110 protein-coding genes (1 of these 110 running past the window's edge) are annotated in these 115,343 nt (G+C 45.9%); 56 read left to right on the forward strand and 54 right to left on the reverse strand.

Features of this window, described 5'->3' with window-relative positions; all coding sequences use genetic code 11:
- Window positions 1–77: 77 nt before the first annotated feature.
- Window positions 78–944, reverse strand: a complete 867-nt coding sequence (locus AC1XUF_RS00005) for a HEPN domain-containing protein (protein ID WP_483339486.1) — start codon at window positions 942–944, stop codon at window positions 78–80.
- A 70-nt stretch (window positions 945–1,014) separates the two neighbouring features.
- On the opposite strand from AC1XUF_RS00005, the gene AC1XUF_RS00010 reads away from it, so the two are divergent.
- The 4 genes from AC1XUF_RS00010 (at window position 1,015) to AC1XUF_RS00025 (ending at window position 5,414) form a co-directional block, all read left to right on the forward strand.
- A complete protein-coding gene (locus AC1XUF_RS00010) occupies window positions 1,015–1,224 on the forward strand; it encodes an alanine:cation symporter family protein (protein WP_483339487.1) in 210 nt (69 codons plus the stop codon).
- Window positions 1,225–1,338: 114 nt separating this feature from the next.
- The gene (locus tag AC1XUF_RS00015) at window positions 1,339–2,880 is read left to right on the forward strand and encodes a SulP family inorganic anion transporter (RefSeq protein WP_483339488.1); all 1,542 of its coding nucleotides are present in this window, start codon (window positions 1,339–1,341) and stop codon (window positions 2,878–2,880) included.
- Between the two features lie 72 nt (window positions 2,881–2,952).
- Window positions 2,953–4,800, forward strand: a complete 1,848-nt coding sequence (locus AC1XUF_RS00020; protein WP_483339489.1) for a chloride channel protein — start codon at window positions 2,953–2,955, stop codon at window positions 4,798–4,800.
- Between the two features lie 377 nt (window positions 4,801–5,177).
- The gene (locus AC1XUF_RS00025; protein ID WP_483339490.1) at window positions 5,178–5,414 is read left to right on the forward strand and encodes a PLD nuclease N-terminal domain-containing protein; all 237 of its coding nucleotides are present in this window, start codon (window positions 5,178–5,180) and stop codon (window positions 5,412–5,414) included.
- A 771-nt stretch (window positions 5,415–6,185) separates the two neighbouring features.
- Here AC1XUF_RS00025 and AC1XUF_RS00030 read toward each other — a convergent pair.
- The 5 genes from AC1XUF_RS00030 to AC1XUF_RS00050 all read right to left on the reverse strand — a co-directional run bounded on the left by AC1XUF_RS00030 (window position 6,186) and on the right by AC1XUF_RS00050 (window position 13,455).
- The gene (locus AC1XUF_RS00030; RefSeq protein WP_483339491.1) at window positions 6,186–7,022 is read right to left on the reverse strand and encodes an IS3 family transposase; all 837 of its coding nucleotides are present in this window, start codon (window positions 7,020–7,022) and stop codon (window positions 6,186–6,188) included.
- Window positions 7,023–7,066: 44 nt separating this feature from the next.
- Window positions 7,067–7,396: a transposase gene (locus AC1XUF_RS00035; protein WP_483339492.1), complete on the reverse strand. Its 330-nt coding sequence runs from the start codon at window positions 7,394–7,396 to the stop codon at window positions 7,067–7,069.
- Between the two features lie 311 nt (window positions 7,397–7,707).
- Window positions 7,708–9,822, reverse strand: coding sequence for a hypothetical protein (locus AC1XUF_RS00040; protein ID WP_483339494.1), 2,115 nt, complete (start codon window positions 9,820–9,822; stop codon window positions 7,708–7,710).
- Window positions 9,823–9,873: 51 nt separating this feature from the next.
- Window positions 9,874–11,637, reverse strand: a complete 1,764-nt coding sequence (locus AC1XUF_RS00045) for an O-antigen ligase family protein (protein WP_483339495.1) — start codon at window positions 11,635–11,637, stop codon at window positions 9,874–9,876.
- Window positions 11,638–12,189: 552 nt separating this feature from the next.
- On the reverse strand, window positions 12,190–13,455 hold the full coding sequence (locus AC1XUF_RS00050) for a hypothetical protein (RefSeq protein WP_483339496.1): 1,266 nt from the start codon (window positions 13,453–13,455) through the stop codon (window positions 12,190–12,192).
- 1,128 nt (window positions 13,456–14,583) lie between these two features.
- Here AC1XUF_RS00050 and AC1XUF_RS00055 point away from each other — a divergent pair.
- Window positions 14,584–14,922 (forward strand): PadR family transcriptional regulator, encoded by a 339-nt coding sequence (locus AC1XUF_RS00055; RefSeq protein WP_483339497.1) that lies wholly within the window; start codon window positions 14,584–14,586, stop codon window positions 14,920–14,922.
- Complete coding sequence (locus tag AC1XUF_RS00060) at window positions 14,919–17,609, forward strand: ABC transporter permease (RefSeq protein WP_483339498.1); 2,691 nt, start codon at window positions 14,919–14,921, stop codon at window positions 17,607–17,609. Before AC1XUF_RS00055 ends, AC1XUF_RS00060 begins: the two co-directional genes overlap by 4 nt.
- A gap of 259 nt (window positions 17,610–17,868) precedes the next feature.
- Here AC1XUF_RS00060 and AC1XUF_RS00065 read toward each other — a convergent pair whose 3' ends face one another.
- The 4 genes from AC1XUF_RS00065 to AC1XUF_RS00080 form a co-directional block, all read right to left on the reverse strand.
- Window positions 17,869–18,621 carry a LytR/AlgR family response regulator transcription factor gene (locus AC1XUF_RS00065; protein WP_483339499.1) on the reverse strand — a complete coding sequence of 251 codons (753 nt, stop codon included), beginning with the start codon at window positions 18,619–18,621 and terminating at the stop codon, window positions 17,869–17,871.
- On the reverse strand, window positions 18,618–20,195 hold the full coding sequence (locus AC1XUF_RS00070; protein ID WP_483339500.1) for a sensor histidine kinase: 1,578 nt from the start codon (window positions 20,193–20,195) through the stop codon (window positions 18,618–18,620). The genes AC1XUF_RS00065 and AC1XUF_RS00070 overlap by 4 nt, the downstream gene beginning before the upstream one ends.
- Window positions 20,196–20,211: 16 nt before the next feature.
- Window positions 20,212–21,564, reverse strand: coding sequence for a TlpA family protein disulfide reductase (locus tag AC1XUF_RS00075; RefSeq protein ID WP_483339501.1), 1,353 nt, complete (start codon window positions 21,562–21,564; stop codon window positions 20,212–20,214).
- Between the two features lie 294 nt (window positions 21,565–21,858).
- On the reverse strand, window positions 21,859–22,110 hold the full coding sequence (locus AC1XUF_RS00080; RefSeq protein ID WP_483339502.1) for a hypothetical protein: 252 nt from the start codon (window positions 22,108–22,110) through the stop codon (window positions 21,859–21,861).
- A gap of 389 nt (window positions 22,111–22,499) precedes the next feature.
- On the opposite strand from AC1XUF_RS00080, the gene AC1XUF_RS00085 reads away from it, so the two are divergent.
- From AC1XUF_RS00085 to AC1XUF_RS00095, 3 genes are all read left to right on the forward strand, one after another.
- Window positions 22,500–22,754 carry a twin-arginine translocation signal domain-containing protein gene (locus AC1XUF_RS00085; RefSeq protein WP_483339503.1) on the forward strand — a complete coding sequence of 85 codons (255 nt, stop codon included), beginning with the start codon at window positions 22,500–22,502 and terminating at the stop codon, window positions 22,752–22,754.
- Complete coding sequence (locus AC1XUF_RS00090) at window positions 22,745–22,927, forward strand: hypothetical protein (protein WP_483339504.1); 183 nt, start codon at window positions 22,745–22,747, stop codon at window positions 22,925–22,927. Before AC1XUF_RS00085 ends, AC1XUF_RS00090 begins: the two co-directional genes overlap by 10 nt.
- A 128-nt stretch (window positions 22,928–23,055) precedes the next feature.
- Window positions 23,056–24,126 carry an alpha/beta hydrolase-fold protein gene (locus AC1XUF_RS00095; protein ID WP_483340628.1) on the forward strand — a complete coding sequence of 357 codons (1,071 nt, stop codon included), beginning with the start codon at window positions 23,056–23,058 and terminating at the stop codon, window positions 24,124–24,126.
- Window positions 24,127–24,877: 751 nt separating this feature from the next.
- On the opposite strand, the gene AC1XUF_RS00100 is transcribed toward AC1XUF_RS00095, so the two are convergent.
- Entirely contained in the window at window positions 24,878–25,783 is a 906-nt protein-coding gene (locus AC1XUF_RS00100; RefSeq protein WP_483339505.1) for an alpha/beta hydrolase, read from the reverse strand.
- 362 nt (window positions 25,784–26,145) lie between these two features.
- Here AC1XUF_RS00100 and AC1XUF_RS00105 point away from each other — a divergent pair, with 362 nt between their 5' ends.
- The 4 genes from AC1XUF_RS00105 to AC1XUF_RS00120 all read left to right on the forward strand — a co-directional run bounded on the left by AC1XUF_RS00105 (window position 26,146) and on the right by AC1XUF_RS00120 (window position 29,476).
- Window positions 26,146–27,060 (forward strand): oxidoreductase, encoded by a 915-nt coding sequence (locus AC1XUF_RS00105; RefSeq protein WP_483339506.1) that lies wholly within the window; start codon window positions 26,146–26,148, stop codon window positions 27,058–27,060.
- 25 nt (window positions 27,061–27,085) lie between these two features.
- Window positions 27,086–27,268, forward strand: coding sequence for a winged helix-turn-helix transcriptional regulator (locus AC1XUF_RS00110; protein ID WP_483339507.1), 183 nt, complete (start codon window positions 27,086–27,088; stop codon window positions 27,266–27,268).
- 68 nt (window positions 27,269–27,336) lie between these two features.
- On the forward strand, window positions 27,337–28,320 hold the full coding sequence (locus AC1XUF_RS00115; RefSeq protein ID WP_483339508.1) for a helix-turn-helix transcriptional regulator: 984 nt from the start codon (window positions 27,337–27,339) through the stop codon (window positions 28,318–28,320).
- Between the two features lie 85 nt (window positions 28,321–28,405).
- Window positions 28,406–29,476, forward strand: coding sequence for an alkene reductase (locus AC1XUF_RS00120; protein WP_483339509.1), 1,071 nt, complete (start codon window positions 28,406–28,408; stop codon window positions 29,474–29,476).
- Between the two features lie 422 nt (window positions 29,477–29,898).
- Here the strand turns inward: AC1XUF_RS00120 and AC1XUF_RS00125 are convergent, their stop codons facing one another.
- Window positions 29,899–30,294 carry a winged helix-turn-helix transcriptional regulator gene (locus tag AC1XUF_RS00125; protein ID WP_483339510.1) on the reverse strand — a complete coding sequence of 132 codons (396 nt, stop codon included), beginning with the start codon at window positions 30,292–30,294 and terminating at the stop codon, window positions 29,899–29,901.
- Window positions 30,295–30,396: 102 nt separating this feature from the next.
- On the opposite strand from AC1XUF_RS00125, the gene AC1XUF_RS00130 reads away from it, so the two are divergent.
- Window positions 30,397–31,149: an SDR family NAD(P)-dependent oxidoreductase gene (locus AC1XUF_RS00130; RefSeq protein ID WP_483339511.1), complete on the forward strand. Its 753-nt coding sequence runs from the start codon at window positions 30,397–30,399 to the stop codon at window positions 31,147–31,149.
- Between the two features lie 306 nt (window positions 31,150–31,455).
- Here the strand turns inward: AC1XUF_RS00130 and AC1XUF_RS00135 are convergent, their stop codons facing one another.
- Window positions 31,456–32,991, reverse strand: coding sequence for a M57 family metalloprotease (locus tag AC1XUF_RS00135; protein ID WP_483339512.1), 1,536 nt, complete (start codon window positions 32,989–32,991; stop codon window positions 31,456–31,458).
- A gap of 35 nt (window positions 32,992–33,026) precedes the next feature.
- A complete protein-coding gene (locus AC1XUF_RS00140) occupies window positions 33,027–33,389 on the reverse strand; it encodes a hypothetical protein (RefSeq protein WP_483339513.1) in 363 nt (120 codons plus the stop codon).
- A 368-nt stretch (window positions 33,390–33,757) separates the two neighbouring features.
- Here AC1XUF_RS00140 and AC1XUF_RS00145 point away from each other — a divergent pair, with 368 nt between their 5' ends.
- Complete coding sequence (locus AC1XUF_RS00145) at window positions 33,758–33,955, forward strand: hypothetical protein (protein WP_483339514.1); 198 nt, start codon at window positions 33,758–33,760, stop codon at window positions 33,953–33,955.
- Window positions 33,956–34,032: 77 nt separating this feature from the next.
- On the forward strand, window positions 34,033–35,139 hold the full coding sequence (locus AC1XUF_RS00150; protein WP_483339515.1) for a DKNYY domain-containing protein: 1,107 nt from the start codon (window positions 34,033–34,035) through the stop codon (window positions 35,137–35,139).
- 3 nt (window positions 35,140–35,142) lie between these two features.
- Here the strand turns inward: AC1XUF_RS00150 and AC1XUF_RS00155 are convergent, their stop codons facing one another.
- A complete protein-coding gene (locus AC1XUF_RS00155) occupies window positions 35,143–36,438 on the reverse strand; it encodes a hypothetical protein (RefSeq protein ID WP_483339516.1) in 1,296 nt (431 codons plus the stop codon).
- A gap of 92 nt (window positions 36,439–36,530) precedes the next feature.
- Window positions 36,531–38,066 carry a hypothetical protein gene (locus AC1XUF_RS00160; RefSeq protein WP_483339517.1) on the reverse strand — a complete coding sequence of 512 codons (1,536 nt, stop codon included), beginning with the start codon at window positions 38,064–38,066 and terminating at the stop codon, window positions 36,531–36,533.
- Between the two features lie 730 nt (window positions 38,067–38,796).
- Between AC1XUF_RS00160 and AC1XUF_RS00165 the strand changes: the two genes are divergently transcribed.
- Entirely contained in the window at window positions 38,797–41,334 is a 2,538-nt protein-coding gene (locus tag AC1XUF_RS00165) for an ABC transporter permease (protein WP_483339518.1), read from the forward strand.
- A gap of 110 nt (window positions 41,335–41,444) precedes the next feature.
- Here AC1XUF_RS00165 and AC1XUF_RS00170 read toward each other — a convergent pair whose 3' ends face one another.
- A complete protein-coding gene (locus AC1XUF_RS00170; protein WP_483339519.1) occupies window positions 41,445–42,359 on the reverse strand; it encodes a hypothetical protein in 915 nt (304 codons plus the stop codon).
- Between the two features lie 348 nt (window positions 42,360–42,707).
- Between AC1XUF_RS00170 and AC1XUF_RS00175 the strand changes: the two genes are divergently transcribed.
- From AC1XUF_RS00175 to AC1XUF_RS00185, 3 genes are all read left to right on the forward strand, one after another.
- A complete protein-coding gene (locus AC1XUF_RS00175) occupies window positions 42,708–42,995 on the forward strand; it encodes a JAB domain-containing protein (protein WP_483339521.1) in 288 nt (95 codons plus the stop codon).
- A 458-nt stretch (window positions 42,996–43,453) separates the two neighbouring features.
- Complete coding sequence (locus AC1XUF_RS00180; RefSeq protein WP_483339522.1) at window positions 43,454–43,858, forward strand: hypothetical protein; 405 nt, start codon at window positions 43,454–43,456, stop codon at window positions 43,856–43,858.
- A 137-nt stretch (window positions 43,859–43,995) separates the two neighbouring features.
- On the forward strand, window positions 43,996–44,997 hold the full coding sequence (locus tag AC1XUF_RS00185) for a DUF6414 family protein (RefSeq protein WP_483339523.1): 1,002 nt from the start codon (window positions 43,996–43,998) through the stop codon (window positions 44,995–44,997).
- Between the two features lie 223 nt (window positions 44,998–45,220).
- Here AC1XUF_RS00185 and AC1XUF_RS00190 read toward each other — a convergent pair whose 3' ends face one another.
- From AC1XUF_RS00190 to AC1XUF_RS00235, 10 genes are all read right to left on the reverse strand, one after another.
- Entirely contained in the window at window positions 45,221–46,027 is an 807-nt protein-coding gene (locus tag AC1XUF_RS00190) for a hypothetical protein (protein ID WP_483339524.1), read from the reverse strand.
- A 228-nt stretch (window positions 46,028–46,255) separates the two neighbouring features.
- Window positions 46,256–46,681: a helix-turn-helix domain-containing protein gene (locus AC1XUF_RS00195; protein ID WP_483339525.1), complete on the reverse strand. Its 426-nt coding sequence runs from the start codon at window positions 46,679–46,681 to the stop codon at window positions 46,256–46,258.
- Window positions 46,682–46,931: 250 nt separating this feature from the next.
- A complete protein-coding gene (locus AC1XUF_RS00200) occupies window positions 46,932–47,321 on the reverse strand; it encodes a DUF1801 domain-containing protein (RefSeq protein ID WP_483339527.1) in 390 nt (129 codons plus the stop codon).
- Window positions 47,322–47,341: 20 nt separating this feature from the next.
- Window positions 47,342–47,866 carry a VOC family protein gene (locus AC1XUF_RS00205; protein WP_483339528.1) on the reverse strand — a complete coding sequence of 175 codons (525 nt, stop codon included), beginning with the start codon at window positions 47,864–47,866 and terminating at the stop codon, window positions 47,342–47,344.
- 222 nt (window positions 47,867–48,088) lie between these two features.
- The gene (locus AC1XUF_RS00210) at window positions 48,089–48,451 is read right to left on the reverse strand and encodes a VOC family protein (protein ID WP_483339529.1); all 363 of its coding nucleotides are present in this window, start codon (window positions 48,449–48,451) and stop codon (window positions 48,089–48,091) included.
- A gap of 62 nt (window positions 48,452–48,513) precedes the next feature.
- Window positions 48,514–49,080: a Crp/Fnr family transcriptional regulator gene (locus AC1XUF_RS00215; protein ID WP_483339531.1), complete on the reverse strand. Its 567-nt coding sequence runs from the start codon at window positions 49,078–49,080 to the stop codon at window positions 48,514–48,516.
- 262 nt (window positions 49,081–49,342) lie between these two features.
- Window positions 49,343–49,831: a VOC family protein gene (locus tag AC1XUF_RS00220; RefSeq protein ID WP_483339532.1), complete on the reverse strand. Its 489-nt coding sequence runs from the start codon at window positions 49,829–49,831 to the stop codon at window positions 49,343–49,345.
- 49 nt (window positions 49,832–49,880) lie between these two features.
- Entirely contained in the window at window positions 49,881–50,663 is a 783-nt protein-coding gene (locus tag AC1XUF_RS00225; RefSeq protein WP_483339533.1) for a helix-turn-helix domain-containing protein, read from the reverse strand.
- A gap of 15 nt (window positions 50,664–50,678) precedes the next feature.
- Window positions 50,679–51,038, reverse strand: a complete 360-nt coding sequence (locus AC1XUF_RS00230; RefSeq protein ID WP_483339534.1) for a hypothetical protein — start codon at window positions 51,036–51,038, stop codon at window positions 50,679–50,681.
- 7 nt (window positions 51,039–51,045) lie between these two features.
- On the reverse strand, window positions 51,046–52,089 hold the full coding sequence (locus AC1XUF_RS00235) for an SDR family oxidoreductase (protein ID WP_483339535.1): 1,044 nt from the start codon (window positions 52,087–52,089) through the stop codon (window positions 51,046–51,048).
- A 205-nt stretch (window positions 52,090–52,294) separates the two neighbouring features.
- On the opposite strand from AC1XUF_RS00235, the gene AC1XUF_RS00240 reads away from it, so the two are divergent.
- Window positions 52,295–53,095: an SDR family NAD(P)-dependent oxidoreductase gene (locus AC1XUF_RS00240; RefSeq protein ID WP_483339536.1), complete on the forward strand. Its 801-nt coding sequence runs from the start codon at window positions 52,295–52,297 to the stop codon at window positions 53,093–53,095.
- Between the two features lie 4 nt (window positions 53,096–53,099).
- Entirely contained in the window at window positions 53,100–54,017 is a 918-nt protein-coding gene (locus tag AC1XUF_RS00245) for a helix-turn-helix domain-containing protein (RefSeq protein WP_483339537.1), read from the forward strand.
- Window positions 54,018–54,083: 66 nt separating this feature from the next.
- Here AC1XUF_RS00245 and AC1XUF_RS00250 read toward each other — a convergent pair whose 3' ends face one another.
- From AC1XUF_RS00250 to AC1XUF_RS00270, 5 genes are all read right to left on the reverse strand, one after another.
- Entirely contained in the window at window positions 54,084–54,944 is an 861-nt protein-coding gene (locus tag AC1XUF_RS00250) for an SDR family oxidoreductase (protein ID WP_483339538.1), read from the reverse strand.
- 77 nt (window positions 54,945–55,021) lie between these two features.
- Entirely contained in the window at window positions 55,022–55,591 is a 570-nt protein-coding gene (locus tag AC1XUF_RS00255) for a Crp/Fnr family transcriptional regulator (RefSeq protein ID WP_483339539.1), read from the reverse strand.
- 147 nt (window positions 55,592–55,738) lie between these two features.
- A complete protein-coding gene (locus AC1XUF_RS00260) occupies window positions 55,739–56,647 on the reverse strand; it encodes a helix-turn-helix domain-containing protein (protein ID WP_483339540.1) in 909 nt (302 codons plus the stop codon).
- 8 nt (window positions 56,648–56,655) lie between these two features.
- Window positions 56,656–57,009, reverse strand: a complete 354-nt coding sequence (locus AC1XUF_RS00265) for a hypothetical protein (protein ID WP_483339541.1) — start codon at window positions 57,007–57,009, stop codon at window positions 56,656–56,658.
- 46 nt (window positions 57,010–57,055) lie between these two features.
- The gene (locus tag AC1XUF_RS00270) at window positions 57,056–57,835 is read right to left on the reverse strand and encodes an SDR family oxidoreductase (protein ID WP_483339543.1); all 780 of its coding nucleotides are present in this window, start codon (window positions 57,833–57,835) and stop codon (window positions 57,056–57,058) included.
- A gap of 272 nt (window positions 57,836–58,107) precedes the next feature.
- On the opposite strand from AC1XUF_RS00270, the gene AC1XUF_RS00275 reads away from it, so the two are divergent.
- The 7 genes from AC1XUF_RS00275 to AC1XUF_RS00305 all read left to right on the forward strand — a co-directional run bounded on the left by AC1XUF_RS00275 (window position 58,108) and on the right by AC1XUF_RS00305 (window position 66,975).
- The gene (locus AC1XUF_RS00275; RefSeq protein WP_483339544.1) at window positions 58,108–60,510 is read left to right on the forward strand and encodes a TonB-dependent receptor; all 2,403 of its coding nucleotides are present in this window, start codon (window positions 58,108–58,110) and stop codon (window positions 60,508–60,510) included.
- A gap of 11 nt (window positions 60,511–60,521) precedes the next feature.
- Window positions 60,522–61,787 carry an MFS transporter gene (locus tag AC1XUF_RS00280; RefSeq protein WP_483339545.1) on the forward strand — a complete coding sequence of 422 codons (1,266 nt, stop codon included), beginning with the start codon at window positions 60,522–60,524 and terminating at the stop codon, window positions 61,785–61,787.
- A gap of 50 nt (window positions 61,788–61,837) precedes the next feature.
- Window positions 61,838–62,737, forward strand: a complete 900-nt coding sequence (locus AC1XUF_RS00285; protein WP_483339546.1) for a helix-turn-helix domain-containing protein — start codon at window positions 61,838–61,840, stop codon at window positions 62,735–62,737.
- Window positions 62,738–62,745: 8 nt separating this feature from the next.
- Window positions 62,746–63,564: a metallophosphoesterase family protein gene (locus AC1XUF_RS00290; RefSeq protein ID WP_483339547.1), complete on the forward strand. Its 819-nt coding sequence runs from the start codon at window positions 62,746–62,748 to the stop codon at window positions 63,562–63,564.
- Between the two features lies 1 nt (window position 63,565).
- On the forward strand, window positions 63,566–64,150 hold the full coding sequence (locus AC1XUF_RS00295; RefSeq protein ID WP_483339548.1) for a hypothetical protein: 585 nt from the start codon (window positions 63,566–63,568) through the stop codon (window positions 64,148–64,150).
- Window positions 64,151–64,328: 178 nt separating this feature from the next.
- A complete protein-coding gene (locus tag AC1XUF_RS00300) occupies window positions 64,329–64,805 on the forward strand; it encodes a (2Fe-2S)-binding protein (protein WP_483339549.1) in 477 nt (158 codons plus the stop codon).
- Entirely contained in the window at window positions 64,789–66,975 is a 2,187-nt protein-coding gene (locus AC1XUF_RS00305) for a xanthine dehydrogenase family protein molybdopterin-binding subunit (RefSeq protein ID WP_483339550.1), read from the forward strand. Before AC1XUF_RS00300 ends, AC1XUF_RS00305 begins: the two co-directional genes overlap by 17 nt.
- On the opposite strand, the gene AC1XUF_RS00310 is transcribed toward AC1XUF_RS00305, so the two are convergent.
- Entirely contained in the window at window positions 66,964–67,398 is a 435-nt protein-coding gene (locus tag AC1XUF_RS00310; RefSeq protein ID WP_483339551.1) for a hypothetical protein, read from the reverse strand. The two genes, AC1XUF_RS00305 and AC1XUF_RS00310, sit on opposite strands and share 12 nt — an antisense overlap.
- A 485-nt stretch (window positions 67,399–67,883) precedes the next feature.
- Between AC1XUF_RS00310 and AC1XUF_RS00315 the strand changes: the two genes are divergently transcribed.
- From AC1XUF_RS00315 to AC1XUF_RS00325, 3 genes are all read left to right on the forward strand, one after another.
- Window positions 67,884–68,876 (forward strand): SDR family NAD(P)-dependent oxidoreductase, encoded by a 993-nt coding sequence (locus tag AC1XUF_RS00315; RefSeq protein WP_483339553.1) that lies wholly within the window; start codon window positions 67,884–67,886, stop codon window positions 68,874–68,876.
- A 22-nt stretch (window positions 68,877–68,898) separates the two neighbouring features.
- Entirely contained in the window at window positions 68,899–69,627 is a 729-nt protein-coding gene (locus AC1XUF_RS00320; RefSeq protein WP_483339554.1) for an SDR family NAD(P)-dependent oxidoreductase, read from the forward strand.
- A gap of 118 nt (window positions 69,628–69,745) precedes the next feature.
- Complete coding sequence (locus AC1XUF_RS00325) at window positions 69,746–70,558, forward strand: helix-turn-helix domain-containing protein (protein WP_483339555.1); 813 nt, start codon at window positions 69,746–69,748, stop codon at window positions 70,556–70,558.
- 117 nt (window positions 70,559–70,675) lie between these two features.
- Here AC1XUF_RS00325 and AC1XUF_RS00330 read toward each other — a convergent pair whose 3' ends face one another.
- On the reverse strand, window positions 70,676–71,536 hold the full coding sequence (locus tag AC1XUF_RS00330) for an SDR family oxidoreductase (RefSeq protein WP_483339557.1): 861 nt from the start codon (window positions 71,534–71,536) through the stop codon (window positions 70,676–70,678).
- Between the two features lie 189 nt (window positions 71,537–71,725).
- Here AC1XUF_RS00330 and AC1XUF_RS00335 point away from each other — a divergent pair, with 189 nt between their 5' ends.
- The gene (locus AC1XUF_RS00335; protein ID WP_483339558.1) at window positions 71,726–72,088 is read left to right on the forward strand and encodes a winged helix-turn-helix transcriptional regulator; all 363 of its coding nucleotides are present in this window, start codon (window positions 71,726–71,728) and stop codon (window positions 72,086–72,088) included.
- Between the two features lie 256 nt (window positions 72,089–72,344).
- On the opposite strand, the gene AC1XUF_RS00340 is transcribed toward AC1XUF_RS00335, so the two are convergent.
- Together AC1XUF_RS00340 and AC1XUF_RS00345 are read right to left on the reverse strand one after the other, a co-directional pair.
- A complete protein-coding gene (locus AC1XUF_RS00340; RefSeq protein ID WP_483339559.1) occupies window positions 72,345–73,085 on the reverse strand; it encodes an SDR family oxidoreductase in 741 nt (246 codons plus the stop codon).
- Window positions 73,086–73,160: 75 nt separating this feature from the next.
- Complete coding sequence (locus tag AC1XUF_RS00345) at window positions 73,161–73,727, reverse strand: Crp/Fnr family transcriptional regulator (RefSeq protein ID WP_483339560.1); 567 nt, start codon at window positions 73,725–73,727, stop codon at window positions 73,161–73,163.
- A gap of 428 nt (window positions 73,728–74,155) precedes the next feature.
- On the opposite strand from AC1XUF_RS00345, the gene AC1XUF_RS00350 reads away from it, so the two are divergent.
- The 5 genes from AC1XUF_RS00350 to arsB are packed head-to-tail and all read left to right on the forward strand — an operon-like array spanning window position 74,156 to window position 77,123.
- Window positions 74,156–74,488, forward strand: coding sequence for an ArsR/SmtB family transcription factor (locus AC1XUF_RS00350; protein WP_483339561.1), 333 nt, complete (start codon window positions 74,156–74,158; stop codon window positions 74,486–74,488).
- Window positions 74,489–74,537: 49 nt separating this feature from the next.
- Window positions 74,538–75,098 carry a DUF6428 family protein gene (locus tag AC1XUF_RS00355; RefSeq protein ID WP_483339562.1) on the forward strand — a complete coding sequence of 187 codons (561 nt, stop codon included), beginning with the start codon at window positions 74,538–74,540 and terminating at the stop codon, window positions 75,096–75,098.
- A gap of 25 nt (window positions 75,099–75,123) precedes the next feature.
- A complete protein-coding gene (locus tag AC1XUF_RS00360; protein WP_483339563.1) occupies window positions 75,124–75,618 on the forward strand; it encodes a GNAT family N-acetyltransferase in 495 nt (164 codons plus the stop codon).
- Window positions 75,619–75,629: 11 nt separating this feature from the next.
- Window positions 75,630–76,043, forward strand: coding sequence for an arsenate reductase ArsC (locus AC1XUF_RS00365; protein WP_483339564.1), 414 nt, complete (start codon window positions 75,630–75,632; stop codon window positions 76,041–76,043).
- Window positions 76,044–76,046: 3 nt separating this feature from the next.
- Window positions 76,047–77,123 (forward strand): ACR3 family arsenite efflux transporter, encoded by a 1,077-nt coding sequence (arsB, locus tag AC1XUF_RS00370; RefSeq protein WP_483339565.1) that lies wholly within the window; start codon window positions 76,047–76,049, stop codon window positions 77,121–77,123.
- A 22-nt stretch (window positions 77,124–77,145) separates the two neighbouring features.
- Here the strand turns inward: arsB and AC1XUF_RS00375 are convergent, their stop codons facing one another.
- Window positions 77,146–79,569 (reverse strand): ABC transporter permease, encoded by a 2,424-nt coding sequence (locus AC1XUF_RS00375; RefSeq protein WP_483339566.1) that lies wholly within the window; start codon window positions 79,567–79,569, stop codon window positions 77,146–77,148.
- Between the two features lie 517 nt (window positions 79,570–80,086).
- On the opposite strand from AC1XUF_RS00375, the gene AC1XUF_RS00380 reads away from it, so the two are divergent.
- The 7 genes from AC1XUF_RS00380 (at window position 80,087) to AC1XUF_RS00410 (ending at window position 85,228) form a co-directional block, all read left to right on the forward strand.
- A complete protein-coding gene (locus AC1XUF_RS00380; RefSeq protein ID WP_483339567.1) occupies window positions 80,087–81,085 on the forward strand; it encodes a sensor histidine kinase in 999 nt (332 codons plus the stop codon).
- Window positions 81,082–81,846 carry a LytR/AlgR family response regulator transcription factor gene (locus AC1XUF_RS00385; protein WP_483339568.1) on the forward strand — a complete coding sequence of 255 codons (765 nt, stop codon included), beginning with the start codon at window positions 81,082–81,084 and terminating at the stop codon, window positions 81,844–81,846. The genes AC1XUF_RS00380 and AC1XUF_RS00385 overlap by 4 nt, the downstream gene beginning before the upstream one ends.
- 24 nt (window positions 81,847–81,870) lie before the next feature.
- Window positions 81,871–82,695: a CPBP family glutamic-type intramembrane protease gene (locus tag AC1XUF_RS00390; protein ID WP_483339569.1), complete on the forward strand. Its 825-nt coding sequence runs from the start codon at window positions 81,871–81,873 to the stop codon at window positions 82,693–82,695.
- An 8-nt stretch (window positions 82,696–82,703) separates the two neighbouring features.
- The gene (locus AC1XUF_RS00395; protein ID WP_483339570.1) at window positions 82,704–83,126 is read left to right on the forward strand and encodes a nuclear transport factor 2 family protein; all 423 of its coding nucleotides are present in this window, start codon (window positions 82,704–82,706) and stop codon (window positions 83,124–83,126) included.
- 65 nt (window positions 83,127–83,191) lie between these two features.
- Window positions 83,192–83,548, forward strand: coding sequence for a YciI family protein (locus tag AC1XUF_RS00400; protein WP_483339571.1), 357 nt, complete (start codon window positions 83,192–83,194; stop codon window positions 83,546–83,548).
- 82 nt (window positions 83,549–83,630) lie between these two features.
- Entirely contained in the window at window positions 83,631–83,981 is a 351-nt protein-coding gene (locus tag AC1XUF_RS00405) for a TfoX/Sxy family protein (RefSeq protein ID WP_483339572.1), read from the forward strand.
- A complete protein-coding gene (locus tag AC1XUF_RS00410) occupies window positions 83,981–85,228 on the forward strand; it encodes an RNA polymerase sigma factor (protein WP_483339573.1) in 1,248 nt (415 codons plus the stop codon). Before AC1XUF_RS00405 ends, AC1XUF_RS00410 begins: the two co-directional genes overlap by 1 nt.
- A gap of 9 nt (window positions 85,229–85,237) precedes the next feature.
- On the opposite strand, the gene AC1XUF_RS00415 is transcribed toward AC1XUF_RS00410, so the two are convergent.
- Window positions 85,238–85,504 (reverse strand): hypothetical protein, encoded by a 267-nt coding sequence (locus tag AC1XUF_RS00415; RefSeq protein WP_483339574.1) that lies wholly within the window; start codon window positions 85,502–85,504, stop codon window positions 85,238–85,240.
- 141 nt (window positions 85,505–85,645) lie between these two features.
- On the opposite strand from AC1XUF_RS00415, the gene AC1XUF_RS00420 reads away from it, so the two are divergent.
- The 7 genes from AC1XUF_RS00420 to AC1XUF_RS00450 all read left to right on the forward strand — a co-directional run bounded on the left by AC1XUF_RS00420 (window position 85,646) and on the right by AC1XUF_RS00450 (window position 92,141).
- The gene (locus AC1XUF_RS00420; RefSeq protein WP_483339575.1) at window positions 85,646–85,912 is read left to right on the forward strand and encodes a hypothetical protein; all 267 of its coding nucleotides are present in this window, start codon (window positions 85,646–85,648) and stop codon (window positions 85,910–85,912) included.
- Window positions 85,913–86,020: 108 nt separating this feature from the next.
- Window positions 86,021–86,386 (forward strand): DUF2147 domain-containing protein, encoded by a 366-nt coding sequence (locus tag AC1XUF_RS00425; protein ID WP_483339576.1) that lies wholly within the window; start codon window positions 86,021–86,023, stop codon window positions 86,384–86,386.
- Window positions 86,387–86,668: 282 nt separating this feature from the next.
- Entirely contained in the window at window positions 86,669–87,988 is a 1,320-nt protein-coding gene (locus AC1XUF_RS00430) for a TolC family protein (RefSeq protein ID WP_483339577.1), read from the forward strand.
- A 9-nt stretch (window positions 87,989–87,997) separates the two neighbouring features.
- On the forward strand, window positions 87,998–89,125 hold the full coding sequence (locus AC1XUF_RS00435; RefSeq protein WP_483339578.1) for an efflux RND transporter periplasmic adaptor subunit: 1,128 nt from the start codon (window positions 87,998–88,000) through the stop codon (window positions 89,123–89,125).
- Between the two features lie 154 nt (window positions 89,126–89,279).
- Window positions 89,280–90,521 (forward strand): ABC transporter permease, encoded by a 1,242-nt coding sequence (locus AC1XUF_RS00440; protein WP_483339579.1) that lies wholly within the window; start codon window positions 89,280–89,282, stop codon window positions 90,519–90,521.
- 20 nt (window positions 90,522–90,541) lie between these two features.
- The gene (locus AC1XUF_RS00445; RefSeq protein WP_483339580.1) at window positions 90,542–91,216 is read left to right on the forward strand and encodes an ABC transporter ATP-binding protein; all 675 of its coding nucleotides are present in this window, start codon (window positions 90,542–90,544) and stop codon (window positions 91,214–91,216) included.
- 37 nt (window positions 91,217–91,253) lie between these two features.
- A complete protein-coding gene (locus AC1XUF_RS00450) occupies window positions 91,254–92,141 on the forward strand; it encodes a DUF6268 family outer membrane beta-barrel protein (RefSeq protein ID WP_483339581.1) in 888 nt (295 codons plus the stop codon).
- Between the two features lie 143 nt (window positions 92,142–92,284).
- Here AC1XUF_RS00450 and AC1XUF_RS00455 read toward each other — a convergent pair whose 3' ends face one another.
- Window positions 92,285–92,917: a hypothetical protein gene (locus AC1XUF_RS00455; RefSeq protein ID WP_483339582.1), complete on the reverse strand. Its 633-nt coding sequence runs from the start codon at window positions 92,915–92,917 to the stop codon at window positions 92,285–92,287.
- A gap of 386 nt (window positions 92,918–93,303) precedes the next feature.
- Window positions 93,304–94,980 (reverse strand): hypothetical protein, encoded by a 1,677-nt coding sequence (locus AC1XUF_RS00460; protein WP_483339583.1) that lies wholly within the window; start codon window positions 94,978–94,980, stop codon window positions 93,304–93,306.
- Window positions 94,981–95,046: 66 nt separating this feature from the next.
- On the opposite strand from AC1XUF_RS00460, the gene AC1XUF_RS00465 reads away from it, so the two are divergent.
- Together AC1XUF_RS00465 and AC1XUF_RS00470 are read left to right on the forward strand one after the other, a co-directional pair.
- Entirely contained in the window at window positions 95,047–96,231 is a 1,185-nt protein-coding gene (locus AC1XUF_RS00465; protein ID WP_483339584.1) for a sensor histidine kinase, read from the forward strand.
- The gene (locus AC1XUF_RS00470; protein ID WP_483339585.1) at window positions 96,228–96,959 is read left to right on the forward strand and encodes a LytR/AlgR family response regulator transcription factor; all 732 of its coding nucleotides are present in this window, start codon (window positions 96,228–96,230) and stop codon (window positions 96,957–96,959) included. Before AC1XUF_RS00465 ends, AC1XUF_RS00470 begins: the two co-directional genes overlap by 4 nt.
- Before the next feature lie 274 nt (window positions 96,960–97,233).
- On the opposite strand, the gene AC1XUF_RS00475 is transcribed toward AC1XUF_RS00470, so the two are convergent.
- The 6 genes from AC1XUF_RS00475 to AC1XUF_RS00500 are packed head-to-tail and all read right to left on the reverse strand — an operon-like array spanning window position 97,234 to window position 102,233.
- Window positions 97,234–99,021, reverse strand: a complete 1,788-nt coding sequence (locus AC1XUF_RS00475) for an NRDE family protein (RefSeq protein ID WP_483339587.1) — start codon at window positions 99,019–99,021, stop codon at window positions 97,234–97,236.
- On the reverse strand, window positions 99,009–99,515 hold the full coding sequence (locus AC1XUF_RS00480; RefSeq protein ID WP_483339588.1) for a DinB family protein: 507 nt from the start codon (window positions 99,513–99,515) through the stop codon (window positions 99,009–99,011). Before AC1XUF_RS00480 ends, AC1XUF_RS00475 begins: the two co-directional genes overlap by 13 nt.
- A 60-nt stretch (window positions 99,516–99,575) precedes the next feature.
- Window positions 99,576–99,971 carry a DoxX family protein gene (locus tag AC1XUF_RS00485; RefSeq protein ID WP_483339589.1) on the reverse strand — a complete coding sequence of 132 codons (396 nt, stop codon included), beginning with the start codon at window positions 99,969–99,971 and terminating at the stop codon, window positions 99,576–99,578.
- A complete protein-coding gene (locus tag AC1XUF_RS00490; RefSeq protein WP_483339590.1) occupies window positions 99,968–100,411 on the reverse strand; it encodes a YHS domain-containing (seleno)protein in 444 nt (147 codons plus the stop codon). The genes AC1XUF_RS00485 and AC1XUF_RS00490 overlap by 4 nt, the downstream gene beginning before the upstream one ends.
- A complete protein-coding gene (locus tag AC1XUF_RS00495; RefSeq protein ID WP_483339591.1) occupies window positions 100,411–100,893 on the reverse strand; it encodes a YHS domain-containing (seleno)protein in 483 nt (160 codons plus the stop codon). Before AC1XUF_RS00495 ends, AC1XUF_RS00490 begins: the two co-directional genes overlap by 1 nt.
- 53 nt (window positions 100,894–100,946) lie before the next feature.
- Window positions 100,947–102,233: a spondin domain-containing protein gene (locus tag AC1XUF_RS00500; RefSeq protein ID WP_483339592.1), complete on the reverse strand. Its 1,287-nt coding sequence runs from the start codon at window positions 102,231–102,233 to the stop codon at window positions 100,947–100,949.
- Between the two features lie 139 nt (window positions 102,234–102,372).
- On the opposite strand from AC1XUF_RS00500, the gene AC1XUF_RS00505 reads away from it, so the two are divergent.
- Both AC1XUF_RS00505 and AC1XUF_RS00510 read left to right on the forward strand, forming a co-directional pair.
- Window positions 102,373–103,077, forward strand: coding sequence for a response regulator transcription factor (locus AC1XUF_RS00505; RefSeq protein ID WP_483339593.1), 705 nt, complete (start codon window positions 102,373–102,375; stop codon window positions 103,075–103,077).
- Window position 103,078: 1 nt separating this feature from the next.
- Window positions 103,079–104,563 (forward strand): HAMP domain-containing sensor histidine kinase, encoded by a 1,485-nt coding sequence (locus AC1XUF_RS00510; RefSeq protein WP_483339594.1) that lies wholly within the window; start codon window positions 103,079–103,081, stop codon window positions 104,561–104,563.
- A 426-nt stretch (window positions 104,564–104,989) separates the two neighbouring features.
- Here AC1XUF_RS00510 and AC1XUF_RS00515 read toward each other — a convergent pair whose 3' ends face one another.
- From AC1XUF_RS00515 to AC1XUF_RS00550, 8 genes are all read right to left on the reverse strand, one after another.
- Window positions 104,990–107,374, reverse strand: coding sequence for an ABC transporter permease (locus AC1XUF_RS00515; protein WP_483339595.1), 2,385 nt, complete (start codon window positions 107,372–107,374; stop codon window positions 104,990–104,992).
- A 26-nt stretch (window positions 107,375–107,400) separates the two neighbouring features.
- Window positions 107,401–109,848: an ABC transporter permease gene (locus AC1XUF_RS00520; RefSeq protein ID WP_483339596.1), complete on the reverse strand. Its 2,448-nt coding sequence runs from the start codon at window positions 109,846–109,848 to the stop codon at window positions 107,401–107,403.
- A gap of 304 nt (window positions 109,849–110,152) precedes the next feature.
- Window positions 110,153–110,866 carry a hypothetical protein gene (locus AC1XUF_RS00525; RefSeq protein WP_483339597.1) on the reverse strand — a complete coding sequence of 238 codons (714 nt, stop codon included), beginning with the start codon at window positions 110,864–110,866 and terminating at the stop codon, window positions 110,153–110,155.
- A gap of 34 nt (window positions 110,867–110,900) precedes the next feature.
- Complete coding sequence (locus tag AC1XUF_RS00530) at window positions 110,901–111,665, reverse strand: LytR/AlgR family response regulator transcription factor (protein WP_483339598.1); 765 nt, start codon at window positions 111,663–111,665, stop codon at window positions 110,901–110,903.
- 28 nt (window positions 111,666–111,693) lie between these two features.
- On the reverse strand, window positions 111,694–112,758 hold the full coding sequence (locus AC1XUF_RS00535; RefSeq protein WP_483339599.1) for a sensor histidine kinase: 1,065 nt from the start codon (window positions 112,756–112,758) through the stop codon (window positions 111,694–111,696).
- An 82-nt stretch (window positions 112,759–112,840) separates the two neighbouring features.
- Window positions 112,841–113,791, reverse strand: a complete 951-nt coding sequence (locus tag AC1XUF_RS00540) for a fasciclin domain-containing protein (protein WP_483339600.1) — start codon at window positions 113,789–113,791, stop codon at window positions 112,841–112,843.
- Between the two features lie 156 nt (window positions 113,792–113,947).
- Window positions 113,948–114,655 (reverse strand): MarR family winged helix-turn-helix transcriptional regulator, encoded by a 708-nt coding sequence (locus AC1XUF_RS00545; RefSeq protein ID WP_483339601.1) that lies wholly within the window; start codon window positions 114,653–114,655, stop codon window positions 113,948–113,950.
- A gap of 9 nt (window positions 114,656–114,664) precedes the next feature.
- On the reverse strand, window positions 114,665–115,343 hold the 3' portion of the coding sequence (locus tag AC1XUF_RS00550) for an NAD(P)/FAD-dependent oxidoreductase (RefSeq protein WP_483339602.1). The gene runs 569 nt beyond the window's last position; only the last 679 of its 1,248 coding nucleotides appear in the window; its start codon lies beyond the right edge, outside the window; its stop codon occupies window positions 114,665–114,667.

Below are 115,343 nucleotides of genomic sequence, written 5' to 3' on the forward strand. Positions count from 1 at the left end.
GTTTCTATTTAAACGACTTTCATGGACGTGGGTGAATTCCCCCAATTCATTTAAGTTTTGTATGTTCAAATTGCTATTCATTCTGCAAACCCCGCAATTCGCTCCCGACAAATCCGCTCCGTCAAATCCCTCAACAACGCCACCCGACTCCCCAGATACTCCAACTCCGCCTTCTCAATCGTGTAATTAATATTATACCTCGCATCGATATACGCCTTTTTGAGAAGCATAAATAAACGCTTTTCTTCCTCGTTCGACATTGGGAAAATAGTCCCAAACTCTACATGTTGCTTCGCTACCTGGCTTCCCAATATCTCGATGTCATGAATTTTTGGCTTGTAGTCAGTAAAAACTAATAGAATAGCGGCATAGTATCTTTCTGTGGCTTGATGAAGCTGAAAGGCTGCATTACTAAAATAAGCTTTGTTATTCTCTCCTTTGTGAAAGAAAATTTCAAAAGCTTCAAAAAAAACGTTTGCATTTTCAAACCAATGCTCAAATTGTTCTTTCGCTTTTTTGACTCTTTGCGCCGGATTAAGGTTTTTTGGTTCGGACAAGGCGAATTTCCCGGAATCAAAAAGCATAATTCCTTCTTTCAAAATATCCACAAAGAAGTAGTAATTGCGCTCGATCTTATCGTTCACAAAACCAATACTGTGGTAGATGATGCTTGTTCTAGTGATTTCATCATCGGACATGAGCTCCTCCTCGAGCTCACGCGATTTGCTGACTTGCTTTGCCGAATTTTTGTCTTTGGTGACGATCAGAATGTCAAAATCGCTGACATACTCGTATTTCTCCTGGTAGTCTTCGACCCAGTCACCGCGCGCGTAGCTCCCGAATAGAATGATCATTTCCGCGGGAACCTTCTCGGTGATAATTTGTGTGAGCTCTTTTAACTCGTCTTGCTTGTTTTGTGGGAGGTGAGCGAGGGATGTTTTCATTCGTGTGTGGGGGGGGGGGGAAATTTTCGTAAGATACAAAATTTCAAAAACCCATTCGTGACGAGCTCCAATGTTCCATCGTAATCGTTCGGGCTTTTCCTTTTTCAAAAGTTGGGTTCTATTATGGGCTTTGCTAGGACTGATCATTCCGGCTTCGTTTTACGGTTCTATCAAAACCGCGGAATTGGCCTGGACGGTAGGGGATATTGGCGTTGGATTGATGGCCTGTCTCAATATAATAGCAAACATCCTCCTCCAAAACCTGCTTTCGACGCTCTGAAAGATCATCAGCAACAGAAAAAGATGGTAGAGATGCTATGAACAGTGTTACTAAATTTGGTGAGAAATATGCGGAAGAATGGGGTTAAGAAAAGGCGATCGGGTAAATTTGAAGATGCAACTGAATACTTCTTACCTTCATTTTTTTAACTTCTCACAGAAAGTAGATTACAAAGCCGAAATTCTGGCCGGGCTGACCGTCGCGATGACGATGATGCCAGAATCGCTTTCATTTGCTATTCTCGCAGGATTTCCTCCCCTTGTTGGCCTTTATGCGGCATTTATCATGGGACTGGTTACGTCCGTTTTCGGGGGAAGGCCCGGGCTTATCTCCGGTGGGGCAGGTGCTACGGTGGTTGTGCTGATCGCCCTGATGAAATCTCACGGTATTGATTATGTTTTCGCTGCTGTCGCCGGGGCGGGTATCGTGCAGATCCTTGTTGGCGTATTTAAACTGGGAAAGTTTATCCGCCTGGTACCGCAGCCCGTCATGTACGGTTTTGTCAATGGTCTGGCTGTAATTATTTTCATGGCCCAACTCTCGCAATTTCAAACGGTCGTGGATGGTCAGTCGACCTGGCTTTCGGGGGTTCCGTTATGGATCATGGGCGGACTGGTGGCCCTTACGATCGCCATTATCTTGCTGTTGCCCCGGATTACAAAGTCCGTGCCTCCTTCCCTTGTTGCGATTATCATTGTTTTTCTCATTGTGTTGTTTTTTCAAATCGACACCAAAACGGTGAAGGATATTGCCTCTGTCAGCGGCGGATTTCCCCCTTTTCATATCCCGGCAGTGCCTTTTAACCTGGATACGTTGATCATTATTTTCCCTTATTCGATCATCATGGCGGGAGTTGGTCTCACAGAAGGATTGCTGACGCTCAATCTGGTCGACGAGATCACGGGTACGCGGGGGAACGGAAACAGGGAATGCATGGCCCAGGGAAGTGCAAATATCATCAATGGGTTCTTTTTTGGTATGGGTGGCTGTCCCATGATCGCCCAGACATTAGTGAACCTCTCGGCAGGCGCAAGAGCCAGACTTTCCGGGATTATTGCCTCTTTGACAATCCTACTTATAATCCTGTTTGGTGCGCCTGTCATCGAAAGAGTGCCCATGGCCGCGTTGACCGGCGTGATGATCATGGTTGCCATCGGTACGTTCGAATGGGCTAGTTTTAGGATCATTAACAAGATGCCTAAACAAGATATTTTTGTAGGTATGCTGGTTGCCGCGATCACGATCCTGCTTCATAATCTTGCTTTGGCAGTGCTGATCGGTGTGGTCATTTCTGCGCTGGTTTTCGCATGGGAAAGTGCGAAGCGAATCAGGGCAAGAAAATATGTGGACGCCTCCGGAACAAAGCATTACGAGATGTACGGCCCCTTGTTTTTCGGTTCTGTGACGGCCTTTGGAGAAAAATTTGATCCCGCCTCTGATCCCGAGCAGGTGGTCATCGATTTCAAGGACAGCCGGATAGCCGATATGTCAGGCATTGAGGCACTGAACAAGCTTACCGAACGCTATGCGAAGGAAGGCAAGAAATTGCATCTGCGGCATTTAAGTGACGATTGCAGGCTATTGCTCAAAAATGCGTCGTCTGTTATTGAAGTAAATATTATGGAAGATCCCCACTATCAAATCGCAGTGGAATAAAACCCAAATTAACACATTTTCCAAGGCTGTGCCTTCGAAAATGTGTTAATTTGGGTGTCAAAGAAATAGGGTGTGAGAAATAGCAGCATAAAAAAATACCATAGCTTCCTTAGGTTCAGGCGCAATTTTACGCGTTACAGCATTGGTAAATTCAAAAGCTACGAGATTGTTATATTCTGGCTTAAAAGCATTCTGACGAGAAGCCAGTTTCTAATCCTTTCGGGGATATTGGTAGGAGGCACGGCTGGCTTTGCCGGTGTAATATTAAAATCCCTGGTTCACTATATCCACTTCGTGATCACTGCGAAAGTCCACTTCGAGCAACAGATATTCTTCTATCTTATCTTCCCATTTTCGGGAATTGTGATCACAACAATTATTGTGAAATACATATTTAATGGCCAGGACAAAAAGGGGATTCCGATGATCTTGCATGAGATTGCCCAGAATGCCAGCAAGGTTTCGCCCGTGAAAATGTATTCACAGATCGTCCAGAGCGCGACTACCGTCGGCCTGGGAGGTTCTGCCGGGCTGGAAAGCCCCATCGCCGTCACGGGTGCCGCCATTGGGTCCAATTTTGCCCGGACCTACAAGCTCGACTATAAAGAGCGGACGTTGCTACTTGCTGCGGGAGCGACAGCAGGGATCGCAGCAGCCTTCAACGCGCCGATTGCGGGTGTCATGTTCGCTATAGAAATTCTGCTTACCGGAGTTGTCTTTTCCGATTTTATTCCCCTTGTTGTCGCTGCGGTATGCGGGAGTTTGATATCCCGTATATTGCTGAAAGAGGAGGTGCTGTTCCTTTTTCGTTCACGGGGAGCATTTGACTATCATAATCTTCCTTACTACTTGTTTCTTGGGATCATTTGCGGCCTTTATGCGAGGTATTTTCTGCTGATTACACGATATATAGAAGGGTTTTTTCACTCGCTAAAAATGTCGAGGGTTCAGAAAGCGATGCTGGGCGGGGCGATATTATCCTTGCTTTGTGTGTTGTATCCTCCATTATTCGGGGAAGGTTACGATACGATCAAATCCTTTACAAATGGGGAAATTCAGAAAGTAATCGGCAATAGTTTTTTCCGCTACATCGGTTATAAGGAGTGGGTTGTGATACTATTTGTCGGGGTTATTTGCCTGCTTAAAGCATTCGCGACATCAATTACCATCCAGAGTGGTGGGAATGGAGGAAACTTTGCTCCGTCACTTTTTGCCGGAGGGTCGCTGGGTTATGTATTTGCGCTGCTTTGTATGAGCGCCGGGATAACGGATGTGCCCATGACCAACCTGATCCTTGTGGGTATGGCGGGCGTTATGAGTGGCGTGCTCTATGCTCCTCTCACGGCTATTTTCCTGATCGCAGAATCCAGTTCGGGATATGACCTGTTTATCCCTTTGATGATTGTTGCTGTCATTTCTTTTTTGATGGCCAAATGGTTTTCGCCAACTTCTCCCGAGATGGAGAAACTGGTTAAAGAGGGCCAGATCTTTACCCGTGAGCACGACAAAAATTTGTTATCGCTGCTCCACACCTCCGACCTGGTGGATGAAAGAAGTCAGGTCATCAATGAAAATGCGTCGATTGATGATCTGAGGGAAGTCTTGAAAAATGGGAGGAGAAATTTGATCGCAGTTCTGAATGACAAATTGACAATGACAGGTACCATCAATCTTGATGACATCAGGCCCATCTTGTTTGGTGACGATCTGGATAAATGCTCAGATATAAAAAGGCTCATGAAACCTGTCGGAAAATTTATTAAGGAGTCGGATTCGGTCGTTGATGTCGCGAAAAAATTTGATGAAGCGGGTCTATGGAATTTGCCAGTAATTAAAACCAGCGGAGAGTTCGTAGGCTTTATTTCCAAATCAAGGGTGCTGGACCGCTATAGAAAGCTTTTGCAGGAGCATTCAGGTTAATTTTGCACGAATGGCTGGTTTTGTTAGTCATCTTGATGACTATTTATCTATGCCCGTCATTTTACCTATCGAGCTATTGTCTGTATTCTTTTCTGCCGGAAAATGCCCTAAGTATCCTGGCTCCAATCATATGGATAGGTACCATTTTATCTATCAACCGCTTTACACGGATCCTGCTTAACCCACTTATTCTGCGCGTTTTCAGTCGTGTTGGTTTTCGTCTGCCTGTGATCGTTGCGGCAACCACGGCAGTATTGGCCACAGCTGGCTACGGTGCAGGTTTTGGTATTACAATTTTGTTGCTACTGAGGATCTTATGGGGTATATCTTATTCTATCTTTATATTTATACTGTTATCCAACTAATTATTGATTCGTATGGCCATATTGACCTCATTGTTTGGACTAGGAAATCAGGAGCTTTTTCTGATTTCGATTGCAATACTATTTTACTCAGTTGTGATATGGGCGGTCGTCGATCTATTTTCTAATAAAGATCTACCCGCAATCCCAAAATTACTTTGGTTGATTGTAATTCTTTTCCTCCCATTTCTGGGAACGCTGATTTACTTATATTACGGGAGGTCAGCGAAACATTTGTCCAACCAACGGTAATAGCGATATCTGCGCCAGTATCGTCAGTTCCTGGGCGAAGAAATCTCATAGTGCCCGTCGCACAAAACGTCCCCAACCCAATTCATTGCTAACAAAGGCAAACTATACAGCATCAGGATTGGAGGGTTTTCTGAGAATCCAATATTTAGTGAAGCGTTCTTTCTCGAATGGAGTGGGGGTTGTCACCGACGAACCAGTGAAAACAAAAACCAAAAAAGGCACTAAGTAGACAGTACCAAAAAACAACAGGATTGAATTCTCCGATATTCCATATAACAACAATTGGTATGAATACGCTGACGCCTATAGACCTGAATACAGATCGAGAAAATGTCAACGAGACAGCTACATTGACAAATATCCATACTAGGTATGCAAACACCCAATACCAAAAAGCAAAGAGTAAACGGAAAATGATACCTTCGATTATTGAATTGAACGTTAGCAACACCGATTCGCGAGCCGGATTCATAAAATATATCGGTATCCACCCCATGACGATATCGGTAAGGATAAACAGTATCGACAAGAATATAACTTTTCGCATATCGTTGAGTATCATTTTGAAATAATGAATAAGTCAGTTACCCACAAAATATTTCTCTGACAAGGTCGTCTCCGGCACCATTTGACCGCTCTTAGATTTTGGCTCTAAAAAACCACCTGATCGGCGCGACTGGTTTACGGTGTGTGGCCACTGTGAAGTTTGACGTGGTTCCATTTTGGTTTACACTCTTTGCGGGTTGATAAATTGGTTTTGGTTCAAGATTTTCACGCAAGTTTTTGATAATAACTATTTTCAAAAGCTATTGGATTTAGATAATTCAGTCCTGAATGTAGACGTCGACAATTATAATACCCTTCAATATATTCAAATAGTATGCTTTTTAGCATTTCGAGACTTTCGTAACCGCCTTTTGGTATTTCCAGCTCTGCTTTTATCCGACTCCACAAAGATTCTGCACAGGCATTGTCGTACGGGTCACCACTCCGTGACATACTTTGTTCTATCGTGAAGGTGGTAACCAGGTCCTTCATATTATTTGACAGATATTGGCCACCTCGATCAGAGTGAATGATCAATCCCGACTTTATTCTTCTTTTTAAAAGTGCCTTTTCTAATGGTTTTCTGACCAACGGTTCATGCATATTATCGGATAACTCCCAGCCAACAATTCTTCGTGAGTACAAATCCATCCAAGTGCACAAATAGGCCCATTTCCCTTCTTTTAGTGGCATATATGTAATATCTGACACCCAAACCTGGTTGGGAGCTCCTGGTTTTGGTTGGTTAAGTAAGAGATTGTCACAAACACGCTGCCCATGCTTGCTATCAGTCGTTCTAGGAATAAATTTTCTGGGCTGAATGGCTCTCAACCCTTCTTTTCGCATAATCTCAGCGACTTTCCGACGACCAATTCGTGTTCCATTTTGCTCCAGGGATTTCTTGATCCGACGGCTACCGTATCGCTTCATATTGCGTATAAATTCAATCCGAATCTCATGCTTCGGGCGACTATACTTTTTGTCCGCATTATAACTTTTACCCCGCTTAAATCGATAATATGCTGTTCTGCTAATATCGAAAAGGGTGCATAAGTAACTCACTTTGTGATTCTTAGACAGTGAGAATACTAAGTTATAGACATCTCTTAGTTGGACGTACTCAAGAGACCCAATCGGGGCCGCCCGGCGGCTTTTTTTAAGATTTCCCGATCAGTCTTTAAGCGCTCGATTTCCGCTTTTAATTTGGCATTCTCAGCAACCAACTTTGAGCTACTTTCGGAGTCTTTGGTTTTATTCGAAGTCGTCTTTGTCTTCATCATCGCTACGGTTTTCCAACGATACAGCAGATTCTCAGCAATTCCAAACGTCTGAGAAACTTCCCTGACTTTTCGGCCCGAAACTAGCATTTTGAGAATCTCGCCTTTGAACTCAGGCTCGTAACTTCGACGTTGTTTTGAGTTTTTTTGCTCCTTCATTTTTTGCAAAGATTATGCAAAAAAGTGTACCGCTTTTGGGAGCCATCTCAGTTAACGTAAGTGGTTTGCTCATCCAACTAAACACTTATGATAAACTAATGCATAAGAATATTGATGTCATAGTTGAATGGGTCGACATATGAGTGAAATGAAACGAGAGATGTTTGCTGAGAATATTTCATTACACAGAGAGGGAAGTAGTGTGTTTATCAGGAAAGCATGAGAGAAACCTTTGCGCAGCTAAATCAAATACAGGAAAATTATAGGCATTTTAAAGAGATCTGTTCGCATCAAGTTATCAAATACCTCTTTCAATAGTTCCTAATGATTGCCGAATTAAATAAAGCTCCAAAGGAATACCATTTATCCTTTAGGTAATTATCCTCATTGATAAAAACTTGGTGACCATCCTTATACATAAACGCCTGCTCCTCCTTTCCCTGACTTAAGTTTCTAAGCCAATATATAGTATTGGAAGGAATTTTCTCGAAGACCAAACTAGGGCCAGTCGCAATTCGATTGCCAGCCGACTTCCAGCCATCATCGAAATAGAATAGTTCATACTTGTCGCCCACAGTAATCGCGTTGTTAGAATTGCGTGCAGCAATGTGAAATTCATTGACTACAATCTGGCATGAAAGATCCAGGCTTATAGCGTCTTGTGTAATAAAGGTCTCCATGTTTTGATCAAACAACTTTTCGTAATTAACGGAATCTATCAATGGACTAACATAAAAATTATCGTCTAGTGCATTACTTTCAGGTGTTTTAGAACTGTTTCGGTTTGTGAGAATTGCTCGCATTGTTTTGTCATTTCCTCTCTTTCTTCCTAAAATTGCTAAATGGGCAATATTTAAAGTCTTTCCACTTACTGGTAAAAATCTTACATAACGAAAAGGCCTTTTATTTGGTAGTTTTATTTCGTTAACGCGCATGTTAGAAAGAGTAGCTGCATTTACCGTGTACAGCGTGACAGCCTCCGAAAATGATTCGTTATTACTACCTTGAATAACCGTTCCTTCCAATTCCAGCATCTTTTCAATCAAGGGTGTTTTTTCATGAAATTTTCGACGTAACACAAGTCTTATTTTTCTTCCATGGTCAGCGTATATCGGCGCCACTGTTCCATCTTCCGCTACAAAAAACGGGCTTCCAGTTGGCAATAGTTTCCCTTTTTTATAAATTCCAGAAATATAGATAATATTAGTTGGAACGTTCTTAAAATCAATTTTTTGCGACTTCTTGTTGACGCTCCCCCAACCAACCGGTTTCCATCCATTTGGTGAGAAAATTGCAAGATAGCCGAGCCTGCGTTTTCGATATTGTATGGTGTCGATCGGAATCTCGATATCCTTCACCCTGTGATACTGATCAGACACATCTTTGATAAATTCATCATTAAATACTTCTGGAATATCTTCTTCCCAGAGACGGATTGTCTTAGGAGTATTTTGGGGGGCAAAAGTTCTTCGATATACTTTTGATGCTTCGTTGAAATACATTGTGTCGTTAAGAGACTGCCAACCCGGTGTGAAGGGATAATATTTCCCATTCTTATCTTTGACCGCTACCCAAAAGTGGTGCCTATCCCTGTTTAGCCATGATGGCGTAAAATCATAGGCGGCAGGTATTCCACTAGAATTTAGGGCCTTAACAGCCCATTCGGAGTGCCTACTACACTCAAATTTTTCAAACTGAAGAACATTGTAAAATCCAAGCTCGCCAAGATTTTCTTCGTCCTTTTTTATTATTCCCAGTAAAGTTATATACTTATTGAACTGATCAACTATGCTTGCTAAATCTTCCTTTGCGCCACACATGACAATAGGTGAGAGGCGTCTTTGAAAAGATTTGCTTTCGACGTGAAGTTCCTCGGTCCGGTATCTATATGGAAGAATAACCTCTTCAAACTCATCATAAGACAAATTCTTCGCGAAGCTGTTGGTTCTCCAAACATAAAATGCATTTTCAATATGGCTTATTAACCATGCGGAATTAACATGGGTTAAATCGTAGAACTTACCAACAATAGCCTTGGAGTTATTGTTACTTTTATCAATATTTTTCTTTATTATTTCTCGTCTCCGAAATAATAATTTGGTAATTTTACTTGAATCAATGGTACCTGTTTTAATATTGATTTTTGCAATTGAATCCAGAACTGTAAACGTGGAATGAATTTTAGGTGCTATGGCGACAATGTTTACTGAGGAATAATGCCTCTTCATATTATGGATTAAATAGCAAGCTGCGCGAAACTTCAAACTATCTTCCTTGTGATAGCTATATTTTTTCAGGACTTTCCTTAATTCATTTTCATTTGTACCAGCCATTTCAAGAGATATGATGACTCCAGTCGGTAGATCCTTAGGATGATCACAATTCGTGAGTAATAATAAGGTCAACAGAATAACTAGAAAATGCATACGGTGTTTGTTAAAGATTTCATGCATTCATGAATATTGTAACTTTTATTATCAGGGTAGATTTTGTACTTCCTCGCACACTAGTTTCTTAATATGTGCAGCATCCCGGGATGGGATTTTTACGGGGAACGAACATATCTTACGCCCCAAATCTATTGCATCTTGGACCTTTCCCTGTGTTTTGTAAGATTTGAATAATAGAAATTTTGGCAGTAGTTTGGACGGTACCATATTCGCGGAATGTTTATAACAACTATCTGCTTTTACAAAGTCATTTAAGCTCAAATAGTTATTTCCCAGATATATATATAAGCTAGTGTGAGATATCATTTTTGTTGCCCTTAGTAAAATAGGTAGGCTTTTTTTGCAATCTCCATCTATTAGTAGCTCTGAACCGTAGTTGAAGAGAAAATTCCCGTTATTGCGAAGTGATGGATATATTTTTTCATATATGGGGACGGCGCTTTTGAAATCCCCGTTAATTGCGAGTAGGGCTGCCTTTTTCCATTTGTGCAGACTTCTCATTTTATTGTACTCGTTCAGGCTAAGGCCTACTGTTAATGTGGTGAATGATAACAATATAACACTATATTGTTTGGCTGTGAGGTTTAAGTTTATCCGATATTTTATTTGATCATGCTTCGTTACAATGGCAATGTAGAACAGGCAATTAATGATCACGGAAGTAATATGCAGGGGGAATGACGCCAAAGAGCATATTGAGATACTAACTAATGATCCGTATGCGCCAGCGGAGATCATAGAGGAATTAATCTTTTTACTAACTTTTCGTTTAAAAATGAAAAAGACTAAAGCTAAGACGATGCTAAGGCCAACACTTCCTAACTCTACCCACGATTGCAAGATTTCGTTGAAGCAATAATAAGTGTCATCTGCTAATAGTTTTACCCTTAGTGAGATATTCTCGGAAGCTATATAATCTGCCTGATAGTTGTTATATACATCTTTTAACTTTTGAAAGCCTATTCCCCAAAATGGTTCAGCTCTCAACATCGTTACGCTTATTCGGTATATGAGCAATCGCCCTTGTATTGAATTGGGGTTTATCATGTAGATGTAGTGAGCGCTTAACGTGGCTGCTGAGACAAAAAGTAATATCTTGATCGCAAGCATTTTGCGGTTAAAAAATTCTCCGATAAAATGATAACGAAAATTTAATACAAAGAGGATCCCTGTTAGTGAAGCGGTGATAGCTGTTCTGGAATGTGAAAGCGCTAAAAGATAGCAACAGAGAATAAGTGTGAAAATAGAAAGCAGGGACAACAATTTCTTGCCCCGACCAAAATCATGATGAAAGCACAGTGCAAACATAAAGGGGCAAACTGATGAGAGATAATTAGAACCCGCACCTGACTGAATAAAAATATATGTGTTTTTGTTTTCAGCTCCGAAAAGCCCGGCCAATAGGTATAGGCACACACAGCATACTGCAACAAGAAAAATTTTGCTGAGGCTTCTTTCACTTCGGATTATTATACCTAGTATAGTGAAGAGCCCAAAATACAGCCAGGCAATAATTAGATTGTCAGCGTTTAATTTTTTTGTGAGAGACTGCAGTGATAGGTAGAACAGCAGTGCTAGCAGTATAGCTGAAATTCTAATAATTCCAATTGAGAAAGAGACTTTATTTATTGATCCCACTTCGATAAGTAGAATGATCAAGATTAAAGCAAGGCACAAATGGCTGTCATATTCTAGAAAGCCGTTTCTTTGGCGTTCGCTGACAAAAACCTCAGTAATAAATAGAATGAATACTAATGCATTCTTTAGAGTAGTTAGCGAGAATATTTGCATTCACATTTTCTTATGTTTTTGACATCGGCTGCCTACTTTATTGATAGCGGAACGTATCTATTTGGGTTTAATATAAATCTGTTCTTACTATCAAATTTCATTCCCGTATAGACCATATGCTTATGTACTAGTACGGACTGATGAAAATTGTTTAGTTGTTCACTGCCACATCCGTCCATGCGGCCAAACAGAAAGAATGGATATACAAACCAGCAGTTATCACTTTCCCTGGTTGCTGGGGGCAAATGCCACTGTTTATTTGTTGCTATTATATTTTTCTTGACGATATCTATGGTCTGAATGTCGAGGTTACCTTCGGTGTACAAACTATCGATTATGCCTTTGCTGTTTACCCGAAAGTAAAATATATTCAACTTTACTTGGCAGTTGCTACCAATTGTTGGCGTCTTAAATTCTAAGAATTGATTGAGCGTCGCGGATTTCGTTATAACACTTGAGTAATTATCAAGTGTTATTCGGAATTCAGGTAGCCATTCTTGACAGTATACTTGTTTAGGAAAAGAAGCTATCAGCAATAAGATCGTGATAGTTTTACGGGCAAGGACTACCATATGCATGATGAAACTGATTGCCTAAATTCTTGTATTGCGAATTTATATCTATAATCTCCTGGCGATAGTCTTCCGATAATGCGCCCCAAACTCCTCCGTGTTTTTGAAGACCGCCCCATGCAAGGGCATACGCGTTGTCGTCGCTTAGCCCAGGGAATGCTTGGACTAATGCCTGTTTCATGGGTTGAACATAAGACGATGCCATGGTTGCATGATCATTCATCGAGGGCCCAGTAAGAAAAGCATGAAGAACTTCATGGTATATGGTCGCGGCTACAAATTCTTTTGATGCATTTTCTAATGCAAAACTGTTTAGTGTGATATTTAAGCCAGTTGTTGTTCCGTCAGTGTCCCCTTCATGTACTAATCGTTCTTCTCCTATCGTGAAATTGAGAGTCGCTGATTGATTAAAATTGTAAAGGATTTCTTGAACATCATTATGAAATTCTTGATTTACAATATGCTGAAAAGCTGCTTGTAAGCAAGGTGTAGTTAAATGATTATCAATATAACCATCAGCGTCAAATCCCCCGCCACCTCCGTCTGGTTTGCAGTACGAGTAAAGAGGATAGGTGTCTATTGAACCGTCATCATAGAAAACATTCAATACGACAGTATGCCATGTGCATGTTCCTTCGTCTTGCACCCGAAGAGTAGAAGTGACTCTACCGTTTGGCTTGTCTGTTTCTGGGATGAATTTGCGAAATCCTTTGAATACCCCCGCATTCAGTTTTTTACCATTTTTAAAATATCGCCCGTCTAAATACTTATAATTAACGTCATAGCCTAATATCGCACCAGAGAAACCTGGTATATCTTTCATCCTGTATTGGCCAGGCAATTTGTCACTTTTTGATTTGATGTAGTCGGCCCGACCTATAAATTCAGCAATTCGTCCATCGACAATTTCACCGTTATGTTCTTTAAATATGAAAACACGACGCGCCGATAGATCTTTGTTTGAAAGTATGAGTGAGTCTGTCTCAACAATTAACAGGTTGTCATTCCCAGATTTCTCCCTTTTACTTTTATTCCACAATGGTTTAATGGTTGTTGGATTATTGGCCGTTGTGTCAACCCGGAGGTTTTTCCCTCCGGTAATTCTTGACTCGTACCATGCTTTGGAGTTCTCAATTAAGAAGTCTGTGGAACTTTCAGATGGTGTAAAGTAGTCACTTTCACGACAAGCGAAGATACACAGGCAAAAAGCAATGACAATTGATATTCCGAAATAGAGTTTTTTCATTTTACCTATGAGTTTAGAGTGATATGCGAATAGTTGATTGATCTGATGATCTTGATTCGAATATTGCGTCAATTGATCTTATTATTTACGAGCTTGGCCAGGACATTTTAACCTCTCGATGAGTCTTATTCAATTTGCTTTATCGAATAGTATTACTTCCTTATCGCGGGGTTGACTTTTACTTATGTTTGCATCTATGAGAACGAAAATGTCGATTTCGCTCACAGGCAATAATACTGGTATCTATCGAGCCCATTGAATCTACTTCCGTCTGTTAGTCGAAATTCTTAGGATTGCAAATTATTCTCCATTTCGTAAAGGCACCTAAATTTATTGGTTTGTGTATGCCCTACGTATAGTTTGATATTGTAGTTCAAATATAGAAATACTTTCTATGTAACTAAAGGATTCTTTCTAAAATTTACTATTTATTAATATAGTTTTATTAGGCAAATGACGGGGTTTGGATGCCGTTAAGGATCTACATGTGCAATTCCTACTGGTTAGTAACTATCATGTCCGTATTTTTCTTTGGTAATTGACCTCGACAATTGAATTGTAGTACGACGCGAAGCGGTATATTACCCATGAGTATTCCCAGGAATTTATGCAATACCAAGTTGGAGTTGATTTCCCCTTAGGGAGCATTCCATTTCCAAGTTTTTTGGCGCAATTGAGTCAGTGATGAATGGAATTACAACCTGTATTTCTGGCTAATACTTCTAGAGTTTTTTCTTCTGCCATGCCGATAAGTATTTGAGCGTTTGTTTGAATTTAGACCATTTGAAAGGGAAGTGCATTGCATAGGGAGGTCCAATGATGCTGATATCTTGATTTTAGGAAGCTGTTGCAAGCATTTTAATCAAAATATTTACGCGTTGATGACTGTGCCGAGAATTTTTTTTTGAAATACCTCCAAAGTCACTATTGTATCACAAAACGTCCGAGCGGTGCGACTGTTTTGAGCACGACAGTCAAGTGGCCGAGTGTCTCGCGTTCGAGCGTTTTGTGAGACAATATTTGTAACTCGGACATAGATGATTGAAACCATTTTTTCGTTTAAAGTATTTCCTATACAAATGAGTATGATATAACCGATTCACCTTTATATTCCTAAACGTCAAAATAGTGAAAGGCACTCAATTAGGTGAATTTGAAGAACTTGTTCTCCTGGCAATCGCAATCTTAGCCGATGATGCTTACAATATTCCGGTCATGGAAGAGTTAACCTTGCGTCTTGATCGCCCAATGAGTCTAGGTGCAGTTCATCGCATTATGCAGAGACTTGAAGAAAAGGGACTCGTAAAGTCTTTATTTGGGCCTGCGACTGCCGAACGGGGAGGCAGACGTAAACGCCTTTTCAGGGTATCGAAAATTGGTGAGTTTGCATTGCTGGAAGCCCGTCGGATTCGGGAAGAAATGTGGGCAGGGATATCGAAAGGCTCTTTTGAACCAAATGCGATATGAGTAGCCAGCGGCCGATTTCACCAAAATCGCCCCGGTGGGCGTCGGGACTGCTAAAATTAATTGTAGCAGATCACTTCCAAGAAGAATTGCAAGGTGACCTGGAAGAATTGTTCCATCGGCGCGCGCAACGCTTAGGGCATACAAGGGCGCGAATACTTTATGTTTTGGATATCATTCTTTTGATACATCCTAGACTCTGGCGCAGGCAATATTCAAAGAAGGCATCTTATCAATCTGCTAATTTCAGACCAATGATTCGAAACTATCTAAAAATCGGGTTCAGGAATATTCTGAAACACAAAGTGAGTACAGGAATTAACCTGCTCGGGCTGACGATAGGCATCGCGACTTGCCTGATCGTATACCTTATCGCCAACTACGAAATGAGCTACGATGCTTTTCACCCGGACAAAGAACGAATCTACCGCGTTGTCGGGCAGTCGAGTATTGGCACGTTTGAGGAAGAACACCCCGTAGCGTTTGTTCCAGGTCCAGTTCCGCAGGCAATGCGAACAGAAATTCCTGGTATTGAAACGATCGCCGCATTTCAAGTGATTGAAACCAAAGTATTGGTTCCACAGAAAACAGGGGATCCCAAACGTTTTGAGCGTCGCAAGAGAGGTATTGGGGATGCGAAGACTATTCTTGTAGAGCCGCAATACTTTTCCATATTCAAATACGATTGGCTGGCGGGAGACCCGCAAACCGCATTGTTATCTCCTCACAAAGTAGTGCTATCCAGGGCAAGGGCGCAGGAATATTTTGGTGAAATCCCTCTCAATCAAGTTCTTGGCAGGCAAGTTATTTACCAAGATTCAATTCTGGTAACTGTCTCTGGAATTGTGCGTGACTGGAACAGGCCAACCGATTTTACTTTCACCGATTTTATTTCGTTTGCTACTATTAAATCCAGCGCATTCAAACAATTGATCGACCTGGACACATGGGACGGTTTATCAATGAGTTCGCAAGCCTATGTGAAGTTGGTAAAAGGAATGAAGCCTGATCAATTGGCAACGTCATTTTTAAATTTTTCCAAACAACACTTTAAAAATCAATTTGTTTTCAAACCAAAGCTGCAACCATTATTTGATTTGCATTTTAATGCAGATTACTTTGACACCTACTCAAAGCAAGCGCATTTACCTACGCTTTATGGGTTGATTGGAGTTGCTATATTTATTTTGCTTCTGGCTGCCGTGAACTTCATTAATCTGGCAACGGCACAGGCAGGAAACCGGGCAAGGGAAGTTGGTATTCGAAAAGTGTTAGGAAGCACCAAAGGATCGCTCGTCTTTCAATTTCTGACTGAGACAACAATTCTAGCCGGATTTGCCCTTTTTGTGGCCATCATTATTACTTGGCCTGTTTTATCGACATTCCAGTCATTAGTCCCCGCCAATTTCACTAAAAACCCGGTTGATATCAAGGCACCAGCTTTTCTGGTGTTGATCATTGTGGCAACCGTATTACTGTCTGGTGTATATCCTTCAATGATTTTGTCCTCCTACCTTCCCGCCATCACATTGAAAGCGAAACGATCCTTACCCAACGGTAAAAATGGATACATTAGAAAAGGGCTGGTTGTATTTCAATTTACAATTGCAGTAACCTTTATCATTTGCTCATTTCTGATTGGCAAACAATTGATGTTTATGCGGACGAAGGCCTTAGGGTTCTCCTCGGACGCTGTCGTTGAAATATATGTACGTGATAACCAGAAATCGAAGGTTTTTGTGCAAAAGGTGAAGGAATTGGCAGGAGTAGATATGGCTACTGTTCAATTTGCAGCTCCCATGAGTGAAAGTATGTTTACCGGTAAAATTACATGGCGGGGACAGACGGAAAAGACCATTGATGTTATGGCGAAATCAGGCGATGGCAATTTTTTAAATTTGTATGGTTTGAAGCTGATTGCCGGCAGAAACTACAATGTGGCAGACACGTTGCGGGAAGTGGTCATCAATGCAGCTTTGGCGAAAGAATTAGGTTTTAATAATCCGCGCGATGCAGTGAACCAACCTATTCAATGGCAGAACAAGCCGGTTTCAATAGTGGGAGTGGTTACCGATTTTCATGAACAATCATTCCATGAGCCTATCAAGCCGACAATTATCGGGTATATGCTATCGCAAGCGGAAAACGTGGCCATTAAGCTATTTACGAAAGGAAGGCAATTCTCAAACTTGGATCAGGTAATGAACACTTTGAAAAATGAATGGATCAGTAGCTATCCTGACCAGGGTTTCGACTATTCATTCGTGGACGACGCCATTTCAAAAATGTATGAGAAAGAAAGGAAAACAGCTCAAATTGTCAACATTGCCACCAGCATTGCAATCCTTATTTCGTGTCTCGGACTATTTGGGCTAATGGTCTACACAACGGAGCAACGCAACAAAGAAATCAGTATCCGGAAAGCGTTAGGAGCGTCAGTATCTAGTATCGTAGCTCTGCTCACCACGGACGTATTGAAGCTGATGTTTGTTGCTTTTCTAATCTCTTCACCAATTGCGTGGTGGCTACTGAGCCAATGGTTAAAAGATTTTGCTTATCGGATAGATCTGTCCCCTTGGGTGTTCATTTTCGCTTATTTGTCCGTGCTAGCAGTGGTATCTATCACAATTGCATGGCAAGGCATCAAGGCCGCCCTCGTTAATCCAATCAATGTACTGAGAAATGAATAGGCGTTTGCCGGTTCCTCATTTTTGCAAAGACTGAAGGATCTCACCTTAGTCTCAAAAAACGTCCGAGCGGTGCGACTGATTTGAGTACAACAGTCAAGTGGCCGAGTGTCTCGCGTTAGAGCGTTTTTTGCGACTCTTGTGTCCATTAATGTTTCTCAAAAGCGCGATCACGTTCTAAAAGCAGCTTTCCTGGCACCACAGTCACTGCTTAAAAAGCAAACCTTGAATATAAAATCAGTTGACCAGAGGGTTTCTTCAATTAGGGTTTGCGTGTCAACGCTGATACAATTTGTTTTTTCTTTTGTCTGGAGATAGGGATTTTGGCATTCTGGATAATGACATAGCCGGTCCCTTCATTGAGAATACCGTCGATATAGATTTTGTTCACCAGATGAGATCGGTGGCAGCGGAGAAAGCCGAATGGGCCAAGAAGCTCTTCGTATTCGTAAATCGGCCTGGAAATGACATGGCGAGAACCACGGGCCATGAAAAAGGTTGTATAGTTATTTGACGATTCGCACCGGACTATGTCCTTTACAGGTACCAGATACGTTTCCTTCAGGGTTGTTAAGGCGAGTTTTTGGTTAAGATCGAGGTTGTTTTTATCCAGTGACTGGAGCAGATTTTCAAGCCGTAAGTTTTGCATTTTCCTATTCACCATCGTTTTGGCCTTCTCTACGGCCGCCTTTAACTCCGGGATGCTAATGGGTTTAAGCAGGTAATCCAAGGCAGAAAATTTGATCGCCATGATGCCGTAAGAATCGTATGCGGTTACAAAAATAACCTCGAAATCATGTTCGCCGACGGATTTCAGCAATTCAAAACCATTTTGTCCGGGCATGTGGATGTCCAGAAAGACGACGTCCGGACGCAACCCAAGAATGCAATCTCTGGCCTGATCTGCATTAACAGCCGTGCCTACTATAAACACGTTGTGACAGTAGGTTGTGATCAGTGTTTGCAAATTGCTGATGTTATGCTGCTCGTCGTCAACAATTATCGCCCTTATCATACCCCGACCCATTTGTGAAATACCAAAGTTACCTCCATACCGGAGTTATTATTGAACAGCATTTCAATGCTTTTCTCTTTATAAAGTCTGTTCACCGCGGTGATACGTTCACGGGTTAGATTCAGACCATAGCCGAAACTGGTTTGATCAAACCCTTTTCCGTTATCATTTATGCTGATCATCATGCTTTCCGGTTCTTTCCCTAGACTGCAAGCTATATGAAGCCTTCCCGCAGCACCCAAACCAGAAAGCCCATGTTTGATCGCATTTTCAACGAGTGGTTGCATCAAGAGTGTAGGTATTTCGATTTCTGACGGGTTTAAACCAGGAGCTACGGTAATCTCCCAGCTGAAATCAAACCGAAGTTCTTCCAGCCCAATATAGGTTTTCAGTATGTCAATGTCCCGGTCTAATGTATTAAAAACGTGCTGACTTCTTTCGAGCGTTTTTCTCAAAAGCAGGCTGAACTCCCGCAAATAATGATTTGCCTCAGTGATGTGATTTGTATTGATTAGCCCTTGAATCGATCCAAGCGCATTAAAAGCAAAATGTGGGTTTAGCTGGGATTGCACAGCACGCAGATTTTGCTCCGATTCGATACGTTTTCTTTCCGATGATTGCAATTTCTTATAGATGTATGTAGCTGTTAAAATAAATAGTAACAATAAAATGAGCGTTCCAAACAGAAGATAAAATATTGGTGAACGGTACCAATAAGGTATGGTCTGCAGAAAATAGGTAGCCACAGTCTCAGGTTGCATAGTATAGTGAAGCTGCAGTGAGTAGTGCGTATCTGCTTCTGGTTTATAGATTACAATTCCATTGCTACCTGCATAGCGGAGCGTATCTCCGGTTTTTAGATTAATCAGATCGTAACGTAAAAGGGAGTCGGGCAAAATAGCCTTTGCAAGCATAAACCGTGCTTTTATGTCAGGTTTTAAAAATATTTCACTTTGGTTATCTGCCAATTTTACCGGTTTTCCAACGGCACTTTCCGCGCCTGCAACTTGTCGAAACCCAGCTATGGCTGGCGCGACCTTTACCCTTTTTATGTAATATCTTCTGACCAGTGAATCCGTTTTATAATCCAGGAAATCGACAAAGAAATAATCGTTCACCTTTAAAAGCGAAAAGGCGATTTCGTCACTATCTGTCAATTGCCTTTTCAGTCCCATCTTTATTAGCGTGTCGGCATGGAAAATCTGTGTTTGCCCTGATATAGGCGTTTTTGTAAAAAATTTTCTGGCATAAAGCCGATGTGATTTATAATGTTCAAGATAAAGGGTATCACCCCTTTTATTATGTTCCGAAATGCTTAATGAACTTCCGAAAGGAGAATCCGTAGTGCGGATGCTGATCCAGCTTCCGGCAAGATAAACGGGCACTATCTTCTCTGCGGGGCAATCTCCGATGTCATCCTGAAATTTTCTCCCCTTCATTTCTGGGACAGTAAATCCTTCCCCTTCTACACGCACCGGCGCCTTTCCAAAAATTGCAATGCGCTGGGCAATGCTTTTGTTTGCGCAAAAAATGAGAAAAATGACTAGTAGAACTGCATTTCTTATTCTGATCATGGACCAAATAATTGGTTTACCTGCGTTTGTCGAGTAGTCTTTCAATAAGAATTTCAAGTTGGTTGCCATCACTGGGAGCAGGAGCCTGAAAATCTACAATAGCCCCTTTTTCATCAATTATCACAAACTTGGGAATGGCATTAGTGAAATAGTTGGCAGCGGCCTGACCGGTTGCGTCAAACAATTGGAGCCAGCCCGGCTTGTCCTGCACCACCGCCCTGAGCCAATTGGACTTTTTATCGCGGACAGCAATGCTTATAAATACGACGCGTGGCTCTCTTTTATATCTCCGGTACAATTCCTGAATATAACGGTTTTCTTGACGGCACGGTCCGCACCAGCTTGCCCAGAAATCAAGCAACACGATTTTACCTTTAAAATTAGCCAACTCATACTGTACTCCTTTTAAGTCTGGCAATGTGAAAGCCGGGGCGGGATCGCCGCTTTTTAGGCCTGAAAGCATGTTTTCTTTTTCCGTGATCGACCGGAGCAGTTTGTTGTAATCGTCTTTATTAGAGATGAATTTAAGGTAAGGCATGGTAAAGGTCGCCCGCTCCTGAAATTTCTCGTATGAATTCTCTGCTGCTACGAGGTTCAGGTTTACAAACCTGTAAAGGATATAATCTCTGACTTCACCTGTGAAGACTTCAATTATTTTGTCAAGATAAACCTGGTATTTGGGCCGTAATGTGTTTGGCTGGATCTTGGCATCATACTTCACAAGGTAGAACAGATACCAGAAGGAGAGCCCCATCATGGCCCGGTAAGATGGGGATGACAAATATTTGCTATCCGAAATATTCTTTAAAATGGCATGGTCAAAATGCGCATTGATATAATCGTTTACTTCTTTTGGACTTTGCGCATCCAGCATCGTCACGGCGTTTTGCATCAGTTTGTCGAGCCGGTCGAACAACGTGTTATATTCAATGATGATTTTGAAATAATCATAATAAGGATCGTCCGGGTCGCCATTATTTTGATTTTTGAAGTAAAAGACATTGGCTGCCGATCCGCGTCCCAGCCAAACCGATGTCTGGTAAAACGTCAGCATATCTTGGACATCAGCTCTCAAAGAAATCTGGTAGCCGGGAGCAAGCAAAACAGGGATCAACAGACCATCATTTGCCGTCGTAAAAGAAAGCGTTGCCACTTGCGGAGCGGAAATAAGTGAATCTGGAATTGCAAATCGGCCATTTTCTACCACTATATTAAATATAGATTCTTTCTGCGCAGCATTGATATAATGGAGATCGACCTTTTTGCCACTAAAATTGTCAAATTCAACAGTCAATATGATGTTTTGCGCGCTTGTATAACTTCCTATCAAGCAATACCATAAAAGATATAACCAGGCAATTTTTTTCATAACCTTTTGATTAAAGATCCTGTCTGATGAACCTGGGGATAAAAATAGCGACCTGCGTTAACTATGTCTGTTGCGATTGTGAATACGGCTGGTTTGAGTGTGAATTGGTTTGGGAACGGATGCAAAGACGCCTTCGCGCTTCACCATACAATATCTTCAAATGATTTGTGAAATCTCTGGCCTGCCAAGCGACCTGGCACTCTGCGCTGTTCTAACTAAACATCTGAATGCTGGTATTGGGATCGCTAACACGGATATATACGCCGAATATCGAAAATAGAGGGTTTTGTGAAATTAAGCGAGCAAGAACTTTGACGGCTTAGACATATCGAATACCGGTATCCATGCATCTATATTTTGTTGTTCCAGAAACTGATAATTGTAGCCATTTGAGTAACCTGCATCTGCGAGTAAGTCGGTCATTCTGAGCTCGTTTTTAGATAGCCTGTCTTGTACTGAGTTTGCTAAGCCAGGCAAGTACTGACTGTCAAGAGCAAAATCTGCTTGAATATGACTGATTACACCTGCTGCTGTGTCTACTGCCATGCTGCAATGATAGTTAAGTTTTCTGGCCTTGCCCGGCTTCACGGAAATACGCGCGTATTATTTGATCATCGGGAATCCGGTATTACCGGCAGTACATCAGGATAGATTGCAGGAGATGTAAGACCCATCGAGTGCTTGAAGGAGACCGGCAGAGGAACTGTCACCCGGTCAAGCGAGCCCAGAAAAGTCTATTGATAGCCTTTAAAATCGATCAGGGTTTCTTTGTATACGACATACGAGCTAGCTGTACGTGCTTTTTAAAACGCTTTCTCAAAACCGGAGCAAATAAATGCAAACCCCGCATTTACCTTGTTAAGTAGATTTGCCCGTCGAATAGCTTGATTAAAGTGGTACGACCTACTCAAATAGCCCGAAACCAGTTGATCCGAATGAATAGCCGCAGAACATTCTTGAAAAGCAGCATGGCGCTGGCCGCAGTAACCGCTCTTGAACTGCCCATTAAAAAAGACAAACAAAAACTGTCCTTTTCCACGTTAGGCTGTCCCAAATGGACGCTGACCGAAATTGTGAAAATACATCCGGCACACCCATATCAAGGACGGCAGGCTGGTCGACGGCAAACTGGCCTACACATTTATCGGCAAAGGCGAGGCGCCACTCACCGAGGCGATCAATGCCCTTGAAGGAGGCGGATATAAAGGGTATTACGGCTTTGAATGGGAGAAAATGTGGCATCCTGAAATCCCGGAACCTGAACTTGCGTTCGCTGATTATCCCAGCGCAATCAGACCTTACTTTAAAACTGGCAGCCAATAGACGTAATGGAATGGCTGGTACTCCGGCGGCCTGGTTCTGACTCACGCGATTTCCTGACTTGCCTGGCAGAAGTCTTTTCTTTGGTAATCATATATTCTCAACATGTATTTGACTAAAAAACACATGAACAAACAATGTTTAACCTTACTTGTGACAGCTTCGCTAACGATGGGTGCCGCCTGGGCACAGGTGGACAAGCCCGCTGTCAACGACGATTTCAGACCTTCGGAGCTCAATCAACCCGGCCAGGAATATCCTCAGGTGAATTCTCAGGGATATGCCCGTTTCCGCATTAAGGCGCCGCAGGCTGATAGTGTGAGGGTCAGTCTTGGATTGGGCGGAAAGGGAGGAACCAAACTCATCAGGGACGCGGAAGGTTTTTTTACCGGAACCACCGAAGGGCCGCTGGATGAAGGCTTTCATTATTATCACCTGAATGTCGACGGCGGAACGTTTAATGATCCGGGTACACTGAACTATTACGGCTCGGTTCGCTGGGAAAGCGGTATCGAAATTCCGGCTCACGATCAGGACTTTTATCAGCTTAAAAATGTACCCCACGGCCATGTGCAACAGGTATTGTTCCCATCCAAAAGCACAGGTACTTCCCGCCGCGCATTTGTGTATACACCGCCCGGCTATGACAAGGGAAGCAAACGTTACCCGGTGCTGTATTTGCAGCATGGATGGGGAGAGGACGAAACGGCATGGAGCAACCAGGGGCGCGCGAATCTCATTATGGACAACCTGATTGCCGATGGCAAAGTTGAGCCGTTCATCATCGTGATGACGTATGGAATGACCAACGAGGTGAAATTCGGAAAGATCAGGGAATTTAAGATCGAACCTTTCCAGGCCGTACTGGTCGACGAGCTCATTCCATATGTGGACGCTACTTTCAAAACATTAGCCAGCCGGGACAAACGCGCCATGGCAGGTCTTTCCATGGGAGGTATGGAAACCCGGATGATTACGGTCAATAAACCGGACGTTTTTGGCTATTATGCACTGCTCAGCGGAGGCGTGTATGCCCCCGAGGATCTCAAAGACAAAACCAAACCTAAGCTTGTCTTCCTCAGTGCTGGCAGCAAAGAGAAACCCGACGGTGTGAGGAATGCGGCTACTGCGCTTAAATCGGCGGGATACAATGCGGTTTCATACGTTTCCGAGGGCACGGCGCATGAGTTTCTCACCTGGCGCCGCAGCCTGTATCAGATGGCACCGCTGCTATTTAAATAAATTATCGCCGTAAAAAATAGATGCACGGCCGGTAACTGCGATCCTGCGACCATGGAACCTTTTTGCACCAATCTCAAAATGTTATCTCAAAAATCATTGTATCGGTTTATCATATCGAATTGACTTTTTGAGATTTTATAATTACTATCTCTGTGCGTTAAGGGGTTCGATGTATTGGTCGAGTCCGCCCGACCAGAATGATCACCAAAGTGACTATCTGAGGGAGGCAGCGAACTCGGCTTGAACTTTCTTTGACCAAAAACTAAATATCTACGAAGTTCGCAGGTGTGGGGAGCATGCTGCTAGACAACGTAAAAAGTGGCTTAAATACAGTAATAATTTAGCCAGATACTTGTGAAACTGCACCCAAAAAGCTAATTTCAAGTAAGGATTTGCAGTTCTAATGAGTAAATCGAGAGTAGCCTTAACTATCAGTTGAAACTTACTTATTATCAGTTAGTTATTCACAAGGTTCCGCACTCGTTAGGTGCACCAGATAGCTTATCAAAAACAATCAAAGCCCTGCAGATCAACGATTTACAGGGCTTTTGTTTTTTGAAAAAGTGTCAAAATATGCAATTATTTATAAAACTTTGGTGAGCAAATCGAGACTCATGGTTCGGTCGGTTCGGTCAGAAAAGTGCTCACCAAAACGCGTGTAAGTATTTGTATTAAAACCTGTTCACGGTTTAAACATCTTGATTTTCGAAAGCTGCAAACCTACTTTTATTCACTTAAAACAGGTACATGATTAACGGTTTAATTTTTCCTTTAAAAAATTACTGGCTTCCTGCATGGCCTGTTGTCCGATCGAACCTAGCCCAAAAAATCCATGGACGTTCTCGTAATTTTGATAAATCGTAGGGACGCCTGCTTTTTGCAATTTATCGGCATAGGCTTTCCCTTCGTCTCTCAGGGGATCATAGTTGGCCGTCATGATCAGGGCCGGTGGCAGACCCGAAAGATCTGCTGCCCTTAATGGCGATGCTTCATCGAATTTAGCCGGATCGGTCAGATAATTGTCCCAAAACCATTTCATCATTTCGGCAGTCAGGACATACCCTTCCTTATTTTCTTCCCACGAAGCATGATGTGATGAATAGTGATCTGTGACGGGGTATGTTGCAAACTGGGCCTTGAGCACAACCCCGGCGGCTGCCAGTTTTTGTGCGACCCAGATTGCCATATACCCCCCGGCACTGTCGCCGGCAGCAGCCATTTGTTCGCCGATGCCATTGTATTTTTCTGCGTTTTCAATCATCCAGAGCGTAGCAGCAACAGCACTTTCCGGCCCCTCGGGATAAGGATGCTCCGGCGCTAATTTATAGTCTACCGACATGATAACAGCGCCTGTATCAGCGCACAGCTGGCGGCAAATTTCATCATGTGTATCTAAACTTAGCAGCACGAAACCGCCCCCATGAAAATAAGATATCACCGGAAACGGGCCGCTTCCCTTAGGGATATAAATTCTTACCGGGATCTGGTCTTTTTCAATGATCGTATTGATCACCTGTCCAACTGCTGTCGGGTTAGGGTTTGCAGGCGCCTGTTTCATTAAATCCCTGGTTTGTTGTGGTGGCAAAAGGTTTAACTTATCAAAGCCATGCGCTTCTGCATCGGCAATTGTTTTTTTAACTTCTTCGGATAGTGCCATTGGATTATTTTTTTAATGTTTGAATATCTTTTTATTTCTAAATGATATGTCAAAGGTCGGCACGAGGGCAAATTTAAAATAGCGTGCTTCGCCCGAAAAATAGCCCGATCCGCCAGACGCGTTTTGGATTTTACCGGTTGCTGTCAACTATGGGTATACAGTTGTCCACAATGGACTGTATTTGGCAGATGAGTTATTTCTTATCAGGAAAATCCGGAGGATAAACAACCGCCCTCAGATGTGATCACAAAGGAACTCTTTGTAGTGGTGTAAGGCAGCCAAAGATTGGTTTTCATAGATAATGGTTTCCTTTTAATATCCTTCATGGTTTTATTCTGCCGACCTTTGCTTTAAAAAAAGGTATGTGGACGAAATCAAATATCCCGGATCAGACGGGTAAAACTATTATTGTTACTGGCGCTAATACCGGTATTGGGTACGAAACTGCGCTTGCCTTATACGAAGCGGGGGCTCACGTGGTGCTGGCCTGCCGGAGCATGGACAAAGCCAGAGATGCGCAAAAGAAACTGGAAGCGCTTAGCGGAAAGGGCAAGCTGGAAATCTCAAAACTTAATTTGAGCGACCTTAACGATGTGAAGGAGTTCGCAGCTACATTTTTGCAAAACCATCAACAATTAAATGTACTGATCAACAATGCCGGCGTAGCGAACACCGGCGAAAATGCGCCGGACAGGCCTAAGACTGTCGATGGCTACGAGGAGCAATTTGGAATTAACTTTTTGGGCCATTTTGCGCTTACAGGTTGTCTATATCCACTTTTAAAAGCCACATCGGGTGCGCGTATAGTTACCGTTAGCAGTAATGGTTACCAGGGTGCCCATATCGATTTTGACAATCTGCGATCTGAAAACAGTTATGACGCCATGCGGGAATACCGGCAAAGTAAATTGGCTAACTTGCTGTTTGCCATAGAACTCGACCGAAAGATTAAACAACGCGGGGACAATGTTTTGTCCATAGCTGCTCAGCCTGGTGCCAATAAAACTGAACTGGTGAGACATATGACCGACAAGGAAATTGCAATCGGAAAGGAGCGTATCGGGGAATTCATGGAACCGTGGCAGGGCGCCTTGTCTTTACTTTATGCAGCAGTTTCACCTGATGCGCTTGGTGGTAACTTATATGAGCCAGATCAAGGCGGGTTTCGCGGATACCCGGCTTTGTCTACGATCAAAGAAAACGCGCTTGATGAAATAACCGCAGCTAAGCTTTGGGTTTTGGCAGAAGAACTTACTGGCGTTGTCTACCTCCAATAACTCAAAACAGCGTTGAGCGATTTCAATGGTCATATTTTTGCAATACCACTTTGTGAAAACTGACGTACGATGCCTGGAAACTAAACCTGTTACGGTTGAGTATAAATTAACCGAATACGGACACTCGCTCAAACCTATTATTAATGAAATTTCGTCCTGGGGGATTCAGCACCGGCAGAGGGTGATGAAGGAAATGAGTGATCAGTAAACCATATTCGGGGTAGCAAACGATTTATTAATAAGTACATACCTTTAAATAAACCATTATCACTAAACATGTTAATAGAGTTTGTTACCCAGCCGCAGTTTAATTTTTTGACAGCCTTTGCTGAAGCCTTAAAAGTACCTGTGGTCAACAACGAGCTGCAAATTCCATCATCCCTCGGCGAGGGGTTTGTACGCCGGGTTGATCTGAATGATGACTTTCGCTTGCTGATACACCGTTACCGGCTGAACCAGGAGCTGATCTTGAAACGGATAGGCACAACAGAACAGGCAAGCTTCATCAGCGTGATTTTCTATAATAATGAGGAGCCTGTAAGTCTGATTGCAAGTGACGGGCAACAGCAGAATTTTAGTCGTTATAATGATATGGCGATACAAATTGCCTCTAATAACTTGGACTCTCTGATTACTTTTCCGGCCCACACGGAGATCTATTTTACGGTGATCGGGTTGAGCGCCACGCGTCTTAAGGCGTTGTTGAAACTTGATCGTCCCCATGATGTGATTGATAGCATTGTTAACCCCAAAGAGTCCTTTCTTTTTTATGAAAGTATGGGGACAGAAACACAAATGACACTCAAACAGCTATCGGAGCCACAGGCAGAGAACGGGCTTGCAGGCTTATATTATCGGCTTAAAGCGGAAACGCTGCTATATCATGTGTTCAATCAGCTGCATAACCGCCAATCAACCGGACATAGCCCGGTTAACAAAGCTGATGCGGAAAAGCTTTCTATCATCCGGAAGGCTATACTCAGCGATCTTAGTCAACCTCCCAGTTTGCCTGACCTGGCTAAATCAGGCGGTCTAAGCGAAACCAAAATGAAGGATCTGTTCAGGCAGGTATTTGGCGATAGCATTTACAATTACTACCAAACGGCCCGGATGGAAGAAGCTGCCTATCTGCTCCGGCATAAGAACTATTCGGTGAGCGAGACGGGCTATCAGTTAGGTTTCAGTAATTTAAGCCATTTCGCCCGCTTGTTCGAGCGGCACCATCAGCAAAAGCCTAAAAAGTACGCATCAGGCGGATAGGACTATTTTTCAGGCGCGGCGCGCTATTTCAAATGCGGCATCCTGCTGACCTTTGACATATCATGTAAAACATAAAACAAACGATATGAAAAAGTTACTGATGCCTTACAATAGCCAGTCCCTGAATTTGAAGAATCATTTAGTGATGGCCCCTATGACCCGCAGCCGTGCTATCGGCAATGTGCCAAACGCACTGATGGCGGAATATTATGGCCAGCGCCGGGGAGCAGGTTTGATCATCACGGAAGGTACCGCGCCAGCCCCCGAAGCATTGGGTTATGCCCGTATCCCGGGCATTTTTTCACCTGAACAAATAGAAGGCTGGAAATTAACGACAACTGCCGTACATCAAAATGATACCAAAATATTTTTGCAATTAATGCACACCGGACGTATCGGGCACCAGGCAAACCTGCCAGGGGGCGTTCAGGTGATAGGTGCATCAGCTATAGCGGCAGCCGGGCAAATGCACACCGATACCATGGGTATGCAGGATTATCCGGTTCCGGTAGCCTTATCTACCGAGGGTGTACAAGATGTGATCAGCGGATACGTAACAGCAGCGAAGAATGCGATGGCCGCCGGCTTTGATGGGGTAGAATTACACGCCGCAAATGGCTACCTCATCGAGCAGTTCCTTAATCCAAATGTGAATGACCGTACAGATATTTATGGCGGGACGATCGAGAACAGGGCCAGGTTTGCCCTGGAAGTCGCGCAACGTGTAGCGGACGCTATCGGCAAAGAAAAAGTGGGTGTCAGGATCTCACCCAATTCCGTTCTGGGCGACCTGCAACCATATGATGCCGATGCAACGGAGGAAACGTACATTCATTTAAGCCGGGAGTTTAACCGCATCGGGCTTGCGTATATACACATCAGTATTAACCCGCAGGTTCCCACACAAACGTTAGCGGCCATTCGTACTGAATTTGAGGGAACAATTATTTATTGTAACACCTTTACTGCCGAAAAAGCGGAAGCTGAATTAAATAATGGAGATGCAGACCTTATCGCATTTGGCAGGGCCTTCTTAGCAAATCCGGACCTGGAGCAACGCATTATCAACGGAGCGGAGTTGAACGCACCTGATTTCACCACCCTATATACACCCGGCGCAAAAGGTTATACCGATTACCCGGTTTTATTCAAATGATATCCTAAATAGTTTTGTATAAAAATGGCCATAACTACCAATGTGGCTAGTCTTGTAAGCTTCCCCAAAACAGAGTGGTGATTAATTAGACAAATTTTCTAATTTTAATCCGCTATGAAGGGACCGCTGGTACTGTCGTGACAGTATTGTATTCGCCTACACCAGATCTTACAATTTGCCTCGAACAATTTTTCTCGCAATCCCCGCTTAGTCAATTGCGGAGGGGTTGTGAGAGAAAATGTGGATTTGTCAGACACCTATTGAGCTGTTTTAGCAAAAATGTCTTGGCCCCTTACAAGTTGGACACTTCTTCTAAAATGGTTGTGTCAGATACGATGGCTTCATCCCATTTTTGGTGGGGCGTCACGAAATAGTCTGTATAACAAGTTGATTTATTGAGGCAACGTAAAAACTAAATAGGTTCAAGCTGTGCTCTGGCCACTGCCAACTTCTCCGCTGAATGCTGCTTTTACTTTTATCCTGTGATGTTGCCCCCAATCAGCCATTTCCCACAGGATAGGCCTGAGGGTCTCACCATAAGCGGTAAGCGCGTATTCCACCGTGACCGGTTTGGTTGGCTGCACCGTGCGACTGATCAAACCGTTGATCTCCAGCTCGTGTAACTCCTTGGACAGCATTTTGGAGCCAATCCCTTTTACTTCCCGCATTAAGTCCATGAACCGTTTGTCGCCGAAGCTCAGGCACCCAATGATAGTGATTTTCCATTTGCCGCTTAAAATATCCATCGTATCATGGATAGCCCTGAGCTGACCTGGACAGTGCAGGGGCTTTTGATCAATAAATACTTTCTTTTTCATCTGTCTTGGCGCAACTTAGTTTCTCTAAGGAAACTACTTTCTAAAGGGAAACTCATTCCCAGGGTAAAGTTCGCTCATTTAGCTTTGTCAAAAAAAGATATCATGAAAATAGATTTGACGCAGAAGATTGCCATCGTTACCGGCAGCTCAAAGGGTATTGGCGCTGCCATCGCCAAGGAACTTGCCGCCTGTGGCGCGATTGTCATTATTACCTATCATTCGGCGGCAAGTGATGCGGAAGGCGTGGTTACCGCCATCCGGGAGACAGGCGGACAGGCCATTGCCCTTCAGGCGGATATGGCCCGGCATACCGATATTATTGATTTATTAAAACAGGTAAAGGAGCGGTTTGGCAAGCTGGATGTGCTGGTGAATAACGCTGGCATCGCCCGATTCGGCCCTATCGAAGCTGTTACGGAGGAGGGTTTTCTGGAACAGTACCGGGTCAATGTATTAGGTCCCATACTGACGATCCAGGAGTCTTTGAAGTATTTTCCCCCAACAGGAGGTAGCATTATCAATATCAGTTCAGTAGGCGGACAAAATCCGGGGCCATACACCAGCATTTATACGTCATCGAAGGCGGCCCTGAACGCCTTAACCGTTTCTTTATCAAGAGAACTGGTGAACCGGCACATCCGGGTCAATACAGTGGCACCGGGTCCAACTGATACCGAAGGGTCAAAGGCGCTGGGCCTGGCAGGTAGCGCCATTGAAAAGGGCATGATTGCCGCTATACCGATGGGTAGATTTGGCAAACCAAATGAAATAGCCCCGGCAGTCGCTTTCCTGGCTTCGGATTATGCGGGCTGGATCACTGGAGAAAAATTGGCTGTTTCGGGAGGAATGCGCTAGGACGCATGCTAATCTGGCGAGCAGCTAGGGGTGTTAAAAACAAGCCACTAGCGGTCGGGTAAGGATGTTTTCTTAGGGTTATCTATTGATCCAGATCGGTACTTTGTTAATTGTTAGCTATACTTTTTGGTCTCTAATTGACGCTGTTTTTCCCTACTCCTAGGTAAGAAACAGATACATGGGCCTCTTTGCCTCAAGCAGGAGGGTTTCGTGAGACCAGCATGTTGCACTTTAATTAACTTACTTTTATTGTAGTTGAGAACCCCGGCCACTGTATGTTGGCCAGGGTTCAAAAAAGTCTGAGTTTTAATATTCCGCTATCAGCCCCAGGTTGTTAATAATTACCGGTTCTCCAGCAGAACCATGTGCTGTGATAGCCACACCGCCGCCACTTAGTTGGAACCAGCAGCCATTTTCATATTTTTTTACCGAGTAGCCCCCGCCAACCTGGGTTTGTCCAATAACATACATATAGCCCCTATCCCCGGCTGCAATATCCCTTCCGAAGCCGCCGGTATCCACCATGGTCTGCCCGCTAAGTGTTAATACTTTGTTGGCATTGTCAACCGCCCAGGGAATGCCGATTGAACTGACAGCGATCCGTAAACCTCCCTTTCCCGGAAGCACTTTCCACTGGTTGTTTTTCCACTGTTTAATGGCATACCCACCAGCGGCTGGCAGCGTGCTGACAATAAAAACCTCACCATTTGCCCCAATAGCAATGTCATTCGCACTGCCAGGCACCAGTTGCCACTGGGAGTTGTTAACACGTTTATATATTTGCCCAACACTGTTTACAATCCACGGGTTATTATCAGGGCCGACCGCTATCCGGACAGCTCCCCCGGAGACCTGCTTAAACGTTTTGGTTGTGTAATCATAGTTCATGATCGAGTATCCACCATTGACTGGTGTTTTGCTAACGATCCACAATGATTTGCTAGCGTGGAATCCGGCAGCCACATCAGTGGCCAGACCGGTAAGATAGTTCCAGGTATGCGCGGGATAAAGTATGCGTGCCGCAACTTTGTCGTATAGGGAAAACCCGTCCCAAAGCGTTGCGTACGCGTTCATAACAGAATATTCATCCATTTTAGGCGTACCGCAAACCTGATAATCAACCATTCCTACTGCCGGTTCGTCTGTGTGAGTGAGCCCGATAGCGTGCCCAAGCTCATGTGCAATGGTACGCCGTTTCATGGATATCGACATATCCAAATCGTTATTATAAAGAGTATTAACTATCATTCCGCCACCGGTTGTCCCATCCATATCCGGCGGATACTGTCTAGCTACCCAATTTATCGTGCCTTTCTCGTCTGCGTGAAAACCTGCAGAAACAACTACGTCGGTATTATAATCAAGGTATACTTCCCGGAAATTTACTTTGGTGTCAGTAACATCATTCCAATCCGCAATGGCCAAACGAATTGCCGTTTTCCAGCTGGGCGTGATGTCCGGCTTAATATAAACCTTGATATCCTGGACAACATTGTCACTTAGCAGCCAAGGATGGCGCCGCTGCTCAACCCTTCCTGTCTTCGCTTCATTCAGATATGCTTCGGCACTTTTTCTCGAAATCGTCAGATCACCATCGATCACAAATATTTTGTCTTCCTTGTCATAGATGACCTTGTCAACAGGTGCCCCGGTCATTTCTGCCAGATAACTGGTAAGCATTTGCATCTGGACATTATTTTCGCCCACCTGGGACGATGCCGGAATGGTGGTAATGTCCTGGTCTTTACAGCCCTGAAAAAAAATGAGCAGAGCAAGCAGCAAAATGCCCCGAAACAGGTTTAAAGATGGTTGGTACCTGATGTTTGAAAAAGGATTTTTCATGGAAATAGCTAAGTTGTTGTTAAAATTGAAGGAATTTAGATTGAGAAAGGCAATTCATACTCTTTTGTGATCACCTTGGAGCTTCTGCTTTTGACTTCAATTTTTGCTTTCAGGATATCACCTACGATCAGATAATTTTTGATAAACTGATCTTCATGCACCATCCAGGAATAATCCGATAACAGGTATTCAGTTACGCCCGCTTTTGAAGCCTGATACGCCCAGCGCTCGGTGATATTCGGTTCGAAATTGATGGTGTTTCCCATATACAACACCTGAATTCCGGGGAGCGAGTTATTTCCCAGTTCCGTGCAGCTGGTTACGGTGATGTTGAGCGAAGAGCCACCTTCAAGATCTTTTACAGCCCATTGATCGATTACTGTTTTTACGTTTGACATTTTGCTTTAATGGTTTGTATAAATGATTTGAGAAATTCAATCTCCCGACTTCGTTGTTTTCGAAAGGCGATACAAACGTAGAAAGGATCAAAACCGGCAACAATTTTCAAGCGTATACAAAAGGTAAGTGGCCGCTGAAATCAGGTGTACAAAAGGTAAACGGGTACGCTTTAACTCAATGTATTCATCATTGAAGTCGATTCGAAGGTGCTAAAATGCATCATTAAAGGTCTGTGTTTACCTTTTGTATACCCGCCGCCAGACCCGGTGTACTTCTTGTATACCGGGCAGATAGTGATGCTAGCTATCACCATCGCTAAGTTTGCATAAGTCAAAATGCACTAAACGCCGAAGGGTATACGCCGGTTATGTTTGCCGCTAATAATGCCAGAGCCAGCGAGCGATGGACAGATACCTGGCGCGTGATCCGTTACCTGATAGAAGAAGCAGATGCGGATTACACGTATAAAACGCCGGACAATGTGAGCTTTATCAGCACTGCCGAAGGAATCCGTGAAATGGCCAAAGAAGAAAAATTCACCATGCCGGCACATTTTGATGCGTGATGAAGAGGGTGGAAAGCGACCTGGAACAAAAGAATCGAAATACAACATTATAATCTTACTTAGACTCAAACAACCTCATGCTTGATGTATTCAAATTCATAAAATGGCTTTTTAAAATCCTGTTCTGGATTATCGGGGGGCTGATAAAAGCAATATTAGGCCTCGACGATGAAGCTGAAAAAATCAAATTTAACGGCGAGGTTATCACCGACAAAAATTTTCTTGTACTGAACAAATCGTTTGCAAAGGACTCAACTACTGCGTATTACAAAGACTATTCTTTTAGCTACGCCGACGTGCCCTCGTTTGAAGCATTGGACGAGGAATATGCCAAAGACAAAGACAGGGCCTATTATTGTGATGAATACCGGGAAGGGCAAAATTATTATCTGACCAAAAAACAAAGGATCCTGACCATCCAAAAGGCCCATACCCCGACTTTCATCAGCCTGGGAAATGGATATGCAAAAGACAAGTCAAATGCCTTTTTCCACGGAGTTGCTTTTGATGTGAAACAGGTTTCATCGCTGGTTAGCATCGACTCACATTTCGCTAAAGACAATGTATCGGCCTATTTGGACCAGCTACCCATTACCGGTAGTCAGGGAAAAACGTTTGAGCTTTTGGACGAGCATTTTGCCAAAGATGCTTTGAACATTTATTATTATGGCTACACCGGGGAGGGGCAACATAATATCGCCATTTTACCTTGTGAAAGAACCTCATTCAAGATCCTGGATTACCGCTATTCAAAAGACGATCATCAAGTTTTCTTTCTTGGATTTACACTGAAAGGGGCTGACGGCGGATCATTTGAATTGCTGACAGAGGGTTATGCAAAAGATAAAAACATTGTCTTTTTCAAGGAAAATAAGGTTGTCGGTGCTGATACTCAGACATTTGAAGTATATGCAGAAAATGGCCATTACGGGCACGATTTCAATTATGCCCATGATCAAACTTCCGTTTTTATGGATGATAAAAAGTTGAAAGATGCTGATGTAGCCACTTTTAAAGTATTGGGAGAGAACTACGGCAGCGACAGCAAACATGTTTATTACAAAACAAGAATTGTTAAAAACGCGGATCCCGCCACTTTCACAGTCTATCCGCACGATTTCGGAAATGCGGATTCAGAGGATGCAAATCACAAATTCCACGAGGGTGTGAAAGTGAAAAACTAGTAATCACTCGTATGCAGTCAACTCGGTAATTGGCAGTTGAATCATTTTGGCAAGGTCCTGGACGTGTGCATCAAAAGAATAACAGTCGCCGATCAGAATGCAGTGCTGCTTTCCATATTGAAGGATTGCTGACAAATATGCCCCACCACTGCTCCGGTCGGGCACCACATTCCGGCACTGAAAACCGGCGATATCTTTTAATGGAAAGATCATTGCATTTTCAGGGTTGGCAAAGCCTATTTTTCCATTGAGCTCATCCAGCCAGATCATGAATTTCGCTGACAGAATGATGAGCTGGCTGGCTATTTTCGTGGGCGTTTGCTGAAAATAGCGCGATTGCCTAAAATGAGAACCAATTGAAAACGGTCGGGAAAGGAATAAAAATTGGCTCAATTGCAGGTTCAGCTCGTAGTCAGGATCCGTGAGATAATCAGGGTAGATCCGCTGATTTTTTACGTTCAGGTATGCATATCCCGATTGATAAGTAAAGCGGCTGTCGTACCAGTAAATCAACGCGAACTTTATTCCGTTAACAATCCATTGGCAGGAATTCTGATCATCTCTTTCATACACTGTGGCAGCCTCTCCCCAGAACTCATCGAATGTCTTTTTTATCAAAAAATAATTTTGATCTCCATTTCTATTAATGCGCACGTTGGAATAGAAATCGTCCAGCGGAACATCCAGACGAAGATGGCCGGGCAGTGAGTAGCGCCAGTCGTCCAGCACTAAATTGCCGATTTGGACCGGAAAGTGGAACCGGATTTCTGTTAACCCATATTCATTGGTTGTTTGGTAGGTGAGCGGCAAATCTGCTAATTCTTGTGAGGTCATATCCCAACTAATCCATTGACGTGGCGATGAACATATCCAGAAACCTTCGCATTGTCCATTTTTCAATAAATCTGAGTGGTCTGTTAAATCCAGGATCTCGCAGTTATCAGGCGGGATAGCACGCCAAAGTTCTACTTTCTGAGGGTTCTTATTTGCTAAAATTTCCAATAGTTGCGTTTCATTCCGTGAAAGCCGACTGCATAAATCTTGAAAAAAGGTTTCAAATCCATTGACCGAGCAAGGGATAAAATGTTGGTGGTAGTCATTCAGCACCAGGTTCTGACTGTTTTCGGCGGTGTAAACATAAACGTACTGCAGCTGGGTCAGATCAATCACCGTTTGCCGGAACCCATCTCTGGCTGAATAATGTACTTTGTCACCTTCGAGGCAGACATTTCCTTCTTTGGCCATAGGAGAAGCCGTCGGCTTATCTGGTTTAAACAACCAATTGATCCATGAAGTCATTTTCCTGATTATTAAAAGTAAATCGCAGGCTCTTTGTTAGAGCCTGCGATTGATGATGATGAAATGTAGTAGTTAGAGGCACGCACGCAATTCTAATATTCCATGACCATTCCCAAATTATTAATGACCGCAGGTCCCATGCCGTTGCCGTGGGCTGTGATGGCTACGCCGCCTCCATCTAATTGCACCCAGCAGCCATTTTCATTTTTTTTGACCGAATAGCCTCCAAAAACCGCTGTTTGACCAATTGCATACACCGAGCCATTGCCTCCGGCTGCTATGTCCCTGCCAAATACGCCAGTATCTTCCATAGATGTTCCGTTCGATTTCAGGATTTTATTGGCATTGTCAATGGCCCAGGCAACACCGGTCGAAGATACAGCAATGCGTACCGCGCCCTTCCCGGGCATTTGGTTCCACTGGTTGTTTTTCCAGTATTTGATCGCAAAACCGCCAGGGGCGGGTACTGTGCTGATTGTATATACTGCGCCGGTAGCCCCGACGGCAATGTCGAGTGCGCTGCCTGTCAGCTTTTGCCACTTGGCATCAATGCTCCTTTTATAAATTTCCCCTTTATTATTTACAATCCATGGCAGGCCGTCTGGGCCTATGGCTATCCGTAGAGCTCCTCCCGGAACCGGCAGGAATTGATGTGTTACATAGTTATACCTGTTGATTGCATATCCTCCGCTGGCTGGCGTTTTACTGATCGTCCACAACCATTGAGTCTCGCCCGACGATGCTGCGATATCTGTGGCCTGAGTGGGGTAATATTTCCAGGTATGTTGCGGATACATGATTGCCACTGCTTTCATGTCGTATTTACTGAACCCGTTCCAATTGCTTACCAACGAGTTCATCACCGAATAACTATCCATAATGGGTGTGTCGCAAACCTGAAACTCAAAGAGACCTGACGGTTTGTCTGTGTGGGTGAGGCCGATTGAGTGACCCAACTCGTGGGCAATAGCCAGCCGCTTTTTAGATAAGGGCATTAAGCTCTCGGCATTGTAGTAAATATTGACTTCCATGCCGCCACCTATTGTTCCGTCCGCGTTCGGCAGAGATTGGCGTGCTACCCAGTTTTGCGATTCAGTGGGATTGGGAAAACCATACTGGGCAGTTATCCGGATGTCAGCCTCATCAAGCTTGGTTGTTTGCTGAAAATGCACCTTCGTGTCAGGCATGTCATTCCAATCTTTCATTGCCAGGACGATGGGTTCATACCAGGCCGTGTAAATGCCCGAAGCGACGTGAACCTTGATGTCTTTCACAACTTCGTCTTTCAGCAGCCACATGACTTGCCGCTGGTTTACCCTTGATGCCTTATCGGCATTGAGATAACCTTCGGCACTGCTTCTTGTTACTTTAATGTCACCGTCGATGATGAATGTCTTTTCATTCAGATCGTAAACGACCTTATCAACAGGTGCGCCGGTAAGGCCAGCCAAAAAAATGCTGAGCACTTCCAGCTGCGGATCATTGCCGGTCTGTTGGGAAATGGATGGGTCAGAGGTGATGTCCGCGTCTTTACAGCTTTGAAAGAATAAAAGCAAAGCGAAGAGCAGCATTGCCCGGGAAATGATTAATGATGATTTGGGGATTCGAATTAACAATAGATTTTTCATGGCGTTGATTAGCAAATGGATAAAATACTGATTGATTAAACTGCCTCGGAACCAGGGAAATCCTTTTCTGGGAAGGCAATGCAAACCTAGGGTTGATCAAAACCAACAGCAATTATTTTAGGTGTACAAAAGGTATATCAGCCGGGCTGCTTCCGTATACAAAAGGTAACCAATCTGCGTCCACCCTTTATATACCTACCAAATTGGAGCCGGAAACGCTGGTCATGTTGTTTGCAGCCGCATTGGCAACCAAGCCACCGGCAATTCAACATTCTTCAAAAAATGAATTGGTATTCAAAAGATATCGCCTGGTTTCAGGACCAGTTAATCAGATCCATCTTCTTTGAAATCGGTTGGCGAATGTTTTCGAGGATACTGTTTTTCTGGATCAGGTTTAACGCAGCCTATTCAGGCCATCAGATTAGTGGCACATTTGAGCGCAAAATTTCTCGCTAGCTGTACTAGCCTACATTTTAACTGATAACATGTACCATAAAACGTCCAAGCGGTGCGCCTGCTTTTAAGCGTGACAGCCAGGGGCTGAGTGTCTCACGTTCGAGCCTTTTTTGAAATTATTCATATCTGACCATTGATAGGTCATCGTTCAATGGTATGAAATTAACTACCTTCTACAATTCTGTCCGTTTGGGTACGTCATGTGTCCGGATCCGGACAATTATCCATGCTGGCAATCTATCAAAAACCCCGTCGGACGCAAATCAGAGCTGATTTGGACAAGTGGTCTTTTATTTGTGGGGAGAAACTGATGCGGCCGCTGGCCAAGCCACGCTACCAAATACCATATACATCTCTTTTTTCGCTGGGTCCTGCTATGCTACTAAATTATTTTAGAATAACTTACCGTAACCTGCTCACCAATAAGGGCTTTTCGGCCATCAACATCATCGGACTTTCGTTGGGGATTGCCTGTTCCATCGTGTTGTTCCTATTCATTCTCGATGAGCTAAACTTCGACACATTCAATAAAAAAGCCAGCCAGACATATCGGCTTTACGTTCACAGTTCGATTAACAACGAAGAATCAAACAATTCCAAGACGGCACCTCCGGCCGGCCCTACACTGGTGCAGATGCTCCCTGAAGTGCTCACCCAAACACGCATCGGCTACTTTGGCGGACACGATTTGCGGTATAAAGACAAAATTTTCAAGGAAAACAGAATCTATACTGTCGACTCCACCTATTTCGATGTATTTACGCTTCCCTTCATTCATGGCAATCCGTCGATTGCTCTCAAAAACCCGAAAAGCATTGTCCTGACCGAAACCATGGCCAGCAAATACTTCGGGCTGGAAAACCCGACGGGAAAATCGTTTCTGGTCGATGGGACAAACTCCTATCAGATTACGGGCGTCATGAAAGACTTTCCCGAAAAGTCGCATTTCCGTTGCGATTTCCTTTTATCGATGTCGACCTATCCCGAGGTTGATCAACAAGACTGGCTGCAAGGGGATTACTCCACTTACATTGTTCTCAAAGAAGGGGCAGATCCTACACGGGTCGAGCGCAAAATGCAGCAAGTCATTCTCGAACGTTTAGGACCTGAGATTGAAAAAGCATTGGGCTTTTCTATGAAGCAATTTCTGGCCAACGGCAATGTATTCGAGTATCGCATGCAACCGTTATTATCCATTTATCTCCACGCAAAACGCCAATACAATATCGACCCCAATACCGAGTGGGGTGATATCCGAATTGGCGACAGTGTGTATGTGTATATTTTCTCGGCAGTGGCGTTGTTTATTCTGCTGATTGCCGTCATCAATTTTGTCAACCTATCGACAGCCCGTTCCGAGAAACGCGCCAAAGAAGTAGGCATTCGAAAAGCCATTGGTTCGAGTCGCATAAAACTAATGGGGCAGTTTACGACCGAATCCATATTGCTGACCGGCCTTTCGGTTATCATCGCGTTGGTTTTGGTACAACTCATGCTTCCCGGCTTCAACCAGATAGCAGGTCGGCAGTTGACACTGCCACTTTTTACCCATGCGTATGCCATTCCGGCGCTACTTGCTTTCACGCTCATTGTAGGTCTGCTGGCGGGAAGTTATCCAGCCTTCTTTTTATCTTCTTTTCGGCCGGTCGAGGTCTTAAAATCGGGCGTACAAAAAAGAAAATCCTCGTTACGCAGCCTGCTGGTGATTACTCAGTTCTCGATATCCATTACGCTAATTCTGGGGATGATCATCATCCGAAACCAATTAGGGTATCTTCAGCATAAAGACCTGGGATTCAACAAAGAGCACTTGCTTTCTATCAATAATGCGAAGGTGCTGGGCGACAAACTCAAGCCGTTTAAAGCCGAATTATTGAAAAATCCAGCCATACTATCGGTCAGCAACTCATCCCTATTATTTGCAAACGGTATTCCGGGAAGTGCTTATTTGTTCGGAAAACGGTCGGGTACTGATCCTGTTTTATGCCAGTTTCTAGATGTCGATGCGGATTTCGCAAAAACGTTTGCGGTGCCGTTAAAAGCCGGACGATTCTTTTCCAACGATCGGCTGGCCGACAGCACCGCCGTGGTCATCAACGAAGCGGCATTGAGAGCGTTTAATACGAACAATCCGTTAGATCAGGTAGTCACCGAAATCGAGGTAAATGGCCCTAAAACGTATAAAATCATTGGTGTTATAAAGGACTTCAATTATGAATCGCTTCACCGCCAGGTTCGTCCGCTGGTGTTTCACCTTAGTCCAGTGCGGCAAGCCGCCAGTATTTTAAACATCCGAATTCAGCCGAATGCCGCAAAAAATGTGACGGATTACATCGAAGAAACCTGGCAGCGTTTCGAAAAAATGGAACAATGTCGCTATTCTTTTTCAGATGAGCGGCTGGCCCGACTTTACAAAGCGGAACAAAATACGAGTATCATCGCAACAGTCTTTTCGGCCCTGGCCATCTTTATTGCCTGCCTTGGCTTGTTTGGTCTGGCCGTTTTCATAACCGAGCAGCGCACCAAGGAAATTGGCATTCGTAAAGTGTTAGGGGCCAGTATTTCCGAAATCCTGTTTCTGTTGTCGCGCCAATTTATTGCCTGGGTCGCCATTGCCATTCTGATTGCCTCGCCCATTGCTTGGTACGCCATGAGTCGATGGCTCGACAACTTCGCCTATCGCGTCGATATTTCGTGGTGGGTATTTGTTCTGGCCGCTTTTCTGGCCATTGGCATTGCCATATTGACGGTAAGTTTTCAGAGCCTCAAAGCTGCGCTGATGAGTCCTGTACAGAGTTTACGGGCCGAATAAAGGAAAATGTACTAACGTTCAAACCCAAAAGGCATTCACATAGCGATCATGCCTTTTGGGTCTTACTGGTTTGTATCTGCTTCATAAAACCTCGGATTTCAGAGGTGATTTCATGAGATCAACTCGGGTGCACAATGAAGCTTATCACCTAGTAGATCGCCAATGCGGCACCTATCGCCAGAAAATAGCCTGTCCAGGATAAATGCGCTGCCATAATTCGTGTGGTTCTTCAACAAATTCACCGCGATCAGATAAGGCGCCAGCAAGGTGATCGCCGGGATGTAAGCCACATAGTTTGCCGTTGCGAGTGGTTCAGGGAGGCCGGAAGGGAGCAGGTTGAGTATGGCACCCAAAAAACAGAAGAAAATATAAAGCGCACAGGCGAGGCGATCCAGCCGCCCGGATTTGCTGATCGCATAGGCGAAAGCAGCCGTACCGAGATAGATCAGTGTTACTTCCGTCATCCTTACCACTGTGAAAACAGCTGATACCGTTTCAAGCCAGACGGGCCTGGCAGGAGCGCCGGGCTTGGCGTATTTCACAAATACATTGGTCAGAAAAAATCCCCAGTAGGCCATGTTGGCAATGAAAAGCGGTAGCGCTATCAAAAACATGACCTTGCCCATGTGCGCATACCGCGACCCGGGGAAGTCTTTGAGCGTATCATAAAGCCTTATCATTCCAACCGAGGTCATACTGCCACTCACGATCAGAATGCAATATCTCAAATGCTGTTCCGATGCCAGCGCCGCCCATCCTTCCGCAGTCTCAGGCGGCGGGCCCATTCCAGCAAAAACAGAAATAGGTGCCCAGGACATGATCAACGGCCATGCAACGCGGCGAACCGTTTCGTTTTTTGCGCGTCCGAGCGTCCGGACAGCCAAAAACATGAGCAAAATATTCAGGAACCAGCCCGGAAGGTAAATCCAATAACTAAGGTGCCCAAAAATGAAGGCCATCGCCGTAACCAGGAAAGGCACGGCGAGAAGGAATACATAACTCAGCTTTTGGGGGAAAGTTTTCATGAACAGGCATAACGTCAAGTAAGATCAATTTAAGAATGAGAGAGGAAAATGCAAAGCCCATCTTTATTCCGTTGCTTCCACTACCTGCTTGCCCAGTGCCAGAATGAAGCGCCATAATTCATTCAATCACGATTTCAACCAAGGTAATTATGGAAAGCTTCGCGAATGTCTCAAACTTGTATCAGTTAGCAGAAATTGAGCTGATCTACAAAACGAAAGTACAAGCAAGCCAGCGTCCTAAAATAGCATCGTCCAGAGATGCATACAAGGTGTTAATGCAAAGCTGGAACCCTGACAGCGGGAAGCCCCGTCGCACTCGAATTTACTGAAGAGTTCAAGATACTGCTATTGAACAATGCCAGCCGCGTGCTAGGTATTTTTGAAGTTTCCAAAGGCGGGATTTCAGGAGCAAGTGCTGATGTTAGGATCGTTTTTGCAGCTGCTTTGAAAGCCAATGCGACAGGGATTATCCTGGCACACAATCACCCTTCCGGGCAGCTCGTGCCTAGTGATGCTGATAAGTATATTACTGATAATGTGAGAAAGGCTGGTGAGTTGCTGAACATTCGGTTATTGGATCATTTGATTGTGACGGCGGAAGGGTTTTGCTCGTTTTCGGATGAATTCCTTATGTAATATTGCTTTGTCGATTAACTGAGAACATACTCAAAACTAAATTGTTTCCAGTGCAAGGACTACTTATACCTTGCACTGGCTAATATAAGTCTATGACTGTCAGTTTGTTAGAAAGTAGGTCTTTGACGTAAAGGATTGCCAAAATACAGAAAGTAGCCAAGCAACGCATACAATGTAAGTCTCGTGGGAGGGCAACAAGCGCTTTCTGATTGATCATTTTCACGCAATAGCTTTCGCTACGCCAATAAGAACTCCTCTCTTCATGCACGATCGGGAGTTCCTAGCGAGATGCGATGGAAAATGAGAAGAGTATATTATTTTGCAGAAACAAGAAAGTAGGATTACGACCTTGATACTAGAAGTTAAGAATAGGTAGAATATGGTTTGACCTGTGTTTAATAAATAAAGTAATCTTTGAGGCAAGTGAGAAGAAAAAATTACGTCTCAAATAATAAAATATGAAACGAACAAAGTGGTGGCTTTATACAGTTTTGATAGGATTAATTCCTTTCATTATAAGATTGTGCCTGTCCTTTGTTGTGAGTAATACACCAGAAATGTATTTTTTTAACGAGGTTGATGTAGCGACTTTTGGCTTGGTACTAATCATTTCCACAATGTCTGAGATTGACGAGCAGCAACTTATCGAGAAACACATTATAATGATTATTAAAGTTTTTTTGGTTATCATTTTGATTTTACTATCAATTCTGCTCGGTATAAGTTATCTTATGGAAGTTACAATTCAAGCTTCATTTGACAAGGGTAATTTACGGTTATTTTCATGCGGATTGGCCTTCTGTGCGTTTGTATTAAGTATAGCAGTATTTTACAATAAAAATTTTGATAATGGAAATGCTTGACAGTATAACGGAAAGTCAATATGACAGATTAATTGGAATATTAAATATCATTACAACTGTCATGATTATACTATCTTTGGTGATTAGCATATATACATTGGATAGAAAACGCAAGATTGATTATAAAAAATTTATAAATGACAGAGAACAACAACAGCGAAATTTTGGCAAACACAATTAAATCTTTTGTGTATCTTGATACTGACAAAATGTATTCGATATCATCTCAGCTTTTTAGCGGATTAACAGAATATATATTGACTAGTAGTGGATCTTCACTATCCAGTTCGGACGAGCAGAAAGGTGGCATACTAGAAGGTAAACTTCTGAGTAAAATTTTTGATCAAGTAACTGAGAACTCAGAGAAGAAATTTTTGCACGACTACGCATATAATCTTTTCGAAGATAAATTGATTGAGCATCGGAAAGTCCACGTCATTGACGCCGACACGTTTGACGATGATGACGAGATTGAGACTATGAGTTTCGTAAAAGTCAAGGGGCGTTTGACATTTCATGACGCAGTGATGGTTGAAGAAACTATTAGAAACTTTAACGATATAGGGTATGCACTCCAATATGTTACTACTCATTCCGATACGCGCGATAATTTAGCCAAAACGAAATCACGGATTAATCAAATTTCAGACAAAAATGCGAAAGCGAAGGCCCAAGCAGCTTTCGCTAAGCAACCAAGTATCCAACAAGCAGCAATTGAAAGGGGCTTAATGATGAATCCAGATTATCTAACTAATCTTGCCTGGCTACTTAACTTTGGATATCGAGACTCCTTTGAAATACGGTTGCCAATTGAAACCTTAACTGGTATTCAGTTTTTTTCAGGCGCGTTAAATAGGAAAATGTTGCGGGATACAGAAAGAGCTATATTACATAAGTATGCTCGGGACACTGAGAAAGATTTCACCATTTTTGGGATTCTTACACAGTCTAAACGGCATCTTTCACCGTTACCGCTATTTTCTGAAGAGGACCTGCCGCAAAGCGATTTGCCACAAGAGGCTATAAAACGCGCTTTGCACAGTTTAGTATCAGCTATCACTGGCATACATAGCTCATTTACCGGAAAGCTTGAAAATGAATTCATTATTGATCCGATAGCTGTTTACCTAGAACTTTAAAAGCGCGATCTACATCAAAGCTTGCGAATTGTGAATGCCAGGAATAAGTTTCATCCTTTTGGAACAGAGAAAGTACAATCTGTCATCCTGTGATCTTGGGACTACTGTGATTGGCGGGACTTTCCTTCCTGATGCACAAATCATTTCATAAACCTGATTTTGACTTTCTTTATTCAGATCATAGCTCAACTTTCTAATTGTTCTTGCCTATTTTCAAGTCAGGTTACTTTTCAGAGATTTCAGGCGCCTCAGGCTCTTCTACGAAATATCCAGGAACCATTGTATTGACGAAAACAAATATGCTGTTTGAGCAGGAATAGTGATTAAAGTCTACAACTCTTTTATATAGGCTTTGATATACCGTCTTATTCTCGTGCGCAGCGGTCTTTAAGTGTACCAAGTCGTCGCGCAACGATATCATATTTGTAATATCGGAATATTCTTTGGTATGAGATTTGTAAAAATCGCTGTGACCCAGCGCTACCATTAATTCTCTTAGTTTACTTCCAATTGGCAGCCATTCAAGATTATCTTTACCTTTTCTGCCTTGAATTTCAATGTTAGTTTTTTCGGGTATTAATTGATTTATAAAACCTTCAATGGTTTTGCTGAGCAATGTTATTCCCTCTGATGCTTCTTGAAAATAATTAACAAACATTTCATATTGATAGTCGTATGAGTATAGTTGGTCCTTACTCAAAAGATTCTTTCGAAAAACCAAGGACTTTTCCAAATGGTTATTTGCTGACTTATAATAAATGCAGATTGGATTTGGTTCAGGAAAGGAGACATATTTGTTTTTATCCTCTGCCGCTCGAAAACTAGTGTTAACAAACTGCTCGCCCCCCCTCGATGAAGCCATAATTACCCCCGGCGTTTTTGCAGCTATTGATATAGCTAGATCCAGAATTTTCTTTACATCCTCTGGTGGCCTATTTGTTAGATCCCAGCCTTGTTTATTTGCAACTTTGAGTTCTAGTGTATTAAAATCAGTCATTGGACGAATAACAATCCTTCTAAGTTTTCTCATAAGTTTTTTTTGCGCTATGAAATCTTATGAATTATAGTGTAAATGACTTAAATGCCATTCTTATTTTTATAAATATTATCGACCCAAGTTTAATAGCATTTCCACTAAACAGTCAGGGTTTTCTTCTTTATTTAAGATTTAGGATACAACTTGAATTCTTTTTGTAGACACCATTATTCACCAGAGCAAAAGACATGTTTCCGGGAATGTTTATGCCATAATAGTATTTCATCTCCCCCCAATCAACCGCTCCAACCGCCCCATCATCTCATCCTTCTCCCTCAACATACGCTCATACAATGCAATCTTCTCTTCATGGAGCTGCATTAACTTGTCAATTGGATCTTTCTGAATAGTCCCGTAGTTCACGGAACTGCCGACAGCCTGATCATTGAAAGTGGTAGTAATGATATTGATTGCCTGATCCTCATCAAAATTCCGAATCGCCTCAGCCGGGATTTTCAAAATCGCCGCAACTTGCTCCAAAATATCTGAATCAATCTTTTCTTTTTGTTCGAGTAAAGAAATTTTTTGCTGGTTCCAGTCTTCGCCGAGCTCAAACGCCAAATAATCTTGCTTGATTTGAAGCATCTCCCTGAATCTCTTTAAGTTACGGCCTTCGTGGATCTTTGTATTGGAGGTAGTATGTGCCATGTGGAAAGGGTGTTTGGTTAAAAAAAGCAATTTATATAAATCTGCCGGGAAGTGCCCGGATAAATTACGGGCGGCCCGCTTAGGGCTTTGTCTGTATGATACCGGGCGATTGTGTTGTGAACAAGCCAAGGCGGTTTGTGTTTTGCAAAAAAAGTAAATGCAAGCTATCATTAATGTGACCATCAGCCTGACTTTGCAAAATCAGTGTTTCGCAAAGTCAGGCTGAGCGGTGAGCAGTATCAGCACGATGCTAAGAAACACTTTTTAAAATCCAGTCCTGAATAATCTGAGTTAAGGAGTTTTTGCTCGTTTCGATAGCTTCAAGGCTGGTAAAGCTTGCGATCGCCCTATCATTTTCCTTCCAAAGCAAAAGGCGATTTTCATCTTCAATTAACCTGGCGTTAGGCTGTTCTTTGACTTTTGCTCCCCGATGAAAGATCAGCTGGATTTTGGTTGGAGGCAGAATCTTCATCGTGATCCTGTCTTCGGCCCCAATAGAATAGTTCGGGCCATTCCATTTAATGTTCTCGTTCAGCCTGCTATCCGCTGATAATAGGATCGAGCGCAGGGCCTCAATTTCCTTCCTGAGCGGATGAGCAAGATTATCCAGAAACCGGGTTACTTCTGTACTTTGTGTCATAAAGCTGGATGATTGACTGGTTAGTTTGTGTCGCGTGCTTTTTCCATCTGTTTAACCGCATCCCATCCTTCCGGCGTGATCCCCATGATTTCCGTAGCTGCCCCGATTGTTTCGTAAGTATCAAAAAACGCCATTCGCGCGATTGGATGATCCACTTCACTGATGACCGCATACCCTGCTTCGCGAAGCGCACCGACGATCTCTTCGAAATGGTCGACGGACAGCCGGTATGCAAAATGCTGCGCTCCGCCAGACGGATATTTGGCGAGGTAATCATGGAACATGCTCTGGCCCGAAAGTGGCTGGACCAGTTCCAGGAAGGTTTTGCCATTATGGGTCTGGGTGGTAAGCCATTCAGCGGGCACCACCTCTCCGTGATAGCTCATTTGCAAGTCCTGCGCGCGGACAAGTTCTGGCTCAGGGAATTTCGGAATACCGAGACTTTTTGAGAAAAAATCCGCAGCCGCATGAATATCTTTCACCACCCAGCAAATTTGCGCGAGTTCGAGTTTTGAGATGATGTTGTCGATGCTTTTCGTAGTCATGGATTTTAGCATTTGTGATTCACAAAGCTAATGTTTGCTCCACGGACAATTGCAGGGGATAACGGACAAACGTACGGGCGTATCGGGACAGTTGATGATCTAAAGGCAGGGTTCTGTGGGTTGTTTTGCCACATTTGCGGCTGCCCAATCCTATTGTAACAACCTCAAACCTCCCATTTTAATGAACGAGCTCACTATGAACATTCGTTGACTGATGCTGCCTCACCATTGTTGAATCACCACACCGAGCTGTGTGTCTGTAACAGCGAATTCTTGGGCTCCCCACGGACGTAAAGTGACCTTGTTAAGGTTAGGGTGCAGGAATTCAAAGTGACTGGCAGCGATCTTGTTATAGACCAATTGTATGTCATCCGTTACCAGCCGAAACTCGGGATGGTGTTCCTCCGCATACTTTTTATCCTGAAATAAATTGATGCGTAAACCATCTTTTTCAATCACGCAAAATGGCCTGTGTGTTTTCAATTCATTATACGTAATGGTGAATTCCAGACAGTCCAGCCAAAATGTAAGGGCTGCGTGGATATCTGCGTAAAATACGTTGGGGACGAGTTTGCTGAATTTCATATTTGTAAAGTGTTCTGTCTTCAAAAATATGTCCTGAACTTGAATTGACCTATTGATCCAAATCAAGAAATAGCAGCCTTCATAATGGATTTCCTGACCCTGCTCAGTGTTTCAGGGGTGAGCTTGAGATAAGACGAGATCATTTTCAAAGGAAATGCCTGTATCAGCCCCGGGCGGTTCCTAAGAATGAATGCATATTTTTCGGCAGGAGTCATCGATTGATCAAAAAACCTCAGTCTTTCCGATGCGCCTTCCAAAACTTTGTTCAGCTGCAAAAAAGCAATCGACCTTCCCGTCAGGTAATGCACGATATCCAGACTGAGTTCGAGCACATGGCAGTGGGTGAAAGCCTGGATGTAAGTTTCAGAAGGGTGTTGGGAAATCAGGCTTTGATAATCAAAAAACCATTCATTTTGAACGCGCAAATCAATGATTTTTCGATCCAGTTCAGACACCTGTTCATATTGATAAACGGATCCACTCAACAAATAGTAAATTGATTTAGATACCTGGCCCTTGTGGAGAATGACTTCGTTTCGGTTAATATGCCGCGCCGTGACAGCTTCTTCAAAAAGCTTTACCTCTGCATCTGTGTAAGTGCCGGTTGCCCGTAATATTTCTGAATACATTGGCTCTGAATCTACCCTGTGAAATTACAATTATTGTGGCGCTGGTCAAATTCAGCCTATCTTGTTTTTCCAATCGGTTTTCATCCGAGCGCAAAGCGCACTGCTCTCCGCTTGACGCCACCTGGCATAGCGTACAGCGGCAGCATCGGCTTTCTCAACCCGCTACAACTCCGGATGCTTTTTGTAGTCAACATCCGGCTTCCAGGAATAGGCTTGGTTATAGAAATCCAGGTAAGACGGCTTCTCTGATATGCTGCATTTATTAAGGAAGGGGACATCCAATTTCCCAGATGTGACCAAACGGATCTTTGAGCTTCCCAATCCTCCAATCTTCTTCTAAGGTGACCGGACAAATTTCGGTAGCCCCGGCATTCAATGCTTTGGCAAATATTGTGTCTGGATCCGGAGTAGTCAAAATCATGCGAACGGGGGATCCTCCTATTGTTAAAGGGCTGAGATTGTTGAATTCTGGTTCTTCATCACCAACCCAAAAGTCAGCATTACCTATTCCAATTCTGGCATTTGTTTTGCCATTATTGGTGTATTTTTCCCTAATAACTGCTTTAAATGCCGTCTCGTAGAAAGCTACGGCTTTAGAAGCATCCGTTACGACCAGGAACGCCGCAATGTTCAGTTGTATGTCTGCGCTCATCATGAGATTTGTTTCGGGTGATTCAAACTTTGATTCTTGACCAACTTCCCTGGTCTTAGACAAGGCCTGCCGGTTGTTTGTCTTCTTAAAAGAATCCATCGTTTCAATAAGTTCTTGCCGACGAAGTTTTCACAATTGCCGACGGTAATTATTTTCCTTTGGCCAGCATCGTGGGCGTGCAATCAAACTGCTTTTTAAAGGCTACCGAAAAATGGGACAGGCTTTTGAAGCCCAGGTCAAGATAAATGTCAGCGGGTTTTTGTCCCTTTTTACTAATGAGCAGGTGGGCTTCCCGAAGCCTTCTCTCCACCAGCCATTGGCTGGGCGGTTGGTGGTATATTTCTTTAAAGTCCCGCTTGAATGCCGAGATACTTCTGCCAGTCAAGGTGGCAAAACGCTCGACACCTACATTGAAAGCGAAGTTCTTGTTCATGAAGGCTTCCAGGTTAATTTTTTCCGGAGGTGCAAAATCGAACAGGAACGAGGAGATTTCCGGATGCGTTTTCAGCAGGATAATGAGTAGCTCTTCATATTTCACATCCTCGAAATCCTCGTCCAGGGCCATCACACCCCGATAGTAAGGTTTGATGGACTCGATAAAACTGATGATAAGCCTGTTGTTCTTGATCTCGACGAAAGCATCCCTTATCTGACGATCTGACTTTGCCGGTGCATGTTTCTGCTGGAACTCTTTGAGGAATGGCTCGTCAAAACAGAATAGCACAGGCTCAAAGCCTTCGTCAGCGGGCAAAAGCTCGTACCTGGCCAGCCTGTTTTTTCGGGCGACAAAGGCATCACCGGCTTTGAACATATAATTCCTGCTGCCATCGAAGACCCGGATAGCGCCTTTGGCGATGTATATAAATACATGATCGGGAATAAACTGTTCCCGTAAAATGTTCGCAGTCACGTTTTCGGCTATGGCTCTCACGACGCTGATTCTGATTTATGGGGTGATGGTTCTCAGCGGATGTCCCAGGTAGATCAGGGCCAGCGGCATCATGACAAAAGGGACTTCGATGAGCGCAAAGCGGTAGTTGCCGGCCTTGAGTGCCAGAGCCATCATTAAGACCAGCAGCATTGCCCTGATCGCATTGCCGGCAAAAAATGTCTGGGGCAACAGGATGAACAAGGCCGAGCCAATGGATACAATGCCAATCAGAAGCCGCAAGGTCTCAGTAATCCCCAGCGATGCCATCATCTGCTGGTATTCGGGAGTTGGTTTCTGGAAGACGCGCGCGCCGTGGGTGATGCCGAAATAAACGGTTACCAGCATGAGCAGCCCGCTCATTATTTTTAAAGTCATATTCAGCTTATTTTTTAATTAAATCGTATCTGACCAGTGAATCTACTGCTGCCAGGATCGTTTCCTGCTGGGTACCCACCGGCGACCAACCGAGTATTTCCTTTGCCTTTTTCGTGCTCACATCTCTGTTCATTCTGGCTAGCAGCAACCCTTCTTTTGCCTGGTGATTGAAAATTGAAGCTACTTTCAGCACCCAACCGGGCAATGTTCTTTCCGCAACCTTTCCCGCAATTTCCGGCCTCTGTTTTTTGAGCAAGGCTGCAATTTCCGGCAGGGAAATCTGGCCGTCCGCCGAGGCAATGAAACGGTGCCCCGCAGCGGCCGGGGTCTCCATTGCCCGGATATGCAGGTCGGCTACATCCCTGACATCCACGACGTTCAGCGGGATATTTGGGATCGCCTTCATCGTGCCATTGAGCAGGTTTTCGAGTAAATGGAAACTGCCCGATACATGGGCATCGAGCGAAGGGCCTAGAATAGCGACCGGATTGATTGTCGTAAATTCAAGGCCTTGTCCTTCTGTTCGGATAAAATCCCAGGCAGCCTGCTCTGCCAGCGTCTTGGACCGTTCATAGACGGAGACCGCCGTATCAGAGGTGTCCGTCCAGTCATCTTCTGTCGTTTTCCTGGTCTTGTCGGTCTGGGTAAAGCCCACTGCCCCAAAATTGGAGGTCATCACCACACGCTGTACGCCAGCAGCCTTTGCAAACCTCAATATCCTTAAAATCCCTTCCCTGGCAGGGCGGAATGCCTCCTGTTCATCTTTGGGCTTATCAAAAAAAACCGGTGCGGCCACACTCAATACATATTTGCAACCTTCCATGGCCTCTTTCCAGTTGGTGTCGCTGGTCAACTCTGCCTGTACGAATGAGAGCTGCTCAAAAGACCCGATTCCATTTGCGGACAAAGTCTTTTTTACTTTTTCCGCGCTTTTTAAATCTCGTACCGTGGTCCGGACTGTGTAACCGTTTTCCAGCAGTTGCAGGACAATGCGCATCCCCACAAAGCCGGTCCCGCCGGTAACCAATGTAATTTCTTGCTGTTTTTCCATTTTCAGTCCGTTTTGTCGGCACTGCAAATTTCGGAGCTATCCGGAAGGTAAGGTTTCGTGTACAGTCCAAAGTTACTTTATCCGGCGGTCCAAATTTGGCCTGCCTGGGAGCCGATCCCGTAACAGTCATTTGGTTACAAGTTCCGGCATTATAGTTACAAAATTTAGGGTCCCCTTCAAGACCTTTGTTTAAAAAATTTAGGACATGAAAACTACTTTGATTACCGGGGCATCAGGGGGCATCGGCGAAGCAATTGCCAAACGCCTGGCCGAAAAGAAGGAAAACCTGACATTGGTCGCCCGAAATGAAACTAAATTGAGGCGTTTGAGCCAGGAATTATCCCAAAAGTACGATGTGCATGTGGGCTTCATTGCAGCTGATCTCTTCGACCCGCAGGCACCCGAAGCCATTTACCGGGAATGCAAGCGCCGCGGACTCGAAGTAAGCAGTCTGATCAATAATGCAGGGATCGGGTCGGGTGGTGAATTTGCCGGTGTTGACCTAAAAAACCTTGGGGATATGCTGCAACTGAACAATGGCGCGCTTGTCAGCCTCACGCACTTGTTCATGCAGGATATGTTACAACGGAAAGCCGGGACGATCGTCAACATGGGGTCGCTGATCTCATTTGCGCCGGTGCCCTACATGGCGCTTTACGGGGCAAGCAAGGCGTTTGTCCGCTCTTTTTCTCAGGCTTTATACGAAGAATGCAAGCCTTATGGCGTGCATGTAATGTTTTTTGCGCCTGGCCTTACTTCCACTAACTTTATGGAAGCGGCAGCATTAAAAAATGAAACAGGTGACGCATTGATCTCCGGAGCACCTACCCAAACGCCAGACCAGGTTGCGGATGAATTTATTAAAGCTTATTATGCAAAAAAAAGGTCTGCGGTATCAGGAAGTATTAACCGACTCGGGATCAAATTGCTTACCCTGATCCCCAATTCTGTGGTCGCGGCAAGCTCCGCCAGGACTTTCAAAAAACGCATAAACCAAAACGGTTAAGCTTATGAAGCATAACAGCAGGCCGCATTTACATATTGATTCATTGACTGAACTACATAAGCAGTTAGGTTTTGCCAAACCGAGGCATCCGTTGTTTACCGTGCTGCGCTTCAAAGATTTTCCGGCCATCTCGCTCGAAGAAGGCACGAAGCTCAGTGCAGATTTTTACCAGATCACTTTCAAGAAGGGTTGTTGCAACAAGATCATCTATGGTCAATCCGAGTTTGATTTTGACGAAGGCGTACTCTCTTTTTTTGCCCCCAAACAAACCTTTATCAAGGATGGTGAAGTGATCCCGCCCGATGGGTTTTTGATCATGATCCATCCTGACTATATCAAAGGAACCGCGTTGCAGACCAAGGTCAAGTCGTACAGTTTTTTTGAATACTCGACAACAGAATCTTTGATCCTGTCTGAGGACGAAGAGGCATTCATTGAACTTGTTCTCGTGCAAATTGAAAAGGAGGCATTGCGGCCTATTGACAAGCACAGCCAGGATGTGATCATTTCCAGCCTCGAACTACTGCTGACCTATTCCGACCGCTTTTACACGCGGCAGTTTCTGACACGTAAGCCACAGTACAATAGTCTTCTGGCCAAATTTGAAAAGTATCTCGACGAGCTGATCCATGCTGGCACCATTCCGGAACACGGCGTGCCGAATGTAGCTGCAATAGCAGCCCAATTCAACCTTACACCAAAATACTTCAGCGACCTGATCCGGCAGCATACCGGCCGGTCCGCACAACAGCACATTCATGACAAGCTGATAGAAGCCGCAAAAGAAAAACTATCAGTTACCGCATTGTCCGTTAGCGAAATTGCCTTTCTGCTCGGCTTTGAGCACTCGCAGTCATTCAGCAGGCTTTTTAAATTAAAAACCAACCTTACGCCATCAGAATACCGCAGTACGTTGAATTAATCCAGCAGCTACAAAGAAAAAACGGCAGCAGCCTAAGCCACTGCCGTTCCCGTTAAATCTGTTTCATCACAATAGCTCACCCATCCCGAACACGGTCAACCCTTTGGCAAATTGTTCGGCTACGGCCTGGTTGGCAGCTTCAATATATTGGCCGGTGATCGGGTCGACCACGGTGCGTAATGGCCTTGTGCCTTTTGGCGTGCCGATGAGTTTTACAATGGCGTCTGCCACGTCCTGCGGATTAGGGTTTTTAGCTTGCATCTCTCCGCCGAGTGCGGCTACCATTTTGTTGGGTATATCGGCAATGGCGTCGTACCCCTCAAATACGCCCTGATCCGATGCCGGGTTGTTCTTTTGCTGCATCTCGGTGGGGAAAGCGCCGGGCTCCAAAAGGGCCACGTCAATGCCCAGTCGCTTTACCTCGTAATGCAGGCCCTCGCTTATTCCTTCCAGCGCAAATTTGGAAGCCGAGTAAATGGTTGCGAACGGGAACGATACCCGCCCGAAGCCGCTGGTCACGTTAATGATCAGTCCGTCGGCCTGTTTGCGCATGGTGGGCAACACCTGCTTGATCAGTCGCCAGGGCGCATAAACGTTGATATCAAAAGTGGTGTGCACATCGGCCGTGGTAAAGCTCTCGGCCACTCCGCCCATGGCATAACCGGCGTTGTTTACCAGCACATCAATAGCGCCTTCTTTGGCTAAAATGGTTTCAACGGCCTGCTCCACGCTTTGCTGGTCGGTCAGGGTAACGTCCAGAACGGTCACGTTTTCCATGGCCGCAAGGGCCTGGGCTTTATCGGCATTACGGCCATTGGTATCGCGCATCGTGGCGTATACCTGGTGTCCCGCTGCAGCTACGCTTTGGGCGGTAAGCCAGCCAAAACCACTATTTGTTCCGGTTATCAATACGATCTTTTTGCTCATCTTTTTTACTTTTAAATGAATAAGCAAAGGTTGAAAACCGATTAAAAAAAGCATTTATCATTTGGTAAAAAGCACCGCTAGCGGATATTACGGCGTATCCGGCTGAGCGATTGCTGGGTAATGCCCAGGTACGAGGCCACGTACGAAAGCGGGATGCGGTTGACCAGGTTGGGGAACGCCTCAATGAAAGACAGATAACGCGTAGTGGCGTCTTCTGAAACCAAAGGACTGCGCCGTTCCATGGCCAGCGTCAGGCACTTTTTTACCATGTTGGCCTTCATCATTTCCCAGCCCACAATGGTGTTGGACAGCTCGTTCCAGCTCTTTTTATTGAAAGCCAGTACTTTACAGTCGGTAACGGCCTGTACATATTCCGAGGCCACGATCTGTGATTCAAACTTTTCATTATCGACCACAAAGTTGCCTTCGTCCACAAAGTAATTGGTGATTTCTTCGCCCCTGTTGTTATAGTAGCAAAAGCGAAACACACCTTCCAACACGAACGCCACATACCGGGGCACCTTCCCGGCTTCCGACAGGTAATCGTCTTTTTTGAATTCTACCATTTCGACCTTGCTCAGCAAAAATTCGATCTGCTGTTTGTTCAGGTCACCAAATTGCAGTATAAAATTGATAAGTGCTTCCATCACTTAAAGATAGAACAGGTTGCAGGGCATCCATTTATCATATGGTAAAAAATGCGGTGAGGCGGACACAGGTTTCCAAGGCACTTGATATATTCAGTATCCGTACTTTGTCTTCGTATAGTCCTGCCCGTAGGTTGCGTGCACATTTCAGTTGAAAGACTGCCGGAAATCCAATGGGCTTTGTTTGGTTTTGCTTTTAAATAATTTATTGAAAGACTGAGGATGCTCGAAACCAAGGCCATATGCAATCTCGCTGACCGACAAGCTGGTTGTGGATAATTTTTCTTTTGCCTTCTCGATCAGTTTCTCGTGGATGATCTGTTGCATCGTTTGGCCGGTGAGTTGTTTTAACAGGCTACTTAAATACTTGGAGGATATGTTCAAAGCATCGGCGAAGTATGTTACGGTTGGCAGTCCTTCAGAAAGTAGTGCTTCGTTGTTTAAATAGGTTGTTAAGATCTCTTCGACCTGGTTTAGGACCTGGTGGTTGGTGATCTTTCGGGTGATGAACTGACGCTGGTAAAAGCGTTCGGCGTATTTCAGCAAGGTCTCCAGGTGCGAGACAATAATGTCCTGGCTGAATTTATCCATATTGGAATAATATTCGGCTTTGATATTTTTGATCAGGTCGTTGATCACTATTTCTTCCTTGTCTGAGAGGAAGAGCGCTTCACTGGTCGCATAGCTAAAGTATTCGTACCGCTTGATCTTGGCAGCAAGCGATGTGTTCCAAAGAAAGTCGGGGTGTACGAAAAGCATCCAGCCTTCCAGCCGCTCAGGTACACCGTTCTCTTCGCCGCGCAAAATCTGGCCGGGAGATAAAAAGGCCATGAGCCCTTCATCAAAGTCGTATTTCTGTTGCCCGTAATGCAGGCCGTCACATCCTCTTTTCATGGATATTACATATAAATCGAACACGACCGAATCGATACCCGTATCGTTTTTCAGGCCTTTCAGGTCGACAATGCTGATCAGCGGGTGATGGGGTTTAGGGAGCCTCATCAAACGGTGTATTTCCGTGATGGAGCTGATCCGGTAGGGTTTGCTGTTTGCCATCCTGCGGGTTATTTAAATTTAAACGGATACTTGAGCCATATCATCACCAGGGGCATGATTAAAAATGGGATCTCCATCAACGCGATGCGGTAATTTCCCGCCCGCAGCGCCCATGCCATGATCACAACAATCAGGACCGCATTGAGCAAATTGCCCAGGAAGAAGGTGCCGGGTATGAGCAAAAGTACGCCGATTGCTATGGCTACAAAAGCCAGATAGGGAATGAACGTTTCGCTGATCCCTAAACTTTCCATCATCTTAGCGGACTCCGGATTGTTTTTATAATGTAGGGTGTCCCAGGCATGTTTGAAGCTGAGCGCTACCGAAATGAGCAGCAGTACTGCGGAAATCATGTTTTTCATGATCGTTTAATTAAGGACAAATTTTGATTTCTTATACCCCATTTTATCATTGATTATTCAGTTTTTTGAATTTCTCAAATTCCCTGTGCCCCATTTTTATCAATTGATTGGGCACCAAGCGGCTCAGGAATTTTATCACATTCACCAGGAATGGCTTGATCTCGGGCGTGTCGTTCAGTAGTCCTTTGATGGCTACACCTGCCAGTTTATCCACGTCCATCATTTGGCTAGGATTCGGTGGCAACACCCAATCATTCTGAAGATTGGTATTCACGCCCGGCGGGACCAGTTCGAATACCTTGACACTGGTTTTGGCTAATTGGAGGCGCAGGGCCTGGGTGTAAGCATGAACCCCCGCTTTGGAAGCGCTGTAAACCGGAGCCGTTGAGTAAGGCATAAAAGCAATGGCAGAGGAAACATTCACAATCGCCGCAGAAGGCTTGCTGATCAGGTGGGGCAAAAACTGATGAACCATCCGGATTGTTCCCGTAAGATTGATATCTATCTCACGTGTGATGTTTTCGAGGTCTTTACGTGCGTCCTGAACGTCAAGCAAGCGCATTTCACCTGCGTTGTTAACGATCATATTCAGATCGGGGAATTGTTGTGTCACCTCCTTATACAGGCGCTCAATATCCCGTGGATCGCTTACATCGCTCTGAAGGGCGTGTATTTGGGGAAAACGCCTTTTGGTATCATTCAAGGCCTCTTGTTTACGACCTGTGACGATGATGGTTGATCCTTGCTGGGTAAGTTGCTTGACAAGTTCCAAGCCTATACCGCTGGTTCCTCCTGTGATCAGGATGGTGCTATGCTTTAAGTCCATATTTTTCTCGCTGTTGTTGATGCAAAGTTCAGCCAATGTTCATGAACGGATGTATCCAAAAGTCGCGAGGTTGTAGTTAAAAGGAACATTATTGGTTTCTGTTTTCCATCGTCAATGTCCAGAGTTGGGTTGCTGCTGATTTTGCCTTGGTAATGAATGGGACCATAGGCCGCTCAGTCAGATCATATTCCTTTTGACTACATCAAAAGGCGTTTTGGCTACTTCCGCTTTTTGTTCCTGCTGCAATTTTGCATAAACGAAATCAGGATAAAATGAAACAAAGAGACAAGATGAGGACCCATGGGCTGACGCTACTTTTCAGTATGGCGAGCTTGGTGTCATTCGCACAGTTGACAGGAAATTTAAAAGGGAAAATATTGGATCAGTTTACCAAACAGCCTGTTGTCGGCGCCACCGTGCAGATCGATCATGCACAGTTTGGGGCGACCACCGATACATCGGGGATATTTACAATCAACAATATCCCGGCCGGTACTTATGCGGTAACAATCTCTTATATAGGATTTCAAACCAAGAATATCAGTGAAGTAGTTATCACATCGGGTAAAACCTATTATTCTGAATTAGAAATTCTGGAAGCGGTGGCCAACTTAAACGAGGCGACGGTGCGTGCATTCAAGGGAGAAAACAATCTTTTGACACCAGTCTCCACTTTTTCTTATTCGAGGGAAGAAATTTTCAGAAATCCGGGTGCCCAGGGCGATATTATGCGGGCTCTGGGAAGCCTGCCGGGTGTGGTAAGCAGCGGTGCCCAATTCTCTGCCATTGCCGCAAGGGGTCAGGGCACCCAGGATAATGTTTACATGGTCGATGATATACCGATGTTCAACTTATCGCATTTGGAGGCGGAGGGTTTTAACTCTGGTTTTAACGACCCTAATGGCGGGCGGTTCAGCATTTTTGCCCCCCGGATCATCGACAATGTACAATTCCAGAACGGTGGTTTTGACGCGGTATACGGCCGAAAATCTTCGTCCTATCTTGGACTAGGCATCAAGGAGGGTAACAAGGCAACCTGGTCCTTTGCCGGACAGTTCGATTTGCTGGGGGCGACTTTAATTGCCGATGGCCCGGTCTCTAAAAAGACAAGTCTGTTCGCCTCGGGCAGGTATCAGAATTTTGCATTGCTGCAAAGGGTGTTGGATCTGCAAAATCCGGTCAGCATTGGCTTCGGCGATTATTTGATCAAAACGACCACAGAGCTGAATGCAAAAAATAAACTTTCATTTATCGCCATGTATAACCCCGAAAGGCCACGCCGGAGCATCGATGATGTAGATCCCAACTACAATATCAATGATGACAACAGTGGCGGCACGATACTCTTTAATCACAGGGGGAGCAAAGCGTTGGTCGGACTGAATCTGAGGACTTTGATCGACAGCAAAAGTTACATGAAGAACGTCCTGTATTTCCGTACATCGAGGGTGGATAACAACTTTGGCAATTTTACGCCATCCCTGGATGAAGAGGGCATGGTCCTGGACCCGAAACATGGCAGATACGAAGACGATCTGAGGCGGATCAAAAACAACCAGGCGGAAGTAGGCTACCGCTCCATCTACACCAAACGCTTTGATAAACTGACATTAACCGCGGGTTTGGATGCCGCTGTGGTGAACCTTGATTACGAGAGAAGCTTAAAACGTATCGATACCGTTTATACCTTCCGTAATACGGACCTCAGACCAAGCCCTGGCCAATATTACCAGATCCTGAACCCATCCCAATACAATTCCAGTTTTGATAACAGTGCCTTCAACGGTTCGGGCTACGTCGCGTTATCATGGAAAATCGCGAATGGATTTACCCTGAACCCCAGCATTCGCTACGATTACACGGGCTTCACGGGGCAGCATGCCGTTTCGCCGAGAATAAGCGGAAGTATTCTGTTGGGGGATAAACAGAGCATCAATTTTGCTTCCGGTATCTACTTTCAGGATGCTGCTTTCTCCGACTTGGCAGGTCAAAGCGCTGCCAACAAGCTGAAAAATGAGCGGACTTTTCAAAACATTTTGGGCTACAAATACCAATTTTCGGGCGATCTGAAACTGGTCGTGGAAGCTTGGCATAAACAGTTCGACGACGTGGTTGTCCAGCCCAACCGGGTGCAGAGCTACCTCAATCATAATGGTACGGGTTACGCATACGGCGCTGACCTGAGCCTTACCAAAAGACTTTCACAAAGCTGGTACGGTACCGCCAGCTACTCATATATGGAAAGCGAACGGGACGATCATAACGGTCAAGGCCGATACGACTACACCTTCAGTGTACCACACAACTTTTCACTGCTAGGCAGCTACAAGCCTAATAACAAATGGATCTTCTCAGGTAAATTCCGGTACAGCACCGGCCGCCCTGCCGATGTCTATACCATTCACTCCAATGTGCTCGACAATCCTGATATGCTGCGTTATGCGCAGGAAATCACGGAGATTAATGGCAGAAGATTACCAGATTATGTCAGCCTGGACGTTCGCGTCGATTACAATGTGCCTTTGAAAAGAGGAATGTTCTCCGCTTTCGTAGACCTTGCTAACATCAACAACCAGTTTAATGTGAATTCCGAGGTATTCATTCCCAATACCGGCGGCGTGTACAGGGTCGGTTTGGGTATGTTTCCAACGTTTGGGGTAAGGGTTGAACTATAACCGACAATCGTATGGTGAACAGCATTCAAACGCCTGACGACAATGTCTACCTGCAAGGCTGGAGAAAAGCTGCCTTTTTAACCACGTTGCTATTGGTAAGCATTGTCAGCCAGATTGATAGGATTTTGCCATTCATTTTGGCGGAATCGATCAAAAAGGATCTGGGCCTTAGCGACACGCAGCTAGGCATGGTAACTGGCCTTGCGTTTGCTATGTGTTACACACTTGCCGCGTTACCCCTCGCACGTATCTCTGACAGGGGCGGCGCAAAAAAAGTACTGGTTTGTTGTATCGTGGTCTGGACGGTTACAACCGCCTTAGCCGGGCTGGCCAATAGCTTCCTGATATTGGTTTTATTGCGGATTGGGGTAGCCCTGGGAGAAGCGGGTAGTACACCAGCCAGCCATTTTCTTATTGGGCAAAGAATTCCTGACTTGTTTCGAGGCAGATCGATCGGGTTGTTCTCAATGGGGATTCCTTTGGGTACTATGCTGGGTTTTGCCATGGGAGGGTGGGCAGGTGACCATATTGGCTGGCGCAGCGCATTTTTTGTGGCAGGGGCCTTTGGGTTGGTTTTAGCGTTATTGGTCATGCTATTTGTGCCTGGACAGGGAGCATCACGCTTGAAAACGGCCGAATCCGATGGATTTCTTGCAGCAGGCAAAAAGTTATTACAGAAACCCGCTTTTCTATGGTTGTTTGTGGCGGCCAATCTGCTGAGTTTTGCATCGGCCCCATTCTATGTTTTCAGCGCGCCCTTCCTGATAAGAACTTACGGGCTGACCGCAAGTGAAGTGGGGCTCAGGTTTGGGTTGATACAAGGGTTGCTTGGCATTGCAGCAACGCTGCTGGGCGGAAGGTTTTTCGACCGGGCGATTGCCAAACATTCCAGTTACTTGTTGGGGCCCCCAGCCGTGCTGATTGTAATTGCTGCTTTTTCTACTGTTGCGGCCTTGTTTATGCCCACAAGCAATTGGGCCATCGCGTTATTGGTGCCAGGTATGTTTTCTTTTGCCTTTTTGCTGCCTTACGCATTTGGCACCGGCCATTTGGTGGCTGGAAATGACAATAAGGCGCTATCCACAGGTTTGCTCTTGTTTGGATCCAGTCTTTTTGGCCCGTCGCTGGCGCCCGTGTTGGTGGGTTTTATCAGTGATTTTGCTACGGCTTCAAACATATACAATGGGCTGAGATGGGCACTGTTAACCGGGCCAATGGCAAGTGTGCTTTGTGCAGGTGCTTTACTTATGGCAAACAAAAAAATAGCTGTCATTTAATCGATCACTGATTGTAATTGATATCCTTTCAAATTCTAATAAGAAATACGATGAATGCACCGATTAGAATAAGTTCCATCTCTCAGGCCCATAAAATGCAAGGATTCACGCCGCCGCCGCATCCCATGATCAGCATTATCGAATGCGGCCAGCTGAAAGGAAGTCCCGGTATGAGCGTCGTACTGGATTTTTATATGATTTCGATCAAGCGGAATTGTAACAACCTGATGTATGGGCAGCAGAAATACGATTTTGACGAAGGCTTTATGGCCTTTGTGGGACCTAATCAAATTTTAAGCGGGCAGGAGCATGCGCCCGGATATGAGCCCAAAGGATGGATGCTGTTTGTGCACCCGGATTTCTTCTGGGGCACACCGCTTGCCAAAAAGATCAAGCAGTACGAATTTTTTAATTACTCAGTAAAGGAAGCCTTGTTTCTGTCTGATAAAGAGGAAAAGGTGATCAATGATATTGTTGCAAATATTATCCACGAGTGCAACGGTAATATCGACGGATTCACGCAAAACATCATCGTATCGCGCCTGGAGACGCTGCTCAATTACTCTGAACGCTTCTACCAGCGACAATTCATTACCAGGAAGATCACCAATCACCAGATCCTTGACAGGCTGAATGATTTATTAAACAATTATTTTGATAGCGATGATCTGGTGATCAACGGCTTGCCGACAGTAGAGTTTATTTCAGAGTCGCTTCACGTTTCACCAGGCTATTTGAGGAGTTTGCTTAAAAATTTGACCGGACAAAGCACGCAACAGCACATTCACGAAAAACTGATTGATAAGGCCAAGGAAAAACTATCTACGACCAGTTTGTCGGTCAGCGAGATTGCCTATGGCCTGGGCTTTGAGCACCCGCAGTCGTTTAACAAACTCTTTAAGATCAAGACCAAAGTTTCTCCTTTGGAATTCAGGGCTTCGTTCAACTGAAAACTTGGATGAGACGCCTATGTGAATTACAGACTGAATTTCTACGGTGTATCTTTCTGCTTTTGCTGCTGACGGGCTGCGACAGCTTCGAATTTAGTCCCAACCAGGTCAGCGACAAGGACTCACCCAAGGACCTGAACTCGGAAAATCTGACCAAGCTATTTGCTAACCCTACCGACGATACGGTAACGGTTGTTTTTGTCGGGGATTCGCAGCGCTGGTATGATGAACTCGACCGGTTTGTAGAAAAGGTAAATACAATGGATGATGTCGACCTGGTTCTCCTTGCAGGCGACATCTCGGATTTTGGCCTTTTACAGGAATTTGAGTGGGTGACCGACCGGTTGGGCTATTTGAAAAAACCATACATCGGCGTAGTCGGAAACCACGACCTGATTGCGAATGGGGAGGAAGTATTTACAAGAATGTTTGGACCGACTGATTTCTCGTTCGTCTACGACAGCGTCAAATTTATCTGTCATAATACAAACAGTCTGGAATACTCAAATTGTAAAGTACCGGACATGACCTGGCTTTCCCGGGAATTGTCCGATACAGAAGATGCTGCGTATATCGTGACGGTTTCTCATGTTCCACCTTTCAGCCTGCTGGAATTTGATCGTGAGCTGGCTGAATCGTACCCGTTATTGTTAAGCCGAGCGCCAAAAATGCTGCTGTCTCTTCATGGGCATGTTCACCAGCATCTGGACTTTTACCCCTTTGGGGATGGTGTCAGGTATATGACCAGCTATGCTTTTAACCAGCATGCTTTTGTACTGCTTAAAATAATAAACGGAAAAGTCTTCAAATCGATAGTGGGATACTAGCATGAAACCGAAAGTATGGGTAATGCTTGCGCTGCTGATCGGATCAGCAGATATGAATTGCTGTGCGCAATCCCTGAAGAATTTAGTACCTGATCACTTCGGGATTCAATATGCAGGAAGCACCGGGTGGGTCAGTGTGGGCGCCGGTTACGACTTATTTCGCGGCCGGATACGGACAGGCCTGCAGTACGGCTATGTACCCAAAGATTTGGGTGGGGAGTTGCACATACTTTCCGCCTCGGTTTATTACCAGCCATTGAAGATAAAGCTGGCCAAAGCCTTTACTATTCATCCGCCGGATATTGGAATAAAAGCCGCGTACTATTTTGGCGACCAGTTTTATCTCAACTGGCCCGAACGCTTTCCCCGGGGTTATTATTGGTGGAAGTCTGCGCTCCGGCTTCATTTGGCCACAGAGTCCTCTGTTACCCGTGAATTGAAAAACGCAGGTAGCATAAAAGCGGTAACCGGATATATCGAGTTAAATACCAATGATCTGTATCTGGTCAGCTATGTGCTCAATCCAACGGTACTGGCAATCACAGATATTATCAAGATCGGATGCGGGATCAGGATCCATTTTTAAAGCCATCCGTTTTGGCTACAACAAAAGGTGTTTAGACTAACTACGCCAACGGTATATACAGCACTTTTGTATCGTTCCCGTGACCATTGAAGTTGAAGAAGTCGCGACCGCACACACCTTGTTGCCATAGTCTCATGAAGTGCTTTTAAAAGTCAATGAAATCTTTACTTTAAAAAACATGAAAATAGCGCTCAAAATTAATACCGAAGCCAGCACATTTGAAGCGGATCCTGACATGCCCCTCTTATGGCTTATCAGGGACGAAGCGAAGTTAAAAGGAACCAAGTTTGGGTGTGGTAAAGGAATATGCGGCGCTTGTTCGGTTCATATAGACGGAGAATTGGTTCGTTCATGCCTGTATCCGGCACATATGGCCCATGAGAAAGCGGTGACTACCATTGAGGGTTTGTCAAAAGGTCAGGATCGCCTGCACTTCGTACAGCAGGCATGGCTGGAAGTGCAGGTGCCGCAATGTGGATATTGCCAACCCGGATTTATGATGGCTGCTGCTGATTTTCTGGAAAAGAACAAAAACCCGACGGAAGAAGACATTAAAAACAGCATTTCCAACATTTGCCGTTGCGGGACCTATCCACGCATTATCAAAGCGATTCTCCTGGCTGCCCAAACAAAAAACCATGAAAACATCGACTGAAAAGCCAAAAAAGAGATTTTCCAGAAGGAAATTTCTGGCCCGTTCCGGCGCCACGATACTCGGGTCGGTTGCTTTACTTTACTTTGGACGGTCCAGAGTTCGCGGTGCGCTGAGCAATTTGGCCGCTGATATGCAGTTTGACTCCGGCGTCACTGATTTTGATCCGACGGTGTGGTTTGAGGTGAATGCCGATAACACCATCACATTGAAGTCTCCAAAAGTAGAAATGGGGCAGGGTATTTTTACAGGTTTTGCTATCCTGGCAGCCGAAGAACTGGATGTAGACTTTGCCGGTATCAAGGTCGTTCATGCATCGACGTTATCGGGCCCGCAAAGCACCGCGAGCACCGGGATGAGCAACAGCACCGCTTCTTTGTACACCGGTATCAGGGAAGTGGCAGCCACATTGCGGGAAACCTTAAAACTGGCCGCGTCGAAGCGATGGGGCGTTCCGATAACCACTTTGCAAACTGCCAATGGTGTGATCACATCCGGAAGCCATCGGGCGACTTATGCAGAAATAGCGCAGCAAACCAAAAAATGGGAGCTGGCTCAAACTCCTGCGTTACGTCCGGCATCCACTTTCAAACGGATTGGTAAGGAGCACAAAAGGGTCGATGCCGAAGAGAAAGTAACAGGCAAAGCAGTTTATGGAATTGATACGGACATTCCGGGTATGCTTTATGGCGCCGTTTTGTATTGTCCATACTTCGGTGGTGAGGTAAAAACGGCGGATACCACGCGTGCCGCAGATAGCCCCGGCGTCTTAAAGATTGTTCAGGATAAGCAGTGGATTGGTGTGGTGGCGAAAACAAGGTATGCAGCGGAGCAAGCTGTCTCCAAAATTGAAGTCTCCTGGGCCTTCGAACCCAATTATTCTACAGAGGATGCGATTGAGGCGATTACGGTAGGCAATGGCGTGGCAGTAGTCATGCAAGACGAAGGCGATGCCACGATTGACTCAAAAAGTGAACGGGTGATCGGTGAGTACCGGACCCCGCTTGGCTATCATGCGTCCATGGAACCCAGCGTAATGATTGCAGATGTATCTGGCGAAAACGTAACATTATATGCCTCTACACAGAATTCAGCATTCATGCGCGAAACGATTGCCGCTGAAACTGATTTCAAGGAGGAAAATATCCACATCATACCAAGATTCATAGGAGGAGGGTTTGGCCGAAGGGGATATAAGCACAATGGAATTGAGGCTGTCAAACTTTCCAAAGCTGCGGGTAAGCCGGTACATCTGCTTTACACCAGGCAGCAGGAGTTTCAAAACGGACATGTAAGACCCAACACGCATCATATTCTTCGCGGCCAATTGGATACAAACGGTAAAATTTCGGTTTTACAACATGAATTTGCAACGGGCTCTATGGCATTCCTGGCTGTTCCCATAGCAAAAACCATTATTGGGGCCGACTTTCCGGCAGCTGGTCACGGAGCCAGGATTCCATATGCTATTCCAAATAAAACAACAAAGATATGGGGCGGCGACCTTCCTTTTCAGACAGGTTTGTGGCGGGGTGTGGGCATGTTTGCCAATACTTTTGCTATGGAGAGCTTTATGGATGAAATGGCAGGGACAGCAGGCACCGACCCCCTCAAATTTAGACTTGAACATTGCGGCAATACCGAACTGTTGCAACGCCGTAAAAAGTTGCTATTGAAGCTTGGGGAGGAAGGCGGATGGAATACACCTAAAACTGATTCGATTGGCCGGGGCATAGCGGTTTGCGAGGACCGGGGTACCATATCGGCGGCGTTGGTTGATGTGCAGATTACAGATAAGAAAATAAAAGTTACAAGAGTCGTTCAAGCCATTGATGCAGGAATCATCGTAAATCCCAATGGCGTCAGACAGCAGGTTGAGGGAGCTACGATCATGGCAATCAGTGCTGCTCTTTTTGAAGAAGCCACCATTGAAAATAGCCAGTTTGTGCAGACCAATTTTATCGATTACCAGGTAGCTATGCTCAGAGATACACCTCAAATCGAGGTGGTCATTCAGGAAAGTTTGGAATTGCCTTCGGGTGTTGGAGAACCTCCCATTTCGCCTGTGGCGCCCGCTATTGCCAGTGCTATATACGATTTATCCGGGATACGGTTAAGATCGCTTCCATTGCAGGCCGCATTGGAGGCTCATTACCGGAATTTAGAAAAATAGAATAATTAAGCGACACCAATCTGATGAGAATGGAATGCTCAAGCTCGCCAGGTTTCCTGGTAGCTTTGTGCAGGTACAGTTAAAATAAAGGTGGTAGTTTATGACTGCCACCTTTTTAGTGGGTTGAGTCATTGACAACAAAGTATAATACCTATAAAAGCCCGCTATTTTGACCCGCGCGGAAGCATGTTTCCGGTAGTAGTGACTTTCAGCGAAACAATAGCCATTGAGTTGATCGCTGGTTCCTTCAATTGTGTTCAACCCGTTGAGAAGAAAATGCGGTTTGCTCGGCGCGCGTAAAAATTTAACTTCTATCGACAATTGTTCGATCTGCGTGTTCTTTGGTTGCTGGCGCTGCTCATGCCATTGTTGCGCGTCATACAACATCGTAGCAACAGCCATCATCGGCAGATTAGCGCCCACACTGACATCCGAGGGTAAAGTTACGATGGTGAGCGGGACCCCGGATCGGGGATTTACCGGTGTTGGTCAAAGCAACGACCTCACAGTTTTGAAAGAAATTACGTTTTGCGGAAGCAAATGGCAAGGATAGATTATCAGGCCTGCCGAAGGTATGGAGGTTAATGCGAGGCCCTTCTCGAAGGTGACCAATTGAAGATCACGGCTAAAAAGGGGATGTTTTCCAAAGAGATAACCTGGAAAAGATTCTGATGTATAAGCGGCAAGGCATTTAACAAACGTTCGCTGGGGAAGTCCTGGAAGAACTAACACCGGGTTACAGCTCCGCAAGCATTTGCCACGAGATGAAAAAGAAAAACTCCCCGCGACCTAATTTGTGTCCTCATACCACCTGAACCTGGCCTTTCTAACAAAGCGACTTAGGCCTTTTGAACAAACTCGCTGGTGTTGCGCCCCTGTACTTTTGTTCCAACAAAACAATTTAAAAAATGGAACAGAACAATTATCAGGGAGCTTGGCAACAACCGACAGGCTCCGGCTTCAACGCAAAATCAACGGCCAGCGATGTAATCAGAGACATTGATCTCACAGGCAAAATTGCCATTGTAACCGGCGGCAATACTGGCATTGGGCTGGAAACAACGAAAGTACTGGCAGCGGCAGGCGCAACGGTCATAGTCCCTGCAAGGGATATTGAAAAGGCCGGTAAAAATCTGCAGGGTGTTCAGAATGTGGAAATACTGCCGATGGATTTAATGGACCCTGCATCCATTGACACTTTTGCCAACCGTTTTCTGGCGTCGGGCAGACCGCTGCATTTACTCATCAATAACGCCGGGATTATGTGGGTGCCGCTTCGCCGGGACGAGCGCGGCATCGAATCGCAATTGGCTACCAATTACCTGGCACAGTTTCAACTTACTGCGAGATTATGGCCTGCACTCAAAAAAGCGGACGGTGCCAGGGTGATCAATGTGTCTTCTCATGGGCATCATTTTGCTCCATTTAACTTCGAAGACCCTAATTTCCTGCACAGGGAATACGAAACATTATCGGGCTATGGCCAATCCAAAACAGCTGTCAATCTTTTTTCAATGGAATTGGACAACCGGGCTCGCGGCAGTAATGTGAGGGTTTATTCCGTGCATCCCGGTTCTATCGCCGGAACGGAACTGGGACGGGAGGCGCCCTTGGAACTGTTTCAGAAAATGGGCTTTCTGGATGCAGACGGCAACTTGCTGCCCGAAGTAGCTGCTGCATTGAAAACAATTCCACAAGGTGCTGCTACAACAGTCTGGTGCGCCACTTCCCCTTTATTAAACCATATTGGCGGTGTGTATTGTGAGGATGCAGACATTGCCACGCTGAGTGCGGATGCTGGCAACTCCAAAGGCGTAAACCCTTATTCACTGGACGAAGCCAGCGCAAAAAAGCTGTGGGCGCTTACTGAACAAATGACCGGGATAAAATTCACACGATAACAGCTCAATTAAACACATAGCAATGAAAGATCTGAAAAATAAAGTCGCCGTAATCACAGGTGGTAACAGCGGTATCGGTTATGCCGCCGCAAAAAGGCTGAAAGAAGGCGGTGCCAATGTGATCATAACCGGGAGAAGAACGGAGGCTGTGGCAAAAGCAGCCGCAGAACTCCAGGTAACCGGGCTGGTGGCGGACCAAAGCAAATTATCGGATATCGACAATCTTGTGCGCCAGGTTAAAGAACAATTTGGCCAGGTTGACATCCTAGTGGTAAATGCTGGTATCACTAAGTTCTCTAGGATAGAAGACATAGAGGAAAGCCAGTTTGATGAAGTAATGAATGTCAACTTTAAGGGCGCTTATTTTACCCTGAGCCGTTTTATTCCGTTGCTCAACGAGGGAGCCTCTGCGATCATGCTCTCCTCGACATCGGCCACCATATCCCCCCAAAGAGCTTCTGTATATGCGGCAAGTAAATCCGCTATCAATGCGGTAGTCAAAATTGCGGCGCTGGAACTTGCGGCCAGGAAAATCCGTGTAAATGCCGTAAGCCCAGGGCCGGTAGCCACAGAAATTATGAATAAGATCGGGCTGGATGAAACTTTGGAAAATCAGTTGGTACAAAGTATTCCTGCCGGAAGACTAGGGAAAGCCGAAGAAGTGGCAAGTATGGTCCACTACCTGGCAAGTGAGGAAGCGTCCTTTTTAACAGGTGCAAACTTTTTGGTAGATGGCGGGCAATCAATTTAACCGCTCTGGGGGAAGAATAAGCACGATTCTCCTCCCTCCCACAAGACGTGGCCTTTTCAACAAAGTGAAGTGTAAATTATGCGCTATCTTTGCTTTACCGATTTCCTTAAAAGATAAAATGATGGAATACAAAGCACGGTACATTACCGATGACATCAAGCTGTCCAGCTATGAGGATAAATTTTTCAAGTCGGACATTATGTTTGACCACCACATGCTGGTGTGGTTCCTTTCCGGCGAAACCAAGATCGTACAGGCGGATGCCACTTACTTTTTTAAGAAGGGCGATATATTCCTGATCCCGAGAAATCAGCTGGCAACCATTATTAACTATCCGAAAGACGGGCAGCCGCATAAAACCGTGGTGATGCACCTGTCGGTGTACAGGCTCAGAAGTTTTTATAGCAGCAAGGATGTAAGAAGCAGGCCCTTGCAATCGCCCAGAATCTACAGTTTTAGCAATCACCCTCTATTGGAAAGCTGTCTGGCCTCACTCATCCCATACTTTGATATGAAGGATATACCAGAGGACATTGCTTCTATTAAAATAACAGAGGCTATCAGCATCCTCAGAACCCTCGACAAGGACATTGATGATGTGCTTGCCAATTTTGAAGAGCCTGGGAAAATAAACCTGGTGGACTACATGGAAAGGAATTTCATGTTCAACCTACCCGTGGAAAAATTCGGTTATCTTACCGGCAGAAGCCTTACCACCTTCAAACGGGATTTCAAAAAGGCTTTCAGTACCACCCCACAGCGGTGGCTGACACAAAAGCGGCTGGAATTGGCGCATTACCAGCTTACAGAAAAGAGGAAAAAGCCATTGGATGTATGCTACGAAGTGGGCTTTGAAAACCTGTCACATTTTTCGTTTGCTTTTAAAAAACAGTTCGGGGTCGCACCCAGCCAATTGGCACAACAGGGATAAAGGTTGAGTGAAAAGAAACAGGATGAGGAACTATCACCCATTATAAAGATTTTATACAGACGACAGTGAAGGATCTTACTTGCAAAATTTGCTTTTGCCATAGGCGTACAGCAAGCTCTACTGCTTATAGAGCTGCTTCAAAGACTCTTCCAAATCCGCGGGCTTTCGTCCTAGCAAATGTTCCAAATCCGACGTAATGATGTCAAACCTTCCGGCCCGAATATCCGACGCGAAAGCAGCAAGGATAGGAATCGCGAATTCCGGAACCTGTCGCTGTCTTAAATGGCGCTCGAATTCGTCCGGAGAGGGGTCAAGTATCGCTACTTTCCTGCCTGAAATGTTGGAAAGAATGTCGGCAATGTCTGAATAAGAATAACTTTGATTTGCGGTGATCGTGTATGTTTTGCCTTTGTGCCGCTGGTCCAGAAGCACATTTGCAATCGCTTCGCCCATTTCGCTTCTTAAGGCATACGGGACCATCCCGGAACCGGCAGGAAAAATGATTCCCTCCGAAAATACGTTTGTACCCAGATAAAACGGTATCACATCGGCATACAGGTTGTTGCGCATCAATGTGAAATCCAGCCCAGACTCCCTTATGTATTCCTCTGTTTGAAAGTGACTGGTCATCAGTTTCCCGGTAGCGGCGTTTTCAAAATTCCGTATCGCCGCACTTGGGTATACAACATGGGAAACGCCTGCTGCTTTGGAGGCGTCTACAACTTTTTGGTGTTGTTCAAAACGATGTTTATCCAGGCCTGGAATCAGCACCAACTTTTCCACACCCCGGACGGCATTCGAGATCGAATCTTGATTGTCAAAGTCGCCAATTCTCACATCAACCCCTTTAGCTGCATAATGCGATGCTTTTTCCGCATTTCTTGCAAACACAGCAATGTCGTTTGCCGTGGTGTAACGAAGCAATTGATTCACAATCGCTGTTCCTAAATGGCCGGTAGCTCCTGTAACTAAGATCATAAATTTATAAGTTTTAATTTCAATGAAAGTCGCGGGGCCCCTTCGCCGGTCGCCCTGAACGCTCGCAAACTTAGCATACCGAATGCTATCGAAACACGGTGGTTACGCCGTCGAAACCAGTATCATTGGAGTAACTGCTTTTGTGGAAGAATCCTGCATTTTGCCTAATTTCCCGGCTGCAATAGTGCTATGAAGAAGAAACCAGCCATACTAACGGACGAGTGTCAACGCATGATACTGGGCGTACAGGATACACAGGACTTATTGACCGGGAAGTGGAAGGCGTCAATCATAGGCGCGTTATATTATCAGGGAACCATGCGGTTTATGGACTTGAAGCGGGCGGTAGCTGGGATCGCCCCGAGAATGTTGTCCAAAGAACTGAAAGACCTTGAAATGAACAATCTAGTCGTCAGGACGGTTTTTGAATCAGAACCCGGCAAGGTGGAATATTGTCTGACCCAGGAGGGACGAAGCCTCCAACCCGTGATCGAATCAATGGGGCAATGGGGAATCGAGTATAGGAAATGGTTACTTTCGAAAAAGGAATGAGTGTAGCCTAGAAGTATTAGATTCGTCTTAAGTGACCAGGCTCGTAATCCCGTAAATTTAGATCAGATTCGCAGAGATACCGGCGTCAGCCTGATTCGGTAGAGAAGTAAGAGGAAACGTTTCGATTTTGCTCCAATCCAGCCGCCCATTCCATCGCCAGCCTGGAAATTACGGGGAAGCTGACCACCTGATTTTATTTTGGGCCGACCAGGTCATTTCGGTCTATTCCATTCATAACTGAAAGCGTGGATTTAACTTACCACGGGATTTCGCCGGTTTCCGGATTGCTCTCTTCACTGAAAAATTTGCCTGTCGGTCCGTTTTCACTAATCAATGCGTATTTGATGATTCGCTCGGCAGCGACGCTTACTTCTCCACCATTGAAGTACGTAAAATCAGTTTTGGTCAGACCTGGGCAAACTGCGTTCACTTTGAAGTTGGTATCTCGCAATTCATAAGCTAAGTGAACAGTATACATATTCAGCGCAGCTTTGGAGGCGGCATATACACCGTACTTCGCAAAATGATATGCCGGCCAGTCAGGATCACTTTGAAGGGATAATGATCCAACGCTGGTGCTGACGTTGACAATCCTGGGTTGGGAAGCGTTTTTGAGTAAGTCGAGAAAGGCGTTGGTTACATTGACTGCCCCAATCACGTTGGTTGCAAATGCCGCCTGGTATTGTTCAGGCTTTGATCCGATCACCGTGTAGGGAGTCTCTCCACCATTGATACCTGCATTGTTGATCAGCACATCCAGGGCAGTCGTCTTTTTACCTATCTGCGTTCGCGCAGCTGATACCGATTGCTCATTGGTTACGTCCAGCAGAATGGCTTCAACATGCGCAAGTCCCTCGGATTTTAGTTTGTTAACGGCGTCCAATCCATTTTGCTCTTTGCGGCTTCCGAGGTAAACGTAAAAACCGTTTCTTACAAGTTGCCTTGCCGTTTCGAAGCCAATTCCTTTATTAGCCCCAGTTATCAATGCTGTCTTCATTTTCTTATTGGTTTAATGATGCAACAAAACTGCGCCACCAGAAAATGTGATTTTTTAACATTTGGTAAAAATAGATCAGCGGATGCTCTTTCGGATCCGGCTCAACGACTGTTGGGTAACGCCCAGATAGGACGCGATGTAAGCAAGCGGTATGCGGTTGGCGAGCGAAGGGTGGTTTTCCAGGAATTCTAAATAACGGGAAGTAGCATCTTGTGAAATGACAGGCCCTTTTCGTGACTTCTGATACATACAAATCTGCACCATTTTGTTCTTGATGTTATGCCAACCAGCGATGATTTTAGATAGCTCTTCCCAGTGCTGTTTTGAAAAAACAACTAGCCTGCAATCCGTGCATGCTTGTAAGTATTCGGTAGAGGATAGGTTCGCTTCAAAATTAACATAGTCAACAACCAGATTGCCTTCGCTGATCAGGCAGCGCGTAATCTCTTCACCTTCCTTATTGTAGTAGCAACCTCGGATCACACCCTCGACCACAAACCCTACCTGCCTGGGTATTTTTCCAGCCTCGGAGAAGTAGTCGTTCTTTTTTAGCTCCACTGCTTTAGCCCTTATTGCAATCAATTGTATTTGCTCAGTATCCAGGTGTCCAAACTGTAAGGCGTATTCGATGAACTCTTCCATATTGGCAAATTAGTCAAAATCAGCTTCGGTGTTTCCATCACTTGGTTTAAGGCTTGTATATTTTGTGGCGGGCCAATGGAACGACCTTATGGAGAATTTACCCAGGATGGGTGTGCCCCAATCGTCTTCTTTATTCTCGATTCAACGAACCAGACAAAAGAACGAAATGAGCGAAGGAGAGAGGGGAGGCCGCGGGTTGTTGACGTTAGCCGAAATTAAAGAACCAGACCTTATTGGCTATATGTCGGAGTTGGGATTTGAGCCAGTAAAAGTACACAGTGCAGATCACTGGCATTTGTCTCCCATGCGGGAGGAACGGACTGCATTGACGTTGGGACATTTGTTTGGAGGCAGAAATACTGAGCAGGGACTTGAAAAAATATTGATCGTAATATTGCAATTAATATTTTCGACACTATATTTGCAGCATGGGACTTACGAAAACCGAGATATTCACCGAACAAGAGAACCGGATCGCGGATCTTGCAAAGGCATTTGCACATCCGGCACGGGTAGCAATACTTCAGCTCTTGATTGCGCGGAAGGCCTGTGTATGCGGAGACTTGGTTGAGGAGCTGGAATTGGCCCAGGCGACAGTTTCTCAACACCTCAAAGAGTTGAAGCGCATCGGCATTATTCAGGGGGAGATCAATCCGCCACGTGTTTGTTACTGTATCAACCCCGAAGTCTGGGAAGAGGCGCAAAAAACGTTTGGCATTTTGCTAGGTAGCTTTGCGACGTCTCCCACTTGCTGTAATTAAAAAAATTTGAGCAAATCTATCGTAATATTACATTTAAACAACAGGAGTTATGATGAACCAATTAAATCCAATGACCTGGGGTGACTTTAAAAACACCCTGGAACAGAACCCGGAACTTCATTTGCTATTCCAATATGAAGAGGGCAAGTTTGTTGATAGTTCTTACCACATCACTGAAATCAAGCAGGCACCTATCGTATCGGTAGATTGCGGCGGGCAAATGAATAGTTGGACAGAAGTGATTGTACAGCTATGGGAGCCATCTGTTAAAGAAGTAGATCGCTCGATGAAAGTCGGCAAGGCTCTCAAAATCGTCAATCTGGTCGAAAAGTCTCTGCCACTCAATCCAGATGCCACAGTAAAGATCGAATTCGGCAACTCGAAATTTGATACGCGACAAATGTACCCGGGTGAGTTTGCAGCTGACGGCGAAACATTCACGGTACATTTGGTTCCGGATTTTACGCAGTGTAAAGCGCTTACGCGTAAACAAAGCTGCGACCCTTCATCGGCCGTTGCGTCTTGCTGTGCTACTGCGAAAGAAACACCTCAATTGGCAGCAATTGGCGAGGATGCATCGAGCTGCACACCTGGTGGAGGATGTTGCTAATTCTTTCATCACGACGAGGACATCAATGACAATAAGAAATTTGGAGCCAACTGATTGGCCGGCAGTGAGAGAAATATATTCCGAAGGGATAGCAACAGGCCAGGCTACCCTTGAAACCAGTCCTCCGGAGTGGCAGAACTGGGACCAATCCCATGTTTCTGAACTTCGGTATGTGGCGGTTGACGAAAACGGTAACGTTTTAGGATGGGCAGCCCTCACACCCGTCTCCGGGCGCTGTGTGTATGCAGGTGTTGCCGAAGTAAGTGTTTATATAGGCAGTGCTTTTCGGGGCCAAAAAATTGGCGATCAGCTCTTAAAGCATCTGATTACTGAAAGTGAAGAAAAAGGGTATTGGACGTTACAGGCGGGAATATTTCCAGAGAACCCGGCCAGTATTCGACTACATGAAAAAAACGGGTTTCGCATCATCGGCTATCGCGAGCGGATTGGAAAAATGGGAGGCGCTTGGCGAAATGTCAACCTCCTCGAACGCAGAAGTAACATCATTGGAATAAATTGAAAATAGAACAAATGAAAAAAGTATTAGTGTTATGCACAGGGAATAGTTGCAGAAGCCAAATCGCTGAGGGCTATATCAGGCATTTTGCAGGGAATAAGGCCGTAGTATATAGTGCAGGGGTTGAGACGCATGGCGTAAATCCCAAGGCCATTGCGATCATGGCCGAAGATGGGATAGATATCTCGAAGCATACATCCAACAACATTGATGAATATGGAAATGTTGATTTTGATTTCGTGATTACTGTGTGTGACAATGCCAGGGAGCGTTGCCCCTATTTTCCGACCAACGCAAAGAAGTTCCATCACAACTTTCCTGATCCAGCCAAAGCCACGGGAACTGAGGAGGAGGTAGTCCAGGAGTTTAGGATTGTGCGGGATATGATCAAAACCTACGCACAAACCTTCGTCAAGGAAAATATCTAACCTATGTCTGCAAACAATTGTGCCCCTGCGGCAGACCGAAAAAAGCTTGGTTTTTTAAATCGCTATTTAACTATATGGATTTTTCTGGCAATGGCCTTGGGTGTCGTTTTAGGCAACTTTGTCCCCTCCGTGCCTGATTATATCAACGGTTTTTCAAGCGGGACAACAAACATTCCGCTTGCAATCGGGCTGATCCTGATGATGTACCCGCCTCTTGCCAAAGTAAAATACAACAAGATGGGGGAGGTATTTAGAAATACAAAGGTCATGACTGTGTCCCTGATCCTGAACTGGATCGTAGGTCCGGTCCTCATGTTTTTGCTGGCGGTCGTCTTTCTTCCCAATCATCCGGATTATATGATTGGACTGATATTGATTGGTCTTGCGCGCTGCATTGCGATGGTTCTCGTATGGAACGAGCTTGCAGAGGGAAGCAGGGAGTATGCCGCAGGTCTTGTAGCGCTTAACAGCGTATTTCAAGTGTTGCTGTATAGTTTTTACGCTTATTTCTTCATTACTGTCTTGCCTCCTTGGGTCGGTCTGAAAGGATTGGAGGTCGATATTACGATTGCTGAAATCGCCGCAAGTGTTGGTATTTACCTGGGCATCCCGTTTGCCGCCGGAATGCTTAGCCGATTTGTACTTACGGCGTTAAAAGGAGAGCAATGGTATGAAACAAGGTTCATTCCGTTTATTTCTCCTGTAACGTTAGTTGCACTATTAGCCACGATCATATTAATGTTCAGTTTGAAAGGCGAACTGATCGTTCAGCTTCCGGGCGATGTTCTTTTGATTGCCATACCACTTGTTATCTATTTTGCGATCATGTTCCTGGTGAGTTTTTTTGTAGCTAAGTCACGCGGAGCAGATTATTCACAGAATGTATCCATATCCTTTACTGCATCTGGTAATAATTTTGAACTCGCTATCGCAGTCGCAATCGGGGTTTTCGGGATCAATTCCGGTCAGGCTTTTGTGGGGGTTATCGGTCCGTTGGTCGAAGTGCCAGCTTTGATCGCGTTGGTCAATGTAGCGTTTTGGCTTCGTGACAAATATTACAGAACAACAGTTACTCAGTGATCAACAAGAGGGAACTCCCGGATTATTCGCTACGCAGGGTTTTGACGGGATTCATCAGCGCAGCTTTGACACTTTGAAAACTTACCGTTACCAGGGCAATTGCTACGGCAAGTCCGCCCGCTACGGCAAATGTCCACCACTTGATGTCGGATTTATACGCAAATTCCTGTAACCACCAATTCATCGCATACCAGGCAATGGGGGAGGCCAGAATAATAGCCAGACCGACTGGTTTAAGAAAATCCCTGGATAGCAGCACGACAATGCTTTCCGTACTGGCTCCCAGCACTTTTCGAATTCCAATTTCCTTCGTGCGGTTTTTAGCCGTGAACAGGGCCAGGCCGAAAAGGCCCAAACAGGCTATACTAATCGCTAAAAGCGCAAACCAACTCAATAGGGACGCTACCCGTTCATCGGATTCGTATTGTTGCTGGAAATGATCATCCAGAAAAAAGAACTCAAATGCATTACCAGGAAATGCTTCCTGATAAACTTTTTGAAGCATTGTGATGGATTCCCGAACCTCATTGCTACTCAGCGCAATCGTGAGATAATTACTGTTCCACGGAATATGCTGAAAAATAATGGGACGATTTGCCGTTTTCAGAGATTGCTGATGGAAATCATCGACAACACCGATAATCTTTTTGGGCAATACGTTGCCAATTTCCTGTTTGATTGCCTCTTCAGCGTTTGCGAAGCCAAAAGCCTTTAACGCGCTTTGGTTGACGATAACCGATTCGTTATCAAGTAGCAGATTTGCATGGAAGTTTCGCCCCGCCAATAATCTGATCTTATAGGTCGGAATGAAATCTTCGTCAACGGCCAGCATATTGCATAGTTTATAATCGGCACTAGCCTCATGGAGCCGCTGCAATTCGTCCGTCCAGAAAATTTCCTGGCCCGGAACTTCCGAGGAAGCCGTCACCTGCCGAACGAACGTATGCACTGATAGCTGATCCTTAAAAAAGCGGATATCATTGGTAAAGCTTTCTGTTCGTAATACTTTGGGCGCTTTGATGATCAGCTTTTGTTCGATGTTCATCCCTAGATCCTGCTTCTGCATGAAATTGAGCTGCTGATTAATCATCAGCGTGGCAATGATCAGGAAAATCGAAGCTGTAAACTGAAACACGACCAAGGCCTTGCGGAACCGTTCGCCACCAGCCTGTTTAGGCAAATACCCTTTTAAAATGGCTATTGGTTTGAACGAGGAAAGGATAAAAGCAGGATAAAATCCGGAGAGAAAAACCCCCAGACAAACTATAAACAGGGATACGGTCCAAAACAGGGGTTTCTGAAGTCCTGAAGAACCGTTGGTGGGCTCGTTCCAGTCAGTGAACAGGTTGAGCACCAGTAAAAAAAGGCCGACCCCAATGAATACGGATAACAGGTTAGTGCCGAAGGATTCAACCAGGAACTGTTTAACGAGCTGTCCTTTTTCAGAACCCATTGCCTTACGAACTCCCACCTCTTTTGCCCTTTCAACACCTCTTGCCGTGGCCAGGTTGATATCATTAAGCCAGCCAATGGCCAGAATCAGAAAAGCAACGAGGATAAGCACATAGACGATCACAATTTTCCCGTTTGCCTCGACTTCCGAGGCAGTTTGCGAATGGAGGTGAATGGCACGAAGCGGTTGGAGAACGAACCTTTGTTTGCTCTTATACCTTCTCAACCGGTTGCCAATATGTTTTTCGATAACACCGGAGAGCCGGCCTTCCAGGGCCCTGGGCGACGTTCCCGGTTTCAAGAGCAAGTACGTGTAGAAATTCGCCCAGTACCAGCCTCCATTGGCAAATTGCTGGTTTTTGAGCAGATTTTGGATGGAAAAAACAAAATCGAAATGGATGTGACTGTTCACCGGGATATCGGCGAAAACACCCTCTACCACGTAGTCGCCACCCTGCCATTCTGTACTCAGCCGGAGCGTTTTGCCGATCGGATTGCTCCGACCGAAATATTTCCGCGCCATTGTCTGGGAAATCACGACGGACTCAGGCCGACGCAGCACCTGATTGGCAGAACCTTTTAGTAACGGGAATGAAAATATGCTGAATAAAGAAGAGTCTGCGTAAAATGCTTTTTTCTCATGATAGCTAACCAGTTCGCCCGTTGGTTTCCGGTAACTGATCATACCATCTGCCCGATGTAACCGAACGAAATTTTCGACCTCAGCGAAAGTTTCTTTGATGACCGGAGCTTCGGCATAGTAGCTGATGACGCTGCTGCTCGTCATAACGCCCTGCTTGTAATCGTCGAGCCGAATACGATAGATGTTATCTGCATTGGTATGGAATTCATCGTAGCTAAACTCAGAGAAAACATACTGAGCAATGAGTAGGAAAGCAGCTATACTGGAAGCTAACCCAAAAATCATGATGAATGAAATCGCCTTATACTTTAGCAGGTTACGCCAGGCAACTGTGATGTAATTTCGAATCATAGACAACGTGAAATAATGATCAGATAGTGGGTAGGTGTTCTATCCTCAGTACCGCAGCTAAATGTATAACTTATTTATTAGTTTAAGAACTAATAAATAAGTTAATTTTGTAAAATCAGTTTTGTCAACAACTTAAATCATATCATTGTTGGTCTGTGCTGTTACCGCGCCTGACACCTGATGACTTTAGAAATAGATTGCACCCACAGTTAAATTCCCTCAAACCGTCTATTCATGGTACTTCGAGTCGTATATGGGTGTCAGTAGTCCCGGCGAATCGGATTTCGGAGACGGATGTTGCATAACTCATCATTAAATATTACTGATTTAAAACGCGAAGTCCACTGTAAGTAAAACCGTGCAAACTGCGGCACCTACGGGACTCTCGCCCCGCTGAACGAAGGGTTTATACTACACCAGCATTACTTCATCGTATTTGCCCGCTTTACAATATTATTTGCCTGCCTGAACTGTCTTTTGGAAATCCAGTAGAAGGCAGGTTGATTACTTTTGTACTATGAAAAAACAGAGCTTGATTCCCGGCCTGATCGTATCGTTAGGCGTGTCGCTGATCGCGGCGTTGCCAAGGATCATTCGTATGGAAAGGTTCGAATTTCGACTTGTCGCAATTAGCATTGCCTATAATTTTACCTTCTGTGTTTGCTGCTGGCTGGCCCACCAGTTCATATTGAGCAGGTCGGGACGACTGAACTTCAATAATGGTTTGTTTGCAGCCATTGCTATTGTCGTTGTCAGCAGTTTTGCCTTTTTGCTGGATCCGGTTTTCTCATTGATGAGTCACCATGCACTGCTGCTGCCGGAAATTGCAGAAAGCAAACGCCCCTATATTCTGATGTTGCGCAGCCTGGTGATCAGCGGCCTGTTCTACTTCATTGCTTATTACCTGTACATGCTGACGGAAAAGCAGCGGAACATTTTGGAGATCGCAGAACTGAAACAGGCACAGCTCGCAGCCAACCTGTCGTCGCTGAAAGAACAGCTAAGTCCTCATTTCCTGTTCAATACGCTCAATACACTCAGCACCCTGACCCAGGAGCAGGTGGTAAAGGAATATGTGTCTGAGCTGGCTGACGTGTACCGGTATGTACTCCAGTATAAGGAGGCTGATACGGCGACCCTGGCACAGGAGCTTGATTTTATCGATTCGTATTTATACATCATTAAAACGAGGCTGGAAGAAGCCATCCAGATACAGATCAGTGTAGACGAACGTTTTCTGGGCAGGAAAATGCCTCCGCTCACGCTCCAGCTGCTGCTCGAGAATGCCATCAAGCACAACATTGCCTCCTCGTCCAGGCAACTGAAAATTGAAATCAGAAGTACCACAGATGGAATGCTGGAAGTTGCCAATAACGTGCAACCTAAAACGTCGGTGCAGCATACGACGGGTATCGGGCTGGATAATGTAACACAACGCTACCGCCTGCTTTTTGATAAGGAAATCAGCATCGAGAAGACCGATTCGATGTTCATTGTAAAATTACCGCTTGTATGATCAGGGCATTAATTATCGAAGATGAGGCCAAAGCAGCAAGGGAGCTTGCCGGTTTGCTACAGCATATTGATGGGGACATACACGTATTGGTTATGCTCGACTCCGTTGAACAGGCCCTTGCCTGGTTTGCGGAGAACGAGCAACCGGACCTAATCTTTTCCGATATACAGCTGGCCGATGGGCTGTGTTTCGATATCTATAAACAGGTGGCGATCAAAAGCCCGGTCATTTTCTGCACTGCTTTTGACGAATACCTGATGGACGCCTTCGACACCCATGCTGTGAGTTACCTGCTCAAACCCATCACCCGCGCAAAGATCGAAAGGGCGCTGGACAAATTCCACTCCCTGAAATCAGTCTTTGAAAGACAGCAAGAAGGGCAAAAGCTGGTCGGCCTGCTCAGGCAGGTTGGTCAGGCCTACAAAACGGCTTTGCTGGTTTACCAAAAAGAGAAAATAATACCCGTGCAGGTAAAGGACGTCGCATTCTTCTACCTGGATAAAACCATTGTGAACATCACTACCCTGAACGGGCAGCGATACCACCTTTCCGGCAAGCTGGATGAGCTCGAAAAAATGCTGGATCCGGCGTTGTTCTGCAGGGCCAACCGCCAGTTCCTGGTCAGCAGGAGTGCCATTATCAATGCTGAAAAGTTCTTTGCCCGTAAGCTTGTGATCAAACTTACGGTAAATACGCCCGAAACCATTGTCGTGAGCAAGGCGAAAGCTTCCGAATTCCTGCAATGGCTGGAAGGGATCTGAATAACGGAATACAAAACCTGATACATGGAAAAGCAAGAACCCGCCTCAAATCCTTTGATCGTCTATTTCACGCTGGCCTATCTTATCAGCTGGGCTATCTGGTTTCCATTATACAGCCCCGCCTTCGGAGTGGATGGGCTGCCTGTGCTGCCATTTCATCACGGTATAGGTGGACTGGGGCCGTTGATTGCGTCCTTTATCACCACTTGGCTTTTTGAAGGAGAAAGGGGCCTGAAAAAGCTCGCGCGGGAAATGGTAAAAATCAGACCGCTGTTGTACACGGCCATTGCTTTGTTTGCTCCCTTCCTGCTTGCAGTGATCGCAGCCTTTATGAATAATCTGTTGAATCATCAACCGACTGAGCTCTCGGGCCTTTTTATCGCCAGGGAGTTCCCCCAGTTTAATTTCGTCGGTTTCCTGCTGTACAACCTGCTGTTTTTTGGTTTTGGCGAAGAGGTGGGCTGGCGCGGTTTTGCGCTGCCCCGTTTGCAGGCCCGGTACAATGCATTATGGTCGAGCTTGATTCTCACGCTGTTCTGGGCGCTTTGGCATTGGCCGCTGTTTTTATATCGCCCCGGTTTTATGGATATAGGTATAGCCGGCAGCTTCGGCTGGGTGTTCAGCCTGCTTACGGGGAGTGTCCTGCTCACCTGGCTATACAATAGTTCAAAAGGCAGCATACTGGTATGCGCCATTTTTCATTCCACCATTGACATTGCTTTCCTGGCCGATTTCACCGATCAGAACATCGTCAACTACATGGGCATGCTGATTACCGTTTGGGGTATTGCCACGATTGTTATTTTTAAGTCTAAAAATTTATCAAAAACCGAAAGGATAAAACGATGACGGAGCTGATGATACAGCAAATAAAAAAGTTATTCGCGGCAGTGGATGAGCGCGATTGGCAAAAGGCCATGTCGGTGATGGGTGACAGCGTACTACTCGACTATTCATCCATGAATGGCAACCCACCTGCCGATCTTTTCCCCAAAGAGATCACCGATACCTGGGCGGCCTTCCTTCCTGGTTTCGATAAAACAAAGCACGACGTATCTGATGTGAAGATATCGACCGCAGACACGACAGCCACCGTGCATTTTAAGGGCGCGGCGCAGCATTGGATTGGAACAGAAAGCTGGGGCGTAACAGGAACGTACGAAGTGATTCTGTCGCGCTCTGATGAGGCCTGGCTGATTACAGCCATGAAGTTCAATTTTGAGAACCAGAGCGGCAACACCGGCCTGCCTGCACTGGCCCAGGAAAGGATGAAAAAATAATCCGGCCGATTTGTCCCCGAATGGGGGATCGATCGTCATAGATACGAACATAAAAACTTTGAGCAATGAAAGAATTTGTTTTGATTTTCAGAAACAGTGTAAACGAAGATTTCAAACCTTCGCCCGAACAGATGCAACAGGTGCTCACAGACTGGATGGGCTGGATGGGTGGTATTGCAGCGCAGGACAAGCTGGCCGATAAGGGCAACCGCCTTTCCATGTCCGAAAGCAAAACGGTAAAACCAGACGAGGTGGTAACCGACGGGCCTTACACCGAAGTGAAAGAGTTTATCAACGGTTACATCATCGTAAAAACCGCCACCATTGAAGAGGCGGTGACCCTGGCAAAGGACTGTCCCATCCTGAAAATCGGCGGCAATGTGGAAGTCAGAAAAGTGGTAACTCCGGAAGATAACAGCTAAATTGTTGCCAGGAAAATGAACCTCAAAATGACGGCATTCCTTGTCGTCATTTTAGCTTTTTGTACAAATAAAAAGAAACAGGATGTCTTACGATTTAAAACTGGCTGACCGCATTCGCGCTTACCTGGCCGATGTTCCTGGAGTGGAGATCGGGGAAAAGGAAATGTTCCGTGGCGTCACTTTTATGGTCAACGGAAAAATGTGCGTTTGTGTAAGCGGCGAGGAGATGTTGGTCCGTTTTGACCCAGTCTTGCAGGATACCTTTGCAGAGCAGGAAGGTTTTCGTTCCATGATCAGCGGTGGCAGGGCTTACAAAGGTTATGGCTATATCAGTCCTGACCGCATCCGCAGTGAGAAAGACTTCAGTTTTTGGATGCAGCAATGCCTTGATTTTAATCCCAGGGCAAAAGCCAGCGGAAAAAAGAGAAAATAATGCAGGCACAAAACAGCTCCGTCGACACGCTTCTGCCGCACCTGTTCCGGCAGGAGTATGCAAAGCTGACTGCCGTACTGAGCCGTGGTTTTGGGTTGGAGCACATCGAGGTTGCAGAAGACATCGCCAGCGAAACCTTCCTCAAAGCCACCGAACATTGGCCCTTACACGGTATTCCCGATAACCCCGCCGCATGGCTGTATACGGTCGCAAAGAACAAGGTAAAGGATTACCTCAAGCGCCATCAGGTTTTTGAATCCCGCATCAAAGCGGAAATAGCACCCGATGAAGCCATACCCGGGCAGACGTTTGAGTTTACTGAAGACATCATTGCCGACAGCCAGCTTTCGATGATATTTGCCGTGTGTGATCCTGCTAATCCACCCGCTGTACAAATCTGCCTGGCCTTACAGATCCTTTGCGGTTTCAGTGTCGAAGAAATCGCAAACGCCTTTCTGCTGAACAAAGAGACCATTAAAAAGCGGCTGCAGCGAGGCAGGGCCAATTTACGGTCCGGGCGATTTCAGTTGAGGAAATTAAATGAAGACGAAAGCAGCGCCAGGCTTGATGCTGTTTTAAAGACCTTATACCTGCTGTTCAACGAAGGATATTTCTCTCAGAATGAAGATACCTTTATTCGCAAGGACCTGTGTTCCGAAGCGATGCGACTGGCACTGTTGCTGGTGGAAAGTAGCCTCACAGACAGGCACCGGGCCAGTGCGCTCCTTTCCCTGATGTGCTTTCAAAGTTCCCGCCTCAATGCGCGCACGGATGACACCGGGCAAGCCATATTGTACGAGGACCAGGACAGAACGTTATGGGACCAGTTTTTGATCGAAAGGGGGAATTACTATCTCTTCAGGGCCTTCTCGACCAAAGAGGTATCGACCTATCATCTGCAGGCTGCCATTGCCTATTGGCACACAACAGACGTGGAGGAAAAATGGAAGCATATCCTGCAATTGTACAACCAGCTCATTATCCTGGAATATTCACCCGCAACAGCGATCAACCGTGCTTTCGCCCTCGCCAAAGTGCATGGAAACGCCGTTGCCATCCAGGAAGCCGGAAAGCTGTCGATGCCCGAATACAGCTGCTATTACGGGCTGATGGGCTATTTACATAAAGAGACGGATGAGCGGCTCGCCATTACTTACTACCGGCGGGCCGTAGCATTGTCCAGGTCAAAGGTTGAAAAACGGACGCTTTTGAAGCAAATAGCTGCCATAACTCCCGGTAAGCCTTAAAGATAAACATCACTGAGTGGTGGGCGCCGTGGTTACCGGCCGCCTTCCACCACTCATGCGTGGTAAAGTCAACCCCTGCCTCCCCGGGCCAGCAATATTGTTTTCACTTGCGGTGGCCCGGACAAATTGCAGATCCTTCACATAACCGGGCAAGAGGGTAGGGAAGAAGTTGCCTGCGTTACCGTACGATTTGCCCGTTTGCCACAGATTGTCCTTTTCGGATGACGGGTTTCCATTCAATTTTACAGGAGCGGAAAGAAAGCTGCGTGTTCTCATCAGAGCTGCTGTTATGATGATGGTTGGTGGTAACCGCCTGCTTCGATGCCCGGTATGTCCGTTTCGTTTTGACCTGATGGATACTTTTAATAGCCCCTGCCAAGGTCGAAAGCATAATTGTTCACATTTAGAATTGTAAAAATGAAAAAAGTAATCTTTTCAATGGCGCTGCTGACAAGCAGCCTTTGGGGTGCCGACGCCTCTGCACAAGTATCTGTCTCTGTTAGATTGGGCGTGCCTGTTTATTGTCCCCCACTGCCTGCGAGGGTGGTTGTCGTTCCGGCTGAGAGGGTGGTGGTTGTAAGACCTGCTCCCATCCCGGCAAAACCTGTTGTAGTAGTGCAGCCCGCTCCACCGCCGGTGTACGTGTTGGCAAGACCAAGAAGGAGAGTCGTCGTTTACCGGTGAAAAAGTTCTCAACCCGACGGTAGTCTATGGAGGGTACTTGCGCTTTCGTAGCCGCAACACGCTATTCAGTTTACATCACCAACAAAAATTATAAAAATGATAAGAGCGATGAAGCCAATATTTATGATACTTGTTTTCGTAACAGGGTTGTTGACTACTGCATATACACAAACAAATACAGACTCTATTTTGGGTAAATGGACAAATGAGGACAGAACGCGTGTAATAGAATTTGTAAAAGCAGGCACCGGCTACGATGCGTTGATCAGGGAGGCACCCGACCACGAGATCGTTGGTAGGAAACAACTGACACGGATGGTGTACAGCAAGGGTATTTATACCGGCAACGTATTGCTGCCCAAAAAAGGGAAAAGCTATCCCTGTACTGTAAAAATGAAAGCAGACAGTACCATGGAACTCACAGCAAAGGCAGGATTTATGACTAAATCACAGGTCTGGACAAGGGTTAAGTAGCCGTCGTAATTTTGAAAAGACAGGAAAGCCGGGGTAGAAACGATCCATTGTTTCTGCCCCGGCTTTCTGCTACCCCGTGTAGGACGTTCCTGCAATAGACAAAACGAATCTTCATGGCCCGGCTGCCGTGATCCTTCTGGTTGCCGGCGGCATAGCAGGAGGCAGGCTAATCGTAACCTGCCCGCCTTAGTACGTTGTTTGCCTGCTTTACCCATAAAGCGGTTCTTGGATCTAAATGCATTGGTCAATTTTACAGCTGTAAAGCCAAGCAGCTTGTTGACGATGATAAACCTAAAATTAATACTTCTGTTGCTCCTCCTTTGCACGGCCCGTTTTTCCGGCCAGGCCCAGATCAGGTTTAGATCGCTAGAAGAAGTGTTCGGCTATGCAGATCAAAACGCGGTCAGCATACAAAGCGCCAGAGATCATCAGCTGATCGCGGCTTCAAAGAACAAGGCCGCGAAAGCCGCCTTGCTTCCGGCTGTGAACGCTTCGGCCGGGTTTAATGACAACATTACCCTCCAGCCCACGCTGGTTCCAGCGAATCTGTTCAACCCGGCGGCACCAGTGGGTACCTTCAACGAATACACTTTTGGGAGGCAATACCTGTACAGCACGGGTATACAGGCGAGCTGGGACGTGCTCAATTTTCAAAAATGGTTCGAGGTGAAAACCTCCCGGGCGACGGAAAAGCTTAGCGAGGCCAATACCCGCAATGCCAGGTTTCAGGTATACAACCAGCTGGCGCAAACCTATTATTCCATCTTGCTTACTGAAAAATACATCGGCATTGCCAGGGGCAATATCGCGGCATCGGACAGCATTAACCGCATCGCGGAGGACAAATACGAAGCCGGTTTATTTACCGAAGAAAACCTGAACCGCAGCAAAATCCAGCATATACAGGCTATACAGCAGGAAAGTAGCCTTACGGCGTCACTGGCTCAGCTGTACAACCAGTTCCAGTCGCAATTGAATACCTCCGAGCAGGTAATACTCTCCGGCGGGCTGGCTACGCTGGTGGCCATCAGCAGCAACGAAGAAAGTGCCAGCCTCATTCACCCGCAAGTACAGGTCCAGCAGGCGCAGCTGCAACTCGATGAGCAGCAGCTCGCACAAAGCAGGTCGTTGCAATATCCCACGCTTACAGTGGGCTACCAGTACAACCGCAACTGGGCCACCGATAAAATGTTTGATTTGTCAGCCGCCAACAACCTGCCCCAGCAATTCTGGGGTGTCAAGTTAAGCATACCCATTTTCAACGGTCTGTCTGCCAGGGAAAGGATCGCCCAGGCGCAAATACAGCTCCATCAGCAGCAACGGGTATTGGACAATCAGGCACGTGTAACGCAAAAGGAAGACGAGAACCTGCAAATTCAGTACCACCAGAGCATGGAGGACCTAAAACAGCAGGAGGCGATCTTGCTGCTCCAGGGCAGCAGCGACAGGCATGTCAACGACCGGTATGAAAGCGGGATCATCGGCCTGGACGAACGGCTCGACAAGTTCCAGGACCTGCTGCTGGTGCAAAACCAGTACATGCAAAGCCTGAGCAACTATTACATCAGTTATTACAAGCGCTATCTGCGGATAAAACTTTAAGTCAACTCAATGAAGGCGAACAGCACAACAATGATGGTAACCCTACTCCTGATGTGCCTCTGCGCATGCAACAGGCAGCAGGAAACCCACCCGGTCAGGAAAAGGCTGCAACAGGCAATTTTTGCCAGCGGCCACCTGGAACAGGAAGACGAATATGTGATCGCCGCCACGGCGGATGGGACGATCAGGGAGCTGAATATGAGAGAGGGGGATAACCTTGTCGCGGGGCATATCCTTGTCCGTATCAAAAGCGAGGTTCCCCGCACCCAGTTGCAGGAGGCACAGATTGTATACAACGATGCCCGGAAAAATGCCGCTTTCGAGGCGCCACAGTTAGCGCAGTTACGGTCACAGCTCGAAGTGGCCAGGGCACAGCTCGACCAGGATCAGCGTAACTATGAACGTTATACGGTTTTGCGAAGCAAAAATTCAGTATCGCAGCTGGAATTTGAAAAGGCCGCACTGCAATACGAAACTTCGCAGGGTAACCTGGTGGCGTTGGAGAAAAACTATAGCCAGGTACAAGATGCGCTGCGCCTGAATGCCGACAGGAGCCAGCAACAGGTAAAAACACAACGGGCCATCTTGAGCGACTACGAAATCAGTGCGGATAAGCCGGGAATCGTGCTGGATGTGCTCAAAAAAAGGGGCGAGTTGGTCCGCAAGGGCGAGGTGATTGCCAGGATTGGCAGCGGCCGCCACATCATGAAACTTTTTATAGCGGAAGACGATATTACCCGGCTCAGCACCGGCCAGCACGCCATTGTGCAGATGAATAACTATCCCGACACGGTCTTCACCGCCACCATTACCCGGATATTGCCTGCATTCGACCAAACGGAACAATCCTATATCGTGGAAGCCGTGTTCGTGAGCCCGCCGCCGCTATTGTTATCGGGTACTCAGTTGCAAGCCAATATCATACAGGACGGAACCAGGCCTGTGCTGGTGATCCCGTCGGCGGCTCTGGTAAGAGGGCAGTTTGTTCAGATGAAGGACGGAACGGAAAGGGCGATCAGGACCGGGCAGAAAGCAGGTAGCTGGATAGAAGTGAAAGCGGGACTCACCGAAAAGGATATTATCCTTTTGCCTGGGGACAAAAACAAAAAACAAGGAGCCGAACTACCGGGCACCTGAAATGACCCACCACCGAAATAGCCGTATGGCCGCTGTAAAAAAGTAAGCGCAGTCGTATTTCCAACGGCAATATAAAAGGCGCGGACAGAAACCCCTCGCACGACAGCAATGGATTATTTGCGGGATTAAGCTGGGTCTTATAAGACGAAAAAAAATGGCAAACGTTAATACGAAAATATCCTGGGTACACCTGACCTCGAAAATAAGGCAGCTGATCGTGGCGGTGCTGAGCGTCACCTTCGGCATATCGATGTACATTTTCATGAACAGCTTTATGAACGGTGTGAACGGGGCGCAAACCGAGATCACCTTCACCACCATGTCACATATCAGGGTGTACAACGATCTGGGCGGTGAGCCAACGCTACTTATCCCGCAGAAAACGGGTGATGACACTATCCTTAGTGTGAGCAATGCCAGGCATATCAGCTACACGGAGGGCATCAGGAATGCGGATGAGGTCGTGCAGGTGCTGCAAAAGAACAAAGAGGTGGTAGCCGTTGCCGAACAGGTCAATCAGAATGTGTTTTTTCGGAACGGGGTGACCAAAGTAAGCGGAACCCTGTCGGGCATAGACGTAACCAACGAGGTCAGGATGTTCAATACTAATCAATACATGACTGAAGGCCAGCTGAACGAGCTGGACAGGCGATCAGATGCGGTCGTGCTGGGGACAGGCCTGGCTGGCAAGCTCAGCGCATCGGTGGGGGACAATGTTACGCTAACTACATCGGATGGCGTCAGCAAAATCCTTAAAGTGACCGGTCTGATGCAGACGGGAACAGGCAGCGTGGACAAGAGCCGCGCCTTGATCTCCATCAATACGGCCAGGCAGCTGCTTTCCAAAAATAAAAGTTATGCAACGGAAGTGCTTGCCAATATCGGCGATTATAACAACGCAAAAGCAGTGGCCGGTGCCGTTCGCCCCGATATCAACTATAAAACAGAAGCCTGGCAGGAGGGCAATGGGCAGTTGGAGTCGGCGAACACACTGCGGGATATTATTGCCATTGCCGTTTCACTCACCATATTGATCGTGGCCGGGTTTGGGATCTACAACATTATGAACATGACCGTCAACGAGAAAATGCGGGAAATAGCGATCCTGAAAGCAATGGGTTTTGACGGCAAAGACATTGTCCGGATTTTCCTGGTACAGTCTGTAATAATTGGCCTGATCGGCGGTTTTGTCGGGCTGCTGCTCGGGTTTGTCATTGCGTCCGTTGTGGACCGCATTCCCTTCAAAATCGCATCATTCGACACGCTCCCGATCTCTTACCTGCCAACTGACTATATCCTGGCGATGGTCTTCGGGCTGATCATCACATTTGTGGCAGGCTACTTGCCAGCCCGCAAGGCGTCCAAAGTCGATCCGGTGGAAATACTCAGAGGCTAATCATTTAATCGTGTAAAAAAATGAACGCAGCATTATCCGCAAAGGGCCTCAATAAATATTTCCAAGAACCGGAAACATTCCAGGTATTAAAGGATGTGGGCTTTGAAGTAAAAAAAGGAGAGTTTGTGGCCATCGTCGGCAAATCAGGCTCCGGTAAATCGACCTTGCTGTACCTGCTCTCCACGATGGATACCGATTACCAGGGAAGCATCGCGATCAATGGCACCACCGTTACCGGGCTTAGCCAAAACCAGTTGTCACGGTTCCGCAACGAGCATATCGGGTTCGTGTTTCAGTTTCATTACCTGCTGCCCGAATTTTCGGTGTTGGACAATGTGATGCTGCCCGCACTCAAACTGGGGAAAAGGTCAAAGGAACTGGTAGAGGCAAAGGCCATGGAACTGCTGACGATGCTGGATATCAAAGGACACGAAATGAAGAAGGCATCGAAAATATCAGGCGGGCAACAACAGCGGGTGGCCATTGCACGGGCGCTGATCAACGAGCCGGCAATTATTATGGGAGACGAGCCTACCGGCAATCTCGATTCGAAAAATACGAAAGTAGTGTTTGACATCTTCCGTCAGTTGGCTAAGGAAAGAGGACAAACCATTATAGCCGTCACGCACGACGATGAATTTGCAGCGAATTGCGACCGTGTCATAGAAATGGTGGATGGGAAAATAATGCCGTGAGTAAATCAGGATCAACTGTATTGATTAAATCAAAAAAATGATAAAATATTTCGGCCTGTTCCTGCAGTTTCTTCTGGTCTCGAGCGTGACCCTGGCTCAGGAAAGGGATGTGGCCACTATTAACTATGCTGTTTCCGGATTCACGTATAACGATACCTCGGCCAGTGCCAGGCAGCTGGATGTAAAGTTCCGGATGCCCTTATACGAAAAGAACAAAAGCATCGCGGGTGCGACCGTCGGATATAAAAATATAAACCTGCACCATTTCCCTTCGGGCTATACCGCCACCCTGCACGGGTTTATTTTCCAGGGAATTTGGATGTACAGGATCACGGCCCGCCGAAGTTTTACGCTTTTTGCGCAGGCGGGTTTGTTTTCAGACCTAAAAGACATCAGCAGCAAGGATTTTCGGTACAGCGCAGGGTTCCGCTACCGGTTGAAGTATTCCGATAAACTAAGCACCGGCTGGGGATTGGCCTATTCCAGGCAGTTTTTCGGCAACCAGGTAGTGCCCTTTATCGATGTTGATTACAGGCCCAACGACAAGTGGAGCATCAGCGGCCAATTCCCCGTCAAGCCCCGCATCTTGTATCACGTTAGCAAAAAGCTCAGGGCAGGCCTTGAATTGAATGGCGAAGCAGCCAGCTACCGCCTGTCATCCAACGAGAATAACAATCAGTTTATCCAGATCAATCAATGGACCGGGTTTGCAAGACTCGAATACCAGTTTGTTAAATCCTGGCAGTTCCACTTCTGCATCGGAAGGAATTTCAAACAGAGCTATAAACTGTATAACGATGCTGCCACAACGCCCTGGACCATTATTACCATCCCTTTTGGCAGCAAGCCTGATCCGGTACAGAAAATTGACAGCAAGGGCCTGAACATGCAAATAGGAATTTCCTTCAATCCGTTTGCTGATTGATGTATCCTGACTGATGCCTATCCAAAAAATGTCTCGCTGAAGAGGAGCTGTTGGGTGGGTAGTGCCTTGGGGGATGCCGTTGCCTGATTGCGGATGGGAGGCTTTTTTATACCCCCCATCAAAAAGTCGCATATCCTCCGTGATTATTTGTCTGCTTTGCTCAGTTGAAGAATTTGGATTGACCCTCCAGCACTGTATCCCGATATTTGGACAAACAGATGATCTCCCTCCTTTCTACGGATTGCGTAAACTTTCACCACATTGTTGGTATAATCAATCGAACCCTCTTCGCCGAAATAGGTAGCCTCGTCTTTGATACGGTCTAGTTCTTTCTGCGGTACTCTTCCTTGAAATAACAGCACGCCCCCGGCTGATGTGATCAGGTCTTTGTAACTCTTTTCAAAGTACGGTAAAGACCATTCTTTACCGGTAACACTTGTCAAAAATGCTTTATAAACCTTCCCTTCTACAGGCACCATCCCTTCACGCGTCGGAAAAAACAGACGATCAAAATCGCGGGTAAGCGGCTTATTCAGAGGAACTATACCAGCAGGAGGATTAAAAACCGGAAACGCGGGCAATTCCTTTTCACTGAATGGAAGTTTGCTCACATCAATCGAGTCTGCAAGCACATTTTCGACCGCTTCCTGCGCAGATGGCGTGGTACCCGCTTGGCGCACGGATTCTTTACGAAGGGTATCTGCTTTGCCAGATTGATTGCAGGCAAAGAACAAACTCGTCAGAATTGCGGACATTAAGATTTTCCTACTTTTCATTTAATGGGCTGTTTTTGTAATGGGTAATAGATCAATTATCGCATGGAAGTAAAAATTCAAGCCTGTGAACTGCAATTTTCATCCAAATCACCAGCAACTTTTGATAAAAACACTTTTTACCTGTAAACCCCAGGGAACTCAGTCTCCAAGCCCAGGACTTAACTGCGGTTTTGGGAAATTGCATAGTTGACTGTGAAACAGGCGCGATCGATTTTCGGCAGGGTTACGCTCCCGTTCGTCGCTTACAAGTGATGCTTGAAATGGCGATCATTAAGAGGCAGATAATTTGTGTGATTTTCACTGGATTTCACAGTAAGAGTTTAATGAAAATCCATGGGAGGACTGCTCGCGCTGGTAATCGTTATTTGTGTAAAAAGTTTGCAAATCTATTTTTGAACCACAAAACTCAGATCATTTTCCCAAACTACCTTCCTGTCTAACCCTAATTTAAAATTCGATCGTGTAAACTGCCTGTCTGGATTGATCTTCTTTGTAAAGATCTTCTTCCCGTTTAGATAGATATTTATTTTTTTACCGTAGTCAACCATTTCCCGGTTTAGCTTTACGGAAAATGAAGCTACGCAGCTGGTTTCAATGTGGATACTGTTGCCCTTCCTCACCGCCCTGATTGCGCCCGATTTATGGGGGTATGCAAAGGCCATCTCTTCGCGGGCAATGATTTTATTAAAATCATTATTGTCAATCCATTCGGCTATTTTAAAATTAGGATCGGTCTGCCAGTCGGCTTTATTTGAAAGCGTATCAAGATGGGTAATCGTAATCCAATCTGAAGCCCCGTATTTTACATGGTCTGTTTCAAAATAAATTTTATCGGGATACGGATTCCGGACGCGCGTTTCCATATCCTTAAACATTTGAGCCATGGGCTCCAACGACTCTTTCATGCCCGGAAACCAATGCGGGAAGCCCTTATGAAGCTGAGTATGCCAGCTCACACCTAATGAATTTGCCAAACTGTCGATCGTTTTGACGGCCTGCGGTGGGTAGTAATAATCCTTGTTGGTCGTAAAATTGTAAAAATGCCGCGTCATGCCATTTTGCATAAAAGTGCCGCCGATGTACACTTTGGGTCTTGTATTCATACCGTAAAAACCAGCGTACAGTGTCGGCGTTTTCACCAGGTAAGTAAAAGCTCCGGTAGCCCCATTTGAATGGCCAAGCATTTTAATCCGGTTGTCATCGACATTTAAAAAGGCCTTAAGGTGCATGACAATCTCGTTCACCATATCAAAGCCTCGTTCGGTATACATCCAGTTCAGCGTATTAATGCCCATTGGATAAATGGTGATATCGTTTTTTGCGTAGTCGGGGATATGCACACTGGTCATCCGGTAAATCAAAGGGATCAACTCAGCGCCGCCATACCCTTTATTATTTTTGACTGCTCCATGTAAAATCACCAGCGCCGGGCTTGGAACCGCCGGATCATACTCATCAGGGACATGTACATAAAAGGGAACGTCCGCATGGTCAATTCTGAGGAAGAGAACTATTCCGTTTTTTGTCAGGTATGGGGCAGGTGATTTGTATCTGAACAACTTCGCAAGTTTCGGATAGACATCTTCAGCCATATTTAACCCGTTTAATTGCGGTCTCACATCCAATGCGGTTTCAAACAACCTGGCATTCGCTTTTGCAGCTTCCCAGGCGACCCTTTCCCGTTCCCTTTCCGCGACTTCTGCCTTTTGTACCAATGAGATCATTGCCGACCACCGGGTATCATCCTTTAAAAAATCGAAGCTTTTCTCTTCCAACAGCTGATCGCTGAAAAAGGTATAATGGTTCAAGGCGTTATTGTGAATATACCTGTCCAAGGCTGCAAATGTTTTTTCCTTATCCTTTGCCAAACCCCAGGCTACTGCGGCCCTGTAAGCTATGCCGTTCGACTCCGGATCCGATTTATCCAGGTACAACTCATAATTGATTGCCGAGCAGGAATAGTCCTGTATCTTAAAACAGGAGTCGGCCTTGTCGATGTAATTTTGTCCACTGGCGTAGCTCAAAGTCAATACCAATAGTAGTGTTAACGTATTTTTTTCCACCCGATCAGAATTTTAGAAATTAGTCTATCGCCGGGCAAAATGAGAAGATAAATCAACCAGAATATCATGCGATTGATCAACAGCCAAAATCCATTGATGAACAGGCAGTTCGAAGAATTAAGCCTGTTTATCAATGAAATTGACCTGTTCATGTACTTCTGGCCATTTATAAGCAGGCCGGTGTATCTTTACACGATGGAACGAAATCGGCTCATTGCGTTGCATATTGCTTTCTGGTGCTTACTGTTCATCAGCAATACCGGGTCGGTGTATTTAAACGGCTCGTTTTCCGGCGTAGAAAACACCGGCGGGAACCCTTTTCTCAGACACTTCATCATCCAGGCAGGTTATATTACCCTACCAATTACCTGTTTTTATTTCAGTTATTTTCTTGTTGCTCCACAGCTGTTTGTAAAAAAGCGATATGTCTTCGCCGTATTCCATGCCCTTTTAACACTGGCCGCTCTGGTTGTCTTGCGTTATCTGTTGGAGTATGGTTTTTTCAAACCAGTATTAGGGTTTGATAATTACAGAGGTCATCCCTGGCCTGTAAAGGATTACATAGAGAATATATTCTTCTATTATTTTCCCAGGTATTTTGTATATGGCTTAATGTATTTTTTTGCTGAAAGCTGGTATAGAACCCAGCATTTGCAACAGTCACTTGAAAAAGAAAAATCTGCTGCCGAGCTTGCATTTTTGCGTTCCCAACTCAATCCTCATTTTTTGTTCAATACGATCAACGATATTTATTCACTTACCTATCAGAAATCAGAACAGGCCCCTGAGGCCCTGCTCAAACTGGCGGAATTACTACGCTATATGCTGCGGGAAAGTAATGAGGACTTTATGCCTTTAAGCGCCGAAGTTCAGTATCTTGAAAATCTCGTTGAACTCCAGCGCATCAGCGCCAAAGGCAAGGCATATGTTATATTTGATATCGACTGTCTGGTCAGTACACAAAAGCTGGCATCCTTGCTGCTTGTTTCCTTTGTTGAGAATGCCTTTAAGCATGGCGTTTTGAATGATACCACCAACCCCGTACGTATTCGTTTATCCGGTGATCGTGAATGCATCGAATTTTCAGTACACAATAAAAAGAATAATGGTCAAAAAGATCAGACAGGCGGCATTGGGTTAAACAACGTTAAAAGAAGGCTCGAATTGATGTACCCCGGGAAACACAGGCTTGAGATCGTTGACACACATGAGTTTTATACTGTTAACTTAGTCTTGCAAACAGGTTTATGACGATACGGTGCCTGATCATTGACGATAAGCCGCTAGCCATCGACATACTGGCTGATTACACAGGTAAGGTTCCTTTTCTAGAGCTTGTTGCCACCACAACCAATCCGATCGAAGGTTTATCCGTGATCCGCGAACAGGAAATCGACCTGGTTTTCCTGGATGTTCAAATGCCGGAACTAACTGGATTGCAATTTCTGAAAATTGCGGGCAAACAATGCCTGGTTGTACTAACCACCGCTTATGCCGAATATGCCCTGGACGGATTTGAAAATGATGTAGTGGACTATTTGCTAAAACCAATCTCGTTCGAGCGGTTTTATAAAGCAGCAGAAAAGGCGTACCGTATGCTAAGACAGGAACTCAATAACAATGTTCCAAGACAAATAGACGAAAAGACAGCGCCACAGCTTCCTCCCGCGGAATTCTTATTCATAAAAACCGAACATCGTATCCAAAAAGTAAATATCAGGGACATTTTATACGTGGAGGCGCTGCAGAACTATATATCGTTCCATACTTTAAACGGTCGCATACTGAGCTTGCAGCCATTGAAAAAAATCGAGCATCTGTTGCCGCAAAACGAATTTGTAAGAGTCCATAAATCGTATATCGTTTCTCTTAGACATTTAGCCAGTGTTGAACGTGGACGGGTATTTATCGGCGAAACCATTATCCCGGTTGGCGATAGTTACAGGGAGAATTTTTATAAACGAGTAGATCAAGGGTAGAGGCAGGACCGTTTAGGCTACCTTTGAAAGTGCCCATTTTACAATAGGGCATCTTCTGATGGTTGCCAACTGACGTGGTTCCCTTTTGGTTTACACTTTTTGCGGGTTAGTAAAATATTTAAGATTTCAACCCTCATCCCCTTTGTCGATAGTATTCACCCTTAAAGGCTGCCGGATTCAAATAGTTCAAAGACGAATGTACTCTTCTTGTATTGTAATATCCATCAATGTATTCAAATAGAGCAGAATTCATTTTTTTTCAGTTTTCCTGATCTCAGTCCGGAATTCGCATTAAGTTCAGGTGCTGGTCGTGTACCTTTTTCATTGCCTTACCTTCGCTCCAGGTCATCAGCTTTTGGTTGCCGCTGCGTGAATTCAGCATGCTGATCCGGAAAGCGATTTTCCAGTGGCTGTAAATTTCCTTCCATGCGAAAAAAATGGAATGTGAGGGGTCGTAGATGTGCGTAGGCTCGCTGCCGGTGCCGTTGACTTCGATGATGGAGAAATGTTTTCCAGCCTGCAGTTCTTCCCAGCTTCTGAAACGGATATCCAGCCGACCGAAGTCGAAACCAGGAATTTGCGCGCATATTTGGTCGATCGCACGGGTAAGCTCTGGTGTAATGCGCGTACGCAGGTCAACGAACTTGGCACCCCGGCTGTGATTTCCGTACGGTACCAGTTCCATTTTTTTGCCGGCTTCCGGAATGCTTTCCAGCAGATTCCCCCATGTCCGCGCCAATGCGGGAAGCTGCAATAATGCCCGGTCATTCTGAATGATCAGGGATAGCAGATTGGTCTTTCCGTCGCCCGTTACGCTTAAAAATTCCTTCCCGACAATACCGGAAATCTGTCCGCTGGCATCGCCTGGGATACGATGGTAAAAGACGCCGATCTCGTAAGGGTAATCCACGTATTTCTGTAACAAAAAATCAACTTTGCTGCACAATCGATATTCTTCCAGCTCGGAAATTGTTCTAAGAAGTTTAACTCCGATCCCTCGTTCGCCAATGTCGGGTTTGGCAATGAGCGGAAAAGTCAGATCGTGGCGATGAAGCAATGTGTTAACTTCTTCCAAATCCTGTCCCGGTTTGCAGAGTATGCTCCTGGGATAGGTTCCTTCCGGAAGCAGCGGGTGAATGTCGCTTTTGCGCTCATGAATAAATCCCGAGTACTGAATGCCCGGATTCGCCGCACTGAAAAACCAGAATGATCTCGCGCGCAAGCTTAACCATATCCAAAATGGAACCAGCGGCAAATAAATGCATTCCATCGGCCAATATTCCCAGTGCATGAGCCGGATCAAAAACCTTTTGATTTTCCAGGAAAAGCTTTCAAATGATCGGAAATGAATTGCGGCACTGGTTCGAGGCCCGCCAGTGGAAGGCCTGGAAGAAAGCAGGTCATGATAAGTCATGTCTGCCGGAGCCGCCGTCGGGATTTCCAGGGAGGTTAGGCTAACCGTTTTGATCTTTGACGACCCCTCCCTACCGCTTGTCTCATAGCGCAGACTGGGATGCAAGTGGAAATCCAGCACCGCGTTCCGGGTCGGTTCTTTGGTTTTTGCCAGCCATTTTCTCAAGAAATCCTCACGCTGCAACTGTATCGAACGGTCATACAATGTGGCTGATGACCAGATGTACGGTTGAGCAGCATTCAGTTCAGACACGTACCTCCGGTCGCCATCCCAGGTGCAGCGATGAAGGGTTGAATTGTTAAATGAAATGAGGGTAAATGGTTCGATCGCATTCAGATCTATATTTTGAAAATAGTCGACAGGGTGTGCAGCGCCAGCAATTTCCAGCATCACCAGTCCGCGGCTTTTTCGGTAAAGAGTCTTGCGCAAATGCCGCTCAAATCCACCATTCAGCAGCACTGCGGCGGCACCATTTTCTTTAAGCACGATCCAGGTACCACCAGCCTGCGGGTCTTTCGGATACGTGACGACCTGACCGTCCATAGAATGCATTTCAGGCGGTAAGGCCCTTGACCGTTCGCAATGTTCGTCTCGGTTGGACGTGAGGTAGACACCCCCGGAAGTCGGGATAAATGTTACTGTGCACATGGCTGCTGTCGATATTGGATGGTAGCATGGGCCACACCAAAATGTTCGGGCAAACTTATTCCGGCCACCTCTTTGATGCCGATTTTTAGTAATGCCATGTGGTGAATGGTGTGTTCCAGGTTGTACACCAGTTCGCGTTCATAGTTGGTGTGGATACGAAATTCCGTGGCGGTTATACCCGGCTTGCAAACCAGATACAATGTTTTGTTATCGTATTTCAAATCCTCAGCAATGCCAGTAAGCATTTGAATGGCAAAGTCGCGATCGTTTTCAAGGGTTTTGTCGCGGAGGCGGGCATCATAGTTCACCTGGCCGGTGTCATAACCACTTTCCAGCTCCCGAAAAAATTCGATTATGTGCCGCACGTGCGCGCCGAGTGTCGCACCCGATAACACCGGCAGCCGGTGGGTATATTGAGAAATCGTCAATTGCCCGAGTATCTCTGCCAACTCGGTCAGCAGCTCCGTCAACGACGATCTTAACTGTCGGTTCATATCCTGATTTTTGTGTTGTTTAAAAAAGCAATGCTCCACCGCTGGCAGAGCATTGTGGTGTTATTTTTCGAGCACGCGGCCTGAGATGCTGTCACGTTGCCAGAACACGAGCGTAAGACAGCTTCCCAGCACGAGCAAAGCGTAGATGAACAGCTGTCCCGAGTCGCCCTGCACTTCAATCCCCAGCTTGGTCAGGTGCATGAACAACGCGCCGGTCATTACACCGATGCCTATCAACGAACCATAGGCGGTCGTACGCGGTACGAGGATCAATACGGAGGCGACCAATTCAAAAACGCCTACCAGTATACGCCCCCAGGGTTCCATCCCTACTTTTGTGAAAATGTAGACCGATTCGGGCGAGGCGGAGAACTTGAAATACAGCGTTTGGAGCATAATCCCGGCAGCCACCAGCCTCAGCAGCCACATCCGGACCCGAAGGTTTTTCGTTGTCATTCTGCCTTGTCTTTGATTTGTGGCCATTGCATATCTGCCTTCTCAATCAGCTCTTCCCGGTTTTTCGACCAGCTGTTTTTGACTTTCATATTGTAGTTGAAATACAATTTGTCGTCGGTGATCGTCCAGGTTTCCGCTTCGGTCGGGGCTTTGTGTCCCTGGGAGGTGCCGTAGGCGCAATATCCTCCATATTGGGGCGTGTATTTTTCAGGATCGGCTTTGAAAGCATCCAGGTTGGCGCGGCTGGCGAAGAGCCAATCGGCGTCCTTGTACCGGTAGGTCAGGCTGTCGGCACCTGCTACGGGCCGCGCCTCCCTGAAAAATGCGACCACATCATACCCTTTGATGGCCTTGCCTCCGGGAGCGAATATTTGCGATTTCTGGGCGTAGCTGCCCCATGCGACCAGCACGAATGCAGTCGCCAGTATCAATTTTCTCATTATGAATTGGAATTGGATGGTACGAATTTGGTCCAGTTTTTGTCCGCCTGTCCTTTCAGTCGCGGCTCGTCCTGGTTCCAGCTTTTGAGGGTATTGTTGAAATATTTATTGTAAAAAAGATAGAGCTTGTCATCCAGAATTTTGAAAGTTTCCGGGTCTACCTCCACTTTTTCGCCTTTTTTGCCCATCGCGAATGCGCACCAGCCGCCATATTGCGGTTCGTACCGGGCAGGGTTTGCCAAAAATTCATCCCTGTTTTGTTTGGAGACGAAGCGATAGACAGCGCCATTCACAATGGCTGTGAGCTCTTTTTTTCCTTCGACTGCCTTATTCATTTTGAAATAGGCGACCGGGTCGTATCCTTGAATAGCCAGCCCTGAACTTTCGAGGTTGAACTGTTTTTTACGTACATCCGCCGTTTGCCCGAGGGCCTGCGCCCATGTCAGGATCAAAAGGAGGAGGACAGGAATTTGCTTTTTCATTGTAAGTCGATTTTAATGTTCCGCCGGAGCAAATTCGCTCCGGCGGGACGGGATTATTGCAATGTTACTTTGATGATATTGCTGATGGCGGGCAGCGTGGTGAATTTGTTTGGATTCGGTACGGGCGCTATCGGCTTGCTTTCAACCAGCGGTGTGCCAGCCAGGTTGAACTGCGTGATTCCGGCGCCGGGAAACTGGTCGATAGCTGTACCATTGTCGTACAATCCGATGGAGCCTGAAAAATCCCCGGCTGCGCTGCCGTCGATACCGTTATCTTTTGTGGCAAAAAACCAGTCGTTCGAAAATCCGTACATCGTCGCGACTGCAATGCGGTCACCGGAGCTGAGGGTCAATGGTTGTGAAACTTTGCCCCCGACATTGCCATTGATCTTTGGCAAAAGCACGGTACTGGTAGGCTCTTTCAGCACATACACATTTTTGACGCCCGGCTTATTTTTCAGTGCCGCTGCCAGCAGGTCGGCGTTTCCTTTCTGGGCCAGCTCTTTCAAACCTTCGCCGCGATCGTTTTCGCCGGATTTGTAAAACGGATTTTCATTGCCTTGATAAACAACAACCAGCACCGGGGAAAGCGGTGTGAAAATGCCGGTCAGAGAGGTAATCAGGGTGCTCAACACTGTATTGTCGCCGGTTTCGGCGATGCGGGTCAACCCTTCTGTGGTGGCTTTCCCGTTTCCATAGATCGGCTCAGGCAGCAGAAGGTCGGTACCTGCCACATAGGAAATAGCCCATACACCAGGACTAAACGGCGTCTCATTCGCCGTGCCGCCCGACTGGTTTTTAATGGTGAGCGTAAACATCGAACTGCCGTCGTAATGCAGTGACACATTCATCAGTTGTGAAGCAGGCAGGAATGTGTGACCATAGTCGTCCATCCCCTTTACTTCCTTGATGTTTTTCGGAGTGGCTTCGGCGGTGCCTGGATGGACCAGCGCCATGCCGGGAGCAGCATTCACCCTGGTACCATTGTCCCACAATTTGATTTGTGCAGAAACGTCGCCTTCCACCGGCGTCCCGTCGTCTCCATAAAGCCTGATGCCCGGATTTTCAGGGGCAAAAAACAAATCGTTGCTCCATCCGTACATGGTAGCGAAGGTAATGCGCTCGTTTTTAGAGGCTGAAAATGAAAAGGATACCGACTGGCCCGGCAGGATCACAGGCGGCGTGCCTGTTCCCTTGAATGTACCCGATTCTACAAGCGGTTTGCTATCGAGTACATTTTCGATCGAAATGGTTTTGGTCTGCGGCTGCGGGTCGTGGTCCTTGGTACAGGAGCTGAAAATAAGGGCTGTCAATGTGAGCCCGAGCAATGGTTTGATCATGTCTGGTTGTGTTTTGCTTGTTTGAATGATGCAAAGCAAGACAGACCATATCCCAGGGCCATTACAGAGTTATAACAAAAGTATCACAGTGGCCCTTCGCTTGGTTTTATTTTTAAACTTTACAGAAAATCAGCCTGTAATGGATACAAAGAATGTTCTGATCATTGAGGACGACAGCACGATCACCGAGTTGCTGACGATCCACCTGTCCGATCTGGGGTGCAAGGTTTTTTCAGAGAAAAATGGCCAGAATGGTCTGGCGAGGGCGCTGGATTCGGCATTTGAATTAATCATACTGGACGTCATGCTGCCGGGACTGAACGGCATGGAAGTATGCCGCAAAATCAGGCAAAGCGACCGGCAAACCCCAATCCTGATGCTGACGGCACGCTCCGAGGAGATCGACAAAGTCATGGGGCTGGAAACCGGGGCCGACGATTATCTGACCAAACCATTCAGTGTAAGGGAATTTATTGCCAGGGTTCGCGTCATATTTCGCCGCAATGAGGAAAAAAGCAGAAACATCCTGCCGCAAAAGCCGCTGATCGCTGTTGCCGGTCTTGAAATCGATATCGAAAAACGCAAGGTGATGCTGAGGGGAGAGCGCATTGAACTTTCTCCCAGGGAGTTTGACCTGATCGTGCTGCTGGCTTCCAATCCGGGCCGCAGTTATAGCCGTAAACAATTGCTGAGTCTGGTATGGGGCTACGATTTTGAAGGGTACGAACATACTGTCAATACGCATATCAACCGGCTGAGGGGAAAGATCGAAGCCAATATTTCAAACCCTTCTTTTGTACTCACCACCTGGGGCATTGGCTACCGGTTTAACGAAGAACTCTGATATGTCCGTAAAAACCATTCGTGGAAACCTCTTATTCTGGAAAATCAGCGGCGTCTTTGCCAGCCTGCTGCTGGTACTGGCCCTCGTTTTCCTGCTGATCGGGTCCCAGTTTTCCAAAACCTATTATATGGCAGCCCACCAGCAGCTCTATGGCGACATTGCGGGGCATCTTGCCACTTTTACCCAGCCTATCAAAAACGGCAAGCCGGATACCACCGTCACGCACGACATCATCCACTCGACCATGGTGGCCAACCCCAGCGTGGAAGTATACCTGCTCGATACCCTTGGCCGCATTACGGACTACGTGGTGCCGGAAGCTACCGTACAGATGAAACAGGTGGACATGGGCAAAGTGAAGGAGTGGCTGAAAGCCGGTGCAAGCAACCGGCCGCTTGGGGACAACCCTAAACACCCCGGTGAAAACAGCATTTTCTCCGTTGCCCCTGTTCTGGAAAATGGGAAGGTCGCGGGTTACGTATACGCGGTGCTCGCAAGCGAGAAGCAGAAAGAGATCCTCGGAATGCTCAATGACGACCTGTATTTCAGATTGGCTGCCTACATATTTTTCGCTGCGCTCCTGGGTGCGTTTGTGGTCGGGATCGTTACTTTTTTTCTGATCACCGATAGCATTTGCAGTATTGCCGGTGTAGTGAAGAACTTCAAGGAGGGCGATTACTCCGCCAGGATACAGGGTTACGCGAAAGGCAACCTGGGTATGCTTACCTCGACTTTCAATGAAATGGCAGATGTGATCGTCGCCAATTTTGACAAAATAACTGCGACGGACCGCTTTCGTCAGGAGCTGATCGCAAATGTTTCGCACGACCTGAGAACCCCGCTTTCTATTATGCAGGGATATGTGGAAACGCTGATGATCAAGCAGGATTCGTTGTCCCGGGAGGAATCAAACCGGTATCTTTCCACGGTCCATGAAGGTACCAGACGGCTTTCCGGGCTCGTGGACCAGCTGTTTCAGTATTCCAAACTGGAAGCCAATGTAATTGTTCCGGAGAAAGAGTTCTTCCCCATTGGCGAGCTGGTATCCGATATTATCAGCTCTTATCAGTTGAAGGCAGAAGAGCGAAAGATTAGCCTCACACTCCATGCACCGGCGGCTTTGCCTGCTGTTTTTGCGGATATTGCCCTTACCGAACGCATATTTCAGAACCTGCTTGACAATGCGTTTAAATTCACCCCGGACGGCGGGCAAATCTCCGTACGATTGTTGGAAACGGGTGAGGGGGTAAGTGTAAGTGTTGCCGACAGCGGCGTAGGAATCGCCAGGGAATTTCAGGAGCAAATCTTTGAGCGCTACAAACAGGCCAACCTGCAAGCGCTGTCGCCGAAAGGGGCTGGTTTGGGTCTGGCGATTGTTCGTAAGATCCTGGAATTGCACCAATCTTCCATTGAAGTGTTTAGCGAATATGGAGAAGGCGCGATATTCAAATTTGTGCTATCCAGCAATACCGGGCAGATAGGCTGACCTAGTTACCTGAAACGAAAATATGTCGGTCACGGAGATTTGCTGTTAAGTGGGTTGCGAAGACCAGCTTTCGCAATGTCTTCAAAACAACACCGGCCCGACGCCCGCCGATTCCAGGAAACAAGCACGTTTCAGTTGCAGGGTGCCGGGCCGGTATTATTTGGATCCCAGACAAATGCCTGGTAAGGAATGCTGCGATCGGCTTGATAGCTCTCAGTCCGGAATGCTGCCATTCCTTAAAATTGTATTCAATTTACTGCCTGAGCCTATCGGGCGAGGAAGATTGCCAGGTTTGTGCTTTGAATCATGCAAAAAACCTTAACCACTAATGGGTTATTGTCTGGGTTTCAAATGGCCTTTATTTTTTTCAGACAGTTGTTGTTTTCTTACCCCGACTTTTCTGGTCGTTACAGGATCCGTTTTGCATCACTCATTTTTCAATGATGTCACAGGATTTGACAATGCCGCTTTTACACTCTGAAAACTAACGGTAGCCATGCCGACCAGAACAGAAAGCACCCCGGCGGTAGCGAACATCCACCATTGTAGCTCAATTTTATAGGCGAAGCTTTGAAGCCAGCGCGTCATCAGCCACCAAGCCACTGGAGAAGCAATCAGTATGGCAATCAGGATCAGTTTCAGGAAATCCCTGGATAATAAGTTGACAATGCCTGCAACGGAAGCGCCCAGAACCTTCCGAACGCCGATTTCCTTGTTTCGTTGCTCAGCCGTAAACGTCGCAAGGCCAAACAGGCCCAGGCAGGAAACGAAGATGGCCAGCACCGAAAAGTTGAGCACAATTTCGCCCGTGCGTTGTTCTGTTTTGTAAAGCATGCTCAGCTCCTGGTCGACAAATCCATAATGCAGGGGGCTCGCGGGAGCGTATTTTTTGCAGATTTTATCAATGCCGCTGATCGTATTTTTTAATACCCGTGGGTTTGTTTTGATCAAAACACTAAAATAAAATTCCCTGGGCCGGAACCGGAAAATAAACGGCTCGATGGAAACCTGCAGTGGCCTGAAATGAAAGTCTTTTAAAACGCCGACGATCTTTCCTTCCGTTCCCCAGAATTTGACGGACTTGCCCAGGGCGGTTTCAGGCGTCCACCCCATTCGTTTGGCCGCCGTTTCGTTGATCATGTAATTTCCGTTGCTGCCGGACGTGTCCGAAGCGATCTTCATGGAAAAATTCCTTCCCGAAGCCAGCGAAACGCCGGTTGTTTTCAAGAAGTCCGGATCGACATTCATCTGCGTGATCAGGAATTCGTCTTTCGGCGTTTGTCCTTCCCATTCTATCGGGCTCGAATTGGATACATCCACCAGGTTACCTGTTGTGGCAGAAGCACGCTCCACGCCTGCCAGATGCATGATGTCTTCCTTGAAAGCGAATGCTTTGCCTCTCAAATCGCCCTTCAACTGGACAAACATAAGCTGAGACTGATCAAAGCCGAGTTTGCGGTTTTGTATAAAGTTCAGTTGCTGATAGATAACCAGCGTACCAATGCCCAAGGTGACTGAAATGGCGAATTGAGCTACTACCAGGGATTGGCGGAATGTTTTGCCTGACTTCATGTCAAAAACACCTTTCAACACGCGCGCGGGGCGGAATGCGGAAAGGAAAAACGCAGGGTACAGACCGGTCAGAAGACTGACGATCACGGTGATGGATACAACCACCAGCCAAAACCGGATGGATTCATAGGGTAGTGCCAATTCTTTGCCCGACAAGGTGTTGAAAAAGGGCAAAAACAGCTGTGTCAGGATGAATGCGGCTGCGACAGCTGTGGCCGTCATCAGCAGCGATTCACTCAAAAACTGGATCACCAGGCTGGACTTTTGGGCACCGACTGTTTTACGTACCCCAACTTCCCTTGCCCGCCTGGAAGCCCTTGCGGTAGCCAGGTTAACAAAATTCACGATTGCGATCAGCAGGATGATGAATGCAACCGCCATGAAAACCCGCACATACAGGATCTCACTTCGCTTGCCCCAATCGGTTTTGAAATCGAATTTTGATTTCAGGTAAATGTCGGATAACGGCTGTAATGCAAGTTTTGTCGATTTGTCGTCCGAATAGCGGCCCAAATGGGGTTCAATTTTTGAGCTGAAAGCGTCCATGTCCGTTCCCGGGCGCACACGCAGGTAGGTGTGAAAATTGTTGCTGTTCCACTTGTTGCTCCACTCGTCAATACTCACCAGATAATTAAACGGGAGCAACGCGTCGAACTGTAAATGCGAGCGTACCGGAGGATTTTTGGCTACACCCACCAGTGTCAGCGGCTGTTCCTTGTTAAATGAAATTGTTTTCCCGATTACGGATTTCTTTGGCCAGTCAGCCCCGAACAATTTTTGCGCCATGGATTCGCTGATGATCACCTCATGGACGCCCTGAAAAGCTTTGACAGCATGGCCTTCCAGAAGCGGAAAGTCGAAAATGCTGAAAAAAGACGGGTCTACGATCAGCAGGTTCTGAGCTTCTGAGATCTGCTTTCCAACCGAAAATGAGCCTCCCCAGCGGCCTACACGTACAGTTTCCACGATTTCCGGAAAGTCCTTTTTGAGCATCGGCGCCAGCGGGCCTGGCGTCACGGCCACCAAATAGTCGCCGTCTGCCTGCTTCTGCTTTTCGGTGAGCCGATAGATGGAATTGAAATGTGTATTGAAACGATCGTACGAAAGTTCATCGGCAATGTACAGCCCGATCGCCAGGCAGCAGGCCAGCCCGATGGATAATCCAGTAATGTTGATAGCCGAGTAGACCTTGTTATTTACAATGCCCCGGAATGCGATTTTGAAGTAATTGCCAAGCATGTCCTTTTAAGGTTATATGGTTATGACTATTCATTCCGAAGTGACTCCACCGGGTTCATCCATGCTGCTTTCAAACTTTGAAAACCCACTGTGAGCACCGCGATAACAACAACCAGACCGCCCGCGCCTGCAAACATCCACCAGGTGATGTCCGTCTGATAGGCAAAATCCTGCAACCATTTTTGCATGAGATAACCGGCGATAGGACATGCAATGACAATCGAGATAACAACCAGCCGCAAAAAATCCTTTGAAACCAATGCCAGAATGCTGGCAACGCTGGCCCCCAGAACTTTGCGTACCCCGATTTCTTTGGTACGCTGCTCGGTCATGTAGCTGGCCAGCCCGAACAAACCCAGACAAGCAATGAAAATGGCAAGCATAGAAGCGAAGGCAAATACCTGGCTGTATTGCATTTCTGTTTTGTACTGTTCGTTGTATTTCTGATCGACGAAATAATATTCGAAAGGGTTACCGGGATAAGCTGCTTTATAAAGGCTTTCGAGTTCTTTGAGCTGCTTCTGCATGTTGGCGGTCGATAATTGCAAAACGAGCCTTCCGCCTGATCTGCGGGGCATGAAAATAATCGGATCGATGGCATTTTGCAGTCCCTGGTGGTTGTAATCTTTTACTACTCCGACAATTTCAAATGGTTGTCCCCAATTGATGATAGCGCCCGCTGCTTTTTGTGGCGATTCAAATCCGAGCTGACGCGCAGCCGCCTCATTGATCATTAGTTTTCCGCTTTTTTCCCACGCCAGCTCAGCTTCACGCACGGTAAAATTCCGGCCAGCTACCAACCCGATCTGAAATACCGACAAATACCGGTCGTCGATGATACCCATCGCATACCCTTTTTTTGCATCATCCTGTTTTTCCCCTTGTCTGACAATCCCAGCCGCATTGAACGAGTAATAACTTCCCGGCACAATGCCCGTGTGACTAAGATTCCTGACATAGGGCAGGGCACTTACCTGATTGTCGAGCAGGGCGGAGCTAGTTGCCAGCGCTTTTCCATCACCCAATTGGGGGCCGTTGATCACCAGGCGTTGATCCGCTTTAAAACCAAGGTCTTTGTGCTGCATGAATTGAAGCTGCCGGTACAATACCAGCGTCGAAACGATCAGAATAACGGAAACACTGAATTGCAGCACTACCAGGATCTTGCGTAGCCAGTTGTCTTTGCCTGCATTTAGCTTCAACCCTGAGGCTCCCTTCAATATTTGGACAGGCTGCAATGAAGTAACTGAAAATGCCACATAACCTCCCGAGAGAAATGCCCCTGCTACCAACAGTACTGCTGCGGCGATCCAGGAAGGTCCGGTCAGCAAGCCTTCCAGCGAAAAGTTCTTTTGCGTAAAATCGTTGAAGATCTTTTGCACCGCGACAACCAGCAGCAAAGCCACGGCAAACCCGATGATATTCAATAGAAATGATTCTCCCAAAAACTGATTGATCAGCTGGAACCTGCCTGCGCCCACCACTTTACGGACACCTACCTCTTTAGCCCTTTTCAGTGACGCCGCCGTCGAAAGGTTGATGTAGTTGAACCAGGCGATCACCAGGATCAGAATGGCGATGCCGCTGAGCAGGTACACGAACGACAGACTCCCGCTGGTCTGGTAAGTGTCGTCCATGGAAGAGCCCAGATGGATATTGGCCATGGACTGCAGTACAAATTTGCTCTTATCCTGTGAATCCAGCTTTTGTTTCAGCGTGTTGATTTTCTTCTCCAGTGCACTGTAACTGCTATGATCAGTCAGCTGAAAAAAGGTAGTGACATAAGAACCGTCGAAGCCGTCCAGACGGGCCCAGTCATTCCCATTGAGGTTGGCAGGACTGGCCAGCGTCTGAAGCGAGAGGATTGCATCGAATTCGAGGTCGGAATTTTCCGGCATATCCTGGTACACAGCAGAAACCGTGTATAGGGTTCTTCCAAACTGATTATTGACCACCAACGTTTTTCCGAGCGCCTTTTCGCTGCCAAAATACTTCTTCGCCCGCGAAGCCGACAACGCAATGGTATTTGTTTCGGAAAGGGCCGTTTGCGGGTTACCTGCAATCAAGGGAAAAGTGAAAAGTGTAAAGAAACTGGCATCGGCATAAGCCAGGCCATCTTCCCGAAATGTCTGGACAGCGCCTTTTGCGCCCGGGTTTTCAATGGTGATAATCCCTTTAGCAGCACCTTCCGCGACGCGGCAAAAGGCTTTGACCTCATTAAATTCCTTTTTTATCAATGGTGCAATGGCGGGGGCCATCTGAGCATACACATCGCCTGTCGGCCTGCTTTCCAGCATCCGGTACAAGGTGGGCAGGTTTTTGTGGAACATGTTGACACCTCTTTCAAAAGCCACATATTCGAAAATGAGGATGAATGCGGCGATGCCCAGACCCAGGCCGGCCACATTGATGACGGAAAACAAACGGTTTTTACGCAGACTGCGTAAAGCAATTTTCAGGTTGGATCGTAGCATGGTCGGGATGGTTTTATTTGTCGGAGAGGATTAATTTGTGGCCACGCAAAACATCAGTGCCAAAAGAAAGGTATAAGTTTTCATGATTCGTTAGGATTTGTTGCAGATGATGATGGCAACTATTATACCATCTTAGCAAAGTAGCCTTTGGGCCAGCAAACCGATGGGCAATCTCCGATTGCTGTACGATTTCGGACAATTTTTATAGGAACATGTTCGATTTCAGGTGTTAATAGGCGATCTAAGCCCTTTTCTCCGAAAGCTTTACGAAATCAAGCTCTGACCACACTTTGTGTTTCGTCTGCTAAAATGAAAACCCTGCCCTCAGCGTAAGTCTGTGGAAGTCTTCCAGGTTTTCCAGGCCCGCCTGCTGCACCGAAGATCTTTGAAAACGGTAGCCTGCGGCAATTGTAAAACCGGTATTTCCGCTAAAAAGGATTTTCATTCCCAGACCCGCCGAGAAGGTGCCCCCTCCACCAAAACGCACGCTATCGACATCGTTGGAGGTAGCATTAAATCCATAACCTCCCTCCAGAAAGTAGAATGGAATCTTGGAGCCTTTGTCGGTAAAATCCCCCCTCAGACTCAGAACAACAGGCACAAAAGTCTGCACGGCATACAAGTCCGCGCCGATGCCCAAACCGGTATAAAGCCATTGGTTGAATTTGTAGCCATTTGTTGTCTGAAAGGAAAATGCGGAGGTAGTAACGCCATTGGAAGCCCGGTTACTCATCGCCAGCGGTCCAAGCTCGGTGTAGTGCACGAATCCCTTGTGTTTGTAGCGGATGTTGGGATTGATCAGCTTTTCAGATATCAGCGTATCCACTTCTTCTTTTTGAAACACCCAGATGCTTTTGTCGTAAGTTTCCAATCGATAGCTGCGGTCGGTTTCAAGCAGTCTGCCCCGGATCACCGAACCATTCTTCAGGTGCAGCCTGACTTCATGGGCTTGCTGACCAAGTGTCAAGGACGTCCAACCCGCTATAAGAAAAATCAATATGGTAAATAACAATTTCATAAAGTGAAGGTCTGGTAAGTAAAATTTTAATCTATTAGTTGTCGAGCCAGTTTTTGAATTCATGGCTTTTGTACTTGCTCACAAACACGTCCTGATTGAAAAGCGGCTTTAAAAATACTTGTAACCGGCTGCTGAGCAAAGTTTTAACTTTCTGTATGGCCTCAATGCGGGCAATGACCTTGCGGTTGATCCTGAAAAATAACCCGGGGTCAAGCATCTCTTCCAGGCTTTCCAGGTTGTTTTCCATCAGGTATTTTTTTCCTTCATTGGTTACCATAAACACCACCTTGTCATCGGCATAGAAGTAGGCCACTTCTTCAATATTCTTGAAATGTATGGTGTCCCCAAACCTGACCAGAAACCTGGTTTTGTACTTCTTAGTCAGGGACTGGATCGTCTGCCTGAGGTTTTCTATGTCCAGGTGAGAAATGCTTTTTCGCTCTTGTTTTAAGTGATGGTATTTATCCAATGCCTGCGCGAGCTCGGCCTTGTCCAGCGGTTTAAGCAAATAATCGATGCTATTGATTTTGAAAGCCTGTAATGCATACTGATCGTATGCCGTAGTGAAGATGACCGGACTTTTTACGGTTACCTTTTCAAACAGGCCGAAACACAGTCCGTCGGATAAATGGATATCCAGCAGCATCAAGTCAGGTTCAGGGTTTTGATTCAGCCAAATCGCCGCATCTTCTATTGAATCCAGAACCTGCTCAACTTCAATGTTGGGGTCACATTCGGTTAGTAATTGGGAAGCTCTTCTGGCCGAAAGTGCTTCGTCTTCTAGAATGATTACTTTCATGGAAGGTAAATCTGGGTTTTGAACAGTTTCAATCGTAAGAAGCCATATCGTTTTGCATCGTTTGTTCTGCATTAAGGCGGATCAGCGGGATTGTCACACTGAATGACTGGTCTGTTTGCTCTACAGCCACGCCACTGTGTCCCAGGAAATCGTACCTTCTGGCAATATTCGTTAAGCCTAGCCGGGTCGATTGGTCATCTTCTATGATCTTTCTTTGTAGATTATTTTTAACGGTAATAGACTCATTGTCAAGGCAAAATATTTCAATGTGCAGGGGTTTGCCTTTGGAAATAATATTGTGCTTTACCGCATTTTCAACGAGCATCTGAAGGGATACCGGCAGGATATAGGCCGACAAGCAGCCTTCTGAAATATCGACCTGAATGCTGAGCCCGGACTCGAATCGTGTCTTGAGCAGATATAAGTAGGAATGGATAAATGTGAGTTCGTCCCGTAGCTCGATCAATTCCTTTTCATCGCTTTTGAGAATGTAGCGGTAAACGTTCGAGAATTGTTTGACAAATTCCACAGAAGCGGCTGTGTCCTGTGCAATAAGCGCGGTCAGTACGCTCAGGTTGTTGAACAGAAAATGCGGGTTAACCTGGTTTCTGAGCGATTGAAGCTGGGCCTGGCTGGTCGTTCGTTTATAGGTTTCCAGTTGCTGGTGGCTTTCTTCAAGCTTCTTCATGTAAAGAAATATGACATGGATGGTATTCAGGAACAAATTCACCCTGAAAGAGAACATCAGCAGCAATTTCAAGGGAAGCATCCATTCGCGCCGATCGGGCGACAAGCTGTAATAGGCCGTCGGAATGCCGAGCAGGAGGGTTACCAGTGCTGTAATGATGACGCTTCCTGCAAGATTATAGCCGATCCGTTTCCAAAATGGCTCGATATCCCGCCGGGAAAGCCACCTGTCCCACAGCCTGTTCCCTTCCCAGATACCTGCAGTGACTGCCAGAAAAAGTAAAAAAATCACCGATTGGTTCGCCCCAAGGTGGTAATAGTCGAAGGACTCGAGCAGCAATGTGTTCAGGAACGAGTAGGCTCCCAGCAAAAATATAAACCCGAACCGATACCTGATGTTGAACATGACTGCGGCGAGTTAAGCAGATGGAAAAGATTGGCAAACTGATTGCACGGCAACCGTTTGCCAATCTGTCGTTCTTTTTAGTTTAGGGCATTAAAACTTTGTCAATCACGTGGACAACGCCATTGGTTGCCAAAATGTTAGCTGCTGTAATGTTGGACGCGCCGCTGGTTGTACCTACCACTTTCGCCCCGCCTACCAGGTTAAAAGTGATAGAAGCACCGGTATTGGCCGTGGCAACCGGCCCTGAAACATTGGGCAGATCGGTTGAGAAAACACGGCCTGGAACTACGTGATAGAGTAAAACACTGGTGAGCAGCGCACGGTTGGCGGCCGCGAGAAGCGTGGCTTTCGGCGTCGTTTTATACAGCTCTCGGAATGCTGCATTCGTTGGAGCAAAGACTGTCAGGCCATTTCCAGCGGAGGTAAGCGCTGTGGCAACTGCCGGGTCAGCCGCCAGCACAAGTGACACGAGCTCGGTAAAACTGGTGTCTGCCTGGGCAATCTCCACCAGCGATTGGGTAGGAGGGACTATGACGTTGTTAATGACGTGAATCACGCCGTTTGAAGCCGCAACGTCCGTGGCAATCACTTTAATTTTACCGTTGATGAACACCCCATCGGCGTTTTTGGATAGGTAGATATCATTGTTTGCATTCACAGTCTTCACGGTCCCACTTTGCACGTCTGCCGCTTTTACTGATCCGCTCACCACATGTGAAGTCAGGATTGGGGTTAATGCATCCTTCGTCAGCCCGTCCAGGCTGGTAATGCCGGCGGTTGTGAAAGCCACATTATTGGGTGCAAAAACGGTGAAAGGACCGGTGCCTTGCAGGGTTGTAACGAGCTCAGCTTTGGTGAGTGCGGCAACGAGCGTCGAGAACTGGGGATCTGCGGAGGCGACGGCCGGGATGTTTCCCACTCCCGGATCTACGGTTTGGTCGTCGTCATCATCGTTGCACGAAGAGAGCGTAAAAGCCAACATAGCCGCAAACAGGCATGTTTTTAGATTTGTCGTTGTTGTGAACTTTTTCATGATTTGAATTGGTAAGGTGTTTTAAAGTTTAACTTACAATCAATTCAACAACCCACGGATCCGCTGGATCCGTTCTGCATTTGGTGTCAATCGCCTTCGCAATGGAGTGAGCAGCCCGTCGGTACGGATGGACAGAACAAATGGACAGAACGATTCTTAGTCTCGGGTGTCAATAAGCTCGTCAGTCACCCGTTTCAGGTCCGCCTTACTGGCAATGGTTTTTTGTTGATGATGCTGCTGATGAAAATCTTCTAATTTTTGCAGTAAATACCGAAGCGTCAGCTTTTCCGAAACCGTCAGTTTGCCGGAGATTATTTTACCGACGTGGTTCATATCTTCAAATACGGTGTAAAGCAATTGTTTCCCCTGATCGGTAATCGCAATTTGCCTGCTTCTTTTGTCCCTTTCGTCGTCCCATTGCCTGATCAACCCGGCTGCCAGAAGCCTTCTGATCACTTCGGTACCGGAGGTTTTTTCCTGCAAATTATAATGGATCAGCTCGCTTTTGGACAAATGGTCGTGGGTGAGCAGAATTGCCAATGCTGTAAAATCCTCGGCAGTAATTAATGGCGTACCTTCCAATGCTTTTTTAATGTAGGACTTTGCATAACGGCTCATATATACAAATAGCTGGCCGATGTTATTGTCAAGCTGGAATGCAAGTTCCTGGGCAGTCATTTCATTTTGACCAAATCGTACGTCGTGGCCAATAGGGATGGTCGGGCTGACGTGATGGGCCGAACTGCCAACTGTGTTAACCAGAAACCCGGTAAAGTCCTGTATGGTAACTTCCCTTCCCGGATTTTCCTGTTCAAGTTGCTCGACAAGCGTGATCAGTTCATGAATAAGCTGGTATGACTTCATGTTGGTTATTTATTTCTGCCGGGTTAAGATCGCCTCTGCAGCCAATCTCCCACTTTTCATGGCAGCATGGATCGATCCGTTCATCAAATGGTCACCGCAAATAAAGCATTCTTCGGTTAGCCGGTTCGCTTCGTGGCCAAGATCGTTGGTCACCTGGTCGTCATCAGGCAATGCGTAGCCAATATGATAGGTTTTCAGATGTTTCCATTGCGTGGCCTGCGGAAACCAGGCCTGCATTTCTTGTAAAACCTGCGCTTGAAGCTGCGTGCTGTCCGCTTTTGAATGGTCTCCGATCAGCGAAAGCGAAATCAAGGCATCCCCATTTTTGGAATAGCCCGGCGCAATCTGGTTCATTACCGCCATGTTGTTGACCAGCTTTTCGGGCATTGCATTTAATGCAATCAGCGGTTGGGTGAAGGGTTTGGCGGCCGCAGTAAAATACATATTGGTAACCGAATGATAGGAGGAAGGCGCCTTGCGAAATGGATCGGGCATTTCAAGCTGGTCAGTGGCGATGAGGATGCTTGTTGCCTGATAGATGGATCCCGAAAATGTTTGTACACTGTTTCCATCAATGACAGCCACTTTCTGATCTAAAAGAAGCTCATCCGTTGTAAGTCCACTGGCCAGCTGCAAAGGGATCATCCTCATCCCGTTGGCGGGAACAGCCGCATCGCCCTGGCCGAAC

Source organism: Dyadobacter sp. HNCC25DJ185 (assembly GCF_056895195.1).

Bases quoted from the DNA above. Each gene is read 5' to 3' on its own strand.
- AC1XUF_RS00545 (WP_483339601.1), bottom strand. From the start codon at position 114,655: ATGAAGTCATACCAGCTTATTCATGAACTGATCACGCTTGTCGAGCAA.
- AC1XUF_RS00095 (WP_483340628.1), top strand. From the start codon at position 23,056: ATGGGTGCCGCCTGGGCACAGGTGGACAAGCCCGCTGTCAACGACGAT.
- AC1XUF_RS00400 (WP_483339571.1), top strand. From the start codon at position 83,192: ATGAAAGAATTTGTTTTGATTTTCAGAAACAGTGTAAACGAAGATTTC.
- AC1XUF_RS00085 (WP_483339503.1), top strand. From the start codon at position 22,500: ATGAATAGCCGCAGAACATTCTTGAAAAGCAGCATGGCGCTGGCCGCA.
- AC1XUF_RS00315 (WP_483339553.1), top strand. From the start codon at position 67,884: ATGGAACAGAACAATTATCAGGGAGCTTGGCAACAACCGACAGGCTCC.
- AC1XUF_RS00005 (WP_483339486.1), bottom strand. From the start codon at position 944: ATGAAAACATCCCTCGCTCACCTCCCACAAAACAAGCAAGACGAGTTA.
- AC1XUF_RS00405 (WP_483339572.1), top strand. From the start codon at position 83,631: ATGTCTTACGATTTAAAACTGGCTGACCGCATTCGCGCTTACCTGGCC.
- AC1XUF_RS00270 (WP_483339543.1), bottom strand. From the start codon at position 57,835: ATGGACTTAAAGCATAGCACCATCCTGATCACAGGAGGAACCAGCGGT.
- AC1XUF_RS00185 (WP_483339523.1), top strand. From the start codon at position 43,996: ATGACAGAGAACAACAACAGCGAAATTTTGGCAAACACAATTAAATCT.
- AC1XUF_RS00245 (WP_483339537.1), top strand. From the start codon at position 53,100: ATGAAGCATAACAGCAGGCCGCATTTACATATTGATTCATTGACTGAA.
- AC1XUF_RS00250 (WP_483339538.1), bottom strand. From the start codon at position 54,944: ATGAGCAAAAAGATCGTATTGATAACCGGAACAAATAGTGGTTTTGGC.
- AC1XUF_RS00110 (WP_483339507.1), top strand. From the start codon at position 27,086: ATGGTCATATTTTTGCAATACCACTTTGTGAAAACTGACGTACGATGC.
- AC1XUF_RS00360 (WP_483339563.1), top strand. From the start codon at position 75,124: ATGACAATAAGAAATTTGGAGCCAACTGATTGGCCGGCAGTGAGAGAA.
- AC1XUF_RS00505 (WP_483339593.1), top strand. From the start codon at position 102,373: ATGGATACAAAGAATGTTCTGATCATTGAGGACGACAGCACGATCACC.
- AC1XUF_RS00060 (WP_483339498.1), top strand. From the start codon at position 14,919: ATGAGTAGCCAGCGGCCGATTTCACCAAAATCGCCCCGGTGGGCGTCG.
- AC1XUF_RS00130 (WP_483339511.1), top strand. From the start codon at position 30,397: ATGAAAATAGATTTGACGCAGAAGATTGCCATCGTTACCGGCAGCTCA.
- AC1XUF_RS00415 (WP_483339574.1), bottom strand. From the start codon at position 85,504: ATGAGAACACGCAGCTTTCTTTCCGCTCCTGTAAAATTGAATGGAAAC.
- AC1XUF_RS00275 (WP_483339544.1), top strand. From the start codon at position 58,108: ATGAAACAAAGAGACAAGATGAGGACCCATGGGCTGACGCTACTTTTC.
- AC1XUF_RS00470 (WP_483339585.1), top strand. From the start codon at position 96,228: ATGACGATACGGTGCCTGATCATTGACGATAAGCCGCTAGCCATCGAC.
- AC1XUF_RS00425 (WP_483339576.1), top strand. From the start codon at position 86,021: ATGAAGCCAATATTTATGATACTTGTTTTCGTAACAGGGTTGTTGACT.
- AC1XUF_RS00420 (WP_483339575.1), top strand. From the start codon at position 85,646: ATGAAAAAAGTAATCTTTTCAATGGCGCTGCTGACAAGCAGCCTTTGG.
- AC1XUF_RS00135 (WP_483339512.1), bottom strand. From the start codon at position 32,991: ATGAAAAATCCTTTTTCAAACATCAGGTACCAACCATCTTTAAACCTG.
- AC1XUF_RS00155 (WP_483339516.1), bottom strand. From the start codon at position 36,438: ATGACTTCATGGATCAATTGGTTGTTTAAACCAGATAAGCCGACGGCT.
- AC1XUF_RS00205 (WP_483339528.1), bottom strand. From the start codon at position 47,866: ATGACTACGAAAAGCATCGACAACATCATCTCAAAACTCGAACTCGCG.
- AC1XUF_RS00465 (WP_483339584.1), top strand. From the start codon at position 95,047: ATGCGATTGATCAACAGCCAAAATCCATTGATGAACAGGCAGTTCGAA.
- AC1XUF_RS00345 (WP_483339560.1), bottom strand. From the start codon at position 73,727: ATGGAAGAGTTCATCGAATACGCCTTACAGTTTGGACACCTGGATACT.
- AC1XUF_RS00010 (WP_483339487.1), top strand. From the start codon at position 1,015: ATGTTCCATCGTAATCGTTCGGGCTTTTCCTTTTTCAAAAGTTGGGTT.
- AC1XUF_RS00115 (WP_483339508.1), top strand. From the start codon at position 27,337: ATGTTAATAGAGTTTGTTACCCAGCCGCAGTTTAATTTTTTGACAGCC.
- AC1XUF_RS00440 (WP_483339579.1), top strand. From the start codon at position 89,280: ATGGCAAACGTTAATACGAAAATATCCTGGGTACACCTGACCTCGAAA.
- AC1XUF_RS00230 (WP_483339534.1), bottom strand. From the start codon at position 51,038: ATGACTTTAAAAATAATGAGCGGGCTGCTCATGCTGGTAACCGTTTAT.
- arsB (WP_483339565.1), top strand. From the start codon at position 76,047: ATGTCTGCAAACAATTGTGCCCCTGCGGCAGACCGAAAAAAGCTTGGT.
- AC1XUF_RS00435 (WP_483339578.1), top strand. From the start codon at position 87,998: ATGAAGGCGAACAGCACAACAATGATGGTAACCCTACTCCTGATGTGC.
- AC1XUF_RS00510 (WP_483339594.1), top strand. From the start codon at position 103,079: ATGTCCGTAAAAACCATTCGTGGAAACCTCTTATTCTGGAAAATCAGC.
- AC1XUF_RS00255 (WP_483339539.1), bottom strand. From the start codon at position 55,591: ATGGAAGCACTTATCAATTTTATACTGCAATTTGGTGACCTGAACAAA.
- AC1XUF_RS00105 (WP_483339506.1), top strand. From the start codon at position 26,146: ATGTGGACGAAATCAAATATCCCGGATCAGACGGGTAAAACTATTATT.
- AC1XUF_RS00525 (WP_483339597.1), bottom strand. From the start codon at position 110,866: ATGAAATTGTTATTTACCATATTGATTTTTCTTATAGCGGGTTGGACG.
- AC1XUF_RS00455 (WP_483339582.1), bottom strand. From the start codon at position 92,917: ATGAAAAGTAGGAAAATCTTAATGTCCGCAATTCTGACGAGTTTGTTC.
- AC1XUF_RS00375 (WP_483339566.1), bottom strand. From the start codon at position 79,569: ATGATTCGAAATTACATCACAGTTGCCTGGCGTAACCTGCTAAAGTAT.
- AC1XUF_RS00235 (WP_483339535.1), bottom strand. From the start codon at position 52,089: ATGGAAAAACAGCAAGAAATTACATTGGTTACCGGCGGGACCGGCTTT.
- AC1XUF_RS00050 (WP_483339496.1), bottom strand. From the start codon at position 13,455: ATGAAAAAACTCTATTTCGGAATATCAATTGTCATTGCTTTTTGCCTG.
- AC1XUF_RS00410 (WP_483339573.1), top strand. From the start codon at position 83,981: ATGCAGGCACAAAACAGCTCCGTCGACACGCTTCTGCCGCACCTGTTC.
- AC1XUF_RS00280 (WP_483339545.1), top strand. From the start codon at position 60,522: ATGGTGAACAGCATTCAAACGCCTGACGACAATGTCTACCTGCAAGGC.
- AC1XUF_RS00355 (WP_483339562.1), top strand. From the start codon at position 74,538: ATGATGAACCAATTAAATCCAATGACCTGGGGTGACTTTAAAAACACC.
- AC1XUF_RS00485 (WP_483339589.1), bottom strand. From the start codon at position 99,971: ATGACAACGAAAAACCTTCGGGTCCGGATGTGGCTGCTGAGGCTGGTG.
- AC1XUF_RS00240 (WP_483339536.1), top strand. From the start codon at position 52,295: ATGAAAACTACTTTGATTACCGGGGCATCAGGGGGCATCGGCGAAGCA.
- AC1XUF_RS00330 (WP_483339557.1), bottom strand. From the start codon at position 71,536: ATGATCTTAGTTACAGGAGCTACCGGCCATTTAGGAACAGCGATTGTG.
- AC1XUF_RS00540 (WP_483339600.1), bottom strand. From the start codon at position 113,791: ATGAAAAAGTTCACAACAACGACAAATCTAAAAACATGCCTGTTTGCG.
- AC1XUF_RS00150 (WP_483339515.1), top strand. From the start codon at position 34,033: ATGCTTGATGTATTCAAATTCATAAAATGGCTTTTTAAAATCCTGTTC.
- AC1XUF_RS00365 (WP_483339564.1), top strand. From the start codon at position 75,630: ATGAAAAAAGTATTAGTGTTATGCACAGGGAATAGTTGCAGAAGCCAA.
- AC1XUF_RS00190 (WP_483339524.1), bottom strand. From the start codon at position 46,027: ATGAGAAAACTTAGAAGGATTGTTATTCGTCCAATGACTGATTTTAAT.
- AC1XUF_RS00430 (WP_483339577.1), top strand. From the start codon at position 86,669: ATGATAAACCTAAAATTAATACTTCTGTTGCTCCTCCTTTGCACGGCC.
- AC1XUF_RS00035 (WP_483339492.1), bottom strand. From the start codon at position 7,396: ATGAAGGAGCAAAAAAACTCAAAACAACGTCGAAGTTACGAGCCTGAG.
- AC1XUF_RS00200 (WP_483339527.1), bottom strand. From the start codon at position 47,321: ATGACACAAAGTACAGAAGTAACCCGGTTTCTGGATAATCTTGCTCAT.
- AC1XUF_RS00535 (WP_483339599.1), bottom strand. From the start codon at position 112,758: ATGTTCAACATCAGGTATCGGTTCGGGTTTATATTTTTGCTGGGAGCC.
- AC1XUF_RS00220 (WP_483339532.1), bottom strand. From the start codon at position 49,831: ATGGATTCTTTTAAGAAGACAAACAACCGGCAGGCCTTGTCTAAGACC.
- AC1XUF_RS00080 (WP_483339502.1), bottom strand. From the start codon at position 22,110: ATGGCAGTAGACACAGCAGCAGGTGTAATCAGTCATATTCAAGCAGAT.
- AC1XUF_RS00380 (WP_483339567.1), top strand. From the start codon at position 80,087: ATGAAAAAACAGAGCTTGATTCCCGGCCTGATCGTATCGTTAGGCGTG.
- AC1XUF_RS00195 (WP_483339525.1), bottom strand. From the start codon at position 46,681: ATGGCACATACTACCTCCAATACAAAGATCCACGAAGGCCGTAACTTA.
- AC1XUF_RS00040 (WP_483339494.1), bottom strand. From the start codon at position 9,822: ATGCATTTTCTAGTTATTCTGTTGACCTTATTATTACTCACGAATTGT.
- AC1XUF_RS00265 (WP_483339541.1), bottom strand. From the start codon at position 57,009: ATGAAAAACATGATTTCCGCAGTACTGCTGCTCATTTCGGTAGCGCTC.
- AC1XUF_RS00285 (WP_483339546.1), top strand. From the start codon at position 61,838: ATGAATGCACCGATTAGAATAAGTTCCATCTCTCAGGCCCATAAAATG.
- AC1XUF_RS00290 (WP_483339547.1), top strand. From the start codon at position 62,746: ATGAGACGCCTATGTGAATTACAGACTGAATTTCTACGGTGTATCTTT.
- AC1XUF_RS00335 (WP_483339558.1), top strand. From the start codon at position 71,726: ATGAAGAAGAAACCAGCCATACTAACGGACGAGTGTCAACGCATGATA.
- AC1XUF_RS00160 (WP_483339517.1), bottom strand. From the start codon at position 38,066: ATGAAAAATCTATTGTTAATTCGAATCCCCAAATCATCATTAATCATT.
- AC1XUF_RS00450 (WP_483339581.1), top strand. From the start codon at position 91,254: ATGATAAAATATTTCGGCCTGTTCCTGCAGTTTCTTCTGGTCTCGAGC.
- AC1XUF_RS00520 (WP_483339596.1), bottom strand. From the start codon at position 109,848: ATGCTACGATCCAACCTGAAAATTGCTTTACGCAGTCTGCGTAAAAAC.
- AC1XUF_RS00390 (WP_483339569.1), top strand. From the start codon at position 81,871: ATGGAAAAGCAAGAACCCGCCTCAAATCCTTTGATCGTCTATTTCACG.
- AC1XUF_RS00340 (WP_483339559.1), bottom strand. From the start codon at position 73,085: ATGAAGACAGCATTGATAACTGGGGCTAATAAAGGAATTGGCTTCGAA.
- AC1XUF_RS00145 (WP_483339514.1), top strand. From the start codon at position 33,758: ATGTTTGCCGCTAATAATGCCAGAGCCAGCGAGCGATGGACAGATACC.
- AC1XUF_RS00490 (WP_483339590.1), bottom strand. From the start codon at position 100,411: ATGAGAAAATTGATACTGGCGACTGCATTCGTGCTGGTCGCATGGGGC.
- AC1XUF_RS00475 (WP_483339587.1), bottom strand. From the start codon at position 99,021: ATGTGCACAGTAACATTTATCCCGACTTCCGGGGGTGTCTACCTCACG.
- AC1XUF_RS00025 (WP_483339490.1), top strand. From the start codon at position 5,178: ATGGCCATATTGACCTCATTGTTTGGACTAGGAAATCAGGAGCTTTTT.
- AC1XUF_RS00515 (WP_483339595.1), bottom strand. From the start codon at position 107,374: ATGCTTGGCAATTACTTCAAAATCGCATTCCGGGGCATTGTAAATAAC.
- AC1XUF_RS00015 (WP_483339488.1), top strand. From the start codon at position 1,339: ATGCAACTGAATACTTCTTACCTTCATTTTTTTAACTTCTCACAGAAA.
- AC1XUF_RS00120 (WP_483339509.1), top strand. From the start codon at position 28,406: ATGAAAAAGTTACTGATGCCTTACAATAGCCAGTCCCTGAATTTGAAG.
- AC1XUF_RS00500 (WP_483339592.1), bottom strand. From the start codon at position 102,233: ATGATCAAACCATTGCTCGGGCTCACATTGACAGCCCTTATTTTCAGC.
- AC1XUF_RS00305 (WP_483339550.1), top strand. From the start codon at position 64,789: ATGAAAACATCGACTGAAAAGCCAAAAAAGAGATTTTCCAGAAGGAAA.
- AC1XUF_RS00530 (WP_483339598.1), bottom strand. From the start codon at position 111,665: ATGAAAGTAATCATTCTAGAAGACGAAGCACTTTCGGCCAGAAGAGCT.
- AC1XUF_RS00180 (WP_483339522.1), top strand. From the start codon at position 43,454: ATGAAACGAACAAAGTGGTGGCTTTATACAGTTTTGATAGGATTAATT.
- AC1XUF_RS00295 (WP_483339548.1), top strand. From the start codon at position 63,566: ATGAAACCGAAAGTATGGGTAATGCTTGCGCTGCTGATCGGATCAGCA.
- AC1XUF_RS00325 (WP_483339555.1), top strand. From the start codon at position 69,746: ATGATGGAATACAAAGCACGGTACATTACCGATGACATCAAGCTGTCC.
- AC1XUF_RS00075 (WP_483339501.1), bottom strand. From the start codon at position 21,564: ATGAAAAAAATTGCCTGGTTATATCTTTTATGGTATTGCTTGATAGGA.
- AC1XUF_RS00480 (WP_483339588.1), bottom strand. From the start codon at position 99,515: ATGAACCGACAGTTAAGATCGTCGTTGACGGAGCTGCTGACCGAGTTG.
- AC1XUF_RS00215 (WP_483339531.1), bottom strand. From the start codon at position 49,080: ATGTATTCAGAAATATTACGGGCAACCGGCACTTACACAGATGCAGAG.
- AC1XUF_RS00445 (WP_483339580.1), top strand. From the start codon at position 90,542: ATGAACGCAGCATTATCCGCAAAGGGCCTCAATAAATATTTCCAAGAA.
- AC1XUF_RS00385 (WP_483339568.1), top strand. From the start codon at position 81,082: ATGATCAGGGCATTAATTATCGAAGATGAGGCCAAAGCAGCAAGGGAG.
- AC1XUF_RS00065 (WP_483339499.1), bottom strand. From the start codon at position 18,621: ATGATAAGGGCGATAATTGTTGACGACGAGCAGCATAACATCAGCAAT.
- AC1XUF_RS00070 (WP_483339500.1), bottom strand. From the start codon at position 20,195: ATGATCAGAATAAGAAATGCAGTTCTACTAGTCATTTTTCTCATTTTT.
- AC1XUF_RS00140 (WP_483339513.1), bottom strand. From the start codon at position 33,389: ATGTCAAACGTAAAAACAGTAATCGATCAATGGGCTGTAAAAGATCTT.
- AC1XUF_RS00320 (WP_483339554.1), top strand. From the start codon at position 68,899: ATGAAAGATCTGAAAAATAAAGTCGCCGTAATCACAGGTGGTAACAGC.
- AC1XUF_RS00300 (WP_483339549.1), top strand. From the start codon at position 64,329: ATGAAAATAGCGCTCAAAATTAATACCGAAGCCAGCACATTTGAAGCG.
- AC1XUF_RS00125 (WP_483339510.1), bottom strand. From the start codon at position 30,294: ATGAAAAAGAAAGTATTTATTGATCAAAAGCCCCTGCACTGTCCAGGT.
- AC1XUF_RS00170 (WP_483339519.1), bottom strand. From the start codon at position 42,359: ATGAAAACTTTCCCCCAAAAGCTGAGTTATGTATTCCTTCTCGCCGTG.
- AC1XUF_RS00395 (WP_483339570.1), top strand. From the start codon at position 82,704: ATGATACAGCAAATAAAAAAGTTATTCGCGGCAGTGGATGAGCGCGAT.
- AC1XUF_RS00350 (WP_483339561.1), top strand. From the start codon at position 74,156: ATGGGACTTACGAAAACCGAGATATTCACCGAACAAGAGAACCGGATC.
- AC1XUF_RS00210 (WP_483339529.1), bottom strand. From the start codon at position 48,451: ATGAAATTCAGCAAACTCGTCCCCAACGTATTTTACGCAGATATCCAC.
- AC1XUF_RS00495 (WP_483339591.1), bottom strand. From the start codon at position 100,893: ATGAAAAAGCAAATTCCTGTCCTCCTCCTTTTGATCCTGACATGGGCG.
- AC1XUF_RS00045 (WP_483339495.1), bottom strand. From the start codon at position 11,637: ATGCAAATATTCTCGCTAACTACTCTAAAGAATGCATTAGTATTCATT.
- AC1XUF_RS00100 (WP_483339505.1), bottom strand. From the start codon at position 25,783: ATGGCACTATCCGAAGAAGTTAAAAAAACAATTGCCGATGCAGAAGCG.
- AC1XUF_RS00260 (WP_483339540.1), bottom strand. From the start codon at position 56,647: ATGGCAAACAGCAAACCCTACCGGATCAGCTCCATCACGGAAATACAC.
- AC1XUF_RS00090 (WP_483339504.1), top strand. From the start codon at position 22,745: ATGCCCTTGAAGGAGGCGGATATAAAGGGTATTACGGCTTTGAATGGG.